At 72.5% G+C, this 113027-nt stretch carries 98 protein-coding genes and 1 pseudogene; 58 read left to right on the top strand and 41 right to left on the bottom strand.

The genetic code is table 11. The features are described from left to right. Positions 1-387 precede the first annotated feature (387 nt). From ACWC24_RS26760 to ACWC24_RS26750, 3 genes are all read left to right on the top strand, one after another. A complete protein-coding gene (locus ACWC24_RS26760; protein WP_450665418.1) occupies positions 388-849 on the top strand; it encodes a DUF4440 domain-containing protein in 462 nt (153 codons plus the stop codon). 518 nt (positions 850-1367) lie between these two features. Then, positions 1368-1973 carry a hypothetical protein gene (locus ACWC24_RS26755; protein ID WP_450665417.1) on the top strand — a complete coding sequence of 202 codons (606 nt, stop codon included), beginning with the start codon at positions 1368-1370 and terminating at the stop codon, positions 1971-1973. A gap of 248 nt (positions 1974-2221) precedes the next feature. After that, entirely contained in the window at positions 2222-2701 is a 480-nt protein-coding gene (locus tag ACWC24_RS26750; protein WP_450665416.1) for a hypothetical protein, read from the top strand. 46 nt (positions 2702-2747) lie between these two features. Here the strand turns inward: ACWC24_RS26750 and ACWC24_RS26745 are convergent, their stop codons facing one another. Next, positions 2748-5165, bottom strand: coding sequence for a SpoIIE family protein phosphatase (locus ACWC24_RS26745; protein WP_450665415.1), 2418 nt, complete (start codon positions 5163-5165; stop codon positions 2748-2750). A gap of 266 nt (positions 5166-5431) precedes the next feature. Here ACWC24_RS26745 and ACWC24_RS26740 point away from each other — a divergent pair, with 266 nt between their 5' ends. Continuing rightward, positions 5432-7591 carry a PP2C family protein-serine/threonine phosphatase gene (locus ACWC24_RS26740; RefSeq protein WP_450665414.1) on the top strand — a complete coding sequence of 720 codons (2160 nt, stop codon included), beginning with the start codon at positions 5432-5434 and terminating at the stop codon, positions 7589-7591. A 115-nt stretch (positions 7592-7706) separates the two neighbouring features. Here the strand turns inward: ACWC24_RS26740 and ACWC24_RS26735 are convergent, their stop codons facing one another. Continuing rightward, positions 7707-9047, bottom strand: coding sequence for a S1 family peptidase (locus ACWC24_RS26735; RefSeq protein WP_450665413.1), 1341 nt, complete (start codon positions 9045-9047; stop codon positions 7707-7709). Positions 9048-9234: 187 nt separating this feature from the next. Between ACWC24_RS26735 and ACWC24_RS26730 the strand changes: the two genes are divergently transcribed. The 5 genes from ACWC24_RS26730 to ACWC24_RS26710 all read left to right on the top strand — a co-directional run bounded on the left by ACWC24_RS26730 (position 9235) and on the right by ACWC24_RS26710 (position 16371). Further along, positions 9235-9648 carry a PaaI family thioesterase gene (locus ACWC24_RS26730; RefSeq protein ID WP_450665412.1) on the top strand — a complete coding sequence of 138 codons (414 nt, stop codon included), beginning with the start codon at positions 9235-9237 and terminating at the stop codon, positions 9646-9648. A gap of 488 nt (positions 9649-10136) precedes the next feature. After that, positions 10137-10352 (top strand): type A2 lantipeptide, encoded by a 216-nt coding sequence (locus ACWC24_RS26725; protein ID WP_450665411.1) that lies wholly within the window; start codon positions 10137-10139, stop codon positions 10350-10352. Positions 10353-10485: 133 nt separating this feature from the next. Then, positions 10486-11292 (top strand): HlyD family efflux transporter periplasmic adaptor subunit, encoded by an 807-nt coding sequence (locus ACWC24_RS26720; protein WP_450665410.1) that lies wholly within the window; start codon positions 10486-10488, stop codon positions 11290-11292. Next, positions 11187-13520 carry an NHLP family bacteriocin export ABC transporter peptidase/permease/ATPase subunit gene (locus ACWC24_RS26715; RefSeq protein WP_450665409.1) on the top strand — a complete coding sequence of 778 codons (2334 nt, stop codon included), beginning with the start codon at positions 11187-11189 and terminating at the stop codon, positions 13518-13520. The genes ACWC24_RS26720 and ACWC24_RS26715 overlap by 106 nt, the downstream gene beginning before the upstream one ends. A gap of 1 nt (position 13521) precedes the next feature. After that, positions 13522-16371: an NHLP bacteriocin export ABC transporter permease/ATPase subunit gene (locus ACWC24_RS26710; RefSeq protein ID WP_450665408.1), complete on the top strand. Its 2850-nt coding sequence runs from the start codon at positions 13522-13524 to the stop codon at positions 16369-16371. A 43-nt stretch (positions 16372-16414) separates the two neighbouring features. Here the strand turns inward: ACWC24_RS26710 and ACWC24_RS26705 are convergent, their stop codons facing one another. Next, entirely contained in the window at positions 16415-16945 is a 531-nt protein-coding gene (locus ACWC24_RS26705) for an SRPBCC family protein (RefSeq protein ID WP_450665407.1), read from the bottom strand. 221 nt (positions 16946-17166) lie between these two features. On the opposite strand from ACWC24_RS26705, the gene ACWC24_RS26700 reads away from it, so the two are divergent. Then, positions 17167-18669: an MFS transporter gene (locus ACWC24_RS26700; RefSeq protein ID WP_450665406.1), complete on the top strand. Its 1503-nt coding sequence runs from the start codon at positions 17167-17169 to the stop codon at positions 18667-18669. A 145-nt stretch (positions 18670-18814) separates the two neighbouring features. Continuing rightward, on the top strand, positions 18815-19195 hold the full coding sequence (locus ACWC24_RS26695) for an STAS domain-containing protein (protein ID WP_450665405.1): 381 nt from the start codon (positions 18815-18817) through the stop codon (positions 19193-19195). A 142-nt stretch (positions 19196-19337) separates the two neighbouring features. On the opposite strand, the gene ACWC24_RS26690 is transcribed toward ACWC24_RS26695, so the two are convergent. Continuing rightward, complete coding sequence (locus tag ACWC24_RS26690) at positions 19338-19772, bottom strand: protease inhibitor (RefSeq protein ID WP_450665404.1); 435 nt, start codon at positions 19770-19772, stop codon at positions 19338-19340. A 437-nt stretch (positions 19773-20209) separates the two neighbouring features. Between ACWC24_RS26690 and ACWC24_RS26685 the strand changes: the two genes are divergently transcribed. Then, positions 20210-21379 (top strand): lactate 2-monooxygenase, encoded by a 1170-nt coding sequence (locus ACWC24_RS26685; protein WP_450665403.1) that lies wholly within the window; start codon positions 20210-20212, stop codon positions 21377-21379. A gap of 27 nt (positions 21380-21406) precedes the next feature. Here ACWC24_RS26685 and ACWC24_RS26680 read toward each other — a convergent pair whose 3' ends face one another. From ACWC24_RS26680 to ACWC24_RS26665, 4 genes are all read right to left on the bottom strand, one after another. After that, positions 21407-23017 (bottom strand): ricin-type beta-trefoil lectin domain protein, encoded by a 1611-nt coding sequence (locus ACWC24_RS26680; RefSeq protein WP_450665402.1) that lies wholly within the window; start codon positions 23015-23017, stop codon positions 21407-21409. A gap of 531 nt (positions 23018-23548) precedes the next feature. Beyond that, entirely contained in the window at positions 23549-23926 is a 378-nt protein-coding gene (locus ACWC24_RS26675; RefSeq protein WP_152895219.1) for a toxin Doc, read from the bottom strand. Positions 23927-23929: 3 nt separating this feature from the next. Next, the gene (locus tag ACWC24_RS26670) at positions 23930-24175 is read right to left on the bottom strand and encodes a hypothetical protein (protein WP_152895220.1); all 246 of its coding nucleotides are present in this window, start codon (positions 24173-24175) and stop codon (positions 23930-23932) included. 190 nt (positions 24176-24365) lie between these two features. Next, positions 24366-27461, bottom strand: a complete 3096-nt coding sequence (locus ACWC24_RS26665) for a glycoside hydrolase family 2 TIM barrel-domain containing protein (protein ID WP_450665401.1) — start codon at positions 27459-27461, stop codon at positions 24366-24368. A gap of 276 nt (positions 27462-27737) precedes the next feature. On the opposite strand from ACWC24_RS26665, the gene ACWC24_RS26660 reads away from it, so the two are divergent. After that, positions 27738-30122, top strand: a complete 2385-nt coding sequence (locus tag ACWC24_RS26660) for a SpoIIE family protein phosphatase (protein ID WP_450665400.1) — start codon at positions 27738-27740, stop codon at positions 30120-30122. 64 nt (positions 30123-30186) lie between these two features. Then, positions 30187-30861, top strand: a complete 675-nt coding sequence (locus ACWC24_RS26655; RefSeq protein WP_450665399.1) for a DUF4232 domain-containing protein — start codon at positions 30187-30189, stop codon at positions 30859-30861. Between the two features lie 28 nt (positions 30862-30889). On the opposite strand, the gene ACWC24_RS26650 is transcribed toward ACWC24_RS26655, so the two are convergent. From ACWC24_RS26650 to ACWC24_RS26625, 6 genes are all read right to left on the bottom strand, one after another. Continuing rightward, entirely contained in the window at positions 30890-32767 is a 1878-nt protein-coding gene (locus ACWC24_RS26650) for a ricin-type beta-trefoil lectin domain protein (protein ID WP_450665398.1), read from the bottom strand. 457 nt (positions 32768-33224) lie between these two features. Further along, positions 33225-34193: an aldo/keto reductase gene (locus tag ACWC24_RS26645; RefSeq protein WP_450665397.1), complete on the bottom strand. Its 969-nt coding sequence runs from the start codon at positions 34191-34193 to the stop codon at positions 33225-33227. Between the two features lie 88 nt (positions 34194-34281). Further along, positions 34282-34818, bottom strand: a complete 537-nt coding sequence (locus tag ACWC24_RS26640; protein WP_450665396.1) for a flavoprotein — start codon at positions 34816-34818, stop codon at positions 34282-34284. Between the two features lie 9 nt (positions 34819-34827). After that, positions 34828-35286: a nuclear transport factor 2 family protein gene (locus tag ACWC24_RS26635; RefSeq protein WP_450665395.1), complete on the bottom strand. Its 459-nt coding sequence runs from the start codon at positions 35284-35286 to the stop codon at positions 34828-34830. A 153-nt stretch (positions 35287-35439) separates the two neighbouring features. Continuing rightward, on the bottom strand, positions 35440-35649 hold the full coding sequence (locus tag ACWC24_RS26630) for a ferredoxin (RefSeq protein ID WP_450665394.1): 210 nt from the start codon (positions 35647-35649) through the stop codon (positions 35440-35442). 12 nt (positions 35650-35661) lie between these two features. Continuing rightward, a complete protein-coding gene (locus ACWC24_RS26625; protein WP_450665393.1) occupies positions 35662-36861 on the bottom strand; it encodes a cytochrome P450 in 1200 nt (399 codons plus the stop codon). Positions 36862-37172: 311 nt separating this feature from the next. On the opposite strand from ACWC24_RS26625, the gene ACWC24_RS26620 reads away from it, so the two are divergent. Together ACWC24_RS26620 and ACWC24_RS26615 are read left to right on the top strand one after the other, a co-directional pair. Further along, the gene (locus ACWC24_RS26620; protein WP_450665392.1) at positions 37173-37805 is read left to right on the top strand and encodes a LysE family transporter; all 633 of its coding nucleotides are present in this window, start codon (positions 37173-37175) and stop codon (positions 37803-37805) included. A gap of 104 nt (positions 37806-37909) precedes the next feature. After that, positions 37910-38359 (top strand): nitroreductase family deazaflavin-dependent oxidoreductase, encoded by a 450-nt coding sequence (locus ACWC24_RS26615; protein ID WP_152894171.1) that lies wholly within the window; start codon positions 37910-37912, stop codon positions 38357-38359. A gap of 83 nt (positions 38360-38442) precedes the next feature. Here the strand turns inward: ACWC24_RS26615 and ACWC24_RS26610 are convergent, their stop codons facing one another. The 3 genes from ACWC24_RS26610 to ACWC24_RS26600 form a co-directional block, all read right to left on the bottom strand. Then, positions 38443-39447 carry a cation diffusion facilitator family transporter gene (locus tag ACWC24_RS26610; RefSeq protein WP_450665391.1) on the bottom strand — a complete coding sequence of 335 codons (1005 nt, stop codon included), beginning with the start codon at positions 39445-39447 and terminating at the stop codon, positions 38443-38445. Positions 39448-39606: 159 nt separating this feature from the next. Further along, positions 39607-39999, bottom strand: a complete 393-nt coding sequence (locus ACWC24_RS26605) for a VOC family protein (RefSeq protein ID WP_450665390.1) — start codon at positions 39997-39999, stop codon at positions 39607-39609. Positions 40000-40078: 79 nt separating this feature from the next. After that, positions 40079-40543, bottom strand: coding sequence for a pyridoxamine 5'-phosphate oxidase family protein (locus ACWC24_RS26600; RefSeq protein WP_450665389.1), 465 nt, complete (start codon positions 40541-40543; stop codon positions 40079-40081). Positions 40544-40767: 224 nt separating this feature from the next. Between ACWC24_RS26600 and ACWC24_RS26595 the strand changes: the two genes are divergently transcribed. From ACWC24_RS26595 to ACWC24_RS26575, 5 genes are all read left to right on the top strand, one after another. After that, the gene (locus ACWC24_RS26595; protein ID WP_450665388.1) at positions 40768-42270 is read left to right on the top strand and encodes an APC family permease; all 1503 of its coding nucleotides are present in this window, start codon (positions 40768-40770) and stop codon (positions 42268-42270) included. 51 nt (positions 42271-42321) lie between these two features. Then, positions 42322-43947, top strand: a complete 1626-nt coding sequence (locus ACWC24_RS26590; protein ID WP_450665387.1) for an amidohydrolase — start codon at positions 42322-42324, stop codon at positions 43945-43947. Positions 43948-44036: 89 nt separating this feature from the next. Then, a complete protein-coding gene (locus ACWC24_RS26585) occupies positions 44037-44399 on the top strand; it encodes a DUF1304 domain-containing protein (protein WP_450665386.1) in 363 nt (120 codons plus the stop codon). Beyond that, a complete protein-coding gene (locus ACWC24_RS26580; protein ID WP_450665385.1) occupies positions 44396-44959 on the top strand; it encodes a TetR/AcrR family transcriptional regulator in 564 nt (187 codons plus the stop codon). The genes ACWC24_RS26585 and ACWC24_RS26580 overlap by 4 nt, the downstream gene beginning before the upstream one ends. A 253-nt stretch (positions 44960-45212) precedes the next feature. After that, a complete protein-coding gene (locus ACWC24_RS26575; protein ID WP_450665384.1) occupies positions 45213-45590 on the top strand; it encodes an anti-sigma factor antagonist in 378 nt (125 codons plus the stop codon). Here the strand turns inward: ACWC24_RS26575 and ACWC24_RS26570 are convergent. After that, positions 45585-46568 (bottom strand): ribose-phosphate diphosphokinase, encoded by a 984-nt coding sequence (locus tag ACWC24_RS26570; protein WP_450665439.1) that lies wholly within the window; start codon positions 46566-46568, stop codon positions 45585-45587. The genes ACWC24_RS26575 and ACWC24_RS26570 overlap by 6 nt on opposite strands. Before the next feature lie 234 nt (positions 46569-46802). Between ACWC24_RS26570 and ACWC24_RS26565 the strand changes: the two genes are divergently transcribed. Both ACWC24_RS26565 and ACWC24_RS26560 read left to right on the top strand, forming a co-directional pair. Beyond that, entirely contained in the window at positions 46803-47465 is a 663-nt protein-coding gene (locus ACWC24_RS26565; RefSeq protein ID WP_450665383.1) for a DUF4230 domain-containing protein, read from the top strand. A 341-nt stretch (positions 47466-47806) separates the two neighbouring features. Continuing rightward, positions 47807-48313, top strand: coding sequence for a VanZ family protein (locus ACWC24_RS26560; protein WP_450665438.1), 507 nt, complete (start codon positions 47807-47809; stop codon positions 48311-48313). A gap of 50 nt (positions 48314-48363) precedes the next feature. Here ACWC24_RS26560 and ACWC24_RS26555 read toward each other — a convergent pair whose 3' ends face one another. Further along, a complete protein-coding gene (locus tag ACWC24_RS26555) occupies positions 48364-48612 on the bottom strand; it encodes a hypothetical protein (RefSeq protein WP_450665382.1) in 249 nt (82 codons plus the stop codon). A 136-nt stretch (positions 48613-48748) separates the two neighbouring features. On the opposite strand from ACWC24_RS26555, the gene ACWC24_RS26550 reads away from it, so the two are divergent. The 4 genes from ACWC24_RS26550 to ACWC24_RS26535 all read left to right on the top strand — a co-directional run bounded on the left by ACWC24_RS26550 (position 48749) and on the right by ACWC24_RS26535 (position 53230). Continuing rightward, positions 48749-49423: a PHP domain-containing protein gene (locus tag ACWC24_RS26550; RefSeq protein WP_450665381.1), complete on the top strand. Its 675-nt coding sequence runs from the start codon at positions 48749-48751 to the stop codon at positions 49421-49423. A 367-nt stretch (positions 49424-49790) separates the two neighbouring features. Next, positions 49791-50753: an SDR family NAD(P)-dependent oxidoreductase gene (locus tag ACWC24_RS26545; RefSeq protein WP_450665380.1), complete on the top strand. Its 963-nt coding sequence runs from the start codon at positions 49791-49793 to the stop codon at positions 50751-50753. 231 nt (positions 50754-50984) lie between these two features. Then, positions 50985-52019 (top strand): NAD-dependent epimerase/dehydratase family protein, encoded by a 1035-nt coding sequence (locus ACWC24_RS26540; protein ID WP_450665437.1) that lies wholly within the window; start codon positions 50985-50987, stop codon positions 52017-52019. Positions 52020-52210: 191 nt separating this feature from the next. Further along, positions 52211-53230 carry a DUF3048 domain-containing protein gene (locus ACWC24_RS26535; RefSeq protein WP_450665379.1) on the top strand — a complete coding sequence of 340 codons (1020 nt, stop codon included), beginning with the start codon at positions 52211-52213 and terminating at the stop codon, positions 53228-53230. On the opposite strand, the gene ACWC24_RS26530 is transcribed toward ACWC24_RS26535, so the two are convergent. After that, entirely contained in the window at positions 53231-53695 is a 465-nt protein-coding gene (locus ACWC24_RS26530; RefSeq protein WP_450665378.1) for a MarR family winged helix-turn-helix transcriptional regulator, read from the bottom strand. Between the two features lie 205 nt (positions 53696-53900). Here ACWC24_RS26530 and pcaH point away from each other — a divergent pair, with 205 nt between their 5' ends. Genes pcaH through pcaDC form a run of 4 tightly spaced genes read left to right on the top strand, consistent with a single transcriptional unit; the run spans position 53901 to position 57744 of the window. After that, positions 53901-54674 carry a protocatechuate 3,4-dioxygenase subunit beta gene (gene pcaH, locus ACWC24_RS26525; protein ID WP_450665377.1) on the top strand — a complete coding sequence of 258 codons (774 nt, stop codon included), beginning with the start codon at positions 53901-53903 and terminating at the stop codon, positions 54672-54674. A 6-nt stretch (positions 54675-54680) separates the two neighbouring features. Further along, positions 54681-55286 carry a protocatechuate 3,4-dioxygenase subunit alpha gene (pcaG, locus tag ACWC24_RS26520; protein ID WP_450665376.1) on the top strand — a complete coding sequence of 202 codons (606 nt, stop codon included), beginning with the start codon at positions 54681-54683 and terminating at the stop codon, positions 55284-55286. Then, positions 55283-56620, top strand: coding sequence for a 3-carboxy-cis,cis-muconate cycloisomerase (gene pcaB, locus ACWC24_RS26515; RefSeq protein ID WP_450665375.1), 1338 nt, complete (start codon positions 55283-55285; stop codon positions 56618-56620). Before pcaG ends, pcaB begins: the two co-directional genes overlap by 4 nt. Next, positions 56617-57744, top strand: coding sequence for a bifunctional 3-oxoadipate enol-lactonase/4-carboxymuconolactone decarboxylase PcaDC (pcaDC, locus tag ACWC24_RS26510; RefSeq protein WP_450665374.1), 1128 nt, complete (start codon positions 56617-56619; stop codon positions 57742-57744). The genes pcaB and pcaDC overlap by 4 nt, the downstream gene beginning before the upstream one ends. Positions 57745-57798: 54 nt before the next feature. Here the strand turns inward: pcaDC and ACWC24_RS26505 are convergent, their stop codons facing one another. Further along, complete coding sequence (locus ACWC24_RS26505; RefSeq protein WP_450665373.1) at positions 57799-60477, bottom strand: ATP-binding protein; 2679 nt, start codon at positions 60475-60477, stop codon at positions 57799-57801. Between the two features lie 574 nt (positions 60478-61051). Between ACWC24_RS26505 and ACWC24_RS26500 the strand changes: the two genes are divergently transcribed. After that, the gene (locus ACWC24_RS26500) at positions 61052-62128 is read left to right on the top strand and encodes a DUF2510 domain-containing protein (RefSeq protein ID WP_450665372.1); all 1077 of its coding nucleotides are present in this window, start codon (positions 61052-61054) and stop codon (positions 62126-62128) included. Positions 62129-62275: 147 nt separating this feature from the next. Here the strand turns inward: ACWC24_RS26500 and ACWC24_RS26495 are convergent, their stop codons facing one another. Next, positions 62276-62890 carry a TetR/AcrR family transcriptional regulator C-terminal ligand-binding domain-containing protein gene (locus ACWC24_RS26495; RefSeq protein WP_450665371.1) on the bottom strand — a complete coding sequence of 205 codons (615 nt, stop codon included), beginning with the start codon at positions 62888-62890 and terminating at the stop codon, positions 62276-62278. Between the two features lie 222 nt (positions 62891-63112). Here ACWC24_RS26495 and ACWC24_RS26490 point away from each other — a divergent pair, with 222 nt between their 5' ends. After that, a complete protein-coding gene (locus ACWC24_RS26490) occupies positions 63113-63925 on the top strand; it encodes a phosphatase PAP2 family protein (protein WP_450665370.1) in 813 nt (270 codons plus the stop codon). After that, entirely contained in the window at positions 63922-64959 is a 1038-nt protein-coding gene (locus tag ACWC24_RS26485) for a DMT family transporter (protein ID WP_450665369.1), read from the top strand. Before ACWC24_RS26490 ends, ACWC24_RS26485 begins: the two co-directional genes overlap by 4 nt. 120 nt (positions 64960-65079) lie before the next feature. On the opposite strand, the gene ACWC24_RS26480 is transcribed toward ACWC24_RS26485, so the two are convergent. Both ACWC24_RS26480 and ACWC24_RS26475 read right to left on the bottom strand, forming a co-directional pair. Then, complete coding sequence (locus tag ACWC24_RS26480) at positions 65080-65901, bottom strand: phospholipid scramblase-related protein (protein WP_450665368.1); 822 nt, start codon at positions 65899-65901, stop codon at positions 65080-65082. A 76-nt stretch (positions 65902-65977) separates the two neighbouring features. Continuing rightward, complete coding sequence (locus ACWC24_RS26475) at positions 65978-68032, bottom strand: phosphocholine-specific phospholipase C (protein WP_450665367.1); 2055 nt, start codon at positions 68030-68032, stop codon at positions 65978-65980. A 221-nt stretch (positions 68033-68253) separates the two neighbouring features. On the opposite strand from ACWC24_RS26475, the gene ACWC24_RS26470 reads away from it, so the two are divergent. The 4 genes from ACWC24_RS26470 to ACWC24_RS26455 all read left to right on the top strand — a co-directional run bounded on the left by ACWC24_RS26470 (position 68254) and on the right by ACWC24_RS26455 (position 71856). Then, a complete protein-coding gene (locus ACWC24_RS26470) occupies positions 68254-69108 on the top strand; it encodes an endo alpha-1,4 polygalactosaminidase (protein ID WP_450665366.1) in 855 nt (284 codons plus the stop codon). 557 nt (positions 69109-69665) lie between these two features. After that, a complete protein-coding gene (locus ACWC24_RS26465) occupies positions 69666-70733 on the top strand; it encodes an aromatic ring-hydroxylating dioxygenase subunit alpha (RefSeq protein WP_450665365.1) in 1068 nt (355 codons plus the stop codon). Continuing rightward, positions 70730-70912: a hypothetical protein gene (locus ACWC24_RS26460; RefSeq protein WP_450665364.1), complete on the top strand. Its 183-nt coding sequence runs from the start codon at positions 70730-70732 to the stop codon at positions 70910-70912. The genes ACWC24_RS26465 and ACWC24_RS26460 overlap by 4 nt, the downstream gene beginning before the upstream one ends. Further along, a complete protein-coding gene (locus tag ACWC24_RS26455; RefSeq protein WP_450665363.1) occupies positions 70909-71856 on the top strand; it encodes a PDR/VanB family oxidoreductase in 948 nt (315 codons plus the stop codon). Before ACWC24_RS26460 ends, ACWC24_RS26455 begins: the two co-directional genes overlap by 4 nt. Before the next feature lie 16 nt (positions 71857-71872). Here the strand turns inward: ACWC24_RS26455 and ACWC24_RS26450 are convergent, their stop codons facing one another. Continuing rightward, complete coding sequence (locus ACWC24_RS26450) at positions 71873-72511, bottom strand: DUF1345 domain-containing protein (protein ID WP_450665362.1); 639 nt, start codon at positions 72509-72511, stop codon at positions 71873-71875. Between the two features lie 210 nt (positions 72512-72721). Here ACWC24_RS26450 and ACWC24_RS26445 point away from each other — a divergent pair, with 210 nt between their 5' ends. Continuing rightward, on the top strand, positions 72722-73387 hold the full coding sequence (locus tag ACWC24_RS26445; RefSeq protein ID WP_450665361.1) for a hypothetical protein: 666 nt from the start codon (positions 72722-72724) through the stop codon (positions 73385-73387). A 12-nt stretch (positions 73388-73399) separates the two neighbouring features. Here the strand turns inward: ACWC24_RS26445 and ACWC24_RS26440 are convergent, their stop codons facing one another. Further along, on the bottom strand, positions 73400-74866 hold the full coding sequence (locus tag ACWC24_RS26440; protein WP_450665360.1) for a molybdopterin dinucleotide binding domain-containing protein: 1467 nt from the start codon (positions 74864-74866) through the stop codon (positions 73400-73402). Between the two features lie 221 nt (positions 74867-75087). On the opposite strand from ACWC24_RS26440, the gene ACWC24_RS26435 reads away from it, so the two are divergent. Beyond that, on the top strand, positions 75088-75567 hold the full coding sequence (locus ACWC24_RS26435) for a GreA/GreB family elongation factor (protein WP_450665359.1): 480 nt from the start codon (positions 75088-75090) through the stop codon (positions 75565-75567). A 31-nt stretch (positions 75568-75598) separates the two neighbouring features. Here the strand turns inward: ACWC24_RS26435 and ACWC24_RS26430 are convergent, their stop codons facing one another. The 3 genes from ACWC24_RS26430 to ACWC24_RS26420 all read right to left on the bottom strand — a co-directional run bounded on the left by ACWC24_RS26430 (position 75599) and on the right by ACWC24_RS26420 (position 78292). After that, positions 75599-75880, bottom strand: a complete 282-nt coding sequence (locus ACWC24_RS26430; RefSeq protein WP_450665358.1) for a hypothetical protein — start codon at positions 75878-75880, stop codon at positions 75599-75601. Positions 75881-76210: 330 nt separating this feature from the next. Beyond that, positions 76211-77143 carry a Dyp-type peroxidase gene (locus tag ACWC24_RS26425; RefSeq protein ID WP_450665357.1) on the bottom strand — a complete coding sequence of 311 codons (933 nt, stop codon included), beginning with the start codon at positions 77141-77143 and terminating at the stop codon, positions 76211-76213. Between the two features lie 294 nt (positions 77144-77437). Then, entirely contained in the window at positions 77438-78292 is an 855-nt protein-coding gene (locus ACWC24_RS26420; protein ID WP_450665356.1) for an IclR family transcriptional regulator domain-containing protein, read from the bottom strand. Positions 78293-78488: 196 nt separating this feature from the next. Here ACWC24_RS26420 and ACWC24_RS26415 point away from each other — a divergent pair, with 196 nt between their 5' ends. From ACWC24_RS26415 to ACWC24_RS26400, 4 genes are read left to right on the top strand one after another with little or no spacing between them, the layout of a single operon-like run. After that, positions 78489-79460: an ABC transporter substrate-binding protein gene (locus ACWC24_RS26415; RefSeq protein ID WP_450665355.1), complete on the top strand. Its 972-nt coding sequence runs from the start codon at positions 78489-78491 to the stop codon at positions 79458-79460. Next, entirely contained in the window at positions 79457-80230 is a 774-nt protein-coding gene (locus ACWC24_RS26410; protein WP_450665354.1) for an ABC transporter permease, read from the top strand. The genes ACWC24_RS26415 and ACWC24_RS26410 overlap by 4 nt, the downstream gene beginning before the upstream one ends. Continuing rightward, a complete protein-coding gene (locus ACWC24_RS26405; protein WP_450665353.1) occupies positions 80227-81006 on the top strand; it encodes an ABC transporter permease in 780 nt (259 codons plus the stop codon). The genes ACWC24_RS26410 and ACWC24_RS26405 overlap by 4 nt, the downstream gene beginning before the upstream one ends. Before the next feature lie 20 nt (positions 81007-81026). Beyond that, entirely contained in the window at positions 81027-81851 is an 825-nt protein-coding gene (locus ACWC24_RS26400; RefSeq protein WP_450665352.1) for an ABC transporter ATP-binding protein, read from the top strand. Here ACWC24_RS26400 and ACWC24_RS26395 read toward each other — a convergent pair. The 7 genes from ACWC24_RS26395 to ACWC24_RS26365 all read right to left on the bottom strand — a co-directional run bounded on the left by ACWC24_RS26395 (position 81823) and on the right by ACWC24_RS26365 (position 91148). After that, the gene (locus tag ACWC24_RS26395; RefSeq protein WP_450665351.1) at positions 81823-83994 is read right to left on the bottom strand and encodes a discoidin domain-containing protein; all 2172 of its coding nucleotides are present in this window, start codon (positions 83992-83994) and stop codon (positions 81823-81825) included. The genes ACWC24_RS26400 and ACWC24_RS26395 overlap by 29 nt on opposite strands. Before the next feature lie 129 nt (positions 83995-84123). Continuing rightward, the gene (locus tag ACWC24_RS26390) at positions 84124-85740 is read right to left on the bottom strand and encodes a glycoside hydrolase family 13 protein (RefSeq protein WP_450665350.1); all 1617 of its coding nucleotides are present in this window, start codon (positions 85738-85740) and stop codon (positions 84124-84126) included. Positions 85741-85770: 30 nt separating this feature from the next. Beyond that, entirely contained in the window at positions 85771-86649 is an 879-nt protein-coding gene (locus ACWC24_RS26385) for a carbohydrate ABC transporter permease (RefSeq protein ID WP_450665349.1), read from the bottom strand. Beyond that, the gene (locus ACWC24_RS26380) at positions 86646-87608 is read right to left on the bottom strand and encodes a carbohydrate ABC transporter permease (RefSeq protein ID WP_450665348.1); all 963 of its coding nucleotides are present in this window, start codon (positions 87606-87608) and stop codon (positions 86646-86648) included. The genes ACWC24_RS26385 and ACWC24_RS26380 overlap by 4 nt, the downstream gene beginning before the upstream one ends. 6 nt (positions 87609-87614) lie before the next feature. Continuing rightward, complete coding sequence (locus ACWC24_RS26375; protein ID WP_450665347.1) at positions 87615-88958, bottom strand: ABC transporter substrate-binding protein; 1344 nt, start codon at positions 88956-88958, stop codon at positions 87615-87617. Between the two features lie 156 nt (positions 88959-89114). Next, complete coding sequence (locus tag ACWC24_RS26370) at positions 89115-90110, bottom strand: LacI family DNA-binding transcriptional regulator (protein ID WP_450665346.1); 996 nt, start codon at positions 90108-90110, stop codon at positions 89115-89117. A 375-nt stretch (positions 90111-90485) separates the two neighbouring features. After that, complete coding sequence (locus tag ACWC24_RS26365) at positions 90486-91148, bottom strand: MmyB family transcriptional regulator (RefSeq protein ID WP_450665345.1); 663 nt, start codon at positions 91146-91148, stop codon at positions 90486-90488. 240 nt (positions 91149-91388) lie between these two features. Between ACWC24_RS26365 and ACWC24_RS26360 the strand changes: the two genes are divergently transcribed. Then, a complete protein-coding gene (locus ACWC24_RS26360) occupies positions 91389-92045 on the top strand; it encodes a helix-turn-helix domain-containing protein (protein WP_450665344.1) in 657 nt (218 codons plus the stop codon). 32 nt (positions 92046-92077) lie between these two features. Beyond that, positions 92078-92608 (top strand): toxin-antitoxin system, toxin component, encoded by a 531-nt coding sequence (locus tag ACWC24_RS26355; protein WP_450665436.1) that lies wholly within the window; start codon positions 92078-92080, stop codon positions 92606-92608. Between the two features lie 90 nt (positions 92609-92698). Here ACWC24_RS26355 and ACWC24_RS26350 read toward each other — a convergent pair whose 3' ends face one another. Next, positions 92699-93736 (bottom strand): alpha/beta fold hydrolase, encoded by a 1038-nt coding sequence (locus ACWC24_RS26350; protein WP_450665343.1) that lies wholly within the window; start codon positions 93734-93736, stop codon positions 92699-92701. Positions 93737-94359: 623 nt separating this feature from the next. Between ACWC24_RS26350 and ACWC24_RS26345 the strand changes: the two genes are divergently transcribed. Then, a complete protein-coding gene (locus ACWC24_RS26345) occupies positions 94360-94602 on the top strand; it encodes a hypothetical protein (RefSeq protein ID WP_450665342.1) in 243 nt (80 codons plus the stop codon). 21 nt (positions 94603-94623) lie between these two features. Here the strand turns inward: ACWC24_RS26345 and ACWC24_RS26340 are convergent, their stop codons facing one another. Then, the gene (locus ACWC24_RS26340; protein ID WP_450665341.1) at positions 94624-95313 is read right to left on the bottom strand and encodes a 4'-phosphopantetheinyl transferase family protein; all 690 of its coding nucleotides are present in this window, start codon (positions 95311-95313) and stop codon (positions 94624-94626) included. Then, positions 95310-96170 (bottom strand): metallophosphoesterase family protein, encoded by an 861-nt coding sequence (locus ACWC24_RS26335; RefSeq protein WP_450665340.1) that lies wholly within the window; start codon positions 96168-96170, stop codon positions 95310-95312. The genes ACWC24_RS26340 and ACWC24_RS26335 overlap by 4 nt, the downstream gene beginning before the upstream one ends. Before the next feature lie 385 nt (positions 96171-96555). On the opposite strand from ACWC24_RS26335, the gene ACWC24_RS26330 reads away from it, so the two are divergent. Then, complete coding sequence (locus ACWC24_RS26330) at positions 96556-97692, top strand: ATP-grasp domain-containing protein (RefSeq protein ID WP_450665339.1); 1137 nt, start codon at positions 96556-96558, stop codon at positions 97690-97692. 221 nt (positions 97693-97913) lie between these two features. Continuing rightward, positions 97914-99605 (top strand): carbohydrate binding domain-containing protein, encoded by a 1692-nt coding sequence (locus tag ACWC24_RS26325; protein WP_450665338.1) that lies wholly within the window; start codon positions 97914-97916, stop codon positions 99603-99605. A gap of 266 nt (positions 99606-99871) precedes the next feature. On the opposite strand, the gene ACWC24_RS26320 is transcribed toward ACWC24_RS26325, so the two are convergent. Continuing rightward, the gene (locus ACWC24_RS26320; RefSeq protein ID WP_450665337.1) at positions 99872-101209 is read right to left on the bottom strand and encodes a 6-phospho-beta-glucosidase; all 1338 of its coding nucleotides are present in this window, start codon (positions 101207-101209) and stop codon (positions 99872-99874) included. Positions 101210-101483: 274 nt separating this feature from the next. Between ACWC24_RS26320 and ACWC24_RS26315 the strand changes: the two genes are divergently transcribed. Both ACWC24_RS26315 and ACWC24_RS26310 read left to right on the top strand, forming a co-directional pair. After that, a complete protein-coding gene (locus ACWC24_RS26315) occupies positions 101484-102005 on the top strand; it encodes a DUF4981 domain-containing protein (protein WP_450665336.1) in 522 nt (173 codons plus the stop codon). 443 nt (positions 102006-102448) lie between these two features. Beyond that, entirely contained in the window at positions 102449-103231 is a 783-nt protein-coding gene (locus ACWC24_RS26310) for an IclR family transcriptional regulator (protein WP_450665335.1), read from the top strand. Here ACWC24_RS26310 and ACWC24_RS26305 read toward each other — a convergent pair. Continuing rightward, positions 103219-104259 carry a hypothetical protein gene (locus ACWC24_RS26305; RefSeq protein WP_450665334.1) on the bottom strand — a complete coding sequence of 347 codons (1041 nt, stop codon included), beginning with the start codon at positions 104257-104259 and terminating at the stop codon, positions 103219-103221. The two genes, ACWC24_RS26310 and ACWC24_RS26305, sit on opposite strands and share 13 nt — an antisense overlap. A 153-nt stretch (positions 104260-104412) precedes the next feature. On the opposite strand from ACWC24_RS26305, the gene ACWC24_RS26300 reads away from it, so the two are divergent. The 7 genes and pseudogenes from ACWC24_RS26300 to ACWC24_RS26270 form a co-directional block, all read left to right on the top strand. Continuing rightward, positions 104413-105657 carry a L,D-transpeptidase gene (locus ACWC24_RS26300; RefSeq protein ID WP_450665333.1) on the top strand — a complete coding sequence of 415 codons (1245 nt, stop codon included), beginning with the start codon at positions 104413-104415 and terminating at the stop codon, positions 105655-105657. A gap of 262 nt (positions 105658-105919) precedes the next feature. Then, a complete protein-coding gene (locus ACWC24_RS26295; protein WP_450665332.1) occupies positions 105920-107323 on the top strand; it encodes a glycoside hydrolase family 16 protein in 1404 nt (467 codons plus the stop codon). Positions 107324-107526: 203 nt separating this feature from the next. Then, a complete protein-coding gene (locus ACWC24_RS26290) occupies positions 107527-107748 on the top strand; it encodes a hypothetical protein (protein WP_351621766.1) in 222 nt (73 codons plus the stop codon). A 1189-nt stretch (positions 107749-108937) separates the two neighbouring features. Next, the gene (tal, locus tag ACWC24_RS26285) at positions 108938-110083 is read left to right on the top strand and encodes a transaldolase (protein ID WP_450665331.1); all 1146 of its coding nucleotides are present in this window, start codon (positions 108938-108940) and stop codon (positions 110081-110083) included. Between the two features lie 50 nt (positions 110084-110133). Continuing rightward, positions 110134-111699, top strand: coding sequence for a glucose-6-phosphate dehydrogenase (gene zwf, locus ACWC24_RS26280; RefSeq protein ID WP_450665435.1), 1566 nt, complete (start codon positions 110134-110136; stop codon positions 111697-111699). Continuing rightward, entirely contained in the window at positions 111696-112631 is a 936-nt protein-coding gene (opcA, locus tag ACWC24_RS26275) for a glucose-6-phosphate dehydrogenase assembly protein OpcA (protein WP_450665330.1), read from the top strand. Before zwf ends, opcA begins: the two co-directional genes overlap by 4 nt. Continuing rightward, a pseudogene (locus tag ACWC24_RS26270) lies at positions 112624-113027 on the top strand (glucose-6-phosphate isomerase); the annotation flags it as partial. The gene opcA and the pseudogene ACWC24_RS26270, both read left to right, overlap by 8 nt.

Below are 113027 nucleotides of genomic sequence, written 5' to 3'. Positions count from 1 at the left end.
CTGAGGCCCGGTTCCGCCGCCGCACCCGGCCGACGGACAGCACGGTCGACGGACAGCACGGTCGACAGGCACCACGCCCGACGGGCACCACGGTCGACCGGTGGCGTCACCCGCGCCGCCCGTCCTCCCCGCCACAGGTCCGGCCGACCGGAGAGGGGCACGTCCCGCGGTGTCGGACCGACGACGAACTGTCCGTCGCCGGAAAGCCGTCCGACCGCCATGTGCCGCCGAGCGAGGGCCTGTTCACCCCGCCGGCCATCGCCTCGGGAAGCGAACCACCGGTCGCCGTCACCGGCAGGGGACGCTCGCCGAACCCGTGGACGCGGGCTCACGAGCGCCCCTGCCCCACCCCCCTCACCCACCACCACGCACCCGGAGGACCCAGCCATGTCCGCTTCACCGCCCCCTCCCGCCCCCTCCGTACCCGTGGGCGCCCGCCCCGGCGGCACGCCCGCCGACCTCGCGGCCGTCTGGGCGGTGGTCTCCGGCATGTACGGGGCCTACACCGCGGGCGACCGCGAGCGCATCGACTCCTTCCTGGATCCCGACGCCACCATCTGGGACTCCGCGACCCCCGGACTGCTCTGCGGAAAGGCCGATCTGGACCGTGTCCGGGACGGCCGCCCCACGGCCGAAACCGGCCCCGCCGAAGTCGCGCTGACGGCGTACGACCAGGTCATCGACGTCTTCACGGACCTCGCCGTGGCCCGCTACTGGCTGCGCGTCGACTTCCGTGCCGCCCCGCCGGAGCTCGTACGCAACACCGCGCTCCTGCGCCGTGACGCCGGCAGCGACGCATGGCTGATCGTCCACCTGCACGAGGACGTCCAGGCCCCCGCCCAGCCGTAGGGGCACCCTGCGCGAGGTACCCGAGGACCCCGTCATCAGCGGAAGGCCGATGTCGGGGTCCTCGCGTTGCCCGCACCGCGCAGTGCCGCACAACTCCGCTTTTCCGCAACGAAGTTGTGGCTGCATCAAGTCCGGGTACGCGGGCCGCGCCGGGGCCCTTCCAGAGCCGCACCGGGATCCGCCCACAGCCGCTCCGCGGCCTTCTGTCGGGCCGCCAGACCAGCGGGTCCCGGGACGGCCGACCCCTTGCTAACACGGCCCACCGCGCCGCCTCCACAGCGACACGCCGACGTCGCGGAGTGAGCGGGCGTCAGAAGATCCATCAGAAGGACCAATGGTATGTCAATCCGCTTAATTTGATGGCGATATGACAGATTATCAGGCCTTCAATCCGGGCCATAAATGCCTCATTTGGCGCCCTTCTGCCGATCTTTCGATATGACTGATATGACCGGTGTGGGTAAGTTCATCCACGAGCCGGCTGACGGGTCGGCCACCCTGAGACAGGAGATTGCGACATGGAGCTTCGTTCCACGGTGATCACGGCGGCTGTTTCCGCGGCAGCGGCGCTGGCCGCGACCGGCATCACCTACGCTTCGGCCGCTTCCGCTCCGGCGCTTCAGCAGGCGCCGGCCGTCGCCGCCTCCGTCACCGACGGTGGCAGCGGTGGCAACAACAACAACGGCAAGGGCAACGAGGGCAAGGGCAACGAGGGCCGCGGCGGTGGCCACCGCTACTACGAGGGCCGCGTCGAGATCAACGAGCGGTCGTACTCGGCCCACCCCGGCGACTGCATCACCGTCCTCAGCGGCCTCGGCGCCCGTAGCCTGAACATCAACAACGACACGCGTCGCACCGTCGAGATCTTCCGCGGCGCGGTCTGCGACAACGGCGCCCCCATCGCCACGGTCGGCCCGCGCAGCTCCGCCGCCGGCGTGCGGCCGGGCCACGTCGAGGGCATCGAGGTCGAGCACGGCGTCGTGGCCAGCTTCCGGGTGGTCCGGGGCTACGACGGCTACGACGGCGGGTTCGGCGGCGGCTACGGTGGCGGCGGCTACGGTGGCGGCGGCTACGGTGGCGGCGACCGCGGCGGCGACGACCGCGGCGGCGACGGCGACTGGTAGGACGCGCCCCGCACAGTGAGGGCCCCCGGCCCGCCGGAATCGGGCCGGGGTCCCACTACCCACCATTCTCCGACAGCCACGCCCCGTGTGCACCCCGCGCGCCCCGTGCCGGGCGCGCGAGGGACATGCGGGGCGTGGCCGTCCTCCCCGCACCGGCCGGTCCGTCCGGGAAGCCCCGCCCGCCTCCCGTGCCGCCGCACCGGCCGTCTTCCGGCGTTCCCCCGTCCCGTGAACGGGTGAGGAGTGACATGAGCATCCACCTGGTGGAGGACGTGAGCGACGCCACCTACGTCCTGGACCGCCTCGCCATCACCTGGACCCCGGCCCGGCCGTGGCTGGGACACCTGGTCTCGTGGGAGACGAAGGGCCACCTCAAGGAGCCGGTCGACCTGACCCGGGTCACCTGCGATGTGATCATGAAGTTCGGCCCGGTGAAGATGTTCGACCGGAACTACCGGCTGCCCGACCTGCTGGAGGGATTCGGCGCGAGTCTGCCGGGCGACCCCAGACCACCCGCCGGACCCTGGCGGCAGACGTGGAACCTCCGGCTGCCCGAAGCGGTACCGGTCGCCGAGCACCGCATCCTGCTGCGCGCCCGGACGGGCCGGGGCAGCAACTTCTTCGCCCTGGACATCGCCCTGGACTTCACCCGCCGCTTCCGTGCGGCCGCGCCTTCGAGCGAGACGGCAGGCTCACGCGTGCTCCACGCCGCGCACCACCAGGGCTGACGGAGCCGGCCCACGCCCGCGCACCGGACCGCCGTGCCCGCCGTGCTCAGTCGGGCAGCAGGAGCTCGCACCACACCTGTTTGCCGCCGCTGACGGGCACCGTCCCCCACGACTCCGACACGGCCTCGACGAGCAGGATGCCCCGGCCGCCCGTGGCCTCCCAGCCGATGTTGGTGGGCTTCATGGGCGCGCGCGGCGAGACGTCGAAGACGCCGACCCGCATACGGTGGTTGACGAGCGTGAGGTCGAGACGGACCTGACCGTCGGTGTGGACCATCGCATTGGTGACGAGCTCGGAGACGACCAGCAGGACGGGGTCCATGCTGCGCTCGGGCACGCCCCAGGTGCGCAGGGTGCGCCGGGTGAAGCGGCGGGCGTGGCGGACCGCCTCGGGGACCCGCCAGACCGTCCAGGTCTCGCGCAGCGGACGTACCGCCATGCCGTCGTAGCGCATGAGGAGCAGCGCGATGTCGTCGTTGCGGGGGGCGTTGCCGAGCAGCGCGTCGGCGACCAGGCCGAGGTCCGTGGGGTCGGAGCGGGACAGCTCGTGGGCGAAGCCCTCCATGCCGGTGTCGAGGTCGGACTCGGGCGACTCCACGAGGCCGTCGGTGGTCAGGGCGAGCAGCGTGCCGGGCCGGAGCCGCAGCGGCGTCATCGGGAAGTCGGCCTGGGCCAGCACGCCGAGGGGCGGGCCGCCCTCGGCCTCCGCGATCTCCGTGGTGCCGTCCGGGTACAGCAGCACCGGCGGCAGATGCCCCGCGCGCACGCACCAGGCGGAGCCCTCCTCCATGTCGACGTCGACATAGCAGCAGGTGGCGAAGAGGTCCGTCTCCATGTCCATCAGCAGCCTGTTGGCGTGCGAGACCACCACGTCCGGGGTGTGTCCCTCGGCGGCGTAGGCGCGCAGGGCCGTGCGCATCTGGCCCATCAGCGTGGCCGCGCCCGCGTTGTGGCCCTGGACGTCGCCGATGACGAGGGCGACGTGGTTGTCGGCGAGGGGGATCACGTCGTACCAGTCGCCGCCGAGCTCCAGTCCGGCGGTGGTGGGCAGATAGCGGGCGACGGCGACCCCGCCGGGCAGCTTCGGCAGCCGGCGCGGCAGGAGCTGACGCTGGAGCATGCCGATCAGTTCGTGCTCGGCGTCGAAGGCGTGCGCGCGCATCAGGGCCTGGCCGACGAGTCCGGCGGAGGCGGTGAGCAGGGTGCGTTCGTCGGGGCCGAAGTCGTGCGGGGACTCCCAGCCGATCAGGCAGGCGCCCGCCGTCCGGCCGCCGGCGGTCAGCGGCAGCACGGCCAGGCCACCGGGGCCGACCTCGGCGAGGGCGGGTTCCAGGTCGGCGCCGACGGGCCAGATCTGGGCGCGGCCCTCGCGCAGCGCCGCGGCGAGGGTGGGCATGGAGCGCACCGGCGCCTCGGGCCATTCGGTGCGCCACTCCTGGCGCCACAGCTCGGGCCAGGCCTCCTGGGCGGGCGGGTCGAGGACGGTGACGACGAGCCGGTCGCCCTCCAGTTCGGCGAGCGCGATCCGGTCGGCCCGCAGCGGCTTGCGCAGGGCGGTGACCACGGCCTGGCTGACGTCGCGGACGGTGCCGGCGGTGGCCAGCGCCGCCGCCAGGCGCTGCACCCGGGTCACGTCGGTGACCTCGGAGCCCGGTCCGGAGGCGTCCTCCACGGTGCCCACGAGCCGGGGCGGGCGGCCCTCGCCGCCCGGCAGCAGACGGCCGCGCAGCCGGAGCCACCTCGGCGGGCCCGCGGGCTGTACGACGCGGAACTCCAGTTCGCGGTCGCCGATGGACAGGTGGTCGACCTCCACCACCGACATCAGCGAGGGCAGGTCCTCCGGGACGGTGCGCCCCAGCAGGGTCTCGACCTTGCCGTCGAATCCGTCCCTGGGCAGCCCGAAGACCTCCAGCAGACCGTCGTCCACCTCCACCCGGCCGGTGTCCATGGCGAGGCTGAAGGCGTGCGACGCGAGCTCCTCCCCCACCGGTGTCCCGGCCGGGGAGGGAGTGGCGACGGTGGCGGCGATCAGCGCGAGACACTCGCGTTCCTCGGCGCCGAAGCCGCCGGGGCGTTCGCTGACGGCCAGCAGGCATCCCCCGCCGTCCCCGGGCACGGGCAGCGCCGCCACGAAGAAGTCGGGGACGCCCTGCGAGGGCGTGAACCGGAACTCGGGGCACTCGGCGAGCTCCGCGGGACCGAGCCACACGGGCCGCCCGCTGCGGTGGGCGCCGGCGACCGGGGAGCGGCCGGAGATGTGGTAGCTCTCGCGCAGCCCGTACAGCGTCCGCGGCACACCGGCCGAGTCCACCAGGCAGAGCAGACTGCCGTCGTCACCGCCCGGTACGTAGACGACGGCCAGCGCCGCGCCCGCGAACACCAACACCTGTTCGAGTGCGTGGTGCATCCGAACCGGCGCGTCGAGGTCCGCGGCGATCGATTTGAGGGCTAGTTCGGCACGCATCGATCGCGATCCGCGTCCCGCATCGCCCACACTGACCACGTCCGTAATTACAGCGCGTATCTGGCCCCTGCGCAGCCCCTGTGACCGCCCGAGGCACCTCATGGCCGCCGCCGGGCGGGGAAAACCGCCCGTTCGAGAAGTATCGAATATATCTTCATGCGCGGTCTCGGCATCGCGACCTCGTGACGGCCGTTCACCGTGCGCGTCCGGCGCGCAGGGGGGAGATTTGATCCCTGGGACCCGCCGGGCCCCGGGAGGTGGTCGCCATGTCCGACGGCCAGAGATCCGAGCAGGCACCCGCCGCCGCCCGGACGCCGGTCGGCCGTCCCCTGCTCTCGCTCGCGCTGACCGCGCTGATGGACGACGTCCACGCGCACTCCGGCGCGCTGTACCTGCGCGCGCCCGACGAACCCGTGCTGGAGATGGCGGTGACGGCGGGGCTGCCGCGGGCGTTCGCGGCACCCTGGCAGCGGGTGGGGCTGAACGCGCCGATCCCCGTCGCGGAGGCGGCACGCGAACGGCGGCTGGTCTGGGTCGGCGGCGAGCAGGAGATGGCCCGCCGCTATCCGCGGATCTCGGTGATCCTGCCCTACCCGTTCGCGCTGGCCGCGCTGCCGGTGGCGACCGCGTCCACGGTGTACGGCGCGCTGTACGTGACCTGGCCCGGCTCGCACCCCGGCCACCTGTCCGACCACGAGCGCACCCATCTGACGGCGGCCTGCGAGCGGCTCGCGCTGCGCCTGGAACGCGCCGCCGCGGACAGCCGTCCGCCGGGCGCGGAGCCCGAGCTGCCGGCACCGTCCCCGGCGGGCTGCGCGGCCGACGTGCTGGGCACGGTGGAGGCGGCACGCATGGTGGCGCGGCTGCCGTACGGGCTGTGCTCGCTCGATCTGAACGGACGGATCGGCTTCGCGAACGCGGCGGCGGCCGACCTGCTCGACGTCCCGGTCAGCGAACTCCTCGGCACCCATCTGTGGGCGACCGTGCCCTGGCTCAACGACCCGGTGTACGAGGACCGCTACCGGGCCGCGCTGCTCAGCCAGCAGCCCACCTCCTTCGTGGCGCTGCGCCCGCCGGGGACCTGGCTGTCGTTCCGCCTGTACCCGAGCACGAACGGGCTGAGCGTGCGTATCAGCAGGGCGCACTCGGTGGCGCAGATGAAACGGGCCGGGCCGCGGCCGGGGGACGCGGCGTCGCGCCTGGTCACCCTCTCGCAGATGCTGAGCCTGGCCGGCGCGCTCACCGAGGCGGCGGGCGTGCAGGACGTCGTGCAACTGGTCGCCGACGAGATCGCCCCGGCGGTGGGCAGCCGGGCCCTGGCGCTGCTGGGCGCGCGGGCGGGCCGGCTGCATGTGCTGGGGCACCGGGGCTACCCGGACGCGTACGTCGTGGAGCGCCTCGACGGCATCCCGCTGACCGCGCCGGCCCCGGGCGCGCACACCCTGCGCACCGGGGTGCCCGCGTTCTTCGAGTCCCGGGAGCAGCTCGAACACCTGTACCCGATCCGGCGGGCGACCCCCGACGGATTCGCGGCCTGGGCGTATCTGCCGCTGGTCGCCTCCGGCCGGCCGGTCGGCACCTGCGTGCTCGCCTACGCCGAACCGCACCCCTTCCCGGCGGACGAGCGCGCGGTGCTGACCAGTCTGGGCGGGCTGATCGCGCAGGCCCTGGAGCGGGCCCTGCGCTACGACGCCAAGCACCGGCTCGCGCACGGGCTCCAGGACGCGCTGCTGCCGCGCTCGCTGCCGTCCGTCGCCGGCATCGAGGCGGCGGCGCGCTATCTGCCCGCCACCCAGGGCATGGAGATCGGCGGTGACTTCTACGACCTGGTGGACGCGCGGCCCCTGGCGACGGCGGTGATCGGGGACGTGCAGGGGCACAACGTGACGGCGGCGGGGCTGATGGGTCAGATCCGTACCGCGGTACGGGCGTTCACGGCCGTCGGTCAGGCGCCGGAGGAGGTCATGGGCAGCACCAACCGGATGCTGATCGACCTCGGCTCCGACCTGTTCGCGAGCTGTCTGTACCTGCGGCTCGACCCGGGGCGGGGGCGGGCGGTGATGTCCCGCGCGGGGCACCCGCCGCCGCTGCTGCGCCGCCCGGACGGGCGGGTGCGGGTGCTGGACCTGGCGGGCGGCCCGCTGCTCGGCATCGACGCCTCCGTGACGTACACGGCGACGGAGGTCGACCTCGGTCCCGGCTGTCTCCTGGCCCTGTACACCGACGGTCTGATCGAATCGCCCGGCGTCGACATCGGGGACGCCCTCGCCGAGCTGGGCGCGCGCCTGTCGCTGGTCGGGGACCAGCCGCTGGACGAGGTGGCCGACGACCTCGTACGCAACTACGCGGCCGCGGAGGACCGGATCGACGACGTGGCGCTCCTGCTGCTGCGGGCGGGCGACCGGCCGCCGACGGGTGGGCCGTGACGGCTGGAGGATCCGACGGCTGGAGACAAGGGACGGTCCGGCCCTCCCGCCGGAGGGCCGGACCGTTCCACCGCCGGCCGATACCGCTGGTGCCGACCGGTCAGTGGGTCCTGTGTCAGTTCGAGTGGTTCTTGTGGTGCTTGGACTTGCCGGTGTGCTGGCCCGCGGCGTTCTGGCCGGCCGCGCCGGACGGGTCGGCCGCGCCGGACGGGTCGGCCGCGCCGGACGGGTCGGCCGCGCCGGACGGGTCGGCGGTGGCCGACGGGTCGGCGGCGCCGCCCACCGCGTCGCCACCGCCGGCACCGGCCTGGTCACCGGCTCCGGCACCGGCGTCCGCGGCGCCGAGGGTGGCGCCGGTCGCCGTCAGCGCGGTGGTGACCGGCTGGAAGAAGGTCTCGCCGCCGGCGGTGCAGTCGCCGCTGCCGCCCGAGGTGAGGCCGACCGCGCCGCCGTCCCGGGTGAACAACGAGCCGCCGCTGTCGCCGGGTTCGGCGCAGACGTCCGTCTGGATGAGGCCGGTGACCGTGCCCTCCGGGTAGTTCACCGTGGCGTCGAGGCCGAGCACCTGGCCGTCGTGCAGACCGGTGGTGCTGCCCATCCGGAACACCTGCGCGCCGACCGTGGCCTCGGCGGCCTGGAGGATCTGGACGGTCTGGCCGCCGCCGATGTTGACGTCGCTGGGCGCCTGGGTGGTGGCGTCGTCGTACTTGACGAGGGAGAAGTCGCCGTCACCGGGGAAGACCGCCTGGTCGACGGTGGCGATCGGCTGGCCGTTCTGCGAGTCGGACCACTGCTCGGCGGCGACGCCGCAGTGACCGGCCGTCAGGAAGGCGGGCGAGCCGTCGCTCGCGGTGACGTTGAAGCCCAGGGAGCAGCGCGCTCCGCCGCCGAAGATGGCGTCGCCGCCCGACACGAACGTCTTGAAGGCGCCGGCGGACTTCTTGATGGTGGCCATGCCCGAGCCGAGGCTCTGCACGGTCGACTCCAGCCGATTCCACTTTGCACCGGTGACCGTGGTGTCGGCGGTCACGAGGATCTGGTTCGTCCTGGGGTCGACGGCCCAGGCGGTGCCGGGGATGGTGGCCTTGGCCTTCAGGGTCTGCGCGGCGGCGGCCAGTTCGGCCGTGCTGTTGTCGACCTCGCGGACCTTCGCACCGGCCTTCTCGGCCTGCACCACCACGTTGTCCTTGTCACCGGAGACATTGACGACGTTGACGACGAGCTGCTTGCCGGCGCTGTCGTAGTACGAGCCGGCGAAGGAGTCGCCGAGCAGGTTCTGGAGCTGCGCGGCAAGGTTCGTCGCGTCCGCAGCCTTCAGGGTCTTCGGGGCCGCCGCGTCCGACGCACCGTCCTGGGAGGCCATGGCGTTCGGAAGGAGCAGGGCCGCCGCTCCGAGTGCCGCCACGCCGCCCGCCGCTATCACGGCCTTGCGCTTCGGATTCCGCTTGTGACTCAAACTTCTCGACCTCCTGGGGGGACGGGGTCTGCGCTGCCGGTCGGCAGCTCGTACTGCGGCGCCTGGATGGCTGTAGGTACGGGCGGTGCAGGCGGTGCGTTCAATTCCGTTTCGCAACTTCCTTTGCCCGGGGGCGAATCGGCTGGTCGGCGGGCCGAAATGGGCGGGCTCCGGGAACAATCCAGGCATGACGATGACCACTGCCGAGGCAGACAAGATCCTTTCCGACAACTTCGCCCCCTGGGTCCTCGCCCTGGGCCTGTCCGTGGTGTCCCTGGCGGAGGACCGGGCGACCCTGCGGCTGCCCTGGTCGGCGGAGCTGGCCCGGGAGGGCGGCGGGCTCTCGGGGCAGGCGCTGATGGCCGCGGCCGACACCGCGACTGTCGTCGCCGTCTCGGCGGCCCGGGGCGGCTTCGTACCGATGACGACCGTTCAGCAGTCCACGTCGTTCCAGCGTGCGGTGACGGATTCGGACGTCCTGGTCGAGGCGGTGCTGACGAAGCTGGGCCGCCGGACGGCGTTCGCCGACATCGCGATGACCGCCGAGCGCTCGGGCGAACTGGCGGCCCGCGCGAGCACCGTCTACGCGCTGCTGGGCTGACCCGGCGTCACATCCTCGATGCCCTCGATCCGGTACTCCGGGTGACCGTGCGATCGCGTTCCGCCCCGAACCCGGGGCGGAATCCCGGCTTCGGGGAATCTGCACAGCCCGTGCCCAGCCGGGTCACGGGAACGGGCGTATCTGCACATCCTCCGGAGGCTCCCGGGGTCCCGGGGGCCGGAGTGCCGGATGCGGTACCGGTCGACAAGGGGCGGTGTGCGCCGATGCCGTGGGGGGCTGTGAAGAAGTCGCCGACAAGCCGTGCCCGGGCCTGCACGGTTGACCACCCGTCAGCCCCGATTTCGCAGGTGGGGGCGGGTGATCAGGTGGAACGGCGGGCCGTGGAGCTGCTTTGATCCTGGCACCGCGAAAGCCGCCGGGGGCTCCCCGAGCGGGGCGCCCGGCGCCCGCGGTCGCGGCCGTCCCTGTCCCCAGAGGGGCCCGCGCACTCCCCCCTTGTGAATCTCCGTATGAAGGGAAGTTCCGTCATGAACTCCACCCCCCAGGTCACCACCGCCGAGATCTCCGACGCCGAGCTCGACAACGTCTCCGGTGGTCTGTCCCTGAACGCCCTGGGCACCGTCACCGGCCTGGTGGACGGCGTTGCCCCGGTCTCCGGCCTGGCCAACACGGCCGTCGGCACCGTCGAGGGTGTCACCGGCCTGAACACGGCCCCGGTCATGGGCCTGGTCGCCGGTCTCTGACCACGGCCTGCCGCCGCCGTCGGGTCCCGGAGCCTCCCCCACGGCTCCGGGACCCGGCGGGTGCCGTGAACCCGGTGCCGCCGGGCGCCGTGAACGCGCGCCATGAAATCCCACGACAGGTGAGGGAATTCCGTTGCAGTTCCGCCAACAGGCCCTCGCCAGGCACCAGTCCCCGGAGGACCTCGACCTTCCCGTGCGCCTCGCCCGCCCGCAGGGCCGGCTCGTCCTGGCGGTGACGGTGCTCGCGCTGGCGGGCTCCGCCGTGTGGGCGACGACCGGTTCGGTGGCCTCCGCGGTCGGCGCGCCCGCGATCCTCACCCACGGCGAGGGCAGTTACGTACTGGAGAGCCCCGCGTCCGGCCAGGTCACCGCGGTCCTCGCCGAGGAGGGCGAACGGCTGCCGGCCGGCTCCCCCGTCCTGAAGGTCCGTACGGACCGGGGCGACACGGTCGTCCGGGCGGTCGCCGCGGGCCGGGTCACCGCGCTCGCCGCCACCGTCGGCCACATCCTCCGCACCGGCGAGGACATCGCCGTGGTGGAGAAGGTCGCCCATGCCGACGACCCGCTGTACGCCACGGTGTACGTCCCGGCCGAGAACGCCGGCTCCGTCCCCGCGGGCGCGCCCGTCGACCTCACCGTCCAGACGGTGCCGTCACAGCGGTACGGCGTGCTGCGCGGGCATGTGAAGTCCGTCGGCCGGTCCGCGCAGTCGGCGCGGCAGATCACCGCGTTCCTCGGGGACGGCCAGCTCGGCGAGCAGTTCACCGGGCAGGGCCGGCCGGTCGCCGTCACCGTGCGGCTCGACCGGGCGGCCACGACGAGGAGCGGTCTGAAATGGTCCTCCGCGCAGGGACCGCCGTACGCCCTCACCTCCATGACCCTGGCCACGGCTTCGATCCGGCTGGCCGACCGGCGTCCCGTCGATTGGCTGCTGCCGTGACCGTCACCCGGGACCACCGGCGGGGCCGCCGCGCCGCCCCGCCCGCGCGCAAGCCCCGTACGGCGGGCGCGAGGACCGTACGCACCCCCACCGTGTTGCAGATGGAGGCCGTCGAGTGCGGCGCCGCCTGTCTCGCCATGGTCCTCGGCCACCACGGCCGGCACGTCCCGCTGGAGGAGCTGCGGGTCGCCTGCGGCGTCTCGCGCGACGGCTCGCGCGCGGGCAGCCTGCTGAAGGCGGCGCGCGGTTACGGGCTGACGGCCAGGGGCATGCAGATGGACCTGGCCGCCCTCGCCGAGGTGCGGGCCCCCGCGATCCTCTTCTGGGAGTTCAACCACTACGTCGTCTACGACGGCACCGGCCGCCGCCTCGGCCGCCGCGGGGTCTTCGTCAACGACCCCGGCAAGGGCCGCCGCTTCGTGCCGATGGAGGACTTCGACGGCAGCTTCACCGGTGTCGTGCTGGTCATGGAGCCGGGCGAGGACTTCGAGCGCGGCGGACGCCGGCCGGGGGTGTGGGGCGCGCTGCCGGCCCGGCTGCGCGGCACCGCGGGCACGATGCCGACGGCCGTCCTGGCGAGCCTGCTGCTGGTCCTGGTCGGGGCGGCCGTGCCCGCGCTCGCCCGCACCTACATCGACCTGTTCCTGATCGGCGGCCAGACGTCGCCGCTGGGCGTGCTGTTCACGTCGATGGCCGTCTGCGTGCTGCTCACGGTCCTGCTGACCTGGTTGCAGCAGGCCAACCTGCTGCACGGCCGCATCATCTCCTCGACCCTCTCCAGCGCCCGCTTCCTGCGGCATCTGCTGCGGCTGCCGGTGACGTTCTTCGCCCAGCGCAGCCCCGCCGACCTGGTCCAGCGGCTGCGGTCGAACGACGCGGTGGCCGAGACGCTGGCCCGTGACCTCGCAGCGGCGGGCGTGGACGCCGTGGTGGTGGTCCTGTACGCGGTGCTGCTGTACACCTACGACCCGCAGCTGACGTTCGTCGGCATCGGTGTGGCGCTGCTCAACGTGGTCGCCATGCGCGTGGTGATCCGGCTGCGCGCGACCCGTACGGCGAAGCTGCGCGCCGACAACGCCCGGCTCGCCACCACCGCCTACACGGGCCTCGAGCTGATCGAGACCATGAAGGCGACCGGCGGCGAGGACGGCTACTTCCGCAGGTGGGCCGGTCAGCACGCCACCACCCTGGAGGAGCAGCAGCGGCTCGGGGTGCCGGGTGCCTGGCTGGGCGTGGTCGCGCCGACGCTCGCCATGCTGAACAGCGCGCTGATCCTGTGGATCGGTGGGGTCCGGGCGATCGAGGGGCACATCTCCGTCGGTCTGCTGGTCGCCTTCCAGGCGCTGGTGGCCCGGTTCACCGCCCCGCTGACCCGGCTCAACGGCGTCGCGGGCCGCGTCCAGGACCTCGCGGCCGACATGGCCCGGCTCAAGGACGTGGAGAACTTCCCGGCGGACCCGCCGCACGGGCGCGGGGGCGGCGGCCCGGGCGCCGACTCCACCCGCCGACTGCACGGGCATGTCGAGCTGGAGGACGTCACGTTCGGCTACAGCCCGCTGGACGAGCCGCTGCTGTCCGGCTTCGACCTGAGTGTCGGACCTGGCCGTCAGGTGGCGCTGGTCGGCGGCTCGGGCAGCGGCAAGTCCACCGTGTCACGGCTCGTCTCGGGCCTCTACCGGCCGTGGCAGGGAGTGATCCGGATCGACGGGCGACGGCTGGAGGACATTCCGCGCGGGGCGCTGGCCGCCTCCGTGTCCTTCGTCGACCAGGACGTGTTCCTGTTCGAGGGCACGGTCCGCGACAACGTGGCGCTGTGGGACCCGTCGGTCCCGGACGAGGCCGTGGTGGAGGCACTGCGCGACGCGGCGCTGTACGACGTCGTCGCGCGCCGCCCCGGTGGCATCCACAGCCGGGTCGAGCAGGACGGCCGCAACTTCTCCGGCGGGCAGCGCCAGCGGCTGGAGATCGCGCGGGCGCTGGTGCGCGGGCCCAGCGTCCTCGTCCTGGACGAGGTGACGAGCGCGCTGGACGCGCAGACCGAGCTGACCGTGATGGACAACCTGCGCCGGCGCGGCTGCGCCTGTGTGGTGATCGCCCACCGGCTGAGCACCGTGCGCGACAGCGACGAGATCGTCGTGCTCCGGCACGGCGCGATCGTGGAGCGCGGGCGGCACGAGGAACTGGTGGCGCGCGACGGCGCGTACGCCGCGCTGATCAGGGAGCGCTGAGATGACGACCGTCGCGGAGGACGACCACGTGCTCGGCGCGCTCGGCGCGCTGGGCACACCGGTCGACTGCGCGGGCCTGACCCGGCTCGACCTGGCGGGTCCGCAGGTGCTGTGGCTGGTGACGGCGGGCGCCCTGGACCTGTTCGCGGTCGACGCGGCGCAGCAGGGGCACTGGCACCACCTCGGCCGGCTGGAGGCGGGCGCGCTGCTGCCGGGCCCGGTCGCCGGGCCCCGGCACACGCTGATCGCCCGCCCGGTCCGCGACTGCGCGGTGCGCCGGATCGGGCTGCGCGAGCTGTACCGGCCCCCGGCCGGCCAGAACCGGTCGTACGACGCCTACGGCGACCCGCAGTACGTGCCGCCGGCCGGCAGCCCGCTGGAGTACGCCCTCGCGCTGGGCGTGGGCCGGGCGCTGACCGTCCTCTTCCAGGCGCCGATGGCCGGCGAGCCGGCCGCGCAGGACCGGGGTTCCCCCGGGAACGCCGGTCCGGGCCCCGGGGACGACGACGTCTTCTGGGTGCAGGTGCCGCCGGGCAGTGTCCGGTACGGCTCCCTGTACGGCCCGGAGGCCGCCGCCGACCTGCTGATGGACCCCGGCCTCTGGCAGGGCCTGGTCGACCGGCAGTACCGGCTGCTGGCCGGCCTGGACCGCTGGATCGAGGAGCTGGAACGCACCCACGAGACCCGTACGGCCGCCGGCGTCAAGGCGGGTGAGGCGGTCCGCGCCCAGGCCGACCGGACGCTGCTCGCCTCGATCGGCGGCCGGTCCGGGCGGCCCATGACGGCCGCCGACGCGGACGCCACCCACGCCGCGTGCCGACTGGTGGCCCGGGCGGCCGGGATCACTCTGGCGGCGACCGCTCCGAGCGGCACCGGCGGCGACCGGCTCGACCCGGTGGAGCAGCTCGCCCTCGCCTCGCGGGTACGCACCCGGGCGGTGCGGCTGGAAGGAGCCTGGTGGCGGGAGGACGTCGGCCCGCTGGTGGGCCGACGCGCCCTGTCCGGAGCGCCGGTGGCCCTGCTGTGGCGGCGCGGCGGATACGTGGCCGTGCATCCGGCGACCGGCCGCGAGACGCCTGTCGAGCGGGCCGACGCCCAGGAGTTCGAGCCGCGCGGGGTGATGTTCTACCGTCCGCTCCCGGAGCGCGTGCCCGGACCGCTGCGGCTGCTGCGGTTCACCCTGCGCGGCACCGGCGGCGATCTGGCCCGGCTGCTGCTGAGCGGCCTGGTCACGGTCGCGGTCGGCGCGCTGGTGCCGGTGGCCACCGGCAAGGTGCTCGGCGAGTACGTGCCGACGGCCCGGCCTGGGCCGATCGCGCAGGTCTGTCTGGCGCTGATGGTGGCGAGCGTGGTCGCGGCGGCCTTCACGCTGCTCCAGAACCTGACCGTGCTGCGGCTGGAGGGACGGATCGAGGCGGCCCTCCAGCCGGCCGTCTGGGACCGGCTGCTGCGGCTGCCGACCTCGTTCTTCGCCGGGCGTTCCACCGGTGAGCTGGCGAGCGCGGCCATGGGCGTCGGCGCGATCCGCCGACTGCTCGCGGGCGTCGGGCCCACGGTCGCCCAGGCGGTCACCGTCGGCGCGGTGAACCTGGGGCTGCTGCTCTGGTACAGCGTGCCGATGGCGCTCGCGGCGATCGGGATGCTGGTGGTGATCGCGGCCGTGTTCCTGGGGCTGGGACTGTGGCAGGTGCGCTGGCAGCGGCGGCTGGTCGTGCTCGAGAACAAGCTCGACAACCAGGCGTTCCAGACCCTGCGCGGGCTGCCCAAGCTGCGGGTGGCGGCGGCCGAGAACTACGCCTACGCCGCCTGGGCCGCGCAGTTCGCGCGCGGCCGGGAGCTCCAGCGACGGCTCGGGCGGATCAAGAACCTCGACGCCGTGCTGGGCGCGGTCTGTCTGCCGGTGTGCACGCTGCTGATGTTCGTGCTGCTGGCCGGTCCGGCGCGGGGTTCGCTGTCGGCCGCCGGGTTCCTCACCTTCAACACGTCGGTGACCATGCTGCTGACCTCGGTCACCCAGCTCACCGGCGCCTTCGTCACGGCGGTGGCCGCGCTGCCGCTGTTCGAGGAGATCAGGCCGGTGCTGGACGCCGCCCCCGAGGCGCCCTCGACCGGCACCCGGCCGGGCCCCCTGTCCGGCGCGATCGAGGCCCGGCGGCTGTCCTTCCGCTACGCCGACGACGGCCCGCTCGTCCTGGACGACGTGTCGTTCGCGGTGCGGCCGGGCGAGTTCGTGGCCGTCGTCGGCCCCAGCGGGTGCGGCAAGTCGACGCTGCTGCGGCTGCTCATCGGCTTCGACCGGCCGCTCTCGGGCAGTGTCCTGTACGACGGCCAGGACCTGGCCGCCCTCGACCCGTCGGCGGTGCGCCGGCAGTGCGGTGTCGTGCTCCAGCACGCCCGGCCGTTCACCGGCTCCCTGCTGGACGTGATCTGCGGTACGGAGCCGTACCCGCCCGAGGAGGCGATGGCGGCGGCCGAGCTGGCGGGGCTGGCCGAGGACATCAGGCGGATGCCGATGGGCCTGCACACCATCGTCTCGGGCGGGGGCTCGATCTCCGGCGGCCAGCGCCAGCGGCTGATGATCGCCCAGGCGTTGATCCGCCGGCCGCGCATCCTGTTCTTCGACGAGGCGACCAGCGCCCTCGACAACGAGACGCAGCGCACGGTCATCGAGAGCACCAGGGCCCTCGACGCCACCCGGGTCGTCATCGCGCACCGCCTGTCGACGGTGCTGGACGCCGACCGGGTGATCGTGATGGAGGACGGCCGGATCATCCAGCAGGGCCCGCCGGCCGAGCTCCTCGCGGACACCGGCGGCCGTCTGCACGAACTGGTGCGGCGGCAGCTCGCCTAGACCCTGTCAGGCCACCCACCCGCCGCCGGGCCCGCCGTACGGTTCACGCGTCCAGGTCCGGGATCGGGGCTCCGAAGGGCACGCCCGCCGCGACGTAGGCGTCGTAGTACTCCTTCCAGTGCACACGGGCCCCGGAGTGCGGCCCGGCGGGGCGCTCGCCGCGCGCGAGGGCGTCGAGCGCGGCGAGGCACACCTCCCAGCCGGCTCCGTTGCGGGCGGCGGCGTCCGCCTGGCCCAGCACGTCCGTGAAGACGAGCCGGGTACGTCCGTCGCCCGCCTCGGCCAGGTCGAAGCGCAGTTCGTCGCCGCCCCAGTCGAAGCACAGCGCCCGGGGCGGTTCGACGTGGACGACCCGCCCGGTCGAGGGCGGCATGTGCGGGTCGCCGCTGAAGGCGACGGTGCCGCCGGGGCGCAGCTCGATCTCCGCGCGGGAGGGGAACCAGTGGACGAGCTCGTCCGCGTCGGTGACGAACCGCCACACCCTCTCGACCGGGTGGTCGTAGGTGCGCTCGAAGCGGACGGCGGTGCGGCCGTCCTCCAGGGTGAGGCAGGTGCCGGTGAGGTCTACGGGCATGGTGGTTCGGTCCTTCCTCGGCTGAGGCTGATCGCCGACGGTCCGTGGGGGGGGCCGTACGGACGACGGGTTCCCTCCCCCAGCGAAACGTTGCCGTTTCGTTGGAACTGTTCTAGCCTCCATGTGTACGAAACCGTTTCGTTCAATTCTTGGCAAAGTCCGGGCCGCTCACTGCCCGGGCCTCGCCGAGGACCGGACGACCGCCTCTGGAGTGGTTCCCGATGTCCCAGAAGACCGTGACCGAAGACACCCGCACGGGTGCCGCGGAGGCACCGCCCGGTGCTTCCCCGAAGCGGTGGTGGATCCTCGCGATCATCGCCGTCGCGCAGCTGATGGTGGTACTCGACGCGACCATCGTGAACATCGCCCTGCCCTCGGCCCAGGCCGACCTCGGCTTCTCCGACGGCAACCGGCAGTGGGTCGTCACCGCGTACGCGCTCGCGTTCGCCTCCCTGCTGCTGCTCGGCGGCCGCATCGCCGACCTCTTCGGACGCAAGACCGCCTTCCTCATCGGCGTCGTCGGCTTCGCCGTCGCCTCCGCGCTCGGCGGGGCCGCGACCGGGTTCGGCATGCTGGTCGTCGCCCGCGCCCTCCAGGGAGCCTTCGGCGCGCTGCTCGCGCCCGCCGCGCTCTCCCTGCTCAACACGACGTTCACCGACGCCCGCGAACGGGCCCGCGCGTTCAGCGTGTACGGCGCCATCGCCGGTGCCGGCGGCGCGGTGGGTCTGCTGCTCGGCGGACTGCTCACCGACGCGTTCGACTGGCGCTGGACGCTGTACGTCAACGTGGCCATCGCGGTCGTCGCCTTCGCGGGCGGATGGGTCCTGCTGAGCAGCCACCGCGACGCCGCGAACGCCAAGCTGGACGTACCCGGCACGATCCTCGTCGCGGCCGGCCTCTTCTCCGTGGTCTACGGCTTCTCCAACGCCGAGACCCACGACTGGAGCTCCCCGCTGACCTGGGGCTTCCTGATCGTCGGCGTCGTCCTGCTGGTGGCCTTCGCCTGGTGGCAGACGCGTGCCGCACACCCCCTGCTGCCGCTGCGCATCCTGCTCGACCGCAACCGCGGCGCCTCGTTCCTCGCCGTCCTGATCACCGGCGCGGGCATGTTCGGCGTGTTCCTCTTCCTCACCTACTACCTCCAGCTCAACCTCGGCTTCAGCCCGACCAAGACGGGTGTGGCGTTCCTGCCGATGGTCGCCGCGCTGATGGTCGCGGCGCAGGTCGGCACCACGGTCCTGATGCCCCGTATCGGCCCGAAGACCGTCATCCCGCTCGGCTTCGCCATCGCCACGGCCGGCATGGCCTGGCTGTCCGGCCTCGAGGTCGGCTCCGCCTACTCCAGCGCCGTACTGCCCCAGTTGGTGGTGACCGGCCTGGGCCTCGGCCTGGTGATGCCGCCGGCCATGCAGATGGCCACCGGCGGGGTGGCGGCCGAGGACGCCGGTGTCGCCTCCGCGACCGTCAACGCCATGCAGCAGGTGGGCGGTTCGATCGGTACGGCCCTGCTGAACACGCTGGCCGCGACCGCCGCGACCGACTACCTGGCAGGCCGGGACGCGACCAGCAAGCTGGTCCAGGCGCAGGCTTCGATCGAGAGCTACACCACCGCCTTCTGGTGGTCGGCCGCCCTCTTCGGCGCCGGAACGGTGATCGCGTTCCTGCTCTACCGGCGCGGGGTGCCGCAGCAGGACGCGGACGCCCCGCAGGTCGTCCACATGTGAGTCGGCCGGTGGCAAGTCAATCGGTTCCGCGGGAAGTTCACCGCTTCGGATGAACAAGATCGTACGAGCCGTCGGACAGGGGTGAGCGTCACTCCGCCGGGGTAGCCAGACAGACCCGAAGACCGACTGCCGCGGTGGAGCGACCATGACTCCGCAACCCCCCGACCGCGACCCTCCCCCCGAACCCAACGCCTGCGCCCGCACCCGGACGAGCGGCCCGTACACCGTCGTCGAGGTGACGGGCGAGGTGGACATCGCCACCGCCGACCTGGTCGCCGAGCACCTGACCGCGGCGGTCTCGCCGCCGGCCCCGGACGTGCTGGTCGACCTTCGGCCGGTCGCGTTCCTCGACTGCTCGGCACTGCGCGTGCTGTGCCGGGCCGAGGCACGGGCCGTCGAGCACGGCGGCCGCCTGCGGGTCGTCTCCGACGACCCCCGGGTGCACCGGCTGCTGCGGGCGGCGGGCCTGCTGGGCCGCTTCCCGCCGCTGCCCGTACTGCCCGGACAGCGGCGGGACTCCACGTGATGCCAGGGGCCGGCCGGAGGCCCCACTCCGCCCGGCCGGCCCCTGGTGCGAGATCGCACGGGCCCCGCGACTGGGGCTCGCACTCCCCACCTGCGGGCCTCTCCTTGTGCTCACGGAGGCCGCACGATCCCGGTCCATGGGGTCAGAACTCGAACACGCTGGTCCCGTAGGCGCTCTTCACGCACGCGTTGGCGAAGGTGCGCTCGTAGGAGACGCGCTTGCCCTGCCAGACTCCGTCGACCGTGACGACCACGGGGGCGTACTCCCTGGTGCACAGCACGTCGCCCCGGGTCGTCAGGGCTTCGAGGTCGCCGCCTGCGGCGCGCAGTTCGGCGCAGGCCTGGGCCGCGGCCGGATGGGTGCCGGACGCCGTCGGGGCGCAGGTCAGGGTGACCGCCCGCGCCGGGCTCGCGACGGCCGCGCTCTCTCCGTGCCCCATGGTGAGCACCAGGGCCGAGGGGGCGTAGAGCGACATCGGGCTGGCGCTCTGGGCGGCGACCGAGGCCCCGGTGAGGGGTCCGCAGACGGCGGCGGCGGTGAGGCCGAGGGTGGCTGCCAGGCGCGCGGTGCTCCGCATTTTGTGCATCCTTCCGCTTGATTCGAGGGTGAGCCGACCGCGGACCGGCGGGTGCCGCGGCGGCGAGCGCGAGTCTGCCGAGTCCGCCGCCGAAACACACATCGAACCCACAGGTTTCAGTAACATTGCGTATTGAATCAGTGGCGTGAAGTCACGGAATTCGAACAGCACATCCGCTCAACCACGGGGTTCCCGCTCCCGGGAACCGGCCAGATGGCCCGTTTTCACGTGCTCGTTAATAGTCCGGAAACATTCCACTTCCGCTCCCGGTGGACTTTTTCGCGCCCTCTTGTGTTCATCTTCGGATCGCGTCACGGCGGCTGCCGGACGCCGCCCGGGGCTCCCGGCCGGCGTCCGGCCCCTGGCCTGCGGATCGTCACATACCCGCGAGTATGGTCGGCGTGCGGCACACGGCCCGACGACGAGAGGCGGTACGGATGGCCAGGCACTGGGCGGACTTCCAGTACGAGATCTACCTCAACGGGATGACGGGCGCGGTCCCCCGGCTGCCCACCGACCTGACCCGGCTGGAGGAGCTGACCGAGCAGCGGCTCGGCCCCGGCCCGGTCGGCTACGTGGCGGGCAGCGCGGGCGACGGCAGTACGGCCCGCGCCAACCGGGCCGCCCTGGAGCGCCGTCGGATCGTGCCGCGGATGCTGCGGGACGTGCACGAGCGTGATCTGTCGGTGGAGGTGCTGGGCCGCCCGCTGCCCGCCCCGCTGGCGCTGGCGCCGATCGGGGTGCTGTCGATCATGCACCCGGACGCCGAGACGGCCGCCGCGCGGGCCGCCGCCGCGCAGGGCGTGCCCTACATCCTGTCCTCGGCGTCCAGCACGCCGATGGAACAGGTCGCGGAGGCGATGGGCGACGCGGAGCGCTGGTTCCAGCTGTACTGGGCCAAGGACCGCGAGGTCACCCGGAGCTTCCTGGACCGGGCCAAGGCCTGCGGGTACACCGCGCTGCTGGTCACCCTGGACACCCCGCTGCTGGCCTGGCGGCCGCGCGACCTGGACCAGGCCTACCTGCCGTTCCTGCACGGCGTGGGCACCGCCAACTACTTCTCCGACCCGGCCTTCCGGGCCGGGCTGGCCAAGCCGGTGCACGAGGACCCGAACGCGGCGGTGATGCACTTCGTCGGGATGTTCGCCGACCCCGCGAAGACCTGGCCGGACCTGGCGTTCCTGCGCGAGAACTGGGACGGGCCGATCGTGCTGAAGGGCATCCTGCACCCGGACGACGCCCGGCTCGCGGCCGACGCCGGCATGGACGGGGTGGTGGTGTCCAACCACGGCGGCCGTCAGGTGGCCGGATCGGTGGCCGCGGCCGACGCGCTGCCGCGGGTGGCCGCGGCGGTCGGCGACCGCCTCACGGTCCTGTTCGACAGCGGCATCCGCACCGGCGACGACGTCTTCAAGGCGCTCGCGCTCGGCGCGCGGGCGGTGCTGCTCGGCCGCCCGTACGCCTACGGTCTCGGCCTCGACGGCCAGTCGGGCGTCGAGCACGTGATCCGCTGTCTGCTCGCCGAACTGGACCTCACCCTGGCCCTGTCCGGACACGCGCGCCCCGCCGACGTCGGCGCCGCGGACCTCGTCGAGGACCCCGTCTGAGCGCGCCGGGCGGCGGGGCGCGGCCGGTCAGACCCCGACCGGCCGGGCGGTCGCGGTGCCGGTGACGGCCGGCGGATCCTGGGCGGCCGACCCCTCGTCGGTCAGCCAGCGCTGGCCGACGGAGTGGTCGCGGACCTTGACGACGAGGCCCGCGCCCGGGTTCCCGCCCGCGGGGGCGAGGGCCAGGGTCTCGTCCCAGCGGGGCAGCAACTCGCCCTGCACGGTGAGGTCGTAGCGCACGTCGTCGCCCCGCGCCTCGCCCTCGTCGGCGCAGGTGCCGAGGATGACGACACCGGCGTCCGCGTGCGCGTCCAGGCACAGCGACGGATCGGCCATGCTGCGCAGCAGGCCGTCGTCCTCGTACGTCCACTGCTGGGTCCAGGCCGAGGAGCAGACGGCGAGTTCGGCCGCCGTGCCCGCCTTCGGCACGCCCGCGATGTCGAGGCACAGGTCGGCGTCGGCGTTGCGCAGCCGGGTCTGCCGGGTGCCGGTCGGCAGCCGGGCGCCGCCGGACGCGGCCTGGGAGTCGGTGGCGGGGGCCGTGGCCTGGCCGCCGGTGACGCTGGCGGAGGCGGTCGGGTCGGTGCCGCCGTCGTCGCCCGGCCAGAGCCCGACGACGAGCAGGGTCGTCAGCACCCCGGCCGAGGCGAGGCCGACGCCGTTGCGCAGGGCCCGCGGCGAGCGGGACCCGTCCGTGGGCCGGCGGGTCGGCAGCGGGATGCGGGCGAGGATGCTCCGGGAGGCCGCGCGGCGGGCTCGTCTGCCGCCGCGACCCGCGGAGCCGCGGGCACCACCCTCCTGGGCGGAGCGGCCGGGACGGGAGTCGGCATAGCGCCGGGCGCCCCAGCCGAGCACCGCCTCGGCGAGCAGGACGCCGAGGCGGCCCTCGAAGTGCCCGAGCTGTTCGGCGGCGGCACGGCAGTAGCGGCAGTCCACCAGGTGCCGCTGGACGTCCGGAAGGAGCCCGCTCCCGCGGCGCATCGGGACGTCCAGGAGACGGTTGTAGTGGCGGCACTCGGCCGTCGGCGACAGTTCCCGGTGGGCCCGTACGAGGCCCTCGCGGAGCTTCTCCCGCGACTGCTCCAGCGCGTCCGTCGCGGTCTCCACGTCCATGCCCAGCAGGCCCGCGGGGACGGACACCGGTTCCGACTCGACCTCGACGTGCCACAGCAGGCACTGGGCGAAGGGCGGCAGGGACTGGAACGAGCGCTGGGCCAGCTCGCGGTTCTCCGGGGTCATGGACTGCGCGGCGCGCATTCCGCGCCCGCCGGCGGGCTTCTGCAACGCGGGCAGCACCGCGGCTATGTCCTCCGCGGCGGCCCAGTGGCGCACGGTGTCACGCACGGTCACCAGCAGCCGGGGGCGCAGCGCGGCAGCCGGTTCGCCGAGGTTGAGGCGGTCGAAGACCTGGTGGAACGCGGCGCCGGTGACCATCGCGGCGACCTGCGCCGAGGACGCCAGGCAGATGGTCGCGTACGCGTGCACCGGCTGCCAGTGCCGGGCGATGAGCAGCGCGGTCGACTGGGCGACCTCGGCGTCCGGGCCGCCCCTCATCCGGAGCGCGAGGGCCTCGTCGGATTCTCCGGGGTCCCCGTCGGACGGGGAGAAGGGCGGACGAGGGGGGTGGGGGGTGGGCACTGAGCGGATTCCTTCCCGTGCGCGCGTGAGCACACAGAACTTCTGGTCACCCCAGGGGGCCGCGGGGTCGCCGCGTACCTTTCGGGTGGGTGCGGGAGAGCGAATTCGCCGGATGTGCACCGGCCCGGTCCACCGAAGGGCGATCGAGACCGGCCGTGGCCCCCGCACGGGTTCTTCAGCCTTACACAACTCACTCGTGCGCAACAAGCCGCACGAACAACAACCGCCTCTTTGACAAATAGTCAGATAGCGCGCCAACTCGCGCCCCATGTGTACGCATTCGGGAATACTGCGCCCCGTGTGAAACGCGCGCACACTCCGGGGCTCCGCGCACTCTCCCGGCAGCCCGGCCGGTGCGGTGGACTGGACCCCGGCCTCCCCTCGGAGGCCCCGCGCGGAACGGCGGCTCTTCCGCGCGAAACGGCCGCCGGTCCTGTTCGATCCGCCCTCGACCGGCGGCCTCGGGGCCCCTAGGGCCTGTCTGACCATTCCCGGGGAGGCGGGAATGGTCAGACAGGCCTTGGTGGGGGATCAGAGCTGCCAGGAGCGCAGCCGGTCGGCCGCGCCGTACACGTCCGTCTTGCCGCCCATCAGGTCGCGGGCGAGATCCACGAGGGCGCCGTAGGGCGGGTCGATGCCGACACCACTGACGAACATGTAGGCGACGGCGGTCGCACAGGCGAAACGCGCGTTTGCCGTCGGCAGGGGTTTGAGCAGGGCAAGGGTGTGCAGCAGCGCGGCGGCGCGCCAGGCGGGATCGGAGTCGACCCCGAGCCGGGGCGGATCCACCCGGTGCCGGGCGACGGCGGCCACCAGGGCGGAGAAGTCGTTGACGGTGGGCTGGTCGGGCAGTACTTCCTCATGGCGCTGAAGCAGCCAGGGCACGTCGATATGGATGACGGGGGCCATCGGTCAGGCGGCCCGCCCCTCACTCTTGGCGGGCGGTTCGTCGTCGGGGAAGGCGGCCGCGAACTCCTCGGCGTGGGTGGCGAAGAACCGGCGGAACGCCTCCGCTCCCTCCTGGAGCGCCCGGTGCCGGGCTATGTCGGCCGCGGCGGCCTCGCGCACGAGCGCCTTCATCGACGTACCGCGTTCCTTGGCGATCTGCCGCAGGTCCTCTAGCTCGCGGTCGCTGAACTCCACGTTGAGAGCTGGCATGGAACTCACGGTACCGCGCGACCACTTTCCCGTAAATATCCGCAGGTCAAAGGCATATGCCTGCGGTACCCGAGGGTCGCGTGGGACCTTGGGCCACCCCTGCGCGGCACGCGGGCCCGGGTCACCGGCGGTAGCCGGGCGGTGTCCGGACGGGACCTGGTCCCGTCCGGACACCGCGCTTCACTCCGTGCTACGCGTCAAGTCGGCTGATCCGTACCGCCCCTCGGGTCTCCCCCGGGTGCGCGCTGGTCAGGGTGAGCCGCAGCCGGGAGCCGGTCACCGCGTCGAAGGTGATCAGCGTCGGGGTGTCCGAGGCGGTGGCCCGGTCGACGGACATCCCGGTCACCGGCACGTACCGGCCGCCGCGCCAGACCGCGACCTCGACCGCCGCGGGCGGTGTGTGCGTGGCGTCCTCGGTGAAGGACACCGCGACCCGGTCGAAGGTCCGCGTCCGGCCCCAGTCCACGGTGACCCGGTCCTCGGGGCGCGCGCCGCTGAACGCCGGCAGCAGGGCCGTCGCCGACTTCACGAAGGCGTTGGACCAGCCGGTGGCCGGGTCGCCGTCCAGCATCGCGGCCGGGAGCGTGTCGGGACGGCCGGAGTAACCGGCGTCCGCGTGGGGGTAGTCGGTCGGGGCCGGCGGCTCGGGGGCGAACCGCGCCGCCGGGGTGGTCGCCGCCGAGCGGACCCGGGTGGTGCGCACGACCGCGGTGTCCGGACGCAGTCCGTCCGCACGCGCCGTGACCTTCAGCGGGCCCTCCCCGGTGCCGGAGCGCACGATCGCCAGGGCCTTGCCTTGGAAGGCGGTGCGGGTGCTGGCCTGGTAGCGCTCGGCGCTCTCCTGGCGGCCGTTGTCGAGCCCGGCGAGGGAGCCGCCCTTCACCTCGAAGGTGATCAGGTCCTCGGCGTCCGGCACCACCACGCCCCGGGCGTCGACCACCTCCGCGGTCACGAACACCAGCGAACGCCCGTCCGCGGCGAGGGAGGCGCGGTCCGGGGTGAGCCGCAGGGCGTGCGGGACGCCGGCCGTGCGCAGCACGTCGGTGGCGACCACCTTGCCGCCGCGTCGCGCCACCGCCTTCAGCTCGCCCGGCACCCAGGCCACCCGCCAGGCGAGGTGGAGTTTGCCCGCGCTGCCGTTGGGGCTGGTGTAACTGCCCGGCCAGGGGCCGCCGGTGAAGGTCTTGTCGTCGCCGGTCGCCTCGGTGGTCTCCAGATAGCTGCGGCCGTCGGTGGTCGTCTTGGTGTCGAACGTGCGGGTGCCGAGCGACTTGCCGTTCAGGAACAGCTCGACGGTGTCGACGTTGGCGTACGCCCAGACCTCGACGGTGTCGCCCGGCTCGTGGTTCCAGGTCGTCGGCAGCAGGTGCACCATCGGCTCGTCGGTCCACTGGCTGCGGAAGAGGTGGTACATGTCCTTCGGGAAGCCGGCCGTGTCCACCGCGCCGAAGAAGGACGCCTTCACCGGGAAGACGTTGTACGGGGTGGGTTCGCCGATGTAGTCGATGCCCGACCACAGGAACTGGCCCGCGAACCACTTACGGTCCCGGTCCTTCTTGTGCCCGTACTCGCCGCTCATGGTCCAGGAGGCGAGGTTGTTGTCGTAGGAGGAGGTCGCCCGCCGGCCGGGGGTGTGGTTCTCGCCGGTGTTGAGGTGCTCCGGCTCCTGGTACGTGCCGCGCGTCGAGGTCTCCGAGGACGACTCGGACTCGAAGAGGAAGAGGTGCGGGTAGGCCGCGTGCAGGGCGTCCACGGACTGCGCGGTGTTGTAGTTGAGGCCGAGTCCGTCCAGCTTGGCCAGCATGAGATCGGCGGCGGAGCCCTTGGCGGGCAGCCGCCGGTATTTGTCGGAGCCGATGACCAGCGGGCGGGTGTCGTCGGCGGCCCGGATCGCCGCGATGATGCGGTCGGCCATGGCGAGTCCGGCGGTGGCGGTGGAGTCGGGGATCTCGTTGCCGATGGACCACAGCACCACGGCGGGCGAGTTGCGGGCCGCGAGGACCATCTCGGTGGCGTCCTTCTCGCACCACTCGTCGAAGAACCGCCCGTAGTCGTAGCGCGTCTTGCCGGTGCGCCAGCAGTCGAACGCCTCCACCATCATCACGATGCCCAACTCCTCGCAGACCTCGATCATCTGCGGCGAGGGCGGGTTGTGGGAGGTGCGGAAGGCGTTGACGCCCATCGACTTCATGAGGGTCATCTGGCGGCGGACGGCGTCGGTGCTGACCGCGGCGCCCAGCGCGCCGAGGTCGTGGTGCAGGTCGACGCCCTTGATCTTGACGTGGACGCCGTTGAGGTGGAAGCCCTCGTCCGGGTCGAAGCGGAAGGTGCGGATGCCGAAGGGGGTGCGGTAGGTGTCGGTCCGCTCGCCCGCGACCCGCAGTTCGGTCTCCAGGGTGTAGCAATGGGGAGCCGCGAAGTCCCACAACTTCGGCTCGGGGACCGTGAGTTCATGGGTCTCGGTGACCGTGCCGGCCGCCGCGGCCGGGGCGGCGACCGTGGTGGTCGTACGGGCGACCGTCCGGCCGCCGGGGGCGACGATCCGCGAGACGACCTCGACGTCGGCGGCGGCGCCCGAGTCGTTGAGCACCTGGGTGCGCACCCGTACGAGGGCGCGCTCGGCGGTGACCTCCGGCGTGGTGACGCGGGTGCCCCAGCGGGCCACGTGCACCGGTTCGGTGACGACCAGGCGGGCCTCGCGGTAGATGCCGCTGCCCGAGTACCAGCGGCTGCTGGGCAACTGGTTCTGCACCTTGACCGCGAGGACGTTCTCGGTGGTGCCGTCGGTGTGCACGAGGTCGGTGAGGTCGAGGGCGAAGCCTGTGTAGCCGTAGGGGTGGTGGCCGGCCTCGGTGCCGTTGCAGTAGACGTACGCGTCCATGTAGACGCCGTCGAACTCCACCGAGATCCGCCGCCCGGCCAGGGCCGGGGGCAGGGTGAAGGCGAGGCGGTACCAGCCGAGGCCGCCGGGCAGGAAGCCGGTGCCGGAGGTGGTGCCGTACTCGGTGGTGGGGGTCTGCTCGATGCTCCAGTCGTGGGGCACGGCCACCCTGCGCCACGACGAGTCGTCGTGGCCGGGGTCGGCGGCGTCGGCGTACGCGCCCGTCGGGTCGGTGAGCCCGCCCGGGTCGACCAGCGCGAAGCGCCAGCCGTCGCGCAGCGGGACCGTACGGCGTCCGGAGCGGCCCCCCGCCTCGGCGGCCCAGGCCTGCGCGGTGCCCGACAACGCTCCGGCGGCCGGTGCGGCCGCGGAGGCGAGCAGGACCGATCTGCGCGTGACCGTCATGACGACTCTCCTTCATCAAAGCTCATCAAAGCCCAGAAGTGCTCACAACTGATCGCGAACAAACAGAATCTGATGTCGGGTCACCCCGGCGCGTCAAGACTTCGTCATGGCTCTTCTGCTCGCGGCGTCCCGTGCGCCGCACGCCAGGGCCGGAACATCACCGCCGCCGGAACATCCCGCGTACGGCGTCACGGTCCCCACGGGAGCAGTACGCACTAGGCTGGAAGCTCAAGTGACCCACTTGTCACTGTGAGTGCGCGCGATGGAGTGGCGACGATGACCCCGGACTACCCGTTCGACGATGCCGAGACGGCACGGGCTGTCATCGCCGGTGACGGCACCGTGAGCTCTTGGAACGCGGGAGCCCGGCAGCTGCTCGGCTGGGAGGCGGCCGAGGTCGTCGGACGGCCCGCCGCCCGGTTGCTGGCCGACGGCGACAGCCAGCCGGCGCCCGCCTCCGCCGGGGGACGCTGGTACGGGACGGTCACGCTGCGCCATCGCGACGGCCGCGCCCTGCCGGTGTGGCTGCTCGCCCACCACCGGCAGCCGCAGGACGGCGAGCCCGGACACTGGCTCGTCGTCACCCCGCTGGAGATCGCCGACCGGCCGGCGGCGGACGCCGCGCTGGCACTGGCGGCGCTGGTCCAGGCCCCGTGCGCCGTCGCGGTCTACGACGAACGGCTGCGGCTGCGTCACGCCAACCAGGCCATGGCCCAGGTGCTGGGCCTGCCCGAGGAGCGGGTCCGGGGCCTGCGGGTCTCCGAGATCGGCGGCAGGCCCCAGAGCGCGGAGCTGGAGTCGCAGCTGCTGCGGGTGCTCCTGTCGGGCCGCCCGCTGGACAGCAGGTCGTACCTGCGTACCGGCGGGGAGGGCCGGGCGCGCGCCTGGCTGGCCCGGATGGCCCCGGTCGCCGACGCCGAGGGCCGGGTACGGGGTGTGTGCCTGGCCGTCCACGACCTCACCGAGAGCCACCTCGCCCGCGAACGGCTGCAACTCGTCAACGAGGCGAGCATGCGGATCGGCACCACCCTCGACGTCACCCGGACCGCGCAGGAGCTGACGGAGGTCTGTGTGCCGGCCCTCGCCGACTTCGTCAGCGTGGACCTGCTGGATCCGCACGATCCGGGCGGCGAGCCGCCGGGGCCGTTCACCGCCCCGGCCGAACTGCGCCGGGCCGCCCACCGGTCGCTGCACCCGGGCACGCCCGAGGCCGCGGTCAAACCGGGCGACACCCAGGCCTACCCGGCCGGATCACCCCAGGCCGACGCGCTCGTGGCGGGCCGCACGATCGCCGCGACGGTCGCGGGCGGCTCACTGGACCAGTGGCTGACCTGGGACGACGCCCGCACCGGCTCGGTCACTGAGCTCGGCGTCCACTCCACCATGGCCGTGCCGATCCAGGCCCGCGGCACGACGCTGGGCGTGGCGGTCCTCACCCGGTTCCGGCGGCCGGACCCCTTCACCTCCGACGACGTGCTGCTGGCGCAGGAGGTGACCGCGCGGGCCGCCGTGTGCATCGACAACGCCCGCAGGTACTCGCGCGAACGCGAGACGGCGCTCGCGCTGCAACGCAGTCTGCTGCCCCGCACCCTGCCGCGGACCGCGGCCGTCACGGCCTCCTCCCGCTACCTCCCGGCGGCGCGGGCCGGGGTGGGCGGCGACTGGTTCGACGTGATCCAGCTGTCCGGGATGCGGGTCGCCCTGGTCGTCGGTGACGTCGTGGGCCACGGCATCCAGGCCTCGGCCACCATGGGCCGGCTGCGCACCGCCGTACGCACCCTCGCGGACATCGACCTGGCCCCCGACGAGCTGCTCACCCACCTCGACGACCTGGTGCTGCGGCTGTCCGCGGACTCCGGCGGCGAGGGCCGCCCCGGCGAGGTCGGCGCCACCTGCCTCTACGCGGTGTACGACCCGGTCTCCCGGCGCTGCACCCTCGCCCGCGCCGGACATCCGCCGCCGGTGATCCTGCCGCCGGGCGGGACGCCGCAGCAGGTCGACCTGCCCAGCGGGCCGCCGCTGGGCCTGGGCGGGCTGCCCTTCGAGTCGACCGAGCTGTACCTGCCCGAGGGCAGCGTGCTGGCCTTCTACACGGACGGGCTGATCGAGTCCCGCGAGCTCGACATGGACGCCGGACACAGGCTGCTGGTCGAGGCGCTGGCGACGCACACGGGCTCCCTGGACGAGACCTGCGACCGGATCCTGCGCACACTGCTGCCGCCGGGCGGGGCCGCCGACGACGTGGCCCTGCTGCTGGCCCGCACCCAGGGACTGTCCGCCTCCCAGGTCGCGACCTGGGACATCCCGGCCGATCCCGCGCTCGTCGCCCGGATCCGCAAGCAGGTCGTCGAGCAGCTGGCGCTGTGGGGTCTGAGCGAGGTCGCGTTCACCGCGGAACTGGTGGTCAGCGAGCTGGTCACCAACGCCATCCGGTACGGCGCCCGTCCGATCAGGCTGCGGCTGATCCACGATGCGGCCACACTGATCTGCGAGGTCTCCGACACCAGCCACACGGCACCGCACCTGCGCCGCGCGAAGACCTGGGACGAGGGCGGCCGGGGCCTGCTGCTGGTCGCCCAGCTCACCCAGCGCTGGGGCAGCCGGCACACCACCGACGGCAAGACGATCTGGGCGGAGCTGGCGCTGTTCGAGGAGAGCTGAGTTCCGGCCGAACCGGGCGGACTCCGGCCGGCGGCCGCGTCGGTCCACCGAGAGAGGGCACCCGATGTACATGCCACAGTCGAAGAGCCTCTCCACCGCGCTGCTGTGCGCGCTCGCGCTGCTGGGGTCGGCGACCGCCTGCTCCGCGGCCGACGGCGCACCGGCCGCGTCCCGGCCCACGGCCGGCAGCACGCTGAGCGCCACCACGAGCACGGCGGCGCGTACGCCGGCGAGTACCGCGGTGAACACCGCGACCGGTACGACGGCGGAAGCGACCCCCGGCACGACCGGGGGGCGCGCGCCCGGTGCCGCGGACGGCACCCGCTGTCACACCTCGCAGCTACGCGCCTCGGTCGGCCGCAACGACCCGGGGGCCGGGCAGGAGAACTTCCCGCTCGTCCTCACCAACAGCTCCGCACGCACCTGCACGCTGTACGGCTTCCCGGGCGCCGCGTTCCTGGACGGCGCGGGCCGGCAGGTCGGACCGGACCCGAAGCGCACGTCCGGCCAGAAGCCGACGACCGTGAAGCTGGCCCCGGGACAGAGCGCCTGGGCCGGGCTGACGTTCGCGAACCCCGAGATCAGCGAGGCGAGCACGGCGATCCCGGACTGGCTGCTCATCACCCCGCCGGACGAGCAGGATCCGCTCAAGGTGCACTGGACGGCCGGGAAGGTCCCGGTGGCCGGCAACGCGTCGTCGGTGTTCCTGACCGTGTTCAGCGCCGGCCGCGGCGCCTGAGAACCGCTCCACGGGCCGACCGGGCCGGTCAGCGGCGGCCGCCGCCCGCCCGGCCGTAGCCGCCCCCGCCGTCCCCGCCGCCGTAACCGCCTCCGCCGTACGAGCCGTCGTCCGTGCAGGAGTACGGGTAGTACGTGCACACGTCCGCGCCCGTGGCCGAGCTGCTCGGTGTCGGCGTCGCCGATGCCGTCGGGCGGGCCGCGGAGGCCGTCGGCGTGGGGGTCGAGGTCTTCTTCGGGACCGCCGCGACAGTGGGCGTGGCGGACGAGGTGTCGGCGTCCCAGTTGACGGCCTGCATCTGCGGGCCGGTCTCGGAGGTGTCGATCGCCCAGCGCTGGACCGAGGTGTCGGTGCGGTTCTTCACCACCAGGGCGCCCGATCCGTCGGCGGCGGCGGGGCTGAGGGCCAGGTTCTGGTCCGAGCGGGGCACCAGGGTGCCCTGGAGGGTGAAGTCGTAACGGACGTTCCTGCCTCCCGGTTCGGACTCGCCCGCGCACGGCTCCAGCCGCACCGAGTAGCCGAGCCGGGAGTCCAGGCACAGACCGCGCACCGCGACGCTGCGCAGCAGGCCGTCGGTCTCGTACGTCCACTGCTCGCTCGTCGCGCCCGAACAGGTCGTCAGCACGGTCTCGGCACCCTCGACCGGCCTGCCGGAGACGGCGACGCAGAGTCCGGAGGCCAGGTTGTGCAGCCGGCCGCGCAGGGCGCCCTGCTGCTCCGTCCCGCTGCTGATCCACGAGGGGCGGGTGGTCGCCGTGCTGTTCGTACCGGTGCCGGTCGCCTCGCTGCCGCCGGTGGTGCGGCCCGCCCGGTGTCCGGAGCCCAGGGCGGACCACAGGACCAGGGGCAGCACGACCAGACCGCTGACCGTGAGGACGGCGGCGGTGAGGTTGCGGCGGCGGGCGGCCCTGGCCCGCTGGGCGGAGCGGCGCGCGCCCCGCGATCGTACGGCCTCACCGGGCTCGGGCTCCGGGGACGTGAACGACTCCCCCGCGACGCCCCCGGCCGTGCCCGGCTCCGCCGCGCCCGGCGTGAGCCGCCCCTCCCGGACCGCGCCGGCCTCGGCCCTCACGGGACCGGTCAGCCGGGACGCGACATAGTCGGCGGCGCCCCAGCCGAGCACGCCCTCGGCCAGGGCGAGGCCGAACCCCGTGTTGAACACGGCCAGTTGGTCGGCCGTGTCCCGGCAGTGCCGGCAGCCGTCCAGGTGCTCGCGGAGATCGGGGTCGACCGCGGAGCCGCCGCGCCGGTAGGTGACGTCCAGCAGCCGGAGGTACTGACGGCACTCCTGCCGGGGCGCGAGCTCCTGGTGGAGCTGGAGGCACTCCTCGCGCATCCGGTCGCGGCCGCGGCGCAGCGCGACCCGCGCGCCCTCCTCGTCCAGACCGATCAGCGCGGCGGGCACGGACAGCGACTCGGCCTCGACCTCCACGTGCCACAGCAGACAGCGGGCGGCCTGGGGCAGCCGCTGGAACGCGCTGGACAGCAGGCGCCGGTTCGCGGGCGGCAGCAGCCGGGCGGCCGCCCGGTCGCCGTCCTCGGCCGCGGAGCGCAGCGCGGGGTGGAGCAGATCACGCCGGTCGTCGGTGTCCCACTCGGCCGCTATCCGGCGCACGGTGACGAGCAGCCGGGGCCGCCAGGCCGCGGTCGGCCCCTCGTGGCGCATGGACTCGCCGAACAGCCGGGTGAACGCGGCGGTGGTCAGCATGCCCGCGGCTCGGGGGCCGTCGGTGCACAACCGGGCATAGGTGAAGGCCGCTTCCCAGTGGCGGTCCAGCAACTCGCCGACGGGATGCAGTGCGGGTGACGCCCCCGTCCACTGCTTCAGCTCCGCGCTCAGCTGAGCGTCGGTCGCCCCGAACCTGAGCTCCGGTTCCGGGGAATTCGTCGGGCCTGCCTCATTCACGGCTGCATTCCTCCCAATGACCTGCGGCATAAGTCCGTACCAAGGGTCACGGGACTCCGCCGACAGGAGGTGGGGAGTCCCGATTGCACGGTGTTCGGCATCTCGGGCGTCCGCCGGTGGCTGCTCTTTCGAAGCGTGGGGGGTGGACGGGAGTGGCCTTGTGCGCGCGGCGGGGAATTCCTTGACCGCGCGCGGACAACGCACACCTTTGCACAGGCCGGGGAGACGGAACAAGTGATCCTGGAGTTTTGCGCATTGGGTTTCCTCGCACGGCAATTGACGAAACGTCAATCGACATCGCGCGGCGGATTGACGTCCCTTGCGCGAGGGGGAATTGCGGTAAGCATTCACCGACCGAAACGCACCTTCACGGGATGTCGCCGGGTTCGCGGAACGCCCCGCGGCAGCGAGGCGTCCGTGCGGTACCCGGTGCGCACCGCACGGACGCCCGCGGTCGTCAGTGGCCGGCGACGGGGTGCGGGGTGTAGGGCTCCTGGAGCTGCTCGATCTCCTTGTCGCTCAGCTCCAGTTCGACGGCCGCCACGGCGTCCTGGAGGTGCTGCGGCTTGGCGGCGCCGACGATGGGCGCGGTCACCGCGTCCTGGTGCAGCAGCCAGGCGAGGGCGACCTGGGCGCGCGGCACCCCGCGTTCGGCGGCGATGCGGGTGACGGCCTCGACGATGCCCCGGTCGCTCTCCAGGTAGAGGGTGCTGCCGAAGGCGTCGCCCGTGCTGCGCCCGGTGACGGTGCCCCAGTCCCGGGTGAGGCGGCCCCGGGCGAGCGGGCTCCAGGGCAGCACGCCGACGCCCTGGTCCGCGCAGAGCGGCAGCATCTCCCGCTCCTCCTCCCGGTAGAGCAGGTTGTAGTGGTTCTGCATGGAGACGAACTTGGTCCAGCCGTGCCGTTCGGCGGTGTACTGGGCCTTGGAGAACTGCCAGGCGTACATCGAACTCGCCCCGATGTAGCGGACCTTGCCCGCCTTCACCAGATCGTGCAGGGCCTCCATCGTCTCCTCGACGGGGGTGTGCGGGTCCCAGCGGTGGATCTGGTAGAGGTCGACGTAGTCGGTGCCCAGGCGGGTGAGGCTGTGGTCGATCTCGCTCATGATCGCCTTGCGGGACAGACCGCCGCCGTTGGGGCCGGTGTGCATCCGGCCGTGCACCTTGGTGGCGAGCACGATCTCGTCCCGGCGGGCGAAGTCGCGCAGCGCCTGGCCGACGATCTCCTCGCTGGTGCCGTCGGAGTAGACGTTGGCGGTGTCGAAGAAGTTGATCCCGGCGTCCAGCGCCTGCCGGATCAACGGACGTGAGGCCTCCGCGTCGAGCGTCCACTCGTGCGCACCGCGGTCGGGCAGTCCGTAGGTCATGCAGCCCAGACAGATCCGCGACACGTCCAGACCCGTCGAACCGAGCTTCACGTACTGCATCGTTGCTGCTCCTGCCTTCGGATGGGATACCTGACGGAGCGTACGTCGTCACCCGGCCGCCACGACGGTGGACCGGCGCCGGGCGGCGTCAGACGGGCCCCAGCAGGTCCAGCGCCCGCGTCCAGTCGAAGTCGGGCCGTCGGCCGTCCGCCCCCGGCTCGCCGGAGTACGGGTCCCCGAAGCGCACGCCCATCTCACGCAGACGTACGAGGCTGTTCCGGTAGGCCGGGTGACCGGCGAGGGGGTCGGCCACGCAGGGCAGCACGGCGATCGGGACGCCCATGCCGGCGGCCTCGTTCAGGGTGGCCAGGGCGAGGGTGTCGGCGATCCCGGCCGCCCACTTGTTGACGGTGTTGAAGGTGGCGGGCGCGACGGCCACGGCGTCCGGGGGCGGGAAGGGGCGCGCCTCGCCCGGCCTGCGCCAGGCGGAGCGGACGGGGCGCCCGGTCCCGGTTTCGACGGCCGCCATGTCGAAGAAGCCGTTGCCCGCCGCCGTGGGCGTGGCGAAGACGCCGACCTCCCAGCCGCGCTCCTGCGCGGCGACGACGAGTGTGCCGACGTCCGCGGCGATGCCGGCCGCGCAGACGACGACGTAGAGGAATGGCTTCCCGTCCTGTTCGGTCATCCGCGCAGGTTACTGAACCGGGAACGTGCGTCCGCGTTCGGCTTCGGGGCGCGGTCCGAGGATGCGGCGCTCGCGCTCCTCGATGGGCACGTCGTTGATGCTGGCCTCGCGCCGGGTCATCAGCCCCTGCCCGTCGAACTCCCAGAGCTCGTTGCCGTACGAGCGCCACCAGCGGCCGTCGGCGTCCCGGCACTCGTACTGGAAGCGGACGGCGATGCGGTTGCCGTCGTAGGTCCACAGGTCCTTGCGCAGCGCGTAGTCCAGCTCGCGCCCCCACTTGGCGGTGAGGAACGCGACGATCTCCTCGCGGCCGGTGAGGAAGGTGTCGCGGTTGCGCCACACGGAGTCCTCCGAGTAGGCGAGCGCCACTTTGTGCGGGTCGCGGGTGTTCCAGGCGTCCTCGGCGGCCTGGACCTTCTGCTCGGCGGTGTGACGGGTGAAGGGCGGCAGGGGCGGGCGGGCGGCCATGGGCTTCCTCCTGGTCGGCGAGCAGGTCGAGAACGCACGCTCCCACAGTGACGGAAACGCCCGGGGAACGTGCGCTCTCCCGTCGGCCCGGCCGGGACCTGTCGTTCAGCCCGGCCCGGCGGCGCGGTGGTCGGTCGGCCGGGTCCGAGGTGGTCAGTCGGCCGGGTCCGACAGGGTGATGGCGCCGACCGGGCAGGCCTTGACGGCCACCTTGACCATCGGGTCCCCCGCGCCGTCCTCCCGGCCGGGCAGGACCATGCTGAAGCCGTCGTCGTCCTGGGTGAAGACGCCGGGGGCGGCCAGCGCGCACTGGCCCGCCCCGATGCAGACGTCCTTGTCGATGTCGATACGGTCGATACTCATGACCAGAGCCTCTTACCAGGTCACGGGGAGTTCCAGCATCCCCTGGATCGTGTCGCCGGGCTTGAAGGGGATGTCCTCGGCCGGGGCGGCGAGACGCAGTCCGGGCAGCCGCTGGAACAGGCTGTGCAGGGCGATCTCCATCTCGGCGCGGGCCAGGTTCTGGCCGAGGCACTGGTGGATGCCGAAGCCGAAGGCGATGTGGTGCCGTGCGGAGCGCGCGAAGTCCAGCGTGTCCGGTTCGGGGTAGGCGTTCTCGTCGCGGTTGATGACCGAGGTCGAGAAGAGCACACCCTCGCCGGCCCGGATCGTCACGCCGTCCACCTCGATGTCCTCGACGGCCTGCCGCAGCAGCCCGTCGGCGATCGACAGCAGCCGCATCAGCTCCTCGACGGCGGCGGGCAGCAGCGCGGGATCGGCGCGCAGCTCGGCCAGCCGTTCGGGGTGCCGGAGCAGGGTGAAGGTGCCGAGCGAGATCATGTTGGCGGTGGTCTCGTGGCCGGCGACGAGCAGGATGACACCGAGGGAGATCAGTTCGTCGCGGTCGACCTCGCCGTCGCCCGTCCGCCGGTGGATCAGATCGTCGAGCACGCCGGAACCGGGCGGCTCCTCGCGCTTGCGGTCGATCAGGTCGCCGAGGTACCCCTCCATCCGGGCACGGGCGTCCAGCACGTCGGCGACCTCGGGGCCGCGCAGCAGTCGGCGCGACTGCTCCTGGAAGAACTCGTGGTCGGCGTACGGGACGCCGAGCAGGGCGCAGATCACCATCGACGGCACCGGCAGCGCGAAGGCGCTCACCAGGTCGGCGGGCGGGCCCTGCGCGATCATCGCGTCGAGCCGTTCGTCGACGATCCGCTGGATGTCGGGCCGCAGCGCGGCGGCGCGCTTGACCGTGAAGCTGGGGACCAGCATCCGCCGCTGGGTGCGGTGCTCGGGATCGTCGACGCCCAGCAGGGCCGTGCGGCGATCGCGGATGGCGGCGAAGCGCGCGTTGGTGACGGGGAAGCCCGGCCGGGTGCGGTCGGTCGACAGCCGCGGGTCGGCGAGCAGGGTGCGGGCGAGGCCGTGACCGGTGACGATCCAGGCCTGGCGGCCGTCGTAGAGGGTGACGCGGGACAGTGGCCGGTCGGTGCGCAGGGGGTCGTAGGCCGTCGGCGGGTGGTAGGGACAGCTCCGGTCCTGGGGGAAGGCGACGGGTTCCGAGAGTTCCGTCATGGGAGACCTCACAGACGAAGGGTGCGTCGTGCCGATCTTCATTAGATGCCCCAGGCATCTATGGAGCGACGCGATGTTCGGCCAGATCGACTAATCGGGCAATCTGTCCGGAACCTACCGCTCCGCCGGCTCGGTTCGGGGCTCTGTGCCCACGGTCACCTGGTAATTCGGTTGTCACAGGGGACTCATCACCCCCATTATCCCGCCATGCCTACGATCCCCGCCCTGCTGCCGTCGACGCCCGCCGCCGTTGCCCCGGTGCGCGTCCAGCAGCAGCCCGGCCGCCCCGGAAGGCCCGGTCCGGTCCGGTCGTGACGGCCCCGCTCGTGGCCGGCCTGGTCGCGGGATACGGCATCGCCGTACCCGTCGGCGCGGTCGGCACCTACCTCGTCTCCCTCACCGCCCGCACCTCGCTGCGCACCGGCGCCTGCGCCGCGCTCGGCGTCGCCAGCGCCGACGGGCTCTACGCCCTGCTCGCGATGGCCGGCGGCTCCGCCCTCGCCGCCGCGCTGCGGCCGGTACTGGTGCCGTTGCGCTGGGCCTCCGCGCTGGTGCTGATCGCGCTGGCGGTCCTGGGCACGGTCGCGGCGGTGCGCACCTACCGCGGCCATCGGCTCGCCACCCGCCCCGACCCGCCTCCGCCCAGCCCCTCCCGGGCCTACCTGGGGCTGCTCGGCATCACCCTGCTCAACCCCACCACCGTGATCTACTTCGCCGCGCTCGTCCTCGGCGCCGGCACCGCGGCCACGGCACCGCCGCTGGAGCAGGGCGTCTTCGTCCTGGCGGCCTTCGCCGCGTCCGCGAGCTGGCAACTCCTGCTCGCCGGCGGCGGCGCGCTGCTCGGCCGGGCGCTGACGGGCCACCGCGGCCGGCTGGCCACGGCGCTGGCATCCAGCGGGGTGATGGTGGTGCTGGCGGTGCGGATGCTGGTGACACCGGGGTAGGGGTGATCTGGTGCCGTCCGGCGTGACCCCGGAAGTTTTCCGGGCGTTGCTCTGTTGACGGACGGTGCGATCCGAACGTACGACGCGACGATGGGACGAATGCCATGCCGCTTGAGGGCGAGTACGAACCCAGCACGCAGCAGTGGGTGCGCGACCAGGTGGAGCTGTACGAGAGCTCCGGAGGCACCAAGGGAACGACCCTGATGGACACGGGACTGCCCGTCATCCTGCTGACCACGCGGGGCGCGAAGAGCGGCAAGATCCGCAAGACGCCGCTGATGCGCGTCGAGCACGACGGACACTACGCGGCGGTCGCGTCGCTGGGCGGGGCGCCCAAGCACCCGGTCTGGTACCACAACGTGAAGGCCGATCCGCAGGTCGAGCTCCAGGACGGCCCGGTCAAGCAGGACATGACCGCCCGTGAGGTGACCGGCGAGGAGAAGGCGGCGTGGTGGGAGCGCGCCGTGGCCGCCTTCCCGCAGTACGCCGAGTACCAGAAGAAGACGTCCCGGGAGATCCCGGTGTTCGTCCTCGAACCGACCCCCGGGTACTGACCGCCCCCGGGCGGCCCTGCGGAACCGAGCGGACTTTTTCCGCTCCGGGAGGCATGGGACCGCGGCCCCCGGGCACCCGGTCCTCAGGCCCCGCCGCGCTCCCCCGTCGCGGCGGGGCTTTCCCGTGCCTCCCGCGCTGCCCGGTCGGTCACGTCGAGGAAGATCTCCCCGGTCCCGGGGCACACCCGGCCGACGGACCCCTTGATGCGCACCGCGACCTCCTCGACCTCCTCGCTGTCCAGGCCCGGCACCAGGTCGATCCGGGCGGCCACCAGGCTGGAGTCCAGGCCCGTCTTCATCGTGAACAGCGCCTCCACGCTGTCGATCTCGGGCTGCGCCCGCAGCAGGGACCGGATCCTGCCGAGCAGTTCCGGGTCGGCCGCCTCCCCGATGAGTTGGTCGCGCGCCTCGCGGCCGAGCCCGTAGGCGACGACGACCAGCAGCACACCGATCGCCATCGAGGCGGCCGCCTCCCACACCACCTGCCCGGTGACCATGTGCAGGGCCATGCCGGCCATGGCGATGGTCACGCCCAGCACGGCGGTGCCGTCCTCGGCGACGACGGTGCGCAGCGCCGGGTCGCGCAGTCCGGCCCGGCCGCCCTGGGCGCGCACCTGGTGCAGGGCGCGCAGCAGGGAGACGCCCTCGGCCACGAAGGCGACGGCGAGCACGGCCAGGCCCGCCACATAGCCGGCGAACTCCTCCTCGGTGCCGTTCCCGAGCGCCTCGACGCCCTGGAAGACGGAGAAGCAGCCGCCCATCACGAAGATCCCGACGGCCGCGAGGAGCGACCAGAAGTAGCGCTCCTTGCCGTAGCCGAAGGGGTGACGCCGGTCGGGCGGCCGACGGCTGCGGCGCAGCGCGGCCAGCAGGAAGACCTCGTTCAGGCTGTCGGCCACGGAATGCGCGGCCTCCGACAGCAGCGCGGGCGAGCCCGCGAGCAGGCCGCCGACGAGCTTGGCGGCCGCGATGACGAGGTTGGCGGCCAGCGCCACCAGCACGGTGACCCGCGTCTTCCGGTCCGGTGCGCCGCGAGGGGTGGGTCCGTCCCGGTGTGTGGGCCCGTTCTGGGGCGTGCTCCCGCTCATCCTCGCCAACTGCCCCGCCAGGCACGGCTCATACCGGTTCCGGCGGAAAAGACGGCGATCGGCCGACCCCTCGGCGGCCGGCCGTCCCGTCGACGACCGGGCCGACCGGGCCGGCCTGAGCCCATGTGCGGCCGGGCCCCGTGAGTGGCCGGGCCGCCGTCAGCCCAGCTTCGGCGACATGGACGGCAGCAGGCGCAGGGTGAAGGAGTGGCCGGCCGGGTCGGCGTAACCGCGCTCCTCGTACGCGGTCGGCGCGCCTTTGGTCTCCAGCGGGCGTCCGCCGAGTCCCACGATCCGGCGTTCCGCCTCGTCCAGGTCCTCGACCAGGAAGTCCAGGTGGACCTGGAGGGCGTTCTCCGGACGCGGCCAGCTCGGCGGGGTCGCGTTCGCGTCGCGGCGGAACGCCAGCCGGGTGCCGCCGGGGCCCAGGATCCCCACCATGTCGGCGGTGACGACGGTCTCCTCGGCCTCCAGGAGTTCCTTGTAGAACACCGCGAGCTTCTCGGGCTCGGCGCAGTCGAGCACCACGACGCCCGCCTTCACCACAGACATGTCGCCTCCGCAGGGGTCCCGGGCGCGGGGCGTGTGTGCCCCGCGCCTCCTGCGGGCCGGATGCCCCGGCCGGGCCGATTCAGTCGGCCACCAGCCACTCCCCGTCGCGCATCAGGTCCCGTCCGTCGAGCTCGTTCACCTCGCGCCAGGCCTGCACCCGGTCGGGGCGCACCCGGAAGTACAGGTAGGGCGTGGCGAGCAGCCGGGGGTCGAAGCCGGTTTTGCCCGCGAAGATCTCGGCGTCCTCCTCGGGCAGCTCCGCGGGCGGCACGGTGAGGACGGGGCCCTCGACCATCACCACGTCGCGGGTGAGGCCGATACCGAGCCGTGCCCGGCCCGTGGCGCGCAGATTGCGGCCGGTGGGGCTGGATTCCGGGGTGGCGAACAGCAGGGTGGCGCCGTCCCAGAAGAAGGAGAGCGGCACCAGGTAGGGGGCGCCTCCACCCTCGTCGGCCGTGGCGACCCAGGCGTCCACGTCGTGTTCGAGGCGGTGCAGGGTGTCCTGTTTGCGCTGCTTGGCGGGGCGTGCGGGTGGCGGGGTCATCGTCGAAGGCCTCCGGGCGGGACGTCGTACCTCACTGACGGGTTCACGTCTTCCAGTGTGACCGCCGGGCCCCCTCCCGCACCCGGATCTCCGCCGGGCGCGCCGCCGTCGGGTCGGAGCGGCGACCACTTATGACAACACCGTTGACCAGTTGTGTCCCCGGCCAGTTTCATGTGCGTTCACCGGGGCCGACCAGGCCCCCCGGTGCGAGCGGAGTACTGGCCATGACCGACAAGCCCTACGGCGCCGACCCTCCCGCGCGGCCCGCGCTGCGCAAGTCCCTCGGCGTCCTCGACGGCGTCGCGATCGCCGCGTCCAGCACGGCGGCGACCACCACCATCGGTATCGGCCTCGGGGTCACGGCCGGGGTGGTGGGCCTGCGTCTGCCGGCCATCATGCTGCTGGCGTTCGTGCCGATCCTGGGGATCGCGGGAGCGTACGCGCGGCTGAACCGGGTCGAGCCGAACGCGGGCAACGGCTATGTGTGGGTGGGGCGTTCGCTGACGCCGTGGCTCGGCTTCATGGTCGGCTGGGTGAACATCGTGGCCACGGTGGCGTTCCTCGCGTACACGACCGCGGTCACCGGGTCGGCGATGATGCAGCTGGCCGGGGAGGCCGGACTGCACCGGGTGGGCGGGCTGACGCTGGACCCGGGCTCCACGGCGCAGACCACCGCGGTCGGGATCGTGGCACTGGCCGCGGTGACCCTGACCGCCGTCACCGGCATCCGTACGGCGGCCCGGCTCCAGACCGCACTGCTCGTCTTCGAGTACGTGGTGCTGATCGGGTTCTGCGGCTACGGCATCGTCACCGGTCCGCACCCCTTCAGCCTGAGCTGGTTCGATCCCTTCGCGATCCCGTCGGCCTCCGCGCTGGCCCAGGGACTGCTGCTGTCGGTGTTCTGCTACTGGGGCTTCGACGCCGCCTTCAGCGTCAACGAGGAGGTGCGCGAACCGCGGGACGCCTCGCGCGCCGGGTTCATCACCCTGGGGACGATGCTGGCGCTGTTCCTGCTCGGCTCGGTCGCCTTCCAGCGGGTGCTGTCGCAGGACGAGCTGGCCGGTCACGGCGCCGAGGGGCTGGCCTACTTCGGCGAGCGGCTGGCGGCGCAGCCACTGGCCACGCTGCCGCTGGTGGCGCTGATGTTCTCGGCCGTCGCCTCGCTCCAGGCCGGGGTGATCCCCACGGCCCGCGGGATGTTCGCGATGAGCCGGGACCGCACGCTCGGCCCGGTGTGGTCCAGGGTCAGCTCCCGGTACGGGACCCCGGCGGCCGGCACCCTGCTGATCGGCGCGCTGGCCATGGCGGTGGCGGGGCTCGCGCTGGTCGTCCCGCGGCTGGCCGACATGATCCTGGCGACGGTGAACGCGGTGGGCATCGTCGTCGCCCTGTCGTACGCGCTCACCGCGCTGGCCGCGGCCGTGCGCTTCCGCGGGCTGCTGCGCGAGGACTGGCGGCAGGGGGTGCGCGCGGTGGTCCTGCCGGGCCTGAGCGCGGCGGCGCTGCTCGGTCTGGGCGGCTACCTCTGCCGGTCCTTCTACACCTCCGCCGACCATCTCGAACTCAGCCCGGACAACGGGTGGTTCCTGCTGCTGGCGCCCGCTGTGATGGTGACCTCCGGCCTGGTTGCGGCCGCCTGGGCCAAGTGGGTGCGCCGCTCGCCCTACTTCCGCACCGGCGACGGCACCGACGCCGACGCGCCGCGACTGCTCACCACCGCACCCTGACGTACGGGGAAACCGAGACCACGCACGCCGACGCACGAGGAAACCGAGAACATGCACGCCGACCTTCTCTTCACCGGTGGCGCCGTCCTCACTCCCGAGGGCCGCACCGCCACCACCGTCGCCGTGACCGGCGACCGCGTCACCGCCGTCGGGGACGACGGACTGCGCGAACTCGCCGGGCCCCGAACGGAGGTGGTCGACCTGGCCGGCGGGCTGCTGCTGCCCGGCTTCCAGGACGCGCACGTCCACCCGGTGCCGGCCGGGCTCGAACTCGCCCAGTGCGACCTGACCGGGACCCGGACCGCCGACGAGACCCTGGCCGCCGTACGCGCGTACGCGCTGGCGCGTCCGGAGCGGGAGTGGATCCTCGGCGGCGGCTGGTCGATGGAGGCGTTCGAGGGCGGTACGCCCACGAAGGAACTCCTCGACGCCGTCGTCCCGGACCGGCCGGTGTACCTGCCCAACCGCGACCACCACGGGGCCTGGGTCAACAGCCGCGCCCTCGCGCTGGCCGGCATCACCCGGGACACCCCCGACCCGGCCGACGGGCGGATCGAGCGCGACGCCTCAGGCGAGCCCAGCGGCACGCTCCAGGAAGGCGCGATGCAGCTGGTCGGGCGGCTCGCCCCGGTGGCCACGCAGGCCGACCGGCTGGCCGCGCTGCTGCACGCCCAGCGGGCGCTGCACGCCCTGGGCGTCACCGCCTGGCAGGACGCGCTCGTCGGGGGATTCGTCGGTCTGGACGACCCGTCCGAGGCGTACCGGACGGCGGCCCGGGACGGCTCGCTGACCGCGCGCGTGGTCGGCGCCCTGTGGTGGGACCGCGAACGCGGTGCCGAGCAGATACCCGAACTCGTCGAACGGCGGGAGGAGTTGAGCCACGGCCGGTTCCGGGCGGGCAGCGTGAAGCTGATGCTGGACGGGGTCGCCGAGAACAGCACCGCCGCGCTCCTCGACCCGTATCTGGACAGGTGCGGCTGCGCCACGGCCAACCGGGGCACCAGTTTCGTCGACGCCGCGCGCCTGCCCGGGTACGTGACGGAGCTGGACGCGCTCGGCTTCCAGTGCCACTTCCACGCGCTCGGCGACCGGGCCGTGCGCGACGCCCTGGACGCGATCGAGGCGGCCCGAGCGGCGAACGGGCCGAGCGACACCCGGCCGCATCTGGCGCACCTCCAGGTCGTGCACCCCGACGACGTGCCGCGCTTCGCCCGGCTGGGCGCGACCGCCAACATCCAGCCGCTGTGGGCGGCGCACGAACCGCAGATGGACGAGCTGACGATCCCCTTCCTCGGTCCCGAACGGGCCGCGTGGCAGTACCCGTTCGGCTCACTGCTGCGCTCCGGCGCCACGCTCGCGGCGGGCAGCGACTGGCCGGTCAGCAGCCCGGACCCGCTCCAGGGCGTCCACGTGGCGGTCAACCGGGTCCAGCCCGGCGGCAGCGGCCCGGTCTTCCTGCCGGGCGAGCGCATCGGTCTGGCGCAGGCGCTGACGGCGTACACCGCCGGATCGGCTTACGTGAACCACCTCGACGACACCGGGAAGGTGTCCCCGGGCGCGCTCGCGGACCTGGTGGTGCTGGACCGCGACCCGTTCGCGGGAGCGCCGGGGGAGATCGCCGGGGCACGCGTGCGACGGACGTACGTGGGCGGCGAACTGGTGCACACGGCCGACTAGGGCGTGGCGGGGACCGCGGTGATTACTTGGACAGGTGTCCATGTACAGTGGACACCTGTCCAAGAACATCTGTCCGCGAAGGAGAAGGCATGGAAGCCGTCGCGAGCGTGCTGGTCGGCCTGGTGGCCGTGCTGCACGGATACATCCTGGTGCTGGAGATGTTCCTGTGGCAGAAGAAGCCCGGCCGGTCGCTGCACGGCTTCGCGCCGGAGCTGGCGCGGACGACCGCCCCGCTCGCCGCCAACCAGGGCCTCTACAACGGCTTTCTCGCGGCCGGCCTGGTCTGGGGTCTGCTCGCCGACGACCCGACCGGCCGGCAGGCCCAGATCTTCTTCCTGTGCTGCGTGGTGGTCGCGGGCGCATACGGCGCCGCGACGGCGAACCGCCGCATCCTGTTCGCGCAGGCGCTGCCCGGCGCGCTCGCCCTGGCCGCCGTGCTGGCCGCCCGGTGAACCGCGGCGTGCCCGAGGACCCGCGGGCCGCGCGCACCCGGGCCCGGCTGCGGGCGGCCCTGCTCGCCGAGTGCGCCGAACGGCCGCTGGCGGAGGTCGGGGTGGCCGCGCTGGTCCGCCGGGCCGGTGTCGGCCGGGCCACCTTCTACGTGCACTACGCCGACCTCGAGGCGCTCGCCGTCGACGCCTGCGCGGACGTCGTACGCGAGGCCGTGGAGGCGCTGCACGCCTGGCGCGGCAGGCCCGACCCGGTGCACGCGCCACCCTCGCTCGCCGCGTTCTTCGACTCGCTCACCCCCCATGCCGCCCTCTACCGCGCCCTGCTGGGCCCCGGCGGCGCGGGCCCGCTCGGCCGGGTGCTCCACGGCGACCTGCGGGCCTACAGCCTGCGCGAACGCGCACTCGCGGGGGCGGCCGACGCACCCCTGGTCGCCTCGGCCGTCGCCGCCACCTTCACGGGGGTGCTGGGCGACTGGCTGCACGGGCTGCTGGAGGCGTCCGCCGCCGAGATCTCCGACCAGGTCTGGCAGTTGCTGGTGGCCCTGCACGCGAGCCGCTGAGCGTCCGTCCGCCGGCCCGGACCCGGGGCGTCACCCGGCCGACCTGCCGCGCCGCCGCCCCGCACGCCCTCGGGGCCGACGCCCCGCCACGGCCCGGTCCACCCCCTTGGCTCAGATCTTGAAAGAAGTCGGCCTCAATTCGAAGACATATGTCAATCGAACATGCTCAAATTCAGTCTTCGGAGGGTAACTTGCAGGACGGGCAAGGAAGTTGGGATCCCCGTCCCCGGAGCGGGTTGGAGGCGATGTCGTCGTGCGGGAACCGGCGCCATTCACCCGGCAGCTGCGCGTCCACCAGGACCGGGGTCACACCGTCCTGGAGTTCCACGGCGAGATCGACATCGCCGCGGCCGCGGAGATCGTCCCGCACCTGGACCACGCCACCTCAGGCCCCGAACCACGGGTCGTGATCGACCTCGCCGAGATCGAGTTCTTCGACTGCTCGGGCCTGCGCCTGCTCTACCGGGCCCGGCACCGGGTCCTCGACCGCGGCGGACAGCTCCACCTGGTCTGCACCCACCCGACGACGCTGCGCGTCCTGCGGCTCACCGGCCTGTCCCGGCTGCTGCCGCCCCGGCCCACCCTGGACGCGGCGCTGGGCCGGCCCGAGGCCACCTCCGGCACCTTATGACCCCGCCCCGCCGTCCCCTGCCGTCGACTCGGTCCGCGGCGCGTCGAACAGGGCACTGACGGACTCCCCGTTGTGGATCCGGCGCACGGCCTCCGCGAGCGCCGGGGCGATGGAGAGGATCCGCAGCTTGTCGGTGTGCTCCTCGGCCGGCACCGGGACCGTGTTGGTGCACACGATCTCCAGCACGTCGGGCTGCTCGCTGAGCCGCTTGAGCGCCCCCGCCGCGAACAGCCCGTGCGTACACGCCACCCGAATGCTGCGCGGACCCAACTCCCGCAACCGCTCCAGGAGTTCGAGCACCGTACTGCCCTTGGCGATCTCGTCGTCGAGAACGATGACGTCCCGTCCGGTGACATCGCCGATCACCGTGCTGATGCTCACCCGGTCGTCCGCGTAGCGCTGCTTGGCCCCGGCGGCCACCCGGGCGCCGATCAGCCGGGCGAAGGCCGCGGCCTCCTTGGCGTTGCCCAGGTCGGGCGAGACGACGGTGGTGCTCGTCAGGTCGTACCGGCGGAAGTGCGCGGCCAGTTCGCGGTGGGCGTGCAGATGGTCGACCGGGACCGAGAAGAAGCCGTGCACCTGGGGCGCGTGCAGGGCCATGGTGAGAACCCGGCGGGCGCCCGCCGACACCATCAGGTCCGCGACCATGCGCCCGCCCAGGGAGATACGGGGCGCGTCCTTCTTGTCCGAGCGGGCGTAGGAATAGTGCGGCATGACGACCGTGATCCGGCCGGCCGAGGCGCCACGGGCCGCGTCGCACATCAGCAGCAGTTCGACCAGGTGCTCCTGGACCGGCCGGACCAGCGGCTGGACGAGGAAGACGTCCCGCTCCCGGCAGTTCGCCTGGAGCTGGACCTCCAGGCAGTCGTTCGCGAACCTGCTCACCCGGGTGGGCCTGAGCGGCACGCCGAGATGGGCACAGAGCTCCGCGGCCAGCTCGGGGTGGGCACTGCCGGTGAAGACGGCGATGTCTCGCACGATCCGCTCCTCGTCCGACCAGGTCGCCCTGGTCACCTGGGGTCGACTCACGTGGGGCCGGTCGTACCGGGCCTGATCCCCATGCTCCACGAGCGGCGCCCCGGCCGCGAGGCGGCGTCGCGCCGCCCCCGGGCGGGACCACCGGCCGGTCGACGGGCGGAATGGATCAGCCAACCTGACTGTCTGGCAACGGAATTGGCGGGCATCCGGCCAGTAGGAAGGAGGACCGTCGACATGACCTCTTCGATCAGGCGCATCCCTCGGCGCATGCCCGGCTGGGCGAAGGTGCTCACCGCCTTCGTGCTGGTGCTCGTCGTGCTGTTCGCCGGAATCCGGCTGGCCGTACTGCCGGGGCTGCGGGACCTGTTCGGCACCGAGACCCAGGACCGCTCGGGTCCCGCACTCCTGAAGTCCATCCAGGACATGAGCCGTTACGACGCCGCCTCCGGCAACTTCCAGGTCGTCGTGGACCTGGAGAAGGATGCCAAGTACCTGCCCGACGCGCTGCACGGCAGCCGCACCCTGTACGTCGGGGCGGGCACCGTCGACGCGTACGTCGACCTCGGCAGGCTCGGCAAGGGCGACGTGACGGTGAACGACGACCGTACGTCCGCCACCCTCCGGCTGCCGCACGCCCAGCTCGGCAAGCCGGCCCTCGACCCCGACCGTTCCTACGCCGTCTCCAAGCAACGCGGTCTCCTCGACCGGCTCGGCGACCTCTTCTCGGACAACCCGAACAGCGAACAGGCCGTGCAGAAACTGGCGGTCCGGCACATCGGCGACGCGGCCAAGGACAGCGAGCTGACGGCACGGGCCGAGACCAACACCACGGACATGCTCCAAGGGCTGCTGGGTTCCCTCGGCTTCGAGGAGGTGCACATCACGTACGAAAGCTGACCGGCCGTCCGCGCCACCGCGCCAGGCCCGGCATCGACCCTGCGATGGCGGGTAACCCCCCTACAACGTCGGGAAGTTGAAGCATGGAGGAACTTATGGCCCGCGCAGCCTCCAGGCCGCGTACCGCCTTTCGATCGCGCGCCACCGGAACCGATCCGGCAGCCGCCGGACCCGAACCGTCCGCCTGGACCAGCAGGCTGCCCGGCTTCCGCTCCAGGGCGGCGAAGGCCGGGGCCAAGCCGAAGGCGGGGGCGAAAGCGAAGGCCGGGACCAAGGCGAAAGCCGACACGAAGGCGAAACCCACCACGAAACCGAAGTTCGCCGCCAGGACGAGGGCGGCCCTGAAGGCGAAGCGCGGGTCCACGGCGCGGCCAGCCCGTGACGAGCGCCGTCCGCTGCCCCTCCCGCTGCGCGCTCTGGCGATGCTGTGCGCCTTCGCGTTCATGGTGGCGTTCGCCGTCGTGCTGGCCAAGCTCACCCTCGAACCGTCGCCCGCGTCGGTGGCGCTCACGCACACGAACCTCCATCCCGGCAGCTCCCTCAAGGCCTACCTGGACCAGCCCGCGTTGCGTGACGCGGTCAAGCAGATCGGCGGGAACCTGCTGCTCGGGGTGCCGTTCGGGGTCCTGGTGCCGGTCGTGGCCCCGCAGGCCCGCGGGCTGCTGCGGGTGCTGCTGCTGACCGCGACCGTGATGCTGCTGGTGGAGTTCGCGCAGGGCGCCCTGATCACCGGACGGGCCTTCGACATCGACGACGTCATCCTCAACACCACGGGGGCGCTGGTGGGTTATCTGCTCCTGGGCCGGCGGCTGAGCCGGGCGGTACACGCCCGCAGGCGGTCGCGGTAGCGGCCGTACGAGGGCCCGGCCGGGCGCCCACCGCCCGGCCGGCCCGGCCCTCAGGTGCGGCCCCAGTGCAGCTTCCAGGTGAACTTGTCCCCGCCGACCCAGCAGACCACGTCCGGATCGTCGAGGTCGTGGACGACGATGCCGGACGCGGCCGCCGCCGCGAGGACGTCCGTGACGGTCCTCGCCTCACCGACCACCTCACCGTCGATCTCCACGATGCGAAACGGCGGGTCGCCCGGCTGGACGCCGAGCACCATGATCCGCGGACTGCCGATGTGAGGGCACGCGACTTCGGTCATGTCTTCGAGCCTAAATCGCAACCGGCGGTCGCGGGCGACGTGCGTCACCCGTCGGGCCCATCGGGTTCACCGCCCCAGTGCCCGGCCGTGGTGCGGCCCGGCTCCGGCTGGGCAACCCTGGATCCAGGAGGTGGCGATGGAGCCCGTACAGGCCCTGGAGCGGATCGCCTTTCTGCTGGAACGGTCCGCGGCACCGACGTACCGCGTCCGGGCCTTGCGCACCGCGGCGCGCGTGCTGCGGGAACTGCCCGAGGCGGAGCTCAACGGGACCTGGGCGCCGTTCCGGCTGCTGACCGGCATCGAGTGCGACATCCTCGACGACGGCACCCTCGACCAAGAGCCGGAACTGCTGGAGCGGCTCGACGTCGTCGTGGTGTCCGTCCACTCCGAGCTGCGCATGGACGCCCGGTCGATGACCCGCCGCATGGTGGCCGCCGTACGCGATCCGCACGCCGACGTCCTGGGGCACTGCACGGGGCGTCCGGTGGCCGGACGGACCCGGCCGGAGTCGGAGTTCGACGCGGACGAGGTGTTCGCCGCGTGTGCCGAGTCCGGTACGGCCGTGGAGGTCAACAGCCGTCCGGAACGGCTCGACCCGCCCGAACGGCTGCTGCGCCGGGCCGTGGCGGCGGGCGCGCTGTTCGCCGTCGACACCGACGCCCACGCGCCCGGCCGGCTGGACTGGCAGGCGCTCGGCTGCGCGCGGGCCGAGAAGTGCGGGGTGCCCGCGGAACGCGTGGTGACCACCTGGTCCGCGGACGAACCGCCGGCCTGGACCCTGGACGGCCGGGTCCCCGCGTCGGCGGCCTGACGCGTGACCCGCTCGGGGTGACACGGATCACCACGAGCGGCGGCCTGGCGGGGAACAGCGGCCGGTGATTGCCCGTTGAACCAACCGTGGGAGCGGAGGGGACAGTGTCCCCGGGCCTCAACCCTTTGCCCCCAGGGACGATCGTTCGGCTGAAGCCCTGGGGAGCCCCCGCCGCGAGGCGACCGCCCTCTGTTCCCACCTTGTGCCGCCCCGACCGTGATTCCCCCGTCCGGTCGGGGCTTTCCCCTGTCCGGCCGAGGCCTTCCCCGGTCCGGCCGCGCCCTCCCGCCGCCCGGCCGGCCTCTCCGCCGCCACCGACCGAGTTTCATTTGACTTCGAGAGCACTCGAATTCGTAGCGTCCGGGGCATGACCACCGCACAGCACAGGATCGGCTCGGGCTTCGGCGCCGAGAGCACCGCCGACGACGTCCTCCAGGGCATCGACCTCACCGGCCGGCTCGCCGTCGTCACCGGCGGCTACTCGGGCCTCGGGCTGGAGACGACCCGGGCCCTGACGAAGGCGGGCGCCCACGTGGTCGTCCCGGCCCGCCGCCCGGACACCGCCCGGGAGGCGCTCGCCGGAATGGACGGCGTCGAACTCGACGAACTGGACCTCGGCGACCTGGAGAGTGTGCGCGGCTTCGCCGGACGCTTCCTCGCCTCCGGCCGGACCGTGGACCTCGTCATCGACAACGCCGGGATCATGGCCTGCCCGGAGACCCGGGTCGGGCCCGGCTGGGAGGCCCAGTTCGCCATCAACCACCTGGGGCACTTCGCCCTGGTCAACCGGCTGTGGCCGGCGATCGCGGCGGGCGGCGCACGCGTCGTCTCCGTCTCCTCGCGCGCCCACCACTTCTCCGGCATGCGCTGGGACGACGTCCACTGGCGCCACGGCTACGACAAGTGGGAGGCGTACGGACAGGCCAAGACGGCGAACGCGCTGTTCGCCGTGGAGCTGGACCGGCTGGGCCGGGACGCCGGCGTACGGGCCTTCTCGCTGCACCCCGGCGGGATCGTCACCCCGCTCCAGCGGCACCTCCCCGAGGAGGAGATGATCGAGCGCGGCTGGATCGACGCCGAGGGCAATCTGCTGAACCCCAAGGGTTTCAAGAACCCCGAACAGGGTGCGGCGACCCAGGTGTGGGCCGCGACCTCGCCCCTGCTGGACGGCCTGGGCGGCCTGTACCTGGAGGACTGCGACGTCGCCGAGCCCGCCGTGGCGGGCGGCGAGCCGAACGGTGTGAAGGACTGGGCGACCGACCCCGCGCAGGCCGCGCGGCTGTGGACGCTGTCGGCCCAGCTCACGGGGGTCGACGCCTTCGCCGGCTGAGCACCTCGCCGTGAACTCCCCGGCCGGTCCGAGCGGGGCGCGGACGTCGTGACCGTGGCCGTCGTCCGCCGTCCGGCGTCCAGCGTCCAGCGTCCGGCGTCCGTCGCCCGGCGTCCGTCGCCCGTCGCCCGTCGCCCGTCGCCCGTCGCCCGTCGCCCCACCATCGCGGTGCGGGTCCGCGCGGACCGGGTACTCGGACAGCTCCACCCCACCCACAGGGAGGAGACCGAGGTGAGCTGCGAACCGGGTCGGAGGGTGGTCGTCACGGGCGCCACCGGTCATGTCGGTACGAGCTTGGTGCGGCTGCTGTCCGAGGATCCGGAGGTGGGCGGGGTACTGGGCCTGGCCCGCCGGCTCCCCGACTGGTCGCCACCGAAGACGGACTGGGCCGCGGTCGACCTGTCGACGGAACGGCCCCATCCGGTGAAGGAGTTCGAGGGGGCGGCCGCCGTGGTCCATCTGGCCTGGGCGTTCCGGCCGACGCACGATCCCGCCGTGACCTGGCGCACCAATGTGCTGGGCAGCATCCGGGTGTTCCAGGCGGTCGCCGCGGCGGGGGTGCCGACCCTGGTGCACGGGTCGTCCGTGGGTGCCTACTCTCCGGGACCGAAGGGACGGACGGCGGACGAGTCGTGGCCGACGCACGGCTGGCCGGGCGCCGCGTACTGCCGGGAGAAGGCCTACCTGGAGCGGGTGCTGGACACGTTCGAGCGGGAGCATCCCGAGGTCCGGGTGGTACGGATGCGGCCGGCCTTCCTCGTCCGGCGCGAACCGGCCCGCACACCGCACCGCGTCCCCGGCGGGCGGCTGCGGCCCGGGCCGTCGCCCCGGCCCGACCTGCTGCCGTTCCTGCCGGAGGTAAGGGGGCTGCGGGTGCAGGTCCTGCATCCGGACGACGCGGCCGAGGCGTACCGGCTGGCGGTGCACCGCCAGGTCCACGGAGCCTTCAACCTGGCGGCCGAGCCCCCGGTCGACACGGAGCTGCTGAGCGCGATGTTCGGCGCCCGTCCGGTACGGCTCCCGCGCACCGCGGCCCGTACCGCGGTCGCCGCCGCCTGGGGCCTGCGGCTGCTGCCCGCCTCGCCCCAGCTCTTCGACGCGGTCGTGCGGCTGCCCCTGATGGACTGCGCGCGGGCGCACACCGAGCTGAGCTGGCACCCGCGGCACACGGCGACGGAGGTGCTGGAGGAGTTCCTGCTGGGCCTGCGCCGCGAAGAGGAGACGGAGGCCGAGCCCGAGTCCTCGTGGTGGCGCAGGGCGGGATAAGAGCTCCGGACAGAAGTGGGGTCCGATCAGCGGGCGGTGTCCGGTGCGTGCGATCGCAAGGCGCCGGAAGGTCCTTGTAGCGGAGCTACCAGGGCCTTTCGGCAACGCGGCGAGGGTGCGTGCCGGGCGCCGCCCGCCGGGCCCCACTTCTGTCCGGAGCTCTAAGCGCACAGGCATGGGTACAGAACGGGGTGGGGACATTGGGCAAGGGACGAAGAGCGCGCACGCGGGGGGTCGCGGCGACCGCGGCGCTGCTGGTCACCGCGGTGGTGGCCGCGTGGACGGCGGGCTGTACGACGTCGCACCGCCCGGGTGACGACGAGCGGGGCCGTCCACGGCCGTCGGCGCACAGCACACCGGCCACGCCCAGCCCCTCCAGCGCCCCGACCCGTACGAGCAGCGGATCGGTGCTCGCGGTGAAGATCGACAACGTTCCCGCGGCCCGCCCGCAGCGCGGGCTGGACTCCGCGGACGTGGTGTACGTCGAGCAGGTCGAGGGCGGGCTGAGCCGGCTGATGGCCGTGTACGCCACCAGGTTGCCGGACGTGATCGGTCCGGTGCGCAGCGCCCGCGAGTCCGACCTGGAGCTGCTGGGCCAGTTCGACCGGCCGACGCTCGCGTTCTCCGGCGCGCAGGGGAAGCTGCTGCCGCTGATCGACCGCGCGCCGCTGCGCGCCGAGCCGGCGGACCGGGTGTCCGGCGCCTACTTCCGGGGCAGCGACCACGTCGCACCCCACAACCTGTACCTGCGGCCGTCGAAGCTGATGCGCTCGGCGCCGGGTCCCGAGGCGCTGACCACCGGCTTCCGGTACGGCGCCGCGCCCGAGGGCGGGCGTCCCCTCACCACCCGTACCGTCCGCTACCCCGCCGCCCGCGTCACCTTCACCTGGTCCGCGGACCGGCACCGCTGGCTGGTCACCCAGGACGGGACCCCGACGGTGACCGCCGCGGGCCGGCGGCCGGCGCCCGCGACGGTCGTCGTGCAGTACGTGAAGATCCGCAGGTCCGGCTACCACGACGTGCTGGGCAACTACACGCCGTACACCGAGACGGTGGGGTCCGGGAAGGCGGAGGTGCTGCGCGACGGGCGCAGCTACGACGTCCGCTGGACGCGGGCGACGGCCGCCGCGGGCACGACGTTCACGACCCCGGACGGCTCGCCGGTGAACTTCGCGAAGGGCCAGGTGTGGGTGGTGCTGGCCAAGGCGTGATCAGGTCTGACCGGCCAGGGGCTCCGCCGGGTTGCGCAGCCCCTCGGCCGCGTCCGAGACCCGGCGGATCAGCTCGAAGAACTGGGTCTGCTCCGCGGCGGAGAGCGGGGCGAGGAAGACCTGGTTCATCCGGGCGGTGCGGACGGCCAGCCTGCGGTGGGTGCGCAGACCGTCGTCCGTGAGGCGCAGCAGGGAGCGGCGGCCGTCCTGCGGGTCGCGGACCTTGTCCAGCAGCCCGCGCCGGCCGAGCCGGCTGACCACCTCGGCGATGGTGGACCGGTCCAGCCCCACCCGCTCCCCCACGGTGCGCTGGTCGAGGCCCGGCTCGGCGACCAGCGTGTTGAGCACGGCGAACTGCGGAGAGGTGATCTCCTCGGAGACCATCGTGTTCCACAGCAGGTGGTGGGCCTGCTGGAGCCGCCGGGCCAGGTGCCCGGGGTGGGTGGTGAGGTCCACCGCGGCCATATGCGCTCCCGTGGTCGTAGTCAACGGTCGTAATTCGTAGGTGCACTGAACAATACGCGACCGAGGCGGGCTCCGCCTGAGAGTGGGACAGGCGCTGACCACGTATTTCTCACGGGCCTTGACGCCCGAGCCCACCGGTGGCAGCGTGAGGGAACCTCACCGAAATACTCAGTGCGCTGACTATCTAGGAACCGCTAGGACCCCCATGGCTCTCACCCAGCAGGACATCGACCAGGAGATCGCGGCCGGACGCGCCGCCTACGAGAAGCGGCTCGCCGGCGGCGCGCCCGTGGAGCACCAGCCACGACGGGACTACGCGCCGTACCGCTCCTCGGCGCTGCGGCACCCCGAGCAGCCGCCGGTCACCATCGACGTGGCCCAGGACCCGGAGCTGGTGGAGCTGCACTCCCCCGCCTTCGGCGAGCGCGACATCACCGAGATCGACAACGACCTCACCCGGCACCACCGCGGCGAGCCGATCGGCGAGCGGATCACCGTCTCCGGGCGGCTGCTGGACCGCGACGGGCGTCCGGTGCGCGGCCAGCTCGTGGAGATCTGGCAGGCGAACTCGGCCGGCCGCTACGCCCACCGGCGTGAGCAGCACGACGCCCCGCTGGACCCGAACTTCACCGGCGTGGGCCGCACGCTGACCGACGACTCGGGCCACTACCGCTTCACCACGATCCAGCCGGGCCCGTACCCGTGGCGCAACCACGTCAACGCCTGGCGCCCGGCGCACATCCACTTCTCGGTGTTCGGCTCGGCGTTCACCCAGCGGCTGGTGACGCAGATGTACTTCCCGAACGACCCGCTCTTCCCCTACGACCCGATCCTTCAGTCCGTGACGGACGACGCCGCCCGCCGGCGGCTGATCGCCACGTACGACCACAGCCTGTCCGTGCCGGAGTTCTCGCTCGGCTACCACTGGGACCTGGTCCTGGACGGACCGAACGCCACCTGGATCGAAGAAGGGCGCTGACCGGACATGACGAAGATCGACACCAGCAGGCCGGAGAACGTGCTGCCCACCCCGTCGCACACCGTCGGCCCGTTCTACGGCTACGCGCTGCCGTTCCCGGGCGGCGGCGACATCGCCCCGGTGGGCCACCCGGACACCGTCACCGTCCAGGGATACGTGTACGACGGCGAGGGCAACCCGCTGCCCGACGCCCTCGTGGAGCTGTGGGGACCCGGCCCGGACGGCCGGGTGCCGACGACGGACGGCTCGATGCGGCGCGACCCCGCGACCGGCGGCCACCTGGGCCGCAACGGCGTGCAGTTCACCGGCTGGGGCCGGATCCAGACCGATGCCGACGGGCACTGGTACGCGCGCACACTGCGCCCCGGCGCACGCGGGCGCAGCGCGCCGTATCTCAGCGTCTGCGTCTTCGCGCGGGGGCTGCTCGTCCACCTGTTCACCCGGATCTACCTGCCCGGCGATCAGGCGGCACTCGCCTCGGACCCGTTGCTGGCGGGACTGGCCGAGGAGCGCCGCGACACGCTGATCGCCCGCGACGGGGGCGACGGCACGTACCGTTTCGACATCCGCCTTCAGGGCGAGGGCGAGACGGTCTTCCTGGAGTTCCAGTGACAGCTGCCGAAGCCGAAGCCGACACCGGCCTGCTCGCCCCCGGGTGGGCGGGCTCCCCCGCCGCGTCCGCGACCGGCGACCGCGCCTTTCTGCGGGCGCTGCTGGACGCGGAGGCCGCGCTGACCCGGGCGCAGGCGGCGCTGGGCCTGGCCCCGGCCGCGGCGGCGACGGCGGTGACCGAGGCGGCCGCGGGCGCCGGCTTCGACGTGCGCGATCTGGCCCTGCGGGCCCGCAGCGGCGGGAACCCGGTGATCCCGCTGGTCGCCGACCTGACGAAGGCGGTCGGCCCGGAGCACGGTCCGTACGTCCACCGGGGCGCGACCAGCCAGGACATCATGGACACGGCGACGATGCTGGTGGCCGTGCGCACCCTCGGCCCGGTCCTCGACGACCTCGCCCGTACCGAGCGGGCGCTGGCCGCGCTGGCCGCCGCCCACCGGGACACCGCGATGCCGGGGCGCACGCTCACCCAGCACGCCGTGCCGACGACGTTCGGGCTGAAGGCGGCCGGCTGGCGGTCGCTGGTGCTCGACGCGCGCGACCGGCTGACCGCCGTACGCGACACGCTGCCCGCCCAGCTCGGCGGCGCGGCCGGGACCCTCGCGGCCTTCTCGGTGTACGGGGCCGCCGACCCGCTCGCCCTGCCCGCCGCCTACGCCCGCGAACTCGGGCTCAGGGAACCGCTGTTGCCCTGGCACACGCTGCGCACCCCGATCGCCGACCTGGCCGGGGCGCTGGCCTTCACGGCCGGGGCGCTGGGCAAGACGGCCGTGGACGTGCTCACCCTGACCCGCACCGAGATCGGCGAGACCACCGAGGGCGGCGGCGGAGGCTCCTCGGCCATGCCGCACAAGGCCAACCCCGTACGGTCGACGCTGATCGTGGCGGCGGCCCGGCGGGCGCCCCAGCTCGCGGCCACGCTCCACGGGGCGCTGGTCGCCGAGGACGAGCGGCCGGCCGGTGCCTGGCACGCGGAGTGGGAGCCGCTGCGGGAGCTGCTGCGGCTGGTCGGGGGCGCCGCCCGGGGCGCCGCCGAACTCGCCGAGGGACTGCGGGTGCATCCGGACGTCATGCGTGAACACCTCGATATCACCCGTGGGTTGATCGTCTCCGAGCGGCTGTCGGCCGAGCTGGCCGGGGTGCTCGGCCGGGCCCGCGCCAAGGAGCTGCTCACCGACCTCGCCCGGCGCACTTACGCCGAAGGCCGCCCCCTGGCCGAACTCCTCTCGGAGGAGCCGGAGTTGAAGGGGATCGAGCTCGCCGGTGCGGCCGATCCCACCCGTTACACCGGCGCCGCCGGAGCACTCACCGACCGTTGTCTGGAGCGACGTTGACCGCCACACTCCTCAACCACCTGGCCGAGGGGCCCGCTTCCGCTCCCCCGCTGCTGCTGGGGCCGTCCCTCGGCACGTCGTACGCGCTGTGGGACAAGGTGGCGCCCGAGCTGTCGGCCGTCCACCGGGTGGTCCGCTTCGACCTGCCCGGGCACGGCGGCAGCGCGCCGGACCTGATCGGCCCCGGCGCCACCGTCGGGGACCTCGCCGAACTGGTGCTCGCGCTCGCCGACTCGCTCGGGATCGAGCGGTTCGGGTACGCGGGGGTGTCGCTCGGCGGCGCGGTGGGCCTGCACCTGGCCCTGCACCACCCCGAGCGGGTCTCGTCGCTGGCGGTGATCTGCTCGTCGGCGCACTTCAACGGCGTCCGGCCGTGGCAGGAACGGGCCGCGCTGGTGCGGCGCGAGGGACTGGCCGGGCTCGCCGGGAGCGCGGACGCCCGCTGGTTCACCCCCGGGTTCAGTGTGCCCCGGCTGGTCCGGGACCACCGGGAGGCCGACCCGGGGGCGTACGCCGCCTGCTGCGACGCGCTGGCCGCGTTCGACCTGCGGGACCGGCTCGGCGAGATCTCCGTACGCACCCTGCTGATCGCCGGCCGCCAGGACCCGGCGACCCCGCCCGCGCATCTGCGGGAGATCGCCGACGCGGTGCCGCACGCCACGCTGGTCGAACTGCCCGGCGCCTCGCACCTGGCGCCCGCGCAGTGCCCGGAGGCCGTGCTGACGGCGTTGCGGGCGCACCTCGGCGGAGCCGCCCGGCGGGGGATGGAGGTCCGGCGCGAGGTCCTCGGCGACGCGCACGTGGACCGTGCGCAGGCCCGGCAGACGCCCTTCACGGCCCGCTTCCAGGACTTCATCTCGCGCTACGCGTGGGGGGAGATCTGGACCGACCCGACGCTCAGCCGCCGCGAACGCAGCATGATCACGCTGACGGCGCTGGTGGCGCACGGCCACTACGAGGAGCTGGCCATGCACGTCCGGGCGGCGCGGCGCAACGGGCTCAGCCCCGAGGAGATCGGCGCGGTGCTGTTGCAGACGGCCGTGTACTGCGGGGTCCCGGCCGCGAACTCGGCGTTCGCCACGGCCCAGCGTGTGCTCGCCGAGGAGGAGCAGGGCGGCGGGTGACCTTCCCGACGGCCGGGGCGCCGAGGCGGCGGGTGACCCTGACGGCCCCGGTCCTCAGCGTGGCCCGCGGACCGTCTCCAGGGCCGCGCGCGCCTGGCGCACCAGGCCGTCGGCACCGCACGAACGGGCCAGCGCCAGGCCCCGGTTGAGGTCGGCGACGGAGCGCGCGGCGATGCCGTACTCGACCCGGGCGGCCGCGTGTTCGTACTGGCACGGCGAGGACTCCAGGTAGGCGACCGCCTGGCCGGCCAGCCGGACCGCGCGCTGCCCGGTCTCCAGGGCGGCGGCACAGCGCAGGGCCTCGCCGATGGCGGTGTCCGTGCCGAGGCGTTCGGCCTGGCGGCGCGCGTCGGTGGCGAGCCGTCCGGCCCGGACGGGATCCTCGACGGCCAGCGCCCTGGCCAGGTCGACCATCCACGGCGCGAGCACCGGGTTGTGGCCGCCGCGGGCGGCGGCCGCCTTCTCGGCCGCCTCCAGTTCGTTGACCCCGTCCTCGGTGCGGCCGACGGCCAGCAGCAGGCGGCCGCGTACGGAGCGGGGGTCGGGCAGCACGATGGTCGACGGGTAGGGCGGGGCGAAGCCGTACCGCTCGGCGACCGCCCGGGCCTCCTCGACATGGCCGCGGGCCAGCAGCGTGTCGACGAGCCCGCAGGACGCCGACCAGTACAGGGGCAGACCGCGGCCGACCCGCTCGGCCAGCCGCAACGACTCGCGCAGGATGGCCTCCGCGTCCCTGAGGCGGCCCTGTCTGCGGTAGGCGAGCCCGACGAACGCGTTGGCCAGGGCGAGGTGGCCGCCGCTCCAGCCGGCCGTGGTGTAGACGCGCAGGGCCTCGGCGAAGAGGCTCTCGGCCCTGTCGAGACGGTCGGCGTAGACGTACGAACTGCCCAGCATCATCAGCAGTTCGACGCCCCACTCGCTGTCGGTCCAGCCGAGGCCCGGCGCGAGGCGGCCGTTGACGAGGGCGCGGTCTGCGCACTCCACGACCTCCTCGGCGTTCCCACCGTGTGCCATGAGGTCGAAGGCGCGCAGGATCAGCACGGCGCGCTCGGAGTTGTCGCGACCGGCACAGGTGCGGGCGAGCTCGGCGAGGCGCTCCGACCGGCCCGGTGAGGTCGTCTCCCCGAAGATGCCCTCCCACATGTACTGCACGGCCTGCAACCGCATCCGGGCGGGTCCGGCCCCCTGCCGGGCGGCCTCCGCCTCGACGGTGCGCACCGCCTCCTCCAACTGGTCGTTGTGGAGCAGCGCCTGGGAGAGACGGAAGACGGCGTCGACGCGTTCGGCACCGTCGAGGCCCGGCATGCCGAGCGCGGTCCGCAGATGGCCGATGGTCCGGGCGGGCGCGGTCAGCAGGGCGGCACAGCCCAGTTCGTACAGCACCCGGGCGTGCACCTCGGGCCGGGGCGGCTCCAGCAGGGCACGTTCGAGACAGGCGCGGGCCGCGTCCGGGGCGCCTACGGCGAGATGTTCGCGGGCGGCCTCCCGCAACTGCTCGACGAGCTCCTCGTCGTCGTCCGGATGGACCTGGAGCAGATGAGGTGCCGCGGCGGCCGCCCCCCGGCCCGAGTCGGTGACGACCTGGGCGGCGATGCCGTGCATGGCGGTGCGCAGCGCGTCCGGGATGGAGTGGTAGACGGCGGAGGCGATCAGCGGGTGGAGGAACTGGAGTTCCCCCACCGCCACCGGGCCCGCGCTGGGGTCAGGTTCGGTCAGGAAGCGTGCCTCGCACAGCAGTCGGGCGCAGCGCACCGCGTCGTCGTGGCGCATCGCGGCGAGCCGGGCCACGAGTTCCACCGAGATGCCGGTGCCGAGGATGGCGGCGGCCCAGGCGAACCGGGTGGCGTCGACGCCGAGTTGTTCCAGACGGGCGACGAGGCCACCGCCGCGGGCCGAGCGGTTCAGGGCGCGCAGCTCGCCGGCCGAGGACTCGGTCGGCACCAGCTCGCTGTTCCGCACCTTGACGAGGAGTTCGATCGTCTCGTAAGGGTTGCCGCCGGTGACGGCCCACACCTCCCGGCAGAACGGGGCGTCGGCGTGCGGGCCGAGCGCGGCCCGGGTGAGACCGGCCACCGCGTCCGGGGTCAGGGCGCTCAGGTGGGTGACGGGGCCGGCCGCCGCGGCGATGCCGTCCAGGAGGCGGGCGCTCTCGCCGCCGACCCCGCCGGGCCTGCGGGCCACGACGACCAGGACGGAGAGGTCGTCGAGGTGTTCGGTGAAGGCGCCGAGCCAGCGCAGGGTCTCCTGGTCCGCCCAGTGGGCGTCGTCGATCAGCAGGACGAGCGGCCAGTCCCGCCCGGCCAGCCGGCGCACGGCGGCGACGAGGCCGTCACAGACGCCCTGCGGGTCGGCGTGGCGTTCGCCGGGCTCCGTGATGCCGAGGGCGGGGCCCGCGACGTCGTACCAGTCGCCGAGGTACTCGCGCGCCTCCTCCGGCAGCAGCGACACCAGGGCGGGCTGGAGCAACTGCCGTACGACGTTGAAGGGGACGGACCTCAGGGTCTCGCCGCCGCGCGCGGACCACACGGTGCAGCCACGGGCCTCGGCGATCCGACGCGTCTCGGCCAGCAGCGCGGTCTTGCCGAGTCCCGCCTCGCCCCGCAGCACCACCAGGCTCCCCGCGGAGGACCGGTCGACGCACAGGGTCTCCACCGCGCGAGCGATGGCGGCGACTTCCTCGTCACGCTCCCACAGGGAAGCCGAGGCGCCCGTCGCGGGCCTGGCCTCCGTCATCCCGCTACCTCCCGAAGTCGCCCGAACGACGTACAGACCTCGAGCGTAGCCGCCCCGCCCGTGAACCGGAGGCCGGTCCACGCACCTCTTGCCGTCAAGGGTGACGGCAGGTGCGCCGGGACGACGCGGGGTCCCGTACGGGACGGCTGCCGAGTGTCAACAGCGGTGCGATAGAGGCAAATTGACGGTGAATTCACGTCGGCGGTGGCGGGCCGGGGGGTGAGGGTGCGGTGGCGGTGTGGTGGCGCGGTGAGGGGGTGGTCGGGTGGCGCGCCGGGGGGCGGGTGGCCGGGTGGCGCGCCGGGCCCGGCGATCCGGGGACGCGCCGAGGGGGGATCCGGGGACGCACCGCCGGGGGGGTCCGTGGACGCGCGGGGGACGGGTGACCCGGCGCCGGGCCGAGGGGTGGCCCGGGGACGCGCCGAGGGGTGGCCCGAGGACGCGCCGAGGGGTGGCCCGAGGACGCGCCGAGGGGTGGCCCAGGGAAGCGCCGGCGGCTGGCGGAGAGGGGCTGCGGAGGCAGAGACGGGATCCCTCTCATCCCTCTTTCACCGACGCCTCATACGGTGGGGGCATGACGCAGGTGACTCCTCCCGGGTGGTACCCCGACCCCGGGCAGAAAAGTGATGGTCCCCCCACCGAGCGCTGGTGGGACGGCAAGACGTGGACGGACCAGACCCGCCCCGCGGGAGAGGCCGCCGGCTGGGGTCCGCCGATGCAGGTGTCGCCCGAGGGTACGCAGCCGTACGTCTCGCCCGACTCCTCCTATCCCACCCAGCCGGGGTATCCCGGCTACCCCGGATATCCCGGCTACCCCGCACAGCCGCCGGCGGACGGCCGGCGGCGCGGGCTGCGGACCGGCATAGCCGTCGGCGTCGCGGTCGCGGTGCTCGCCAGCATCGGCATCGGCGTGTTCGCGCTGACCAAGGACGACGGTGGCGGCGGCACGAACGACGCGCGGCAGGGCCAGGGCGCCCCCGGCGGCCGGAACGGCTCCGGCGGGCAGGGCGGCCCCTTCGGCGAGTCGGGCGGCCAGGGCGGTCCGGGCGGCTCCGGCGGCGACGGCGGTTCGGGCGACGGCGGACAGTCGCCCGCACCCGACCAGTCCGAGGCGCCGAAGATCAAGAGCGGCTCGGTCACCGACGCGGTGAGCGGGATCAGCATCCCCATCCCGGACGACTGGTACGGCCAGGAGATCAGCGTCGGCGCGCAGGTCACGTCGAACAACTCGTACGACTGCCCCGGCGACACCTCCCAGAAGTGCACCAAGGGCGGCGCCTACTCGGCCCCCGCCATCGCCCTGGGCACCAAGGGCTCGACCGCGGAGGCGGTCGCCAAGGCGGACATCGCCACGAACGCCGAGGAGTCCTACGGCGGCACCACCTACGGCAAGATCACCTCGCATCAGGTGCTGGCCTCAAAGGCGGTGACGGTGGCCGGGCAGAAGGGCTACCTGGTCCGCTGGAAGGCGGTCACGAGCAAGGGTGCCGACGGCTATGTCGAGTCGCTGGCGTTCCCCTCTCCGGCGGACCCCGCGCGGATCGCCGTGATCCGTTTCGGCCTCGACACGGACCAGAAGGTCTCGGTCATCGACGAGATCGCCGCGGGCATCAAGGTGTCGACCGGCAGCGGCAGCGGTCAGAACGTCTGACCGGCCCCGAGAAGCCGGTCGGCCGGGTGGGGAACCTCTCCGCTCAAGAGGAACCCCACCCGGCCGGGGGGTGCGCGCCGCCCCCGTCCCCACGGTGCGGCGCGAGCAGGTCACCGTCCGGTCATCCCGGGGACGGCGGCCTGAGTATCAGGCGAGGCCGAGTGCCGGCAGCACGGCGGCCTCCACGAACCCGACGAGGTAGTCCCCGTCGGCGTACTCGCCCACCAGCACGGGCCGTACTCGCAGGACACCGAACATCATGGCGGGCACGTAGGCCAGCGCCGGATGGCCGGCCGCGACCTCGCCGCGCTCGACCCCGCGCCGGAGGATGCGCTCCAACTCGGCGATCTCGGGCTCCACGAGTGCCTCTCGCAGCGCCTTCTGGAGTTCGAGGTCCTGCATGACGGCGTGGCCGAGCGCCTGGAGCAGTCGGGTGTCCTTGCCCGACCAGTCACCCGCGGCCCGCGCCACCGCGCGCAGGTCGCCGGCGAGCGTTCCGGTGTCGATGCCGACGAAGCGCGCCTGCCGGGTGGAGCGCAGCGCCGCCGCCACGAAGTGGGGCTTCGTCCCCCACTGCCGGTAGAGCGTGGACTTGCTGCACCGGGTGCTCACGGCGACGCCCTCCATGGTGACGGAGTCGTAGCCGCATTCACGGATCTGTTCCAGGACGGCGTCGAAGAACTCCTGCTCACGTTCACGGGTGAGCTTGGAGCGGCGCGAGGCGACGACCGTCTCCGGTCCGTCCGCGGCCTGCGACGTCATCGGCATTTCCCCTCACTGCTGTCCGACAGGCCCGACGGGGCCCTTCTCCAGTGTGTCGCATGCAATCGATACGCCAGTGTACCGGTACTCGAACGTATCGGTACACTACCGTATCGGTACGGCACCGTGTCGTTGCCATATACACATACGCGTGCGCAGAGCAGACGAGCGCCGAGCTCGCCGCAGCGCGCACGCACCACCGTCAGCAAGGGGGCCGGGGGGATGAACCGAACCGAGCCTGAAGAAGCGGAGTCCGACGCGACAGCGCGGCCGCCGCTCGTCCGTGAGTTCCTGCTCGTCGCAGGACTCTTCCTCGTCTACAAGCTCGGCAGGCAGCTGGCGAGCGGCCACACCGGCGAGGCCTTCCGCGACGCCCGGCACGTGTGGGACCTGGAGCGGGCGGTCCACCTGCCCGGCGAGGGTCTCGTCCAGGCCCCGCTGCTGCACCGGGAAACCCTGGCGCACCTCGCGAACACCTACTACGCGACCGTCCACTTCCCCGCCACCGTGGCCTTCCTGATCTGGCTCTATCTGCGCCGCCCAGCCCACTACGTCTGGGCCCGCCGGGTCCTGGCCGCGCTCACCGCGGCCGCCCTGGTCCTGCATCTCACGTTCCCGCTGGCCCCGCCACGGATGCTCGCGGCGACGGGACTGGTCGACACCGCGCAGGTGTACGGGCCGTCCGTGTACGGCCCCCCGTCGAGCGACCACCTCTCGAACCAGTACGCGGCGATGCCCTCGCTGCACTTCGGCTGGGCGCTGATGGTGGCGATCGGCCTGATCGCCGCGACCCGCTCACGATGGCGCCTGCTCTGGCTGCTGCATCCGCTGCTGACCCTGCTGGTGATCGTCGGCACGGCGAACCACTACTGGCTGGACGCGATCACGGCCGGCGCCCTGCTCTGCCTGGCGCTCGCGCTGATCCACCCGCCGCACCGGACGGCCACGACCGCGGGACACGTCGACGAGGACCGCGTACCGGCGCAGGACCGTGTCCCCGCGGCGGCGCTCGCGTCGGTGGGGGCCGTCCGATGACCGCCACCCTGCTCTCCGTCGTCCTGTCGCTGTTCTCCGCCGTCGCCTACGCGGCCGCGGCCGTCGGCCAGGAACGCCTCGCCTCCCGCACCTCCGACACCGGCTCCGACTCCGGCACCGGCACGCTGCGCCTGCTGGCCAGCGGCGCCTGGTGGAGTTCGGTCGGGCTCAACGCCGGCGCCGCCCTGCTGCACGTGGTGGCGCTCAAGTACGGCCCGCTCACCGTGGTGCAGCCGCTCGGCGCGCTCACCCTGGTCGCGGCGGTGCCGCTGGGCGCCCGGCTCGCGGGCCGCCGGGTCAGCGCGAACGAGTGGCGCGGCACCGCGTACACCCTCGCCGGGCTGGCCGCGATCCTCGTCATGGCCTCGGGTTCCGCGCCCGACGAGGTCCTGAGCCTGCCCGAGGCGCTGGCGGTCGCCGCGGCGACGGCGGCCCTCATCGGGCTGCTGTCCCGTCCGGGCGCGCGGCCGGGCCTGCGGCACGCGACCGCGTCCGGCTTCGCCTCCGGGGTCGCCTCGGCGCTCACCCAGACGGTGACGGTGGCCGCCACCGACCGCTCGGGTCGGGTGCTGAGCCTGCAGGTGATCGGGGTGGCGCTGCTCGTCGCGGCCTTCGCCGCCGGCGGGCTGCTGCTGGCGCAGACCGCCTACCGGGGAGGTCTGGGCGCGCCGCTGGCGGTGGTGACGCTGGCCAACCCGATGGCCGCCGCGACGATCGGCCTCGCCCTGCTGGGCGAACGCCTTCGGGGCGGGGCGCCGGGGGTGCTGCTCGCGCTGGCCGGCGCGGGCCTGGCGGCGTGGGGCGTCGTCCTGCTGTCGCGTACGGCACCGGAGCGGCCCGCACCGGTCGACGCACCCGGCCCCCCGCTCCCCGCACACGACTCGGTCGGGACAGTCGGCACGGCCGGAGCGGTCGGGACGGTCGACGAGGAGCACCCCGTGGCCGCGGTGCTGGCACTGGGGCCGAGGACCGCGTCGGCCGAACCGGCGCTGCTGCCCCGCCCGTCGGGTCCGGGACAGCTGACCCCGCTGTGAGCACGTGACCACGCGTCGGGGAGCCCGGGACCGGGGCGAGACATGCAAAATCCCGCGCGCCGCACCACTGCGGCACGCGGGATTTCGTATGTCCGTGGGCAGGTCCCCCCGCCGTCGGCGTCAGCCGAGGCCCCTGGAGTCCTGCTTCAGGGCCGTGTCGACCGTCAGGGCCGTCGCGATCACGAGGCTCAGCAGCGGCTCGGGCAACTGGTAGTGGATCTGGAGGACGTAGTTGTCCGCGGTCGTGAAGAGGGTCTTGGCCAGGCCCTCCCAGGTCTTGGTGATCCGGGCGACCTCGTTCTCCGCGTGGTCGACGATCGCGAAGTTCCAGGCGCGCCAGTTCTCCGCCTTGATGGCACCGATCTTCTGACCGTTGACGTTGATGGCGAAGTTGATCTTGCCGATCATGTTCTGCTGGACGATCTCGCCGACCGGCTGACCGTCCGCACGCTCCACGATCACCCGGGACTTGAATATCTTGGCCGGACGGGTGAGCCGCAGGACGGGCTGGCCGTGGGCGTCCCGGATCTCCAGCCGGTGGGTGAGGTACTGGTCCAGGCTGGAGACGAAGCGCAGGATCTTCCGCAGCACGCCCTGGCCGACCTCGACGACCGAGCCGAGCGCGTTGCCGTTCTGATCCATGACCTTGTACTCGTTGGTCAGCTCGATCAGCTTGGCCTTCTGGTTCACCACCAGGACCGGCTCGGAGAACAGCGTGCCGCCGCCGGGACCGCTCGGGGCGACCCCGGCTTCCTGCTGCACCTGCTGCTGCACGCGCGGGTCGGCCTGCGGCGGAATGTGCGCCGCGGGGGTCTGACCGCCCTGCTTCTGGTCGGGGGCGGTCTGCTGGGTCCACTGCGCGCCGTCCCAGTAACGGAGCGTCTGGGACGCCCCGTGCGGATCCGGGTACCAGCCTGCAGGTGTGTTCGAATGCGTGGTCACCGGGGCACACTACCCTGCGCGTACGGGGACCTGACCAGTCCCCGGAACGGGATGTCCACGACGACTGCGCGCCGGGTCATCCGGTGGCGAGGGCAGGGTCGCTGACACCGGGTCGACCATTCTCCACATGTCCGGCGAAACGCCTCGAATAGGCCGCGTCGGTGGCGGACGTGACCGTGAGGTCGTACCAACGCCGGCTCGCGGTCAGGTCGACGGTGTGCCGGACCGTGGCGCCGGGACGCACCTTGAGGGTGCGCGCACGGCCGCCGTAACCGTTGGCCAGCGTCAACTCCACCGTGGCCGAGCCCTTGTTGGTGACGGTCAGTTCGACGGCGTCGCCGTGGTGGCGGGCGGTGACCTCGGGGTCCGCCGCGGCGGTGCCCGACCCCTTGAAGGCGCGCAGGAAGCCGTTCGGGCCGTGCACCGTCAGATCGTACGAGCCCGCGGAGTACGCGGTGTTCCAGGTGTCGGAGACGGACTTGCCGGCTTCGGTGGTGTAGGTCCAGGGACCGTCCGTCTGGTTCCCCGAGGTGACGAGGAAGGCCGCGCCGGCCTGGGCGCCGGAGGCGAAGGTGAGCGTGAACGTCCCGGCGTCCGCGCCGGTCGAACCGTCCACCGACGGGGCGTACTTGAGCGGCCGGGTCGGCCGCGAGCCGCATTCCTGCCGGGGTGGCACGGGACCGGCGGGCGGGGTGGGCACGTAGTCGGGGTGGCGGTTGCCGTCCGGCGGCCGGTAGCCGTCGGTGTCCGGCAGGACGACCGGCCGGGTGTCGGCGCGGGAGAAGTCGAACGCCGAGGTGAGGTCGCCGCAGACGGCACGCCGCCAGGGCGAGATGTTCGGCTCGTACACCCCGAAGCGACGCTCCACGAACCGGATGATCGAGGTGTGGTCGAACGTCTCGGAGCAGGCGTAACCACCCTTGCTCCAGGGCGAGACGACGAGCATCGGCACCCGCTGGCCCAGGCCGTAGGGACCGGCGACATGGCCGCTGTCGCCCTTGAAGACGTCCGGGCCGGGGTCGGCGGTGGACTTGCCCTGAGCGGCCGAGGCCGGCGGGAAGGGCGGTACCAGGTGGTCGAAGAAACCGTCGTTCTCGTCGTAGGTGATGAACAGGGCCGTCCGCGCCCAGACGGCCGGGTCGGCGGTCAGCGCGTCCAGGACCTGGGCGACGTACCAGGCGCCGTAGTTGGCGGGCCAGTTGGGGTGCTCGGTGAACGCCTCCGGGGCGACGATCCAGGAGACCTGCGGCAGTTTCCCGCCCGTGACGTCGGCCCTGAGCCGGTCGAAGAAGCCCTCGCCCTTGCGGGCGTCGGTGCCGGTGCGGGCCTTGTCGTAGAGCGGGTCGCCCGGCTTGGCGTTGCGGTACTGGTCGAAGTAGAGAAGGGAGTTGTCGCCGTAGTTGCCGCGGTAGGCGTCGGAGATCCAGCCCCAGCCGCCGGCCGCGTCGAGGCCGTCGCCGACGTCCTGGTAGATCTTCCAGGAGACGCCCGCCCGCTCCAGGCGTTCGGGATAGGTCGTCCAGCTGTAGCCGGCTTCGTCGTTGCCGAGGACCGGGCCGCCGCCGCGGCCGTCGTTGCCGGTGTAACCGGTCCACATGTAGTAGCGGTTGGGGTCGGTGGAGCCGATGAAGGAGCAGTGGTAGGCGTCGCAGATGGTGAAGGCGTCGGCGAGCGCGTAGTGGAACGGGATGTCGTCGCGGGTCAGATACGCCATCGTCGTCGCCGACTTGGCCGGCACCCACTTGTCGTATCTGCCTCCGGCGAAGGCCGCGTGTCCGTCGTTCCAGCCGTGCGGCAGGTCCCGGAGGAACGCCATGCCCAGGTCGTCGGCGTCGGGGTGGAAGGGCAGGACGTCCTTGGCGCCGTCGGACTGTCGCCACACCGTCCGGCCGGGCGTGGGTGAAGCCGGGCGCGGGTCGCCGAAGCCGCGCACACCGCGCAGGGAGCCGAAGTAGTGGTCGAAGGATCGGTTCTCCTGCATCAGCACGACGATGTGCTCGACGTCCTCGACGGATCCCGTGCGACGGTGGGCCGGGAGCGCGGAGGCACGCTCGATGCTGCCCGACAGGGCGGTGAACGCCGTTGTGGCGCCTGCGAGTTGGAGGAATCGGCGCCGGTTGACCTCGGACATGGTTGAGGTACCCCTCTCGTCGTGACGCACACGGCTGGCGGGAACGTGACGGGACGTGCGGGCAAGGAGTTTTCCAAGGGCGCCGAACGACAGGGAAGGGTGCGATGGCGGGGATGTGAAAGTCACCGGTACGTGCGGGTGTGCCGCGGCCCGCGACCCCGGGTCGGGACAATCACCCTGCCCTGATATCAGTTGATTGCATACCTGACCCGGACGGAGCGATGAGAAACAGCACGGTACTGACCTGCGCGACACTTCTGGCCACCCTGGCGGCGGGGGCGCTGACCGGATGTTCCGGGACGCCTTCCGGCAAGCCTTCCGCCGGGTCTTCCGGCAACCCTGCCGCGGGGTCCTCCGCCGGTTCCTCCACCGGCGCGCGCTGGCAGCCGCGCCCGGGGATGGCCTGGCAGTGGCAGCTCGACGGGAAGGTCGACCCGACAGCCGCCGACGTGCCCGTCTACGACATCGACGGCTTCGAGAACTCCGCCGCGGACGTGGCCCGATTGCACCGCGACGGCCGCAAGGTCATCTGTTACGTCAACGTCGGCGCCTGGGAGGACTTCCGTCCCGACCGGAGCGACTTCCCGCGTGCCCTGCTCGGCGCGTCCAACGGCTGGGAGGGCGAACGCTGGCTGGACATCCGGCAGCTCTCCACACTGCGCCCGATCATGGAACACCGCTTCGACATGTGCCGCGACAAAGGATTCGACGCGGTGGAACCGGACCTGGTGGAGGGCTACGACAACGACACCGGATTCCCGCTCACCGCGCGCGACCAGCTCGCCTACAACCGGATGATCGCGGAAATCGCGCACGACCGCGACCTGCCGGTGGGCCTCAAGAACGATCTCCCGCAGATTCCCCGGCTCCTGAACGACTTCGACTTCGCAGTCAACGAGGAATGCGCCCAGTACGGCGAGTGCGCCGAGCTCACTCCGTTCATCAAGGCCGGCAAGGCGGTCTTCCACGTGGAGTACAAGGGATCGACCAGCGGTTTCTGCCCGGAGTCCCGCAGGCTGAAGCTGTCGTCGATGCTGAAGAAGCGGGAACTGGGGACGTGGCGCCGGGCCTGCTGACCCGGAACCGAGCCCCTCGTTCCCGTTCGTGTTCCCTTTCCGCCCCTTATTGCCGTAATGAAACACCCCTCCCCTTACTTGCACGCCGCAGTTCTTGGATTCCGACGGACCTCGCCAGCGGCAGTCCCAACTCACGTCCAGAAACAACGGACCAAGAATGGAAACCACCTCATCCAGTTCCTCATCGGTACGGTCGGGGTCCAGGTCGCTGCAGGGATCGCCGAAGGGCGAGGTCGAGTCCAGAGTGAGAGTCATCCCTCCGGGGAGCGGCCACAGGTCGGTCAGGGGGCGGAGCCTCACGTAGCCGGCGAACCAGGAGTCCGGTCTCGGCCGTGGTGACCGGCTCTGTTCGGGGCGTGGCCTTGGAGACCCGGTCGGCCGGCTCGCACGAGATCTCCCGCGCTCGCGTCAGCGCGCTCGGGGCGTCGGGAAAGGGTCCTGCGACCGGACTTCCGCCTCACGGAAGGCGCGTTGCGCGGCGACCACGGCCGTCGGGACCCTGGCTCCCACCACACCGAGCGGGGCGACGAGGCCCCGCGCCCAGGGACGGGGACACGATGCCTCATACGACCGCCTTCGCCAGGAACCAGTGGTACGTCGCCGCCTACAGTCACGAGGTGGGGCGCGCGGAGCTGCTCGGACGGACGGTTCTCGGGGAGCCGCTGGTCCTGTACCGGACGGAGGCGGACGGGACGCCGGTGGCGTTGCACGACCGCTGTGTGCACCGGCGCTTCCCGCTGTCGGAGAGCCGACTGGACGGCGACCGGATCGTCTGCGGCTACCACGGGTTCACGTACGACACCACGGGCACCTGCGTATACGTGCCGGGCCAGCGGCGCATCCCGCGCACCGCCCGCGTGGCCTCGTACCCGGTGGCCGAGCGGGACTCGCTGGTGTGGGTGTGGATCGGCGACCCGGAGTCGGCCGACCCCGAGACGATCCCGCGTGCCCGGCATCTCGACTCCCCCGGCTGGACCACGGTCCGTGGCATGGAGCCGATCGACGCCGACTACGGGCTGCTGGTCGACAACCTCCTCGACCTCTCCCACGAGACGTATCTGCACGGCGGCTACATCGGCACCCCCGAGGTCGCCGAGACACCGATCAGCACCGAGGTGGACGAGGGCGCGGGGGTGGTGCGAGTGAGCCGGCGCATGGACGACGCCGAGTGCCCGCCGTTCTACGCCCGTTCGACCGGGATCGAGGGCCGGATCACCCGCTGGCAGGACATCGAGTACCACGCGCCGTGTCTGTATCTGCTGCACAGCCGGATCGCCCCGGCCGGGGTGCTGCCCGAGGCGGGCGGCAGCGACCCGAACGGCTTCCACACCGAGATCACGTACGCGATCACGCCGTCGGCCGAGGGCAGGGTGTACGACTTCTGGGCGGTCTCGCGGGACTGGGCGACGGACGACGAGGAGGTCACCGAGTTCCTGCGGAGCAACAACCACACCGTCGTCATGCAGGACGTCGACGCGCTCAACCTGCTCCAGCGCGCGCTCGGCGCCGAGCGCGCCGGTTACCAGGAGCTGAGCATCAACATCGACACCGGCGGTCTGGCCGCCCGCCGTATCCTCGCCCGGCTGGTCGAGGAGGGCGGCAAGCCGGTGGAGCGGGCCCGGTGAGCGGCCTCCCGCCGCGCGAGCCGCGCGAGATCTACCGCGTCGACTGGCTGCCGGGGACCGACGTGCTGCACGGCACCTGCCACTGCGGGGCCGAGCACCACGCGCAGGACCCGGCCGAGATGTGGGAGTGGATGCTCGGCCACCCCGAAGGACACCAGCCCCGAGGGGACCGCACGTGACCGACCATGAGGTCGAACTCGTCGTAGAACAGCGCGAGTTCGTGGCCGAGGGCGTACTCGCCCTGACCCTGCGCCCCCCTCGGGGCGGACTGCTCCCCGGCTGGGAGCCCGGCGCCCACATCGACCTCCTGCTCGGCCCGGACCTGGAACGGCAGTACTCGCTGTGCGGCGATCCGGCGGACCGTACCGCGTGGCGGATCGCGGTGCTGCGGGAGCCGGCCGGGCGGGGCGGATCCGCCCATGTGCATGAGCGGTTGAGACAGGGCGACCCGGTGCGGGTGCGCGGCCCGCGCAACCACTTCGCGCTGCGGCCCGCGCCCCGGTACCTCTTCGTCGCGGGCGGCATCGGGATCACCCCGATCCTGCCGATGGTGGCGGCGGCCCGGGCCCGGGGCGCGCGGTGGTCGCTGCTGTACGGCGGTCGCAGCCGCGGATCCATGGCGTTCGCCGGGGAGTTGGCCGGGTACGGGGAGCGGGTCACCGTCGTGCCCGAGGACGAGTGCGGTCCGCTCGACCTCGGAGCGGCGCTCGACGCGCTGCCCGACGGCACCCTGGTCTACTGCTGCGGACCTGGTGCGCTGCTCGACGCCGTCGAGGCGCGGTGTCCGGCCGGTGTCCTGCACGTCGAGCGGTTCCGGCCGAGGCAACCGCCGGCGGGCCAGGAGGACGCGTCCGGGGGCGAGTTCGAGGTCGAGCTGGCGCTGAGCGGTCGTACGCTGACCGTCGCCCCGGGCGTCTCCGTGTTGGAGGCCGTGCGCGCCGCCGGTGTGGAGGTGCTGTACTCCTGCACCGAGGGGACCTGCGGCACCTGTGAGACGGACGTGCGCGAAGGCACCCCGGAGCACCGGGACTCCGTGCTGACCGACCAGGAGCGGGCGGAAGGCGCGACCATGATGATCTGCGTCTCCCGCTGCCGGGGGAAACGGCTGGTCCTGGAGCTGTGATCCTCACCCGGCGGGTTCAGCGGGTGACGATGCCAACGAAGAGATTGATGGCACTGGCGAGAATGCTGGTGCCGAAGACGTACGACAGGAGGCAGTGCCGCAGCACCATGGCGCGGATCCGGGTGCTCGACACGCCGGTGTCCGAGACCTGGTACGTCATGCCCAGGTTGTAGCTGAAGTAGATGAAGTCCCGGTACGCCGGTGGCTCCGTGGAGTTGAAGTCGATCCCGCCCGTGGACTGCGGGTAGTAGAGGTACGCGTACCGGGTGGCGTACATCAGGTGCAGGGCCGACCAGGCGGCGAACACGCCGAGGAGTGCCGTCGCCGCGTGCGCGGGGTCGGAGTTGCCGAGCAGCAGCACGACGATGCCGACCAGTCCGCACACCGCGGCCCCGATCACCGCCAGTTCCTCGGCCACGGGTCGCAGATCCTCACGCCGGGCGTGCCGGTGCGTGGCGGTGGCGTCCATCGGCCACAGCACGATCCAGCCCGTCACCACGAAGAAGGCCTCGGTCGCGGCGATGCCGGCCAGCACGCCCAGCGGTACGTCGGTCGGCACGGCGACGGCGGCACCCACCACGGCCCCGACGAGCCCGGCACAGGCCAGCCGTGGGATGGCGGAGAGCGGCAGCCAGATGCGCATGAATCTGGACATTAACTGACACTCTCGGTTCCGGCGGCCACGGCGACCACAGTGGCCCCACCGTCCAGTCCGTCCCGGCCGGCCGCCGGGCTGATCCGCCGGACAGGGTCTAGCCCGCATGGGCCATCGGGCGCGCGCTCGACGGTCCTGGGCGGCAGGGTGTTGGTGCGGGCCCAGACGCGCCCACCAGGGACGACCAGCACCTGAAGGCCGGGAGGATCCATGCGGGAGAAGCCGCTGAGCAAGATCGGCGAAGAGCTGTTGCGCCTGCGCCACGGTTTGTCGCGCACCTCGGAGCACCGGTCGCCGACCCCCGGTTTCGGGATCGACGGCGAGCTGGCCGCCGGCTTCGTCGACGACGCCCTCTCGCCGCAGCAGCAGGTGCAACTGGCCCAGCAGGTGGCGGGGATGCTGCCCTTCCACTGGTCGCAGACCAACACCTACGCGTCGGTCATGTCGCAGATCCTGGAGCACGTCGGCAGTCAGCAGAAGCTGATGCGCTGGCTGGACGGCTTCCCCGGCCTCCCCCGGCTGACGGCCCGGTTGTACGTCGTGATGGGTCTGCTCGACGAGTTCAGCGGGAATTCCGCCGTGGTCACGGCGCTGCGCGAGTTCCGCGAGCAGACGCCGGTCCCGCCGGGCCTCCAGGGCTGTCTGCTGCCGGAGACCGACGACGAGACGCTCGCCGGCCTCGCCTTCCGGATCGAGGAGCATCTCGCCGACCATGAGATGGACAAGGCCGTCGAGATCGCCCTGGCCACGACTGACTTCCTGAGACGCGTCGCGCCGCGGGCCGCGGAGCTCGACCCCTCGGTCGGCGGCATGGGCGAGCTGATGACACACAGTCACCACGACCTCCAGGACGCGGCCGCCGACGCCGGCGCCTGAAGCAGCCGCGGATCAGGCAGCCTTGGTGATGGTGACCTTGACGTGCTTCATCAGCGGCTGGTCGCTCTGGGCGCTGTAGTCGCCGATCGCGCACAGCACGTTCATCTCCGGCATGTATCCGGCCGCGCAGCCGCGCGGGATGTCGTACGGAACGGCGAGGTAGCCGTCGAGGTGCCGATGACTGCCGTCCTTGGCGGTGCTGGTGATGTCGACCGGGTCGAACTCGCGGACACCGCGCTCGCGCATGTCGTCCTCGTTCATGAAGACGAGCGTGCGCAGTCCCTTGACGCCCCGGTAGCGGTCGTCGTCGGAGTAGATGGTCGTGTTCCACTGGTCGTGGGAACGCATGGTCCCCAGCGCCAGGGTGCCCGGGGCCGGCACGACGTCGGGCAGCGGGGCGTCGGAGAACTCGGCGCGCCCCGAGGGGGTGAGGAAGACCAGTTCACGGGCGGGCTGCCTGATGCGGAAGCCGAGGGGCAGGCGCACCCTGCGGTTGCAGTCCTCGAAGCCGTCGAGGGTCCGGGCCATCGTGTCGCGGATGCGGTCGTAGTCCTCGACGTACCACTCCCACGGGGTGTCGCTCCCGGGGAGGGCGGCGCGGGCCAGGCCGGCGATGACGGCGGGCTCGGACAGCAGGTGCGGCGAGGCGGGACGCTTCATGCCGAGGGAAAGATGGACCATGCTCATCGAGTCCTCGACGGAGGTGCTCTGGAGGCCGCCGCGCTGCTGGTCCTTCTCGGTGCGGCCCAGACAGGGCAGGATGAGCGCCCGCCGGCCGTGGACGAGGTGGCTGCGGTTGAGCTTGGTGCTCACCTGCACGGTGAGTTCGCACCGGCGCAGGGCTTCGTAGGTGTACGGGGTGTCGGGCGCGGCGAGGGCGAAGTTGCCGCCCATGCCGACGAACACCTTGACGTCGCCGCGGTGCATGGCGTGGAAGGTGGCTTCGTTGCCGAGGCGGCCCGAGGTGTAGAACGACGCCTGGTTCGGGTCGTCCAGTTCCCGCAGGATCCGGCCGGCCAGCTCGAACGCGTCGGGCCAGGCGATCGGGACGTAGTGGTCGGACTCGGGGTCGTACGCCATCGGTTCGGTCAGCCGGCCCTGGTCCTCCAGGGCGAAGTCGCTCCAGCCGGAGAGTTCCGTGACCGTGTGGTCGGCGAAGAACTCGCGGCCCACCCGTTTGCGGGTCATCTCCCAGGTGACGTGCTTGATGCCGTTCTCGCAGATGTCCAGGTGCAGACCCTTGGTGTCGTCCGGCCACGCACACCCCGGGCAGTCGAAACCGGTGTTCTCGTGGTTCATCCGCATGATCGCCCGCGGCCCGTCGACGAGTGCGCGCTCACGCGTCAGCACACGGGTCACGCTCTTGGCGGCGCCCCAGCCGGCGGCCGGGTGGCGGTACGGATGGAAGCTCGGTTCTTCCGTGGGGACGGGGCCGACTCGGGGTTGCGGTCGCCCCTGGTCCTCGTGGGAGGCGTTCAAGGCACTCATCCCCTTCGACCGCCGAAGCCCGGCCCGGTGGTCGTCGCTCCTCCTCAGGCTATTCCGGTGGATCACCCGGCGCCACGGGACGGGCCCGCGGCGGGACCGACGCCTCGCGTCGGCGGTGCGGCCGGGCCCTGTGACGCCGTACCTCCTCCGTTAGGATGCGCAGAAATAAGGCTATTCACCCCATTTTCGCCCGCCCGCCCCGAGGAGCAGGAATGACCAGCGAACCCGCGCCGATCAGCGACGCCGGCCGGCGCGCCCTCGAACAGGAGCTCGCCGACGTCCGCGCGGAACGCGAGACGGTCGCGGCGACCCTGCGGGACCCCGACACGGTCGGTGACCGCGCCGACGAGGCCGACGAGTTGCAGCGGGCCAACCAACTCGACCGGCTCGACGCCCGCATCTCGGAGATCACCACGCGACTCGGCCAGGCGGCCGAGGCGGGCCGGCCCTCCACCGACCGGGTCGGGGTGGGCAGCACGGTCACCGTGCGCTTCGCCGACGGCTCGACGGAGACCTTCCAGATCGGCGAGCGGGCCGAGGCCTCGGACCAGACCCTGGTCACAGCCGACAGTCCGCTCGGGCGGGCACTCCTCGGCCGTCGCGCGGGCGACCCGGTGCACTACGACACGCCCGAGCGCAGGGTGTCGGCGGTGGTGGTGTCCCTCGGGACGCCTCCCGAGGGACGGGGATGATCTGCGGACCGCCGCGGGCCTGTCGGAGCTCTCACTCCTGGTAGCCGGTCGGCGGGAAGGGGGCACGTGTCTTGCGGGTGACCGTGCCCGTCGGGAGCTCACCCGTGCTCGCCCGGCGGTCGACCTCGGCCTGCACCTCCAGGTACGCGGCCTGCGGGGTCAGCGGGGTCGCGGTGGGCAGGGCCATCTCCCGGCGGTCGCGGTCCGCGCGCAGTTCGAGGGCGTCGAGGTCGGGCCGCAGGGGCATACCCCTGCTCCGGCTGTAGTCGGTGGCGCCTTCGACCGCCTGGTTGGACTTGTGGTGGTGTCCCATGTGTCCGTCCTCCTTCGGTGCGCACCCGAACGATCACCCGTGGGCAGGGACGACCCTGGGCACGGGCCGAACGCATGGTCGGCTCCTCGCGGAGCACCGCTTCCGCGAGGCGGGAACAGCGCTTCCGTTCCCTTGTCGCGCACCATGGAACGAGGGTAGTCGCGCAACCGCGGCGGCACGCGGCGGACGCCTCACGGGCCACGCGGCGGACACCTCACGGGGGAAGCCGCCCCTGGCGGAGCGTGACCCGTCCACGGCATCGGGTCACGGCCGCGCCGCGGCTCCCGGCCGTGCGCACGGGACCGTGGCGGGCCGGGTCCGCGCCGGCGTTCAGGCCGGGCGGGCGGGCAGGTCGTCGAGGAACGTGGCGGTCGGCACGTGGAACAGGGATCCGGTGACCGCGGTCGAGAAGTCCAGGATGCGGTCGTGCGTGGCCCGGCCGTCGCCGAGGAACATGTTCCGCAGCATCTGCTCGATCACGTCCGGTGTCCGCGCGTAGCCGATGAAGTAGGTGCCGAACTCACCCCTGCCGACCGTGCCGAACGGCATGTTCTCGCGAATGATCTTGCGCTCGGTGCCGTCCTCGTCGGTGACGGTGGTCAGGGCCACGTGGGAGTCGGCGGGTTTGACGTCGTCGGGGAGTTCGACGTTGGCCGACTTCGTGCGCCCGATGGCCCGCTCCTGCTCCTGTGCGGGCAGGGCGTTCCAGGCGGTCAGGTCGTGCAGGTACTTCTGCACGACCACATAGCCGCCCCCGGCGAAGCGGGGGTCCTCGTCGCCGATGAGGACCGCTTCGTCCGCGCGGCGCCCTTCGGGGTTCTCGCTGCCGTCCACGAAGCCGAGCAGGTCCCGCTCGTCGAAGTACCTGAAGGCCTGGACCTCGTCGACCACCGTGACCGCGTCCCGCAGCCGGTCCCCGATCAGCCGGGTCAGTTCGAAGCACAGGTCCATGCGGCGGGCGCGCAGATGGAAGAGGAGGTCGCCGGGGGTGGCCGGGGCGTGGTGGCGTTCGCCGGTCAACTCCACGAACGGGTGCAGGTCTTGTGGCCGGGGTCCGGCGAAGAGCCGGTCCCAGGCCGCCGATCCGATGCCGACCACGCAGTCGAGTTCGTCGTCGGGTGCGCGGAAGGAGACCGAGCGGCGCAGGCCGGACACGTCCTCCAGCAGTCCGCGGACCTGGTCCTCGCGCCCCGGCGTGACGGTGGCCACGAGCACGACGGCGGACCTGGCGGGCGGGGCGATCACACGCTGCGGCTCGACCACGGGCGGCCTCCTCATCGGATCCGGAACGGTCTGTCGCAGACGCGACGGTCCGTCGCTCCTCCCATCCTGCTGCGTCCCGGCCGAGGCGGCGCGAGGACCGCCGCCGACCGCACCACCGGCCGTACGGTCGGCAGTACGTGCGGGGCCCGGCCGTACGGCAGGCAGTCCGGTGCGGGGCCCGGCCGTGGGGCCGACGCGTACGGGCCCACGGGCGCCCGCGGCCCGCACGCACCCAGGGCCCGCGGGCGCCCGTACGCGCCGGGCGGACGCGGGCCCACCGGCCGGACGCCCGGCTCACCCGGCCGGCGTCCGCGGTGGCCCGGACGGTTGCGGCCCGCGGGCCTCGCGGGGGCCGTCGGCTGCGGCCGGTGCCGTATCGGTGATCCGCAGGTCCGCCTCGATCCGCGCCACGGTCGCCAGCAGCGGCGGCAGCAGGTCGCGGCGGACGGCGGCGACGGTGGTGCGGCCGGCGTGCACGGCGATGTTCACACCCGCGACGACCGTGCCGTCCCGGCCCCGCACCGGGACGGCCACGGACCGCAGCCCCTCCTCCAGCTCCTGGTCCACGAGGGCGTGGCCCTGCCGCCGTACCCGCCGCAGTTCGGCGCGCAGGGCGTCGGGGTCGACGATCGTGCGCGCGGTCAGCGGGCGCGGGCACGCCCGGTCGAGCCGGGCGTCGAGTTCCCCGTCCGGGGCATGGGCGAGGATCGCCCGGCCCACGGAGGTCACCAGCGCCGGGAACCGGGTGCCCACGGTGATCGACTCCGCCATGATGCGGCGGGTCGGGACCCGGGCGACGTACACGATGTCGTCGCCGTCGAGGAGGCACAGCGACGACGACTCCCCTACGTCCGCGACGAGTTGCTCCAGGTGCGGCCGGGCGACCTGCGGCAGGGTCAGGCCCGCCAGGTAGGCGTAACCGAGTTCCAGCACCCGGGGGGTGAGCCGGAAGAGGCGGCCGTCGCTGTGGACGTAGCCGAGGTCCACAAGGGTGAGCAACAGGCGCCGGACGGCCGCGCGGGGCAGTCCGCAGGCGCGGGCCACCTCGCTGAGGGTGCGCTCGGGCCGCTCGGCGTCGAAGGAGCGGATGACGGCCAGGCCCCGCTCGAAGGACCGTACGAAATGCGATGCACGGGCTGCCGTGGGCATCGTCGCCTCCCGGTGGTCGCACGGACGCGGTTCCTCACACGCTGAGGGCGCGATTCCATAACTGTCAACAATTTTGTCAGCCAAGGGCATTGACCCGGCCGGACGGCCGCACCTACGTTCCCGCTTGAGCCATCGAGCACTACTGTGCGGTCTGCGCACAGCCTGTCGGAACACCGTTGTCTGCACAGGAGGAGCCATGCGTCGTCTGCTCGCCGGTCTCGCGGCCGGCACCTTCTTGCTCGCCACCGCGGCCTGCGGCTCGTCCGGGGACTCCGGTACGTCGGACAAGTCCTCCGCGTCGGGCGGCACCACCACGGTCAAGCTGGGCCTCATCCCCATCGTCGACGTGGCGCCCGTCTACCTCGGCGTGAAGAAGGGCTTCTACGCCGGACACGGCCTGAAACTGTCCCTGACGACCGCGCAGGGCGGTGCGGCGATCGTGCCGGGCGTGGTCAGCGGCCAGTTCCAGTTCGGGTTCTCCAACATGACCTCGCTGATGATCGCCCAGTCCAACAGCGTCCCGGTGAAGGCCATCGCCAACGGCATCGCCTCGACGGGCGTGCAGGGCAAGGACTTCGGGGCCATCACCGTGAAGAAGGACAGTCCCCTGAAGTCCGCGAAGGACCTGGAGGGCAAGAAGGTCGCCATCAACACCCTGAAGAACATCAACGAGACCGCAGTGCGCGAGTCGGTGCGCAAGGCGGGCGGCGACCCGGACAAGGTGAAGTTCGTCGAGCTCGCCTTCGACCAGATGCCCGCCGCCCTCGACAGCGGCCAGATCGACGCCGCGATGGTCGTCGAACCGGCGCTCGCCACCGTCAAGAGCCAGGGCGGCGTGGAGATCGCCTCGCCCTTCATCGACGTCGCCCCGAACCTCACCGTCGCCATGTACTTCACCTCGACGCAGTACGCGCAGCAGAACCCGGAGGTGGTCAAGAAGTTCCAGGAGGCCACCGCCCAGTCCCTGGCCTACGCCGACTCCCACCCGGACGAGGTCCGGGACATCGTGACCACCTACACCAAGATCCCGGCCTCGGTGCTGGCCCAGGTCACCCTGCCGAAGTGGCCGGCCGCCGCCGACCGCGCCTCCATCGAGGCGCTGGAGAAGCTGGGTCAGCAGGACGGCCTGTTCAAGACGGCCCCCGACCTGGACAAGCTGCTGCCGTGAAAGGGCTGAACGCACTCCTCGGTGCGGCCGGCCTCGCCGCCTTCCTCGCCCTCGGGGAGGCGGTACCGCGGCTCGGCCTGGTCAAGGCCGCCTATTTCCCGCCCACCAGCCGCATCGCGGGCGCGTTCGCCGACGAACTCTCCGACGGGGCCTTCTGGAGCGCGCTCGGCGACACCCTCGCCGGCTGGGCGCTGGGCCTGGGGACGGCGGTGGGCGCGGGCATCGTGGTCGGAGTCGTCGTCTCGGTCGTCCCCCATCTGCGCGAGGCGACGGCGTCGACGATCGAGTTCCTGCGCCCGATCCCGTCCGTCGCGCTGATCCCGCTCGCCGTCCTGCTCTACGGCACCGAACTGCGCTCGGTGCTGCTGCTGGTCGTGTACGCCTCCTTCTGGCAGGTGCTGATCCAGGTCCTCTACGGGGTCCAGGACGTCGACCCGGTCGCGGAGGAGACGGCGCGGTCCTACGGCCTGGGCACCTGGGCACGGATCCGGCATGTGCTGTGGCCGACCGCGCTGCCGTACGTCATCACCGGCGTCCGGCTGGCCGCGGCGGTCGCGCTGATCCTCGCCATCACCGCCGAACTGGTCATCGGCGCACCGGGGTTGGGGTCGCGCATCGCGGTGGCGCAGACCTCGCAGGCGGTGCCCGAGATGTACGCGCTGATCGTGGTCACCGGACTGCTGGGGCTGCTGATCAACGTCGGCGCGCGGGCGGCGGAGCGCCGGGCGCTGGCCTGGCACCAGTCGGTGCGCGGGGAGGTGGCGGTGTGAGGTCCGTCCTGCTCAGGCTGGGGTTCGGGCTCGGGCTGCCGGCCGTGCTCGTCGCGCTGTGGTGGGCGGCGTCCGACGGCAGCACGAACGTCTACTGGCCGCCGCTGCGGACCATCCTGAAGACGTTCCCGGACGTGTGGACGGCCGACCGGCTGCGCTCGGACGTGCTGCCCAGCGTGGCCCGGCTGGCCGCCGGCTATGCGACGGCGGCCGTCGCCGGGATCGCGCTGGGCACGGTGATCGGCTCCTACCGGCGGGTGCGCGCGGTGTGCGAACCGGTCCTGGAGTTCCTGCGCGCGGTGCCGCCGCCCGTGCTCGTCCCGGTCATCATGCTGTTCGCGGGGATCGGCGACACCATGAAGATCGTGGTGATCGCGAGCGGCTGTGTGTGGCCGGTGCTGCTCAACACGGTGGAGGGCGTACGGGCGGTGGACCCGGTGATGGCGGAGACCGCCCGCTCCTACGGCATCGCCGGACCCGCCCGGCTGCGGCACCTGGTGCTGCGTTCGGCGAGTCCGCAGATCTTCGCGGGCCTGCGGCAGGCGCTGTCCATCGGCATCATCCTGATGGTCATCAGCGAGATGTTCGCGGCCAGCAACGGGCTCGGCTTCACCATCGTGCAGTTCCAACGGGGGTTCGCCATCCCCGACATGTGGACCGGGATCCTGGTGCTCGGTCTGCTCGGCTTCGTGCTGTCCGCGCTCTTCCAGGTGGTCGAGCGGCGGGTGCTCGCCTGGTACCACGGGCTGCGCGCCGCGACCCGGCGGTCCCCGTGAACTCCGTGAAAGGTCGGTCCATGCTCGACGTACGCGGCTTGCAGAAGGTCTACGAGGGTTCCGGGCGCCGGGTCGAGGCGGTGCGGGACCTGACCTTCACCGTGGAGGCCGGTGAACTCGTCTGTCTGGTCGGCCCGTCGGGGTGCGGCAAGACGACCCTGCTGAAGTGCATCGGCGGGCTGCTGACGCCGACCGCGGGCGAGGTACTGCTGGCGGGGAAGCGGGTGACCGGGCCGCCGCCCGGGATGGCGTTCGTCTTCCAGGAGTACGGGCGCAGCCTCTTCCCGTGGATGCGGGTCGCCCAGAACGTGGAACTCCCGCTGAAGCAGAAGAACTTGAGCAAGGAGCGGCGCAGGGAGCTGGTCGCCGACGCGCTGGGCTCGGTGGGTCTCGCGGACGCCGCCGGGGCCTACCCGTGGCAGCTTTCGGGAGGTATGCAGCAGCGGGTCGCGATCGCCCGCGCGCTGGCCTACGAGCCCGACGTGCTGCTGATGGACGAACCGTTCGCGGCCGTGGACGCCCAGACCCGAGCCGACCTGGAGGACCTGGTACGGGGGCTGTGGCGGGAGCGCGGGATCACCGTCCTGTTCGTCACCCACGACATCGACGAGGCGGTCTATCTCGGCGAGCGGGTGGTGGTGCTGTCCGCCTCCCCCACCGTCGTCCAGGAGCAGCTGAAGGTCGACCTGCCGCTCGAACGCGACCAGTTGACCACCCGGGTGGCCCCGCGCTTCGCCGAGCTGCGCACCCATGTCTATGCGCAGATCCAGGCGGCGAAGCGCGGGGGCCCTCAGGACGCGGTGGGGGTGGACATGGTCAAGACAGATACGCCTCCACCTCACTGAACTGGCCCGCCGGCCAGCCGGTGTTGGCGGTGACGCTCAGCCGCAGCCAGCGCAGGCTCGTACCGGCGGGCAGGGTGACGGTGGCCGTGTTGCCGGTCGCCGGGTCGAAGCGGTAGCCCTGTGAGCCGACGACGGTGGAGTACGCCGATCCGTCCGCGCTGCCCAGCACGGACAGGGTCTGGGTACGGGCGCCCCAGGCCGCGGAGGGCGGCAGCTTGAGCACCAGCCTGCGCACGGCCTGCGCCGAGCCGAGGTCGACGGTCCAGGACTGCGGGAAGGCGTAGTTGGTCGATTCCCAGTAGCTGTTCGCGTCGCCGTCGACCGCCTTGCCGGGGGTGTAGACGTCCTGCGATCCGGTGGCGGTGGCGGGGCGCCCCTTGGCGAGGTTGCGGGTGGGGTCCGGGTCGGGGTTGCCCTGGCCTGGCTGCGGCCAGGTCGAGCAGTCCGACCATGTGGTGCTCCAGCCGGAGTTGCCGCCGCCGTCGGTGAGGACGAAGCTGCCCGAGCCGTTGGGGTAGGGGCAGTTGTAGACACCGGCGGCGCCCACGCCGGTCGCGGTGACGTTGCGCAGGGCGGCCGCGCCCTGCGCCTCGGCCTGCACCACGACCGTCCCGGTGTTGCGTACGGTCGCCCCGGTCACGTTGACGTTCCGGACCGGGTAGCCCTGCCCGCCGCCGGAGACGAACTCGAAGGCGCTGTAGGGGCTGTCGCTGATCGTGGTGTCGGTGATGTTCACGGTGGCGTTGATGGCGCTGTCGTAGGAGTCGACCCGCAGGGCGCCCATCGGATGGTTCCAGTTGGGGTTCAACGCCCCTGTGCGCACCAGGGTGTTGCCGTCGACCGTGATGGTGCCGGCCAGCGGGGAGAAGGGGTCGAGGAACTTCTGGTTGGAGATCGCGATGCCGCTGCCGAGGGCGTTGGTGTCGGAGACCAGGTTGTTGCGCACCGCGATGTCGGTGCCGCCGTAGATCGCGATGCCGTTGGCGAGGTTCGGCTGCGAGATCGTGTTGTTGTCGAAGCTGCTGCCGCTGTCCGGGCCGTTCAGGGACCACATGGCGAGGGAGTCGTCGCCCTGGTTGCGCAGGAAGTTGTTGCGCACGCGCACGCCGTGGGCGTTGCCGTTGAGGTTGAGGCCGTCGGCGGTGGTGTCGAGGATGCGGTTGTTCTCGACGACGAGGTTGTCGTTGTTGCCCATCAGCCAGAAGCCGCACTTCAGATGCTGGATCCACATGCCGGACACCGAACTGTTGGGCCCGAGGGTGCCGTTGACGAAGTTGTCCGGGTTGGAGTCGACGCGTTCGGTGACCTCGCCGATGACCGCGAAGTCCTTGATGCGGACGTTCCCGGCGGAGCCTGACTGGTCGATGAACCGGGAGGTGTGCACGACCGAGTACCAGTTGCCGGCGCCCTGGAGCGTGACGTTCTGCACCCCGTTCAGGGAGGAGGTGAGGCGGTAGTCGCCCGGCGGGATCCAGACCACTCCGCCCTGGGCGGCCGCGATGGCGTCCCGGAAGGCCTGGGTGGAGTCGCCGTTGCCGCTGGGGTCGGCGCCCTTGGAGGTGACGGACACCGAGCCTGCGGGCTGAGTGGCGGCCGCGGCGACCTGCTCGAAGTCGGCGACGTCCACGGTGACCTGGGTGCCGGTCGAGACGAAGGCGACCTTGTCCCCGGCCCGGACGTTCTGTCCGAGCGTCAGCCGGGCGTTGTCGAAGAAGTGGTGGGTCTTCGCGCCCGCGATCCAGCCGGTGTCGACGTAGGAGTACTTGGAGGTCACGGCCAGCGTCTTCGCCAGCCGGGTGCCGTTGACGTACACGTCGAGGGTGCCGGACTGGCCTTCCGGGACGCTGTAGGAGACGTTCACGGCGTTGGCCGCGGCGGGGACGGTGAACTCCACGCGCTGTCCGGAGGTGATCCGGACCGCCTGGCGGCCGGAGGCCTCCGAGGCGAGGGTGCCCTGGGTGTGGTCCGGGCCGATCCGGGTGCCGGTGGTGGTCGCCGACTCCGCCTCGACGGAGGTGAACGGGAGGGTGGCGCCCGCGGCCGCGTGGGCGGTGGGGGCCACGGCGACGAGCAGGCCCGCGGCGAGGGCGACGGCCGCCCCGATGGCTGGCATGTGCCTGACATGCCTGATGCTGCTCTGCATGTGCTGATCCCTTCATCGTGGGGGTGGGTGCGGGGACAGCGATGCGCTCGGGCCGCGCGCGGTGCGGGAGCAGGGCGCTCCGGCACCGCGCGGCACCCGGGCAGGATGCTGAGGCGGTGCTGCGGCGGCTCAGCGGCGCAGCCAGGCCGCCGTGTCCTGCGGGAGCCGGCCCCGGTCGTCCAACGGGGAGCTGGTGAGCAGGAGTTCGGTGTGGGCGGGCAGCTCGACGGGGTCGGCGCCCAGGTTCACGACACAGGTCGCGCCGTCCGCCCGGGAGAAGGCGAGGACGTCCTCGGGAGCGTCCAGCCAGGTCAGCGGGCCGTCGCCGAGTACCGGACGCAGGGCGAGGGCCCGACGGTAGAGGGCCAGCATGGAGTGCGGGTCGTCCTGCTGCCGGTCGACCGCGTACGAGGCCCAGTCCGCGGGCTGCGGCAGCCAGGGCTCGGCGTCGGCGGCGGACCCGAAGCCCGCGTGCGGCGCGTCGGCCGCCCAGGGCAGCGGCACCCGGCAGCCGTCGCGGCCCGGGTCGGCCCCGCCGGAGCGGAAGTGCATCGGGTCCTGGATCCGGCCGACCGGGATGTCGGCCTCCGGCAGGCCCAGTTCCTCGCCCTGGTAGAGGTAGACCGCGCCGGGCAGGGCCAGCGACAGCAGGGCGGCGGCGCGGGCCCGGCGGACGCCCAGGGCCAGGTCTGTCGGGGTGCCGAAGGCCTTGGCGGCGAAGTCGAACCCGGTGTCCTCACGGCCGTACCGGGTGACCGTGCGGGTCACGTCGTGGTTGCACAGCACCCAGGTGGCGGGGGCGCCGACGGGCGCGTGCTCGGCCAGGGTGGTGTCGATCGACGTCCGCAGCCGGCCGGCCTCCCAGGGGCAGGACAGGAAGGAGAAGTTGAAGGCGGTGTGCAGTTCGTCCGAGCGCAGATAGCGGGCGAAGCGTTCCGGGTCGGGCAGCCAGACCTCGCCCACGAACACCCCGTCGTAGGCGTCGGCGACCGTACGCCAGGAGCGGTAGACGTCGTGGAGTTCGTCGCGGTCGACATAGGGCAGCGGGCCGCCGCCCCCGTCGAGGTCGGGCAGCTCCGGGTCCTTGGCGAGCAGGGCGGCGGAGTCGATGCGCACGCCCGCGACGCCCCGCTCGAACCAGAAGCGCAGGATGTCCTCGTGCTCCTGGCGGACCGCCGGGTGGGCCCAGTTGAGGTCGGGCTGTTCGGGCGTGAACAGGTGCAGGTACCAGTCGCCGTCGGGCAGCCGGGTCCACACCGGCTCGGTGGAGCCGACGAACTGGGACGGCCAGTTGTTGGGCGGCAGTTCACCGTCCGGGCCGCGTCCGGGGCGGAAGTGGAACAGCTCGCGTTCGGGGCTGCCGGGGCCGGCCGCCAACGCAGCCCGGAACCAGGGGTGCTGGTCGGAGACGTGGTTGGGCACGATGTCGACGATGGTGCGGATGCCCAGCTCGCGCGCCTCGGCGATGAGTTTCTCGGCCTCGGCCAGCGTGCCGAAGGCGGGGTCGACGGCCCGGTAGTCGGCGACGTCGTAGCCGCCGTCCTTCATGGGTGAGAGGTACCAGGGGTTGAACCACAGTGCGTCGACCCCGAGTTCGGCGAGGTACGGCAGCCGGGCGCGGACCCCCGCGAGGTCACCGGTGCCGTCGCCGTCGCCGTCGGCGAAGCTGCGGACGTACACCTGGTAGATGACGGCGCGGCGCCACCAGTCGGTGTCCCGGCTGCGGGCAGGGAGGGGCTGTCCCACGGTGCGTGCCTTTCTGTCGGGGGGAGGGCGTCAGCCCTTGGTGCTGCCCGCGCTGATGCCGGCGATGATGTGCCGCTGGAAGACCAGGAACAGGGCGACCATCGGGATGCTGGCGATCACCATCGCGGCGATCAGCACGGTCAGCTGGATGTTCTGCGAGAGCTGGACGAGCGCCACGCTGATCGGCTGGCGGTCGGTGTCGGAGAAGACCATCAGCGGCCACAGGAAGTCCTGCCAGACGGCGACCAGCGCGAAGATCGACACCACGCCCAGCACCGGCCGGGACATCGGCAGCACGATCGACCACAGGGTGCGCAGCTTGCCCGCGCCGTCGATCTCGGCGGCCTCCAGGACGTCGCGCGGGAGCTGGTCGAAGAACCGCTTGAGCAGATACAGGTTGAAGGCGTTGGCGACGGCCGGCAGCCAGATGCCCAGCGGGTCGTTGAGCAGGCTGGTGTGGATCAGCGGCAGGTCGGCGACGGTCAGGTACTTCGGCACGACCAGCGCCTGGGCCGGGACCATGAGGGTGGCGAGGATGCCGCCGAGGATCACCTTGCCGAACGCGGGCCGCAGCCGGGACAGGGCGTAGGCAGCCGCCGTGCACAGCACCAGCTGGAACAGCCAGGCGCCGGCCGCCTGGACCACGGTGTTCCACAGGTGCTGCGGGAGCTGCATCAGGTCCCAGGCGTCGGTGTAGCCGCTGAGGTGCCAGTGCTTCGGGACCAGGGTCGGCGGGGTCTGCGCCACCTCGTCCGGTGACTTCGCCGCGCCGGTCACCATCCAGTAGACGGGGAACAGGAAGGCGAGCGTGAAGAGCACGACGACGCCGGTGAACACGCTCCAGTAGACGGCCCGGCCGCGGGGGCGGGCCAGCGTCGCCGGGGAGACCAGGGTACGGACGTCGCTCATGCGCCCTCCTCGGTGGAGCGGGTGAGCCGCAGGTAGAGGGCGGAGAACACGCCCAGGACCAGCAGCAGCATGACGCTGAGGGCGCAGGCGCCGCCGAAGTCGTTGTAGAGGAAGGCGTACTTGTAGATCAGGTACAGGACGGTCACCGTGGCGTTCTCCGGTCCGCCGCCGGTGATGACGAACGGCTCGGTGAACACCTGCATGGTGGCGATGATCTGAAGGAGCATCAGCATAAGGATGACGAAACTGGTCTGCGGGATCGTCACATGGCGGACGCGCTGGAGGAGGTTCGCGCCGTCGAGTTCGGCGGCCTCGTACAGCTCGCCCGGGATCGACTGGAGCGCGGCCAGGTAGATGAGGACGGTGCCGCCCATGTTGGCCCAGGTGGCGACGAGGACGAGGGAGACCAGGGCGGTGTCGGCGCCGTTGGACCAGTTCGAGGTGGGCAGGTGCAGAAAGCGCAGCGCCTCGTTGGCCAGGCCGGTTCCGGGGTCGTAGAACCACTTCCACAACAGGGCGCTGACCACCGGCGGGATCATCACCGGCAGGTAGACCGCGACCCGGAAGAACGCCTTCGCGTGCCGCAGTTCGTTGAGGACGAGCGCGAGGACGAAGGGGACGGCGAAGCCGATCAGCAGGGCGAGCAGGGTGAAGGTGAGGGTGTTGCGCCAGGCGGCGGTGAACTCGGGGTCGTGCAGTACGCGGGTGAAGTTGGCGGTGCCGACCCACTCCGGCGGGGAGCCTGGCGTGTACTTCTGGAAGGCGATCACGACGGCACGGATCGCCGGGTACCAGGAGAAGAGGGCGAAGCAGACGAGTCCGCCGACGAGGAAGGCGTAGGCGCGGGCCTGGTCGGCGAGGCGGCGCCGCCTCCGGTCCCGGACCGGGGGCGGCGTGCGCACCGGGCGGACGGCGATCGCCTCGGGGGCGGTCGGCCGTGCTGCCGTGGTCTTGGTCATGTCCGGTCAGCCTCGGGCCAGGATGCCGTCGATCTTGCCGGAGGCGTCCTCGAGGAGCTGGTCGATGTCCGCGTCCTTCTTGGTGAGGACGGCCGAGACGACACCGTCGAGGACGGAGTAGATCTGCTGGGCGTCGGGCGGCTCGATCTTCATCTTCAGGCTCTGGTTGCCGTCGAGGAAGGCCTGGTAGTTCTCCACCGGCACATTGGCGTTGGCCTTCTTGACCTGCTGGTCCTTGACGTCGGCGGCGCCGGTGAACAGGCGCGGCTCGGGCAGGCCGACCGGGGCGTCGTGCTGCTTGGCGCGGGCGTAGTCGCCGAGGAAGCCGGCTCCGGGGGTGAGGAACATGTGGTCCAGCCACTTCAGGCCGGCCCGGATCTGGGCGGGTGAGTCCTTCTTGCTGAACATGTAGCCGTCGCCGCCGATCAGGGTGCCCTGGCCGCCGGGCATGGGGGCGAGGGCCAGGTCCTTGTAGTTCCCGCCCTTCTCCTTCACCAGGATCGGGATGTTGTCGGGCGCGGAGAGGTACATGCCGAGCTTGCCGGAGCCCATGAGCTGCTGGACGTCGTTGATGACCAGCAACTGCTTGCTGCCCATCGAGTTGTCGCTCCAGCGCATGTCGTGCAGGTTCTGCAGGACGGCGTGGCCCTGCGGGGTGTCCACGGTGGCCTTCTTGCCGTCGGCGCCGACCACGTCGCCGCCCTGGGAGTAGAGCTCGGCGGTGAAGTGCCAGCCGCCCTGGTTCTGGGCGCTGTAGTCGGCGTAGCCGACGGTGCCGTTGCCGAGGGCGGCGATCTTCTTGGCGTCGGCGCGGACCTCGTCCCAGGTGGCCGGGGGCTTGTCGGGGTCGAGTCCGGCCTTCTGGAAGAGCGCGCGGTTGTAGATCAGGCCCATCGAGTAGCCGGTGCGCGGGATGCCGTAGATCTTGCCGTCGACGGTGTAGATGTCGCGCAGCTGCTGCTGGATGGTGTCGTAGCTCTTCAGGTCCTTGACGTACGGGGTGAGATCGGCTGCCTGGTTGATGTCGACGACGTGCTTGGCGTCGGTGAAGTACGTGTAGAACACGTCCTCCATCTGACCGCCGGCGAGTTTGGCGTCGAAGGTCTTCGGGTCCTGGCAGGGGAACGCGTCGTGCGTGACGACGTCGATGTCGGGGTTCTTCTTCTCGAAGGCGGCCGTGTCCGCCTCGAAGAACGACCGGTCGACCTTGGCGCTCTTGGGCGGCATGCAGTTGACCGTGATGCGGGTCTTGCCGCTTGCCGAGTCGTCGTCGTTCGACCCGCAGGCGGTGAGGGCAAGGGAGCAGACGCTGAGCGCGACGAAGGTACGACGGAACCCGGTGCGTGTCATGGGTGGACCCCTCATGGCAGGAGCAGGAAAACCCCACGGCGATGCGTGACGCACACCGCCGTGCTGGCGTCGCACACTCAAGCACCGGTGACATCCGCCCGCAAGATGTCACGCAGAATCTGTAATTATTTGACAGCGACGCGGTTCTTCTCGATCTCAGCCCCGGGGTGCTTGCGCGGTCGACCCCCGTACCACCAGCTCCGGCTCGAACAGCAGCTCCTCGGCCGGTACGGAGCCGCCGCCGATCTGCGTGTTCAGCAGCTCCACCGCCGCCCGGCCCATCGCCTCGATGGGCTGCCGGACGGTGGTCAGGGGCGGCTCGGTGCAGTTCATGAAGGCCGAGTCGTCGTAGCCGACCACGGAGATCTGCGAGGGGACATGCAGTCCCTTGCGGCGCGCGGCCCGCACCGCGCCGAGCGCGAGGGGGTCGCTGGCGCAGACGATGCCGGTCACCCCGCGCTCGATCAGCCTGGTCGCGGCGGCCTGGCCGCCCTCCAGGGAGAACATGGCGCGCGCGACATGCTCGTCGGGCAGGTCGCCGAGCGCGCGGGCGGCGGCCAGCTTGCGGGCCGAGGGGATGTGGTCCCGCGGCCCCAGCACCAGCCCGATCCGCTCGTGCCCCAGCGAGGCCAGGTGCCGCCAGGCCTGCTCGACGGCCACGGCGTCGTCGCAGGAGACGCCCGGGAAGCCGAGGTGCTCGATGGCCGCGTTGACCAGCACCACCGGGATGTTGCGGTCGGCGAGCAGCCGGTAGTGGTCGTGGGGCGCGTCGGCCTGCGCGTACAGACCGCCGGCGAAGACCACGCCGGAGACCTGCTGTTGCAGCAGCAGCGTGACGTAGTCGGCCTCGGAGACCCCGCCCTTGGTCTGGGTGCACAGCACGGGCGTCAGACCGAGCTGGGCCAGCGCGCCGCCGATCACCTCCGCGAACGCCGGGAAGATCGGGTTCTGCAGCTCGGGCAGCACGAGGCCGACGAGCCGGGCGCGCTCCCCGCGCAGCTGGGTGGGCCGCTCGTAGCCGAGCACGTCCAGGGCGGACAGCACGGCCTGCCGGGTGGGCTCGGACACCCCGGGCTTGCCGTTGAGCACCCGGCTGACCGTGGCCTCGCTGACCCCGACCTTCTTCGCCACTTCAGCAAGTCGTCGCGTCATGAGCGCAAGAATAGCGCAAGTCATGCAAGTCGCTTGCGTAATGTGCGCCCGCCTTGGAGATCGCCGGTCGTCGCGGGGACTGCGGGTCGCAAGCCCATGAGAGGTGGCCGGCGCGCGGGTCGCCCGGGGTCGCACGCGGGGCTCTTGCGCACGACGCTCGCACAGGCGTCTGCACGGTGCTCGCGCAGGGTCCCGTACGGCGCTCCCGCGCAGGGGTCCGGCGCGGCGCCCGCGCGGCGCTCGCGCAGGGACCCTGCCGAGGCCGGCGCGGCCCGGGCGGGCCCGCGGTCCGCACCGGCGTCGCGCGGTCCGCGGGCGCGCGGGAAGCTCACTGACCGAAGCGCCGTCGGCGACCTGAACGCCGGCGGTGCCCGGTCAGAACTCGGGGGACGGCACCACGGTGAGATGGGCCGCGGCGCGACGGGCCCGCCCTGGTGCCGCGGCGGTGCGACGGCTCTCCCTCAGGACCATGGTCAGGCGGCTGTAACCCATGCCGTGGAGGCTCTTGGGGGTCTCGCAGACGATGCGGCAGTCGGTGGCACCCCAGCGGGGGTCGGGGTGCAGCAGCGGACGGACCGCGCCGTCGTGCTCGAGCGCGCCCTCGCCCACCGCGCGGATCCAGTGCGGCAGGCCCTGCCGGTAGGCGGCGTCCATGATCGGGTCCTGGGCGATGTCCCAGCGGATCGCCTGGAGCGCGAGGTCATGGCCGTGCCGCTGCACCGCGGCGTCGAAGTGCGCCAGCATCGGCAGGCACCAGCTCGACTCGTGGTCGCCGAGGACCGTACCCGCGTCCGGATGGAACAGCACGAACCGGAGGAAGTTGTCGCCCGGCATCGCCGTCGGATGCGGGCCGACCTCGTCGAAAAGTGACTCGAAAGCGGTGTTGGCCAGCACCACGTCCCAGGCGTGGTCGACGACGAAGGAGGGAAAGGGCGTCGACTCCAGAAGCACGGCGTAGTCCTGGAGGTACGCCCGCGCCTCGGGACTCTCGGGGACGGGCCGCGGTGCCGACCGCTGCCCTCCTGCCTGATACGCCATCGGGAGGTCACCCCTCTTGCCTCTGCGGCCTTCACGCGGCGTCCCGATCCTGCTGCCCCGACGCGAGGCGTGTCAACTATCGTGGCATTTCATGCTCGTTGACGGCTGAAATTGGCCACAGTTGTGGCGAGACCTGGATGTGAGTTCGAGCGACCGGCTAATCTCCGGGCAGTTCACGGCGACGGCCGGGAGGGGCGCGAAACCCGTGAAGGGTCTGTGAGAGACGTAGGAGATCTGTCGGTGGCGGATGGCTTCGAGGTTCCGGACGCCGCGGCGACGTCTGTGCTGCCGGCCGTCGTCGCCCGTGTCACCGCGCTCGCCGACCGCCTCGGCGTGGCGCCCGCGGAGGTCTTCCACACCGGCCGCCTCTCGGTGGCCTCCGGCGTTCCCGAGGTCGTGGTCAAGGCGCTGCTGAGCGGCCGGCCCGCGGGCGAGCCGGATGTGCAGGCGCGTTTCCTGCAACGCCTGGACCTGCTGCGCCGCACCCGGCTCAAGCCCAACGGCCGCAGATACACCCAGCAGGAGATAGCCGACGGCGCGGGCATGTCACGTCAGCAGGCGGGCGCCCTCATCAACGGCGACCGGCGCCCCACGATGGAGCACTGCGACGCCCTTCAGCGCTTCTTCCGCGTGCACGCGGGCTTCCTCACGGCCGAGGACCCCGAGGCCCTCACGGGCGCGCTCCAGCACACCGAGCAGGACCTCCTGCAGCAGCTCGCCGACCGGGAGCGGAAGGCCGCGGCCGCCGCCGAGGACCCGCTGGAACGGCTGTTGCAGGACCACGGCGTCCGCGGCATCGCCTGGCGGGCCGCTCAACTGCCCTCCGACCAGCACCGCGACAAGGTCGCCGAATGGCTGGACATGCTCCTGGAGAGCGTCAAGCGGCCCGAGTCGTGATCCGGGGGAGAACTGTGGGCATCGCGAGGGACATGCGCCGGCTGTGCGGCGAACTGGTCGCGGAGCTGTCGCCCAGCGCGCCGTTGGCGCCCGCCGACCTCTACTCCGCGCTCTGCGAGGCGATGAGCAGACGGCGCGGTCGTCCGGTGCGTTTCCGTACGGCCGCCTTCCCGGCCGGGACGGCGAGCGGGCTGTGGGTGGACATGGCCGACCAGGACCTCGTGGTCGTCGAGGAACGCACCGCCCCCGACCACCAGTTGGTGATCCTGGGCCACGAGCTGTGGCACATGCAGGCCGGCCACCACGGCCATCACGTCGACGGCACGGTGGTCGCGGCGCGGCTGCTCGGCGACGGCGTCGACCTCCAGGCGGTCGTCCGCAAGGTCGCCGCGCGCACTCGCTTCGACCAGGCCGAGGAGCGGGACGCCGAGGCCTTCGGCCTGCTGCTCGCCAGCAAGTGCCGTACCTGGCTGGCTGGTTCGGCACTGCGCGGGCCGGTGCCGCGGGACCATCTGGCCGGCCGGATCGAGGCGTCGCTCGGGTATCTGGGACCCCAGGGCTGAACCGGCCCGGTGCCGAACGGCCCGCTCGGATCGGCTCGTGCCGAGCTTCCTCAGGTCGCGCCGCGCCATCTCAGGCGGCGCTGCGCTCCCTCAGGTCGCACTGCGCTCGCTCGCCTCGCGCAGGTTGCGGGCCGTCGCGTGGGCGGCCTCGGGTCCGTCCGGGTGCGGGACGGGCCGTCCCTCGACCAGCAGTTCCCGCCAGCGCTCCCGGCTCCAGTGCGCCGGGGTGGTCGTCCGGGTGAAGTCCTCGACCAGCGCGAGGAAGCGCGCCGGGTCGGCGTGGAACGGGAAGTGGCCGGCGCCCTCGAAGACCTCCAACCGGCTGCCCGGCATCGCCCGGTGGGCGCCGTGGGCGTGCCGGACCGGCACCACGCTGTCCCGGTCGCCCCACAGCAGCATCGTCGGCATGCCCTCGGTCAGATAGCAGCGGTCGAGCATGGTCACCACCTGGCCGCGCCAGTCGACGACCGCGCGCAGGGTGCGGATGAAGGCGTTGCGCGCGGTGTCGTCGGGCAGGCTGTCCACCACGGTGAGCAGGTCGGGGGCGTCCTGGGCCAGGTCGATGTCGAGCAGCTTCATCACACGGAGCGCGAGCCCCAGGTTCAGGCGCATCCCGGGCAGCCGCAGCGTGGAGAGCATCAGATCGGCGCCGGGCAGCGAGACCAGTCGCAGCAGGGGGTTGACCTCGCGGCCCACCCCGCCGGCGCTGACCAGGATGAGCCGCTCGGTGCGCTCGGGGAACTGGTAGGCGAACTGCATCGCCACTCCCCCGCCGAACGAGTGGCCGACCAGGGTGGCCGACTCGATGCCGAGGGTGGTCAGCAGATCGCGTACGCCGTTGGCGTAGGCGGCGACCGAGTAGTCGGCGCGCGGCTTGTCGGAGGCGCCGTGACCGAGCAGGTCGGGGGCGAGCACAGTGTGGGTGCGGGCGAGGTCGGGGATCAGCCCGGCCCAGGTGGCGGAGGAGTCGCCGATGCCGTGGACGAGGACCAGCGCGGGTCCCTCGCCGGCCATGCGGAAGGCCCGCCGGTAACCATGGACCACCCGGTACTGCAACTCCAGCTCCGTGGCACCCACCGAGCGCAGTCGTGCGGTGCCCGCCGAACGCGGCCGGGACGCTTCGGCCATACGCCCACCTCCTCGTTCTCCCGGCGGCCCACCGCTGGCGGGCCGCTCCGCCGGAAACCCCCGGTCCACCGCGGCCAGGCCCTCCCGGGCCCTTCATCCCAGCGTAGGGCGGTCGATCGTCCTGGCATTTCGGGGAGGTTTCCCCGCCGCTAAGAGCTCCGGACAGAAGTGGGGTCCGATCAGCGGGCGGTGTCCGGTGCGTGCGATCACAAGGCGCCGGAAGGTCCTTGTAGCGGAGCTACCAGGGCCTTTCGGCAACGCGGCTGGGGTCCCCTCTCTGGGGGAGCGCGTGCCGGGCGCCGCCCGCAGGGCCCCACTTCTGTCCGGAGCTCTAAACCCGGCCCCGATACGGCCGGGGACGACGGTCCGGACGAGCCGGACGAGCCGGTACGAGCCGGATGAGCCGGATGAGCCGGTACGAGCCGGATGAGCCGGATGAGCCGGACGAGGTGGGCAAGAGCCCGACAGAGTGGGCCCGGCGGTCCGCAAGGGGTGGGGTCACGGCCCGGCAGCGGCCGGATTGTCAGTGGTGGGCGGCAAGCTGGTGGGGCGCCGCTGCTCGGGCGGGCGCACGCGCCTCGGGGGCGCGGGAGAGACGAAGCCGACACGGGGAGAGCCGACCGATGCGCACTGCCGTACCGACCGACCGCGAGCGTACCGCCGTACAGGCCTATCTGCGGCTGCTGCACACCGTGCGGGCGGCCTTCGACGACACGGGTGCCGGGCCGTCGGGCGGGCGGCCCGCCGTGGTGCCGCCCGGCGTGCTCGCGGAGGCCGAGCGGGCCCTGGACGCGGCGGGACTCGCGGGCAACGAGGAGGAGTTCTTCCGGCTGCTGCACACCTGGTCCTGGTCCCCACGGCCATGACCGCCCCACCGTTCGAAGCGCTCAGGCGTGCGGTACCGCCACGGCCGTGGCCACGATCCCCTTGTCGACGGTCCACCGGCCCTCGAAGAACCGCACGCGCCGGCCGTCCACCACGGGTCCGGGGACGAGGAGTTCGGCGCGCAGCGTGCCGTGCGGCCGCTCGCCCGGCTCGACAGCGAGGTCGATGTCGGCCTCGGTGAACTCCAGCCACTGTCCGGTGAGGGGGAACCACGCCTTGTAGACGGACTCCTTGGCGCTGAACAGGAGCCGGTCCCAGTGGATGTCGGGGCGGTCCGCGGTCAGCCGGCGCAGGCGCTCGGCCTCCACGGGCAGCGACACCACGGGCAGGACGCCGTCCGGCAGCGGCTGGTGCGGCTCGGCGTCGATCCCGAGTGAGGCCAGGTCGTCGGCCCGGACCAGGGCGGCGGCGCAGTAGCCGTCGCAGTGCGTCATGCTGCCCGTCAGCCCGGCCGGCCACCGCGGCGCTCCGCGCTCACCGGGCAGCACCGGCTGCGGCGGCACCCCGAGCCTGTCCATCGCACGGCGGGCGCAGGAGCGTACGGCGGCGAACTCGCGGCGCCGCTTGGCGACGGCCTGTGCCACGACCGCCGCCTCCTCGGGGTACAGCGCGGCCTCCTCGGACCCGTCCGGGCGGTCGTCGGCGTACGCCTCCACGACGACCACCGACCTCGGCAGCAGTTCCTCGATCACGCGGTCCCGTCCTCCTCAGGCAGGATGCGGCGCAGCCGTCCCGGCGGCTGCGGGCGCTTGCGCCACTCGCGCGGGTATCCCACGGAGACCTCCTCGAAGCGGACGCCCTCGTGCCGGGTGGTCCGCGGGATGTGCAGGTGGCCGTAGACCATGGTCTCCACGCGGAAACGGCGGTGCCAGTCGGCGGTCAGCCCGGTACCGCACCACATGGCGAACTCGGGGTGCCACAGGACGTCCGTGGGGTGCCGGTCCAGCGGATAGTGGTTGACGAGGACCGTGGGCAGGTCCGGCGGGATCTCCTCGAGTCTGCGCGCGGTCTCGGCGACCCGGGCCCGGCACCACGCCTCCCGGCTCGGATAGGGGTCGGGGTGCAGCAGGAACTCGTCGTTGCAGACGATGCCGGTGCCGTGCGCGTACGCCAGCCCCTCCTCCTTGGTGGTGCAGCCGGCGGGCAGGAAGGAGTAGTCGTACAGCAGGAACAGGGGTGCGACGACGACGGGGCCACCGGGGCCTTCCCAGACGGGGTAGGGGTCCTCGGGAGTGAGCACGCCCAGGTCGCGGCACATCTCGACGAGGTGCTCGTAGCGGGCGACCCCGCGCAGCGTGACGGAGTCCTTGGGATGGGTCCACAACTCGTGGTTGCCCGGCGCCCAGACGACCTTCTCGAAGCGGCCGACGAGGGTCTTCAGCGCCCAGCGGATGTCGGAGACGGTCTCCGAGACGTCACCGGCCACGAGGAGCCAGTCGGCTTCCGACTCGGGGCGCATGGCCTCGACCAGGGCACGGTTCTCGGCATATCCGATGTGCAGGTCGCTGATGGCCAGCAGTCGTCCGGTACCGCCGACCGTCGACGTCACCTCTCGCCTCCCTGTCGCCCCACGTCCGCGCCCGCGGCGGCGGCCGCATCCAATCGACCGCTCCACGAGATCACATCCGCCCGGGGGTGGCAAGAGCGGCCCGCGACGGCCGGAAGGGCGGAGGCGAGAGGGCCGGAAGGGCGGAGGCGAGAGGGCCGGAAAGCCGGGAGCGGCAAGGGGATACCGGATCGCGCCGCCCGCATCCGCATGATCGGAAAATCCGTAACACGCGCGTTGCACGCGAGGGCCTCGCCAAGCCGTATGATCGCCCCAACACCTCCGCTACGACCTCCCCTTCGAACAGGGCGGTTTGGTGTCCCTCCAATCTCCTTTCCCGGGCACGGGCCGCTCCGCCCTGCCCGAAATGCCCTGAAAGGCGGCCTGCATGCCCTCTCGCGTACGCGTCTGGCTCAACCGCACGTACGCGGAGAACGTGTTCTTCATGGATCAGCTGCGGCGAAATCCCAGCGATCGGGCGGTCGAGATCCATGCGACGCACGGCGACGCGGACTCACCCGTGCTGGCCGCGGCCGACACCGCCGACCTCGAACCGGAGGGCCTGTCCCCGGCCGCGTACGTCGAGTACGCCCTGGACCAGTGCCAGCGCCGCGGCATCGACGTGTTCGTGCCCCGGCTGCACCAGGCGGCCGTCGTGGCGCACCGCGCCGACTTCGAGGCGGTCGGTACGGCGCTGCTCGCGCCGACCCCCGAGGCCGTCGCCGTCTTCGAGGACAAGGTGGTCGCCTACGAGGCGGTCCAGGCCATCGGCGTGCCGGTGCCGCCGTGGTGGCGGGTGCGTACGGCGGACGAACTCGTGTCCGCTGTCGAGGAGCTGGAGGAGGCCGGACACAAGGCGTGCTTCAAGCCGGCGTCCGGCGCGGGCGGGGTCGGCTTCCGGGTCGTCACCCGGACACCGTTCTCGCTCGTACAGCTGAGCGGGTTCCCCAGCCCGTACGTGCCGCTCGACCTGGTCGAGGACGCGCTGCGGCGGGCCGACGAGCCGGTCGACTGGCTGGTGATGCCGCGTCTGGAGCAGCCGGAGGTCTCGGTCGACTGCCTCACCGGCACCGACAACCGCGTCCGGATGGCCGTGGGCCGCACCAAGAACGGCCGCCGCCGGGGCTTCACCCTGCACGAGCAGTGGCTGGAGCCGGCCCGGCGGATCGCCGAGGGCTTCGGGCTGCACCACCTGTCCAACATCCAGTTCCGGATGTTCGGCGACCAGCCGGTCCTCATGGACGTCAACACGCGCCCCGCCGGCGGGCTGCACCAGCTCTCCCTGTGCGGGATCAACGCGCCCTGGGCGGCCGTCCAGCTGGCGCTCGGCGAGGACCCGGGCGACGTCGTGCCGCCGTTCCTGGGGCAGGACTACACGGTGGTCTCGGGCCCGCGCCAGCTGCGGCCGGTGACGCTGCCGCAGCAGCGCCTGGAGGAGACCGAGCCGCTGCTCCCGGCCGTCCCCACGCAGGCGATCGCCCCGGCCCAGCCGGTCGTCCTGGCCCAGCCGGTCGAGCAGGTCTAACCGGTCGACCGCACGGGCGCCGACGGGCGCCAACAGGCTTTCTTCGCCCATAACTTGATACCGGTCTGGACCAATCATGACGCAGCACCTTGACACCATGATTGGTCCATACCAACTTGGTTGCGCACCGCACTGCACCGCACTGCACCGCACTGCACCGCACTGCACGTCCCCGCACTTATGTGCACTCCCGAACACCCCCATTCCTTCAGGGAGATCGTGTGCGCACCTCATTCCTCGTACGTTCCAGACGGCGCCTGCTCGCGCTGCTCGGCACCGCGGCACTCGCGGTCGCCGGGGCCGTCGCCCTGCCCGGCACCGCCCAGGCCGCCAACGTCCTGACGAACCCCGGCTTCGAAACGGGCAGCCTCTCCCCCTGGTCCTGCACCGGCAACCTCGGCTCCGTCGTCTCCTCCCCCGTGCACGGCGGCTCCAAAGCCCTTGCGGGGGCGCCGAGTTCGAGCGACAACGCCCAGTGCGTCCAGACCGTCTCCGTCCAGCCGAACACCGCCTACACGCTCAGCGGCTGGGTGCGCGGCAGCTACGTCTACCTCGGCGTCGACGGCGGTGCCTCCACCTGGACGACGTCCCCGTCGGCGTACAGCCAGCTGACGGTGTCCTTCACCACCGGTGCCTCCCAGACGAGTGCCAAGATCTATGTGCACGGCTGGTACGCGCAGGGCACCTACTACGCCGACGACATCAGCCTGGACGGACCGGGCGGCGGGGGCGGGGGCGGTGACACCCAGGCGCCGACCGCGCCGACGGGCCTGACCTCCACCGGCAAGACCTCCTCCAGCGTCTCGCTGTCCTGGGGCGCCTCGACGGACAACACCGGTGTCACGGCGTACGACGTGTACAGCGGCTCCAACAAGGTGCTGAGCGTCTCCGGCACGTCCGCCACGGTCGGCGGGCTGGCCGCCAGCACCGCCTACACGTTCACCGTCAAGGCGCGGGACGCGGCCGGGAACACCTCGGCGGCCTCCAACGCGGTGACCGTCACCACCAGCGCGGGCAGCGGCGGCGGCACCGGCTTCAAGCAGGCCGCCCCGTACCTCTACCTCGGCTGGGGCGACCCGCCGAGCGCGACCTCGGTGATGAGCTCGACCGGGATCAAGTGGTTCACGATGGCGTTCATGCTGGACTCCGGCGGCTGCAACCCCGCCTGGGACAGCAGCCGTCCGCTGACCGGTGGCACCGACCAGACCGTCATCAACCAGATCCGCTCCGCGGGCGGTGACGTCGTCCCCTCCTTCGGCGGCTGGCAGGGCAGCAAGCTCGGTGCCAACTGCTCCTCCGCGAGCGCGCTCGCCGGGGCTTTGCAGAAGGTGATCGACGCCTACTCCCTCAAGGCGATCGACATGGACATCGAGAACACGGACGAGTTCGAGAACGAGGCCGTCCAGGCGAAGATCCTCACCGCGCTGAAGACCGTCAAGGCGAACAACCCCGGTCTGAGGACGATCGTCACCTTCGGCACCTCGACCACCGGCCCGACGTACTACGGCAACCGGCTGATCGAGCAGGCGAACTCGCTCGGCGCCGACATCGACGTCTTCACCATCATGCCGTTCGACTTCGGCGGCGGCTCCGACATGTACGGCAACACCGTCAACGCCACCGAGGGACTCAAGGCCAAGCTGAAGTCCACCTTCGGGTGGGACGACGCCACCGCCTACTCCCACATCGGCATCTCCGGCATGAACGGCCTGTCCGACCAGCAGGAGAACACCACCCCGGCGATCTGGACGTCGATCCGGGACTGGGCCAACTCCCACCACATCGCCCGCCTCGCCTACTGGGCGGTCAACCGCGACCGGCCGTGCGCGGGTGGCGGCGTGGTCAGCAACTGCTCCGGAATCAGCCAGAACAACTGGCAGTTCACGTCCATCACGGCCGGTTTCACCGGCTGAGCGGACTCCTGCGAACCGCCCCCACAGGAGAGTTCCCCCCGGTGCTTCGAACCGGGGGGAACTTTTTTCCGCTCAAGGTGTATCAGGCAACGGGCAGCGGGCTCTCCATAGTGAAGGACACGGGGAACACGGGGGAACACAGGGAAACCCGAAGGCTCGGGGGAGCACGGGGGTCCCACGGGGGAACGGGGGCTCGGGTCGGTCGGCCGCTGTCACGGGGAGCGACCGGCCGACCCGAAGGGGACGGTCCGGCAGGACGGTCCCCGCTACCTCAAGTACGCCAGGCCCGGATGCACCCCGGCATAGTCCTCCATCAGCCTGCGGGCCACGTTCACGGAGTCGACGAGCGGGTGCAGCGCGAAGGCCTTCACCGCCGTCGCGCGGGAGCCGGACCCGGCCGCCGCCAGCACCTGGCGTTCGACCCCCTTCACCGCGCAGACCAGACCGGTGGCGTGCTCGGGCAGCGGGGCGACGGCCACGGGGTGGGCGCCGTTGGCGTCGACCAGACACGGCACCTCGATGACGGCGTCGGCGTCCAGCGCGTGCAGGGTGCCCTGGTTGCGGACGTTGAGGATCAGCGTGGTGCGCTCGTCGCGCGCGACGGCCCTCATCAGGGCCAGCGCCACCTTCTCGTACCCGCCGGACAGATCGTCCTCCTCGCGCTCACCCGCCCCGGCCGACTCCCGGTTCTCCGCCATGTACGTGGCCTCGCGCTCGGCGCGGGTACGGTCCCAGGCCGCCAGCGCCGACACGTCCTCGCGCGCGGCCTGTTCATAGAACTGGGCCTGTTGGTCGAGCAGGAAGGCGCCGCGGGTCTTCTCCGCCTGCCGGTAGGCGTGTACGGCCTCCCGGTTGAAGTAGTAGTAGTGCAGGTACTCGTTGGGGATCGCCCCCAGGGAGCGCAGCCAGTCGGCGCCGAAGAGCCTGCCCTCCTCGAACGAGCCGAGCAGGCCGGGGTCGGCGAGCAGTCGCGGAAGTTCGTCGCGCCCGTCGACGCGCAGACCGCGTACCCAGCCCAGGTGGTTGAGGCCGACGTAGTCGATCCAGGCCTCGCGCGGGTCCGCGCCGAGCACCCGGGCGATACGGCGGCCGAGGCCGACCGGGGAGTCGCAGATGCCGATGACCCGGTCGCCGAGCAGGCGGGACATGGCCTCGGTGACCAGGCCCGCGGGGTTCGTGAAGTTGATGACCCAGGCGTCCGGGGCCAGTCGGGCCACCCGGCGGGCGATGTCGACGGCGACGGGCACCGTGCGCAGGCCGTACGCGATCCCGCCCGCGCCGACCGTCTCCTGGCCGAGGACACCCTGCGCGAGCGCCACCCGTTCGTCGTCCGCGCGGCCCCGGAGACCGCCGACGCGAATCGCGGAGAACACGAAGTCGGCGCCCCGCAGGGCCTCGTCGAGATCGGTCGCGGCGGTCACCTCGGGCGCGTCCGGCACCCCGGCGGCCTGCTCGGCCAGCACCCGGGTGACGGCGGTCAGCCGTCCGGGGTCCAGGTCGTGCAGCACGACCCGGGTGACCCGGCCCTCGGCCCGGTCGCCGAGCAGCGCCCCGTACACCAGCGGCACACGGAATCCGCCGCCGCCCAGAATCGTCAGCTTCACGCTGCTTCCGCCCTTCCTGTCCGGACCACCCGCGCACCGGCCCCCGCCGCGAGGACCCGGGTGCCACGACGTGAACGCTAACCGCCGTCCCGGGCCGCCCCCGCACGCCACCCTGACCGTGCGGGGGCGGCGAGCGACGGCGCGGGCGGCGGCAGGGAGCCCGACGGGCTCCCCCGGCCTCCCGGTCCGCGGCCACTGAGCCGCCATCGGGGCCACCCCGCGTCTTCAGAGCCGGTTCATCCCGGAGTCCCGGGGCCGCGGAAGGGTGCGACGCGTGAGCGACGGAAGACCTGCCCACCGCACACCGGACCCGGGGCCGCCGTCCGGGCCCGGGGAAGTCGTGGTGCCGGCGCGGGAGATGCCCGCCCCGGTGTGGTTCGGATCGTTCCGGCACGAGGGCGTCGTCGTCGGCAACCGACAACGCACCCGGGACCTCACGTGGCTGGCGGGCACCTGGGAGCTGACCGCGGCGGACGGCCGGACCCTGACCGGACCGGCCCCGCTTCCCGCGCTGCGGCCGGGCGAGACGGCCGCCGTGCCGTTGCCGTTCGCGCTGCCGCGCGACGGTGGCGAGGTCTGGCTGACGCTGCGCGTGACCACGGCCGAGGACCTGCCGTGGGCGTCCCGCGGCACCGAGGTGTGCGCCCCCCGGCTGCGGCTGCTCCCCGCAGCGGGACGGCCTCGCCGCGGAGCACCCGCGGGTGCGCGTCCTGCCCATGAGCCGGGCGGAACCGCGCGGGCCGGGGCCGACAGACCCGGCTTCCCCCGGGCCGTCGCGCCGCTGGGGCCTGTCTGACCATTCGCGTCTGCCCGGCGAAGCCATGCACGCTCCCCCAAGGGGGGGGGAACCCCCACTCGCCGCACCGGCCCCGGACCCGAGTACGTCCAGTACGCGGGCCTGGGGCCGGCACACCGAGAGCACGCTCCCCCCCGAGCTCTCGGCTTCGCTCGAGCGGGGAGGGACCCCCATGACACCGCCGGGCCGCCCTCCGGGCGACGACGCGAATCGTCGGACAGGCCCCAGGCGCCACCGGATCCCGCACGAACGCCGTCGCACGGCCGTACCGACCCGCTCACGACGGGCGGCGGGTCCCGCCCCGTCCCGCCGGTCTTCGCGGACGTCGTACGCTGGGCCGCTCGCCCTGTTCCCGTCCACGCGCAGGAGCCCCGGATGCGTACGCTGCACCCCGATCCGGGCCGTCGGCCCCACCGGCCCCGGCCGTGCGGGGACGGCCGGCCGTGACCGGCGCCCGCTCCGCACCCGACCGTCTGCTGGCGGTGCTCGCCGCGTTCGACCACGAACACCCCGCGCTGTCCCTCACCGACATCGGCCGACGGGCCGGACTGACGCTGACCACGGCCCACCGGCTGGTGGGGGCGCTCACCGAGTGGGGGGCGCTGGAGCGCGACGGGACGGGCGCGTACCACATCGGGCTCAGGCTCTGGGAGGTCGCCGCCCTCGCCCCGCGTGGGCTCGCGCTGCGCCAGGTCGCGCTGCCGTACCTGGAGGACCTGTACGAGGCGACCCACGAGAACGTGCAACTGGCCGTGCGGGACGGGACGGACGTCGTCTACATCGAGTGGCTCTCCGGTCGCTCCTCGGTCGGCGTGCACATCCGGATCGGCGCGCGCTGGCCGCTGCACGCCACCGGTGTCGGACTCGCGCTGCTGGCCCACGGTGAACCGGAGTTCCAGGAGGCCTACTGCGCGGGACCGTTGGCGTCCTTCACGCCCCACACCCTCACGGATCCGGCTCGCCTGCGCCGTGAGCTGGCCGAAGTCCGGCGGACCGGGGCGGCGGTGAGCAGCCGTCAGGTCACCGACGACGCGCTGTCGGTGGCGGCGGCGATACGCGGGCCGGACGGCGCGGTGGTCGCCGCCGTCTCGGTCGTCGTGCCCCACGCCCATTGCCAGGTGCCGGAGTTGATACCGGCCGTGCGCCTCGCGGCGCGCGGCATCTCACGGGCACTGGGCTGGCGCCCGGCCCCGGCGGCCGGGGCCCACGGCGGTCACTGGGCGTAGGTGAGCTGCTCCCGGTACCCGGTGACGCGGACCTTCCTGCCCGAGGGCGGGACCACGGCCATGGCCATCACCGAGTCGATGCGGGTGAGGGTCAGGACCGTGGTCCGGCCGCCGAGGTAGATCTTGGAGACCACGGGCAGGTCGTCGAGGTGCAGGTCGTTGCCGCCGCACTCGGCCTTGCCCCAGTTCCTGTAGCGGTAGCCGAAGTCGTAGAGGACCAGCGCGCCGCCGTCCTTCGTCCGCACGCCGTACGCCGTGTCGGCGCCGCCGGCCTCCGCCTCGTACTCGCCTTCGACGCAGTGGTCGTCGAAGGACGCGCGGTTGGTGTAGGCCTTCTTCCAGGCCTTGACGGAGTCGGTCTCGGCGAAGGTGGCGGCGGCCTTCCTGCCGCCGGTCACATAGAAGTCCTGGGACAGCGCGACCAGGTCGCCGGCCTTCACCGACCCCACCTTGTCGGCCGTCGCGACCGGGGTGGCGAACCCGTCTCCGTCCTCGGCGACGGCCGGCAGCGCGTCGGTGATCTCGCCCACGGCGACCGCCTTCCAGGCCTTGCCGGTCTTGGCCTTGTCGTCGACGACCTGCTTGAAGGCCACCAGCCGACGGTGGTCCTCGGCGATGCCCTCGCCGGTGATCCGGGTGTCCACCAGGAAGAAGTCGGCCGCCCCCTTGGGCGGGATGTAGAAGCGGGCGCCCTCGACCGGGTAGGAGAAGGGCGTCTCGGACTTCGTCTGCTCCTTCTTCGTCCAGGCCGGGTACTGGTGGAAGGCCGCCTTGCTCTGCGACAGCAGCGCGCCGCTCTCCACGGTGGCGGTCTTCTCGCCGTCCTGGGTGGTGTTGGCCGCGTTGTTGACCTCGGTGTAGGTCCGCAGGACAGCCTTCGCGTCCGCGAGCGCGATCACCCCGCCGGTGTCGCCGCCGTCCTTGTCACCGGACGAGTCGGCGGCCCCGTCCGAGCCCGAGCAGGCACCGAGGGCGAAGGCGCAGAGGGCGGCGCAGACGGGCAGCAGACGGTTACGGCGCAGACTCATGATTCCCCTGTCGTGGTCCGGGCGTGCTCACGACAGGTTAGCGAGTGCACATCCTCACCGAAATCTCAGGTCCCGGGCGGGGATTCAAAGGCCGTACCCAGGTGGCGGTCGCAGGATGCACGCGCATACGTGGACATCTCAGGAAGGCCAATCGTGGGCGTCTCGCACATATCGAACCGGTCCGGGCAGTTGCCGCGGGGGTGGACCCGGCGCGGGGTCCTCGGGGCCCTCGGCGCGGTGTCGGGCGCCGCGCTGACCGGGTGCAGCAGCGCTGCGGCGGACGCCTCGCAGGGGGCGACGACAACGGCGGCCGCGACCGTGAAGGCCGCCGCGACGAAGCAGCCGGCCGTCTCCGTCACGCCCGCCGACGGCACCAGGAGGGCCTCGTTCACCAGCCCCGTCGAGGTCACCGTGACCGACGGCACCTTCACCTCCGTGACGGTCACCGGCAACGACGGCTCCACCCTGGAGGGTTCGCTCGACGACGCGAAGACCCGGTGGACCTCGACGCGGAACCCGTACTCGGGCACCAAGTACACGGTCTCGGCGCAGGTGGCGGGCGCCGCCGCGCAGAGCGCGACCTTCACCACGAAGTCGCCGGGCGAGACGTTCGTCGGCTACTACACGCCCGAGGCGGGCTCCACCTCCGGCGTCGGCATGCCCGTGTCCTTGACGTTCACCCACGCGGTCGCGGACCGGGCCGCCGTGGAGAAGGCCGTCACGGTGACCGCCGAACCCGCCGTCGAGGTGGTCGGCCACTGGTTCAGCGACACCCGGCTCGACTTCCGGCCCGAGACGTACTGGACGCCCGGCACGAAGATCACGCTCAGTCTGCGGCTCAAGGACGTCGAGGGCGGGGACGGCGTCTACGGCGTCCAGTCGAAGGACGTCGTCTTCCACATCGGCCGCGAGCAGATCACCACGGTCGACCTCGCCACCAAGCGGATGACGGTGAAGCGGGACGGATCGGTCCACGCCACCTATCCCGTCTCCGGGGGCAGCGCGGAGCACACCACCTGGTCCGGGATCATGGTGATCAGCGAGCGGTTCCGGCAGACCCGCATGGAGTCCTCGACGGTCGGCCTCGGCGACGAGTACGACATCGCGGACGTCCCGCACGCCCAGCGTCTGACCACGTCCGGCACCTTCATCCACGGCAACTACTGGGCCTCCACCTCGGTGTTCGGAAGTCAGAACACCAGCCACGGCTGCGTCGGCCTGCACGACGCCAAGGGCGCGAGCGATCCCGCCGTCGCGGGATACAAGTTCTACGAGAGCTCGATGCTCGGCGATGTCGTGATCGTGAAGAACTCCGGCGAGAGGACCGTCGACCCGGCCAACGGTCTCAACGGCTGGAACCTGTCCTGGGCGGACTGGAGGGCCGGGAGCGCGCTCTGACGCCGGTACCCGGCGGGGCGGCCCGCGGTCGCGTGCGTCGACATGGCGATGTCGTGGCGCTCAACTGCCGTACTGTCACGGCACATTCATACATTCATAGGGTTAACTCACCTGCGGCGTAAGGAATTTCTCGGTTTCACCTCTTGACGACGGACGTGCCAGGGAGCACATTGGCCGCACTTTGAGAGCGCTCTCAAGAACCCTGGGCGCTCTCCCCGCGCTCCAACACCCGCGCACCCCACTCCGTACCGAGAGGCCCCCCATGAGCCAAACCTCCGGCATGCCCGGGAGGCGGCGCCCCGTCCGGCGCGCCCTCGTCGCCGTCCTCGGCACCCTCGGCCTGGCGGCGATGGCCGCCACCGCCGCCACCCTGCCCGCCAACGCCTCCGCGCCCGGCGCCCCGTCGGGCTGGACCCAGGTCTTCCTCGACGACTTCAACGGCACCGCGGGAACCGGCGTCAACACCTCCAACTGGCAGTACGACACCGGCACTTCGTACCCCGGCGGCGCCGCCAACTGGGGCACCGGCGAGGTCGAGACGATGACGTCGAGCACCAGCAACGTCTCGCTCGACGGCAGCGGCAATCTGCGCATCACCCCGCTGCGCGACTCCGCCGGACGCTGGACCTCGGGCCGCATCGAGACCACGCGGACCGACTTCCAGCCCCCGGCCGGCGGCAAGCTGCGCGTCGAGGCCCGCATCCAGATGCCCAACGTCACCGGTACCGCGGCCGAGGGCTACTGGCCCGCGTTCTGGGCGCTCGGCTCGCCCTACCGGGGCAACTACCAGAACTGGCCGTCCGTCGGCGAGCTGGACATCATGGAGAACGTCCAGGGCCTGAACAAGGTCTGGGCCACGATGCACTGCGGCACCAACCCGGGCGGCCCGTGCAACGAGACCACCGGTATCGGCAACTCCGTCGCCTGTCCCGGCACGACCTGTCAGTCCGGCTTCCACACCTACACCATGGAGTGGGACCGCTCGGTGAGCCCCGAGGCGATCCGCTTCTACGTCGACGGCGTCAACTACCACACCGTCACGGCCAGTCAGGTCGACGCGACGACGTGGGCCAACGCCACCAACCACGGCTATTTCGTCATCCTGAACGTGGCGATGGGCGGCGGCTTCCCCGACGCGTTCGGCGGCGGGCTCGACAACGACACCCAGCCCGGCCACCCGATGGTCGTGGACTATGTGCAGGTACTCCAGTCGACGGGCAGTGGGAGCGGTACCACGCCTCCGCCCACCGGCAACCGTGACGCCTACAGCGCCGTTCAGGCCGAGTCCTACGACAGCCAGTCCGGTGTCGTCGCCGAGACCACGACCGACACCGGCGGCGGCCAGGACATCGGTTCGCTCGCCAACGGCGACTGGGCGCTGTACAAGGGCGTCAACTTCGGTTCGACGGCGGCCACCCAGTTCAACGCCCGGGTCGCCAGCGGTGCCGCCTCCGGCGTCAGCGGCCTGGTCGAGGTACGCCTGGACAGCCGCACCAGCACGCCCGTCGGCAGCTTCGCACTGGCCAACACGGGCGGCTGGCAGTCCTGGCGGACGGTCCCGGCGAACATCAGCTCGATCACCGGCACCCACGACGTGTACCTGACCTTCACCAGCGGCCAGCCCGCCGACTTCGTGAACGTCAACTGGTTCGACTTCGGGCACTGAGGTTCCCCGACCGACCGCCGGCGGCGCCGGGCGAGCGGACCCGCACCGCCGGGTCCCGGGCCCGGCGCCGTCGGCGTGCGGCCCCCCGGGGCGCCCGATCCGGAACACCCCCCTCCCCCGACGACGATTCCGTTCGGGGTCGGTTCGGCAACGAATCGGGCGGCCGCAGCGGAGGAACGCCGCGAAGGCGCATACTGGGGGCAATGACAAAGCCTGCTGCACCGAAGCGTCGTTTGCCCACCAGCCCCTTCAAGGCCCCGGTCCCCCCGCCGCCGAAGCATTTCGCCGTGGGCGACAAGGTCACGCACGACATATACGGACTCGGCCGGGTGATCGGCATCGAGGACGGCATCGCGGCACTTGTGGACTTCGGCTCCGCGCAGATGCGGATCCTGAGCCCGTACGCCAAGATGACCAAGCTCTAGCGTCGCCCGGGCAACGTCTGCCCGAAGAGGCGGACGGCGCCTGTCGCGACACACCGGGCCGGCTCAGCGGCCCGCACCGAACGGAGATCTCTCATCGACCTGACCTCGCTGTTCTCGGCCCTGGAAGGGCAGCCCCGCCGCTCCGCCGAAGCACTGCCGCCGCCGGCGACGGACCCCTTCCAGGCCCCGGATTTCGGAGCGGCCGAGGCATTCCCCGAGGCCTTCCCGCCCGAGGAGACACAAGCCCCCGCCAGGACCCCACGCTCCTCGCGGCGCACCGACCGCACCCCGCGCGCTCAGCGCGCATCCCGCTCCAGGGCGGCCTAGGGCCTGTCCGGCGGACCATGCCGCAGACGCGGGGTCCGGCGCGCCCTCCCCCAGAGGGGGACCTCCAGCGGCGTTGTCGTCGGTCGCCGACGACAGGCCCTGGGCCACCGGGCGACAACACACGGACGGCCGCGACCGGGACCTGCCCCGGCCGGCCGCGCCCGAGCACGCACCCGGATCGCGGTCGAACCCTCCGGCGTGCGCACCCCGGCGAAGGCCGGCGCATTCTGCGCGCCGGCTTCGACAGCTCCGACTCCGCATGGTCAGGGCGTTTCGTGGTACCCGCGCTCCCTCCGCCTACCACCGTCGCCCCACGTTCACCACGGGCTGACGCACCCCGCCTTCCCTCATAAAAGTCAGACTTTTAATATTGAACACGTCAGGTGACAGACGGCGCTCGATCCTTCACAAGGTGATGACTTACGATCCCGCGATCCCGGAGCGGACCGGCCGAGGCCGCCGCGTCCCACCCCCGGGCACGCCCGGCGGCGCACACCGCCCGCGCCGGGCCGAGCGCGGTGTGGCCGGGTGTCGCCGCCCGCGAGACGCTGGAGGCCGAGGGGAACGACATCCATCGGTGTCGAAGCCGCGCGCCGAGTGGTTCGAGGAGCGGTCGCACGCCTGCCGCGAGCGTGTCCTTCCGCCGTCCGTGCGGGCCCGCGTCGCAATCGAGGGCGGGATCGATCCGGCGGGGTACCGGTTCCCAGAGGGCGCCGGACGCATCGCCTCCCTCGAACGTCCCGGCGCCCGCGCCGACACCCGGACTCGTCGCGCCGCCCATCGCCTCACCCCGACAACGTCGCCGCGAAAGCCCGGGAATCCCTGGCCGCCGCGCGCGGTTGATCAGACGGCAGGAAAGAAGATGATCACAGTGAACGAAGCGACCGCGACCGCGGGAGCCCTTGAGCGCCTCTCCGACGAAGGCGTCTCGATCTGGCTGGACGACCTCTCGCGCAGTCGGATCACCTCCGGCGACCTCGCCGGACTCGTCGAGAAGAAGCATGTGGTGGGCGTGACCACCAACCCCTCGATCTTCCAGGCCGCCATCGGCTCCGGCGAGGGCTACCAGGAGCAGCTCGCCGAGCTGGCGGCGCGGGGCGTCCCGGCGGACGAGGCCGTACGGATGATGACGACCGCGGATGTGCGGGCGGCCGCCGACGTCCTGCGCCCGGTGCACGAGGCGACCGGCGGCCGCGACGGCCGGGTCTCGATCGAGGTCGACCCCCGGCTCGCCCACGACACGCGGGCCACCGTCGCCGAGGCGCGGCAGCTGGCCTGGCTGGTGGACCGCCCCAATGTCATGATCAAGATCCCGGCGACGAAGGCGGGGCTGCCGGCGATCACCGAGGTCCTCGGCCTGGGCATCAGCGTCAACGTCACGCTGATCTTCTCCCTGGAGCGTTACCGCGAGGTCATGGACGCCTACCTCGCCGGCCTGGAGAGGGCGCGGACGCGCGGCCTGGACCTGTCCGCGATCCACTCGGTCGCCTCCTTCTTCGTCTCCCGCGTCGACAGCGAGATCGACAAGCGGCTGACGGTACTCGGCACGGCCGAGGCCCTGGCGCTGAAGGGGAGGGCGGCGCTGGCCAACGCGCGGCTCGCCTACGAGGCGTACGAGGAGGTCTTCGGCGGTGAGCGCTTCGGCGCCCTCACCGGCGAGGGTGCCAACCGCCAGCGCCCGCTGTGGGCCTCCACCGGGGTGAAGGACCCGGCGTACAAGGACACGCTGTACGTGGACGAACTGGTCGCCCCCGGCACGGTCAACACCATGCCGGAGGCCACGCTCGACGCCACCGCCGATCACGGCGACATCCACGGCGACACGGTGACCGGCGGCTACGACCGCGCCCGCGCCGACCTCGCCGCCGTCGAGGGACTCGGGATCTCCTACGACGAGGTGGTGGCGCGGTTGGAGGACGAGGGCGTCGCCAAGTTCCGGGCGGCCTGGCAGGACCTGCTGGACGCCGTGACGAAGTCGATGGACGGCAAGGGAGTTGAGGCGCGATGACCAGCACGCCCGACCAGGGGACGGCACCGGAGGAGGCGTCCGCCCCGGTCATGCCCGCACCGGAGGAGCTGCACGTCCCGGTCCTGCCGGCGTCGGAGTGGGTGAACCCGCTGCGGGACGAGCGCGATCGACGTCTCCCGCGGATCGCCGGGCCGTCCGGCCTCGTCATCTTCGGTGTCACCGGCGACCTGTCCCGCAAGAAGCTGATGCCGGCCGTCTACGACCTGGCCAACCGCGGTCTGCTGCCGCCGGGTTTCTCGCTCGTCGGCTTCGCCCGCCGCGACTGGGAGGACCAGGACTTCGCGCAGGTCGTGCACGACGCGGTGCGCGAGCACTCCCGCACGGAGTTCCGCGAGGAGGTCTGGCAGCAGCTCGCCGAGGGCATGCGGTTCGTCCCCGGCGACTTCGACGACGACACCGCCTTCAAGCAACTGCGGGAGGCCGTCGAGGAGCTGGACACCTCCCGGGGCACCGGCGGCAACTTCGCCTTCTACCTCTCCGTACCGCCCAAGTTCTTCCCGAAGGTCGTCCGGCAGCTGAAGCGGCACGGCCTGGCGAACGCGCCGGAGGGCGCCTGGCGGCGCGCGGTCATCGAGAAGCCGTTCGGCCACGACCTGGCCAGCGCCCGGGAGCTCAACCGGGTGGTGCACGACGTGTTCGACCCGGAACAGGTGTTCCGCATCGACCACTACCTCGGCAAGGAGACCGTCCAGAACATCCTGGCGCTGCGTTTCCCCAACCAGATGTACGAGCCGATCTGGAACCGGTCGTACGTCGACCATGTGCAGATCACCATGGCGGAGGACATCGGCATCGGCGGCCGGGCGGGCTACTACGACGGCATCGGCTCGGCCCGTGACGTCATCCAGAACCACCTGATCCAGCTCATGGCGCTGACCGCGATGGAGGAGCCCATCGCCTTCGACGCCGAGGCGCTGCTCACCGAGAAGCTCAAGGTGCTGAAGTCGGTGCGGCTGCCGGAGGACCTGGGCGCGCACACCGTCCGGGGGCAGTACGCGCAGGGCTGGCAGGGCGGCGAGAAGGTGGTCGGCTATCTCCAGGAGGAGGGCATCGACCCGGGGTCGACGACCGACACCTACGCGGCGGTCAGACTGGAGATCGACAACCGCCGTTGGGCGGGCGTGCCGTTCTATCTGCGGACCGGCAAGCGGCTGGGCCGCCGGGTGACCGAGATCGCGGTGGTGTTCAAGCGCGCCCCGCACTCCCCGTTCGACTCCACCGCCACCGAGGAACTGGGCCAGAACGCGATCGTCATCCGGGTCCAGCCCGACGAGGGCATGACGGTGCGGTTCGGTTCCAAGGTCCCGGGTACCTCGATGGAGATCCGGGACGTGACGATGGACTTCGCGTACGGCGAGTCGTTCACGGAGTCCAGCCCGGAGGCGTACGAGCGGCTCATCCTGGACGTGCTGCTCGGCGACGCCAATCTGTTCCCCCGTCACCAGGAAGTGGAAGAGTCCTGGAAGATCCTCGACCCGATCGAGGAGTACTGGGCGGCGCACGGCCGGCCGGCCCAGTACCCGTCGGGCAGCTGGGGACCCGAGGAAGCCGACGAGATGCTCGCACGAGACGGACGGAGCTGGCGCAGGCCATGAAGATCGACCTGACCGACACCACGGCAAGCAAGATCAACAAGGCGTTGGTGCAGGGCCGCCACGCCATCGGCACACCCGCCGTGGGCATGGTCCTGACCATGGTGGTCGTCACCGACGAGGAGAACGCCTACGACTCGATCAAGGCCGCCGAGGAGGCCTCGCACGAGCATCCCTCGCGGACCCTGGTCGTCATCAAGCGGCACGCCCGTACCCCGCGCGACCGCACCAACTCCCGCCTCGACGCCGAGGTACGGGTGGGCGCGGACGCCGGCACCGGCGAGACGGTCGTGCTGCGCACCTACGGCGAGGTGTCCGACCACGCCGACTCGGTGGTGCTGCCGCTGCTGCTGCCGGACGCGCCGGTCGTGGTGTGGTGGCCGGTGAACGCGCCCGACGTGCCCGCCAAGGACCCGCTGGGCGCACTCGCCCAGCGCCGCATCACCGACATGTACGCCGTCGACCAGCCCCTGAAGGCGCTGGAGGCGCGGGCGAAGTCGTACGCGCCCGGCGACACGGACCTCGCCTGGACCCGGCTGACGCCCTGGCGTTCGATGCTGGCCGCGGCCCTGGACCAGGCGCGGACGAAGATCTCCTCGGCGACCGTGGAGAGCGAGGCCGACAACCCCAGCGCCGAACTGCTCGCCCGCTGGCTGGAGGCCCGGCTGAAGGTCGGGGTGAACCGCGTGGTCACCGCGGGCCCGGTGGTCACGGCCGTGCGGCTCGGCGTCGCGGGCGGCGAGATCGTGATCGACCGCCCCGAGGGCCCGCTGGCCACGCTGTCCCTGCCGGGCCAGCCCCCGCGCACCCTGGCGCTGAAGGTCCGCCCCACCTCCGAACTCATCGCCGAGGAGCTTCGCCGCCTCGACGCGGACGAGATGTACGCCGTGGCGCTGCGCGGCGAAGGCACCAAGGAGACCCCCACCCATGTCTGACTCCCCCAGGCTCACCCGGCGCCCGCAGTGGACCGCGCTGGCCGACCACCGCGCCGGATGGCAGCAGGGCCCGCAGCTGCGTGAGCTGTTCGCGTCCGACCCGGAGCGCGCGGAGCGCTACGTGGTGCGCGTCGGCGATCTGCGGATCGACTACTCCAAGCACCTCGTGACCGACGAGACCCTCGCCCTCCTCCAGGAACTGGCCGTCGCCACCGACGTGTTCGGGCTGCGGGACGCGATGTTCCGCGGCGAGAAGATCAACACCACCGAGGACCGGGCGGTGCTGCACACCGCGCTGCGCGCCCCGCGGGACGCGGTGGTCGAGGTCGACGGCGAGAACGTGGTGCCCGGTGTGCACGCCGTCCTGGACCGGATGGCCGCCTTCGCCGGCCGGAT

It is taken from the genome of Streptomyces sp. NPDC001443, assembly GCF_053597355.1.
This window is presented reverse-complemented; position numbering and strand designations above follow the sequence as displayed.

Excerpts from the sequence above, each read along its gene's own strand:
- ACWC24_RS26760 (WP_450665418.1), top strand. The coding sequence starts at position 388 with ATGTCCGCTTCACCGCCCCCTCCCGCCCCCTCCGTACCCGTGGGCGCC.
- ACWC24_RS26755 (WP_450665417.1), top strand. The coding sequence starts at position 1,368 with ATGGAGCTTCGTTCCACGGTGATCACGGCGGCTGTTTCCGCGGCAGCG.
- ACWC24_RS26750 (WP_450665416.1), top strand. The coding sequence starts at position 2,222 with ATGAGCATCCACCTGGTGGAGGACGTGAGCGACGCCACCTACGTCCTG.
- ACWC24_RS26745 (WP_450665415.1), bottom strand. The coding sequence starts at position 5,165 with ATGCGTGCCGAACTAGCCCTCAAATCGATCGCCGCGGACCTCGACGCG.
- ACWC24_RS26740 (WP_450665414.1), top strand. The coding sequence starts at position 5,432 with ATGTCCGACGGCCAGAGATCCGAGCAGGCACCCGCCGCCGCCCGGACG.
- ACWC24_RS26730 (WP_450665412.1), top strand. The coding sequence starts at position 9,235 with ATGACGATGACCACTGCCGAGGCAGACAAGATCCTTTCCGACAACTTC.
- ACWC24_RS26725 (WP_450665411.1), top strand. The coding sequence starts at position 10,137 with ATGAACTCCACCCCCCAGGTCACCACCGCCGAGATCTCCGACGCCGAG.
- ACWC24_RS26715 (WP_450665409.1), top strand. The coding sequence starts at position 11,187 with ATGGTCCTCCGCGCAGGGACCGCCGTACGCCCTCACCTCCATGACCCT.
- ACWC24_RS26710 (WP_450665408.1), top strand. The coding sequence starts at position 13,522 with ATGACGACCGTCGCGGAGGACGACCACGTGCTCGGCGCGCTCGGCGCG.
- ACWC24_RS26705 (WP_450665407.1), bottom strand. The coding sequence starts at position 16,945 with ATGCCCGTAGACCTCACCGGCACCTGCCTCACCCTGGAGGACGGCCGC.
- ACWC24_RS26700 (WP_450665406.1), top strand. The coding sequence starts at position 17,167 with ATGTCCCAGAAGACCGTGACCGAAGACACCCGCACGGGTGCCGCGGAG.
- ACWC24_RS26695 (WP_450665405.1), top strand. The coding sequence starts at position 18,815 with ATGACTCCGCAACCCCCCGACCGCGACCCTCCCCCCGAACCCAACGCC.
- ACWC24_RS26690 (WP_450665404.1), bottom strand. The coding sequence starts at position 19,772 with ATGCGGAGCACCGCGCGCCTGGCAGCCACCCTCGGCCTCACCGCCGCC.
- ACWC24_RS26685 (WP_450665403.1), top strand. The coding sequence starts at position 20,210 with ATGGCCAGGCACTGGGCGGACTTCCAGTACGAGATCTACCTCAACGGG.
- ACWC24_RS26675 (WP_152895219.1), bottom strand. The coding sequence starts at position 23,926 with ATGGCCCCCGTCATCCATATCGACGTGCCCTGGCTGCTTCAGCGCCAT.
- ACWC24_RS26670 (WP_152895220.1), bottom strand. The coding sequence starts at position 24,175 with ATGCCAGCTCTCAACGTGGAGTTCAGCGACCGCGAGCTAGAGGACCTG.
- ACWC24_RS26665 (WP_450665401.1), bottom strand. The coding sequence starts at position 27,461 with ATGACGGTCACGCGCAGATCGGTCCTGCTCGCCTCCGCGGCCGCACCG.
- ACWC24_RS26660 (WP_450665400.1), top strand. The coding sequence starts at position 27,738 with ATGACCCCGGACTACCCGTTCGACGATGCCGAGACGGCACGGGCTGTC.
- ACWC24_RS26655 (WP_450665399.1), top strand. The coding sequence starts at position 30,187 with ATGTACATGCCACAGTCGAAGAGCCTCTCCACCGCGCTGCTGTGCGCG.
- ACWC24_RS26645 (WP_450665397.1), bottom strand. The coding sequence starts at position 34,193 with ATGCAGTACGTGAAGCTCGGTTCGACGGGTCTGGACGTGTCGCGGATC.
- ACWC24_RS26640 (WP_450665396.1), bottom strand. The coding sequence starts at position 34,818 with ATGACCGAACAGGACGGGAAGCCATTCCTCTACGTCGTCGTCTGCGCG.
- ACWC24_RS26635 (WP_450665395.1), bottom strand. The coding sequence starts at position 35,286 with ATGGCCGCCCGCCCGCCCCTGCCGCCCTTCACCCGTCACACCGCCGAG.
- ACWC24_RS26630 (WP_450665394.1), bottom strand. The coding sequence starts at position 35,649 with ATGAGTATCGACCGTATCGACATCGACAAGGACGTCTGCATCGGGGCG.
- ACWC24_RS26625 (WP_450665393.1), bottom strand. The coding sequence starts at position 36,861 with ATGACGGAACTCTCGGAACCCGTCGCCTTCCCCCAGGACCGGAGCTGT.
- ACWC24_RS26615 (WP_152894171.1), top strand. The coding sequence starts at position 37,910 with ATGCCGCTTGAGGGCGAGTACGAACCCAGCACGCAGCAGTGGGTGCGC.
- ACWC24_RS26610 (WP_450665391.1), bottom strand. The coding sequence starts at position 39,447 with ATGAGCGGGAGCACGCCCCAGAACGGGCCCACACACCGGGACGGACCC.
- ACWC24_RS26605 (WP_450665390.1), bottom strand. The coding sequence starts at position 39,999 with ATGTCTGTGGTGAAGGCGGGCGTCGTGGTGCTCGACTGCGCCGAGCCC.
- ACWC24_RS26600 (WP_450665389.1), bottom strand. The coding sequence starts at position 40,543 with ATGACCCCGCCACCCGCACGCCCCGCCAAGCAGCGCAAACAGGACACC.
- ACWC24_RS26595 (WP_450665388.1), top strand. The coding sequence starts at position 40,768 with ATGACCGACAAGCCCTACGGCGCCGACCCTCCCGCGCGGCCCGCGCTG.
- ACWC24_RS26590 (WP_450665387.1), top strand. The coding sequence starts at position 42,322 with ATGCACGCCGACCTTCTCTTCACCGGTGGCGCCGTCCTCACTCCCGAG.
- ACWC24_RS26585 (WP_450665386.1), top strand. The coding sequence starts at position 44,037 with ATGGAAGCCGTCGCGAGCGTGCTGGTCGGCCTGGTGGCCGTGCTGCAC.
- ACWC24_RS26565 (WP_450665383.1), top strand. The coding sequence starts at position 46,803 with ATGACCTCTTCGATCAGGCGCATCCCTCGGCGCATGCCCGGCTGGGCG.
- ACWC24_RS26555 (WP_450665382.1), bottom strand. The coding sequence starts at position 48,612 with ATGACCGAAGTCGCGTGCCCTCACATCGGCAGTCCGCGGATCATGGTG.
- ACWC24_RS26550 (WP_450665381.1), top strand. The coding sequence starts at position 48,749 with ATGGAGCCCGTACAGGCCCTGGAGCGGATCGCCTTTCTGCTGGAACGG.
- ACWC24_RS26545 (WP_450665380.1), top strand. The coding sequence starts at position 49,791 with ATGACCACCGCACAGCACAGGATCGGCTCGGGCTTCGGCGCCGAGAGC.
- ACWC24_RS26530 (WP_450665378.1), bottom strand. The coding sequence starts at position 53,695 with ATGGCCGCGGTGGACCTCACCACCCACCCCGGGCACCTGGCCCGGCGG.
- pcaH (WP_450665377.1), top strand. The coding sequence starts at position 53,901 with ATGGCTCTCACCCAGCAGGACATCGACCAGGAGATCGCGGCCGGACGC.
- pcaG (WP_450665376.1), top strand. The coding sequence starts at position 54,681 with ATGACGAAGATCGACACCAGCAGGCCGGAGAACGTGCTGCCCACCCCG.
- ACWC24_RS26505 (WP_450665373.1), bottom strand. The coding sequence starts at position 60,477 with ATGACGGAGGCCAGGCCCGCGACGGGCGCCTCGGCTTCCCTGTGGGAG.
- ACWC24_RS26500 (WP_450665372.1), top strand. The coding sequence starts at position 61,052 with ATGACGCAGGTGACTCCTCCCGGGTGGTACCCCGACCCCGGGCAGAAA.
- ACWC24_RS26495 (WP_450665371.1), bottom strand. The coding sequence starts at position 62,890 with ATGACGTCGCAGGCCGCGGACGGACCGGAGACGGTCGTCGCCTCGCGC.
- ACWC24_RS26490 (WP_450665370.1), top strand. The coding sequence starts at position 63,113 with ATGAACCGAACCGAGCCTGAAGAAGCGGAGTCCGACGCGACAGCGCGG.
- ACWC24_RS26485 (WP_450665369.1), top strand. The coding sequence starts at position 63,922 with ATGACCGCCACCCTGCTCTCCGTCGTCCTGTCGCTGTTCTCCGCCGTC.
- ACWC24_RS26475 (WP_450665367.1), bottom strand. The coding sequence starts at position 68,032 with ATGTCCGAGGTCAACCGGCGCCGATTCCTCCAACTCGCAGGCGCCACA.
- ACWC24_RS26470 (WP_450665366.1), top strand. The coding sequence starts at position 68,254 with ATGAGAAACAGCACGGTACTGACCTGCGCGACACTTCTGGCCACCCTG.
- ACWC24_RS26465 (WP_450665365.1), top strand. The coding sequence starts at position 69,666 with ATGCCTCATACGACCGCCTTCGCCAGGAACCAGTGGTACGTCGCCGCC.
- ACWC24_RS26450 (WP_450665362.1), bottom strand. The coding sequence starts at position 72,511 with ATGTCCAGATTCATGCGCATCTGGCTGCCGCTCTCCGCCATCCCACGG.
- ACWC24_RS26445 (WP_450665361.1), top strand. The coding sequence starts at position 72,722 with ATGCGGGAGAAGCCGCTGAGCAAGATCGGCGAAGAGCTGTTGCGCCTG.
- ACWC24_RS26435 (WP_450665359.1), top strand. The coding sequence starts at position 75,088 with ATGACCAGCGAACCCGCGCCGATCAGCGACGCCGGCCGGCGCGCCCTC.
- ACWC24_RS26430 (WP_450665358.1), bottom strand. The coding sequence starts at position 75,880 with ATGGGACACCACCACAAGTCCAACCAGGCGGTCGAAGGCGCCACCGAC.
- ACWC24_RS26420 (WP_450665356.1), bottom strand. The coding sequence starts at position 78,292 with ATGCCCACGGCAGCCCGTGCATCGCATTTCGTACGGTCCTTCGAGCGG.
- ACWC24_RS26415 (WP_450665355.1), top strand. The coding sequence starts at position 78,489 with ATGCGTCGTCTGCTCGCCGGTCTCGCGGCCGGCACCTTCTTGCTCGCC.
- ACWC24_RS26400 (WP_450665352.1), top strand. The coding sequence starts at position 81,027 with ATGCTCGACGTACGCGGCTTGCAGAAGGTCTACGAGGGTTCCGGGCGC.
- ACWC24_RS26395 (WP_450665351.1), bottom strand. The coding sequence starts at position 83,994 with ATGCAGAGCAGCATCAGGCATGTCAGGCACATGCCAGCCATCGGGGCG.
- ACWC24_RS26385 (WP_450665349.1), bottom strand. The coding sequence starts at position 86,649 with ATGAGCGACGTCCGTACCCTGGTCTCCCCGGCGACGCTGGCCCGCCCC.
- ACWC24_RS26380 (WP_450665348.1), bottom strand. The coding sequence starts at position 87,608 with ATGACCAAGACCACGGCAGCACGGCCGACCGCCCCCGAGGCGATCGCC.
- ACWC24_RS26375 (WP_450665347.1), bottom strand. The coding sequence starts at position 88,958 with ATGACACGCACCGGGTTCCGTCGTACCTTCGTCGCGCTCAGCGTCTGC.
- ACWC24_RS26370 (WP_450665346.1), bottom strand. The coding sequence starts at position 90,110 with ATGACGCGACGACTTGCTGAAGTGGCGAAGAAGGTCGGGGTCAGCGAG.
- ACWC24_RS26365 (WP_450665345.1), bottom strand. The coding sequence starts at position 91,148 with ATGGCGTATCAGGCAGGAGGGCAGCGGTCGGCACCGCGGCCCGTCCCC.
- ACWC24_RS26355 (WP_450665436.1), top strand. The coding sequence starts at position 92,078 with ATGCGCCGGCTGTGCGGCGAACTGGTCGCGGAGCTGTCGCCCAGCGCG.
- ACWC24_RS26350 (WP_450665343.1), bottom strand. The coding sequence starts at position 93,736 with ATGGCCGAAGCGTCCCGGCCGCGTTCGGCGGGCACCGCACGACTGCGC.
- ACWC24_RS26345 (WP_450665342.1), top strand. The coding sequence starts at position 94,360 with ATGCGCACTGCCGTACCGACCGACCGCGAGCGTACCGCCGTACAGGCC.
- ACWC24_RS26330 (WP_450665339.1), top strand. The coding sequence starts at position 96,556 with ATGCCCTCTCGCGTACGCGTCTGGCTCAACCGCACGTACGCGGAGAAC.
- ACWC24_RS26305 (WP_450665334.1), bottom strand. The coding sequence starts at position 104,259 with ATGAGTCTGCGCCGTAACCGTCTGCTGCCCGTCTGCGCCGCCCTCTGC.
- ACWC24_RS26295 (WP_450665332.1), top strand. The coding sequence starts at position 105,920 with ATGAGCCAAACCTCCGGCATGCCCGGGAGGCGGCGCCCCGTCCGGCGC.
- ACWC24_RS26290 (WP_351621766.1), top strand. The coding sequence starts at position 107,527 with ATGACAAAGCCTGCTGCACCGAAGCGTCGTTTGCCCACCAGCCCCTTC.
- tal (WP_450665331.1), top strand. The coding sequence starts at position 108,938 with ATGATCACAGTGAACGAAGCGACCGCGACCGCGGGAGCCCTTGAGCGC.
- zwf (WP_450665435.1), top strand. The coding sequence starts at position 110,134 with ATGCCCGCACCGGAGGAGCTGCACGTCCCGGTCCTGCCGGCGTCGGAG.
- opcA (WP_450665330.1), top strand. The coding sequence starts at position 111,696 with ATGAAGATCGACCTGACCGACACCACGGCAAGCAAGATCAACAAGGCG.